The organism is Bradyrhizobium guangzhouense (assembly GCF_004114955.1).
Lineage (GTDB): Bacteria > Pseudomonadota > Alphaproteobacteria > Rhizobiales > Xanthobacteraceae > Bradyrhizobium > Bradyrhizobium guangzhouense.
Map to the genome: position 1 here is coordinate 3055071 of NZ_CP030053.1, position 110223 is coordinate 3165293.

113 protein-coding genes, 2 tRNA genes and 1 pseudogene (2 of these 116 running past the window's edge) are annotated in these 110223 nt (G+C 64.0%); 67 read left to right on the forward strand and 49 right to left on the reverse strand.

The window, feature by feature from the left end; genetic code table 11:
* On the reverse strand, window positions 1–350 hold the 5' portion of the coding sequence (locus XH91_RS14725) for a DUF4260 domain-containing protein (RefSeq protein ID WP_128951243.1). The gene continues 55 nt to the left of window position 1, outside the view; 350 of the gene's 405 nt are visible here — the first part of the coding sequence; the start codon lies at window positions 348–350; its stop codon lies beyond the left edge, outside the window.
* Window positions 351–494: 144 nt separating this feature from the next.
* Here XH91_RS14725 and XH91_RS14730 point away from each other — a divergent pair, with 144 nt between their 5' ends.
* From XH91_RS14730 to XH91_RS14745, 4 genes are all read left to right on the forward strand, one after another.
* On the forward strand, window positions 495–2027 hold the full coding sequence (locus XH91_RS14730) for an acyl-CoA carboxylase subunit beta (protein ID WP_128951244.1): 1533 nt from the start codon (window positions 495–497) through the stop codon (window positions 2025–2027).
* A 68-nt stretch (window positions 2028–2095) separates the two neighbouring features.
* Entirely contained in the window at window positions 2096–2272 is a 177-nt protein-coding gene (locus XH91_RS14735) for a hypothetical protein (protein ID WP_164934073.1), read from the forward strand.
* A complete protein-coding gene (locus XH91_RS14740; RefSeq protein ID WP_128951246.1) occupies window positions 2269–2940 on the forward strand; it encodes a Fic family protein in 672 nt (223 codons plus the stop codon). Before XH91_RS14735 ends, XH91_RS14740 begins: the two co-directional genes overlap by 4 nt.
* Before the next feature lie 48 nt (window positions 2941–2988).
* On the forward strand, window positions 2989–3336 hold the full coding sequence (locus tag XH91_RS14745; protein ID WP_128951247.1) for a hypothetical protein: 348 nt from the start codon (window positions 2989–2991) through the stop codon (window positions 3334–3336).
* A 9-nt stretch (window positions 3337–3345) separates the two neighbouring features.
* On the opposite strand, the gene XH91_RS38825 is transcribed toward XH91_RS14745, so the two are convergent.
* Window positions 3346–3498 (reverse strand): hypothetical protein, encoded by a 153-nt coding sequence (locus XH91_RS38825; protein WP_164934072.1) that lies wholly within the window; start codon window positions 3496–3498, stop codon window positions 3346–3348.
* Window positions 3499–3602: 104 nt separating this feature from the next.
* Window positions 3603–4256, reverse strand: a complete 654-nt coding sequence (locus XH91_RS14750) for a glutathione S-transferase family protein (RefSeq protein ID WP_128951248.1) — start codon at window positions 4254–4256, stop codon at window positions 3603–3605.
* 227 nt (window positions 4257–4483) lie between these two features.
* Here XH91_RS14750 and XH91_RS14755 point away from each other — a divergent pair, with 227 nt between their 5' ends.
* Window positions 4484–4777, forward strand: a complete 294-nt coding sequence (locus XH91_RS14755) for a twin-arginine translocation signal domain-containing protein (RefSeq protein WP_128951249.1) — start codon at window positions 4484–4486, stop codon at window positions 4775–4777.
* A 113-nt stretch (window positions 4778–4890) separates the two neighbouring features.
* On the opposite strand, the gene XH91_RS14760 is transcribed toward XH91_RS14755, so the two are convergent.
* Complete coding sequence (locus XH91_RS14760; RefSeq protein ID WP_128951250.1) at window positions 4891–5136, reverse strand: GCG_CRPN prefix-to-repeats domain-containing protein; 246 nt, start codon at window positions 5134–5136, stop codon at window positions 4891–4893.
* Window positions 5137–5389: 253 nt separating this feature from the next.
* Window positions 5390–6088, reverse strand: a complete 699-nt coding sequence (locus XH91_RS14765) for an ArsR/SmtB family transcription factor (protein ID WP_164934071.1) — start codon at window positions 6086–6088, stop codon at window positions 5390–5392.
* 166 nt (window positions 6089–6254) lie between these two features.
* Here XH91_RS14765 and XH91_RS14770 point away from each other — a divergent pair, with 166 nt between their 5' ends.
* From XH91_RS14770 to XH91_RS14780, 3 genes are read left to right on the forward strand one after another with little or no spacing between them, the layout of a single operon-like run.
* Window positions 6255–6563: an NIPSNAP family protein gene (locus XH91_RS14770; RefSeq protein WP_164934070.1), complete on the forward strand. Its 309-nt coding sequence runs from the start codon at window positions 6255–6257 to the stop codon at window positions 6561–6563.
* Window positions 6564–6588: 25 nt separating this feature from the next.
* On the forward strand, window positions 6589–6939 hold the full coding sequence (locus XH91_RS14775; RefSeq protein ID WP_128951252.1) for an antibiotic biosynthesis monooxygenase family protein: 351 nt from the start codon (window positions 6589–6591) through the stop codon (window positions 6937–6939).
* A gap of 51 nt (window positions 6940–6990) precedes the next feature.
* Complete coding sequence (locus XH91_RS14780) at window positions 6991–7800, forward strand: isocitrate lyase/PEP mutase family protein (RefSeq protein WP_128951253.1); 810 nt, start codon at window positions 6991–6993, stop codon at window positions 7798–7800.
* Between the two features lie 213 nt (window positions 7801–8013).
* Here the strand turns inward: XH91_RS14780 and XH91_RS14785 are convergent, their stop codons facing one another.
* The gene (locus XH91_RS14785; RefSeq protein WP_128951254.1) at window positions 8014–8439 is read right to left on the reverse strand and encodes a hypothetical protein; all 426 of its coding nucleotides are present in this window, start codon (window positions 8437–8439) and stop codon (window positions 8014–8016) included.
* A gap of 162 nt (window positions 8440–8601) precedes the next feature.
* Between XH91_RS14785 and XH91_RS14790 the strand changes: the two genes are divergently transcribed.
* On the forward strand, window positions 8602–9246 hold the full coding sequence (locus XH91_RS14790; protein ID WP_128951255.1) for a trimeric intracellular cation channel family protein: 645 nt from the start codon (window positions 8602–8604) through the stop codon (window positions 9244–9246).
* A 113-nt stretch (window positions 9247–9359) separates the two neighbouring features.
* Here XH91_RS14790 and XH91_RS14795 read toward each other — a convergent pair whose 3' ends face one another.
* Complete coding sequence (locus tag XH91_RS14795) at window positions 9360–10571, reverse strand: c-type cytochrome (protein WP_128951256.1); 1212 nt, start codon at window positions 10569–10571, stop codon at window positions 9360–9362.
* Between the two features lie 282 nt (window positions 10572–10853).
* Between XH91_RS14795 and XH91_RS14800 the strand changes: the two genes are divergently transcribed.
* From XH91_RS14800 to XH91_RS14840, 9 genes are all read left to right on the forward strand, one after another.
* The gene (locus XH91_RS14800) at window positions 10854–14345 is read left to right on the forward strand and encodes an indolepyruvate ferredoxin oxidoreductase family protein (protein ID WP_128951257.1); all 3492 of its coding nucleotides are present in this window, start codon (window positions 10854–10856) and stop codon (window positions 14343–14345) included.
* Between the two features lie 488 nt (window positions 14346–14833).
* Window positions 14834–15991, forward strand: a complete 1158-nt coding sequence (locus XH91_RS14805) for a thiolase domain-containing protein (protein WP_128951258.1) — start codon at window positions 14834–14836, stop codon at window positions 15989–15991.
* A complete protein-coding gene (locus XH91_RS14810) occupies window positions 15991–16380 on the forward strand; it encodes a Zn-ribbon domain-containing OB-fold protein (protein WP_128951259.1) in 390 nt (129 codons plus the stop codon). Before XH91_RS14805 ends, XH91_RS14810 begins: the two co-directional genes overlap by 1 nt.
* A 199-nt stretch (window positions 16381–16579) precedes the next feature.
* Window positions 16580–17440, forward strand: a complete 861-nt coding sequence (locus XH91_RS14815; RefSeq protein ID WP_128958534.1) for a MaoC family dehydratase — start codon at window positions 16580–16582, stop codon at window positions 17438–17440.
* Window positions 17441–17528: 88 nt separating this feature from the next.
* On the forward strand, window positions 17529–18407 hold the full coding sequence (locus tag XH91_RS14820; RefSeq protein WP_128951261.1) for an SDR family oxidoreductase: 879 nt from the start codon (window positions 17529–17531) through the stop codon (window positions 18405–18407).
* 120 nt (window positions 18408–18527) lie between these two features.
* Window positions 18528–19481, forward strand: a complete 954-nt coding sequence (locus XH91_RS14825) for a dihydrodipicolinate synthase family protein (protein WP_128951262.1) — start codon at window positions 18528–18530, stop codon at window positions 19479–19481.
* Window positions 19482–19485: 4 nt separating this feature from the next.
* Window positions 19486–20301, forward strand: a complete 816-nt coding sequence (locus XH91_RS14830) for an NUDIX hydrolase (RefSeq protein ID WP_128951263.1) — start codon at window positions 19486–19488, stop codon at window positions 20299–20301.
* 80 nt (window positions 20302–20381) lie between these two features.
* The gene (locus XH91_RS14835) at window positions 20382–21296 is read left to right on the forward strand and encodes a DMT family transporter (RefSeq protein ID WP_128951264.1); all 915 of its coding nucleotides are present in this window, start codon (window positions 20382–20384) and stop codon (window positions 21294–21296) included.
* Window positions 21297–21386: 90 nt separating this feature from the next.
* The gene (locus tag XH91_RS14840) at window positions 21387–24074 is read left to right on the forward strand and encodes a PAS domain S-box protein (protein WP_128951265.1); all 2688 of its coding nucleotides are present in this window, start codon (window positions 21387–21389) and stop codon (window positions 24072–24074) included.
* 8 nt (window positions 24075–24082) lie between these two features.
* On the opposite strand, the gene XH91_RS14845 is transcribed toward XH91_RS14840, so the two are convergent.
* A complete protein-coding gene (locus tag XH91_RS14845; RefSeq protein WP_164934069.1) occupies window positions 24083–24436 on the reverse strand; it encodes a GrlR family regulatory protein in 354 nt (117 codons plus the stop codon).
* Window positions 24437–24695: 259 nt separating this feature from the next.
* Between XH91_RS14845 and XH91_RS14850 the strand changes: the two genes are divergently transcribed.
* The gene (locus XH91_RS14850; protein ID WP_128951267.1) at window positions 24696–25193 is read left to right on the forward strand and encodes a hypothetical protein; all 498 of its coding nucleotides are present in this window, start codon (window positions 24696–24698) and stop codon (window positions 25191–25193) included.
* A 32-nt stretch (window positions 25194–25225) separates the two neighbouring features.
* Here XH91_RS14850 and XH91_RS14855 read toward each other — a convergent pair whose 3' ends face one another.
* Complete coding sequence (locus XH91_RS14855) at window positions 25226–25612, reverse strand: VOC family protein (protein WP_128951268.1); 387 nt, start codon at window positions 25610–25612, stop codon at window positions 25226–25228.
* A 152-nt stretch (window positions 25613–25764) separates the two neighbouring features.
* On the opposite strand from XH91_RS14855, the gene XH91_RS14860 reads away from it, so the two are divergent.
* The 3 genes from XH91_RS14860 to XH91_RS14870 all read left to right on the forward strand — a co-directional run bounded on the left by XH91_RS14860 (window position 25765) and on the right by XH91_RS14870 (window position 27182).
* Window positions 25765–26313 (forward strand): hypothetical protein, encoded by a 549-nt coding sequence (locus tag XH91_RS14860; protein WP_128951269.1) that lies wholly within the window; start codon window positions 25765–25767, stop codon window positions 26311–26313.
* A 160-nt stretch (window positions 26314–26473) separates the two neighbouring features.
* Window positions 26474–26953, forward strand: a complete 480-nt coding sequence (locus XH91_RS14865; RefSeq protein WP_128951270.1) for a hypothetical protein — start codon at window positions 26474–26476, stop codon at window positions 26951–26953.
* A gap of 152 nt (window positions 26954–27105) precedes the next feature.
* A tRNA-Arg gene (locus XH91_RS14870) sits at window positions 27106–27182 on the forward strand.
* A 15-nt stretch (window positions 27183–27197) separates the two neighbouring features.
* On the opposite strand, the gene XH91_RS14875 is transcribed toward XH91_RS14870, so the two are convergent.
* From XH91_RS14875 to XH91_RS14890, 3 genes are all read right to left on the reverse strand, one after another.
* On the reverse strand, window positions 27198–27926 hold the full coding sequence (locus XH91_RS14875; RefSeq protein ID WP_128951271.1) for a DUF2278 family protein: 729 nt from the start codon (window positions 27924–27926) through the stop codon (window positions 27198–27200).
* A gap of 247 nt (window positions 27927–28173) precedes the next feature.
* Window positions 28174–29139, reverse strand: a complete 966-nt coding sequence (locus XH91_RS14880) for an AraC family transcriptional regulator (RefSeq protein ID WP_128951272.1) — start codon at window positions 29137–29139, stop codon at window positions 28174–28176.
* 437 nt (window positions 29140–29576) lie between these two features.
* Complete coding sequence (locus XH91_RS14890) at window positions 29577–29855, reverse strand: hypothetical protein (RefSeq protein WP_128951274.1); 279 nt, start codon at window positions 29853–29855, stop codon at window positions 29577–29579.
* A 216-nt stretch (window positions 29856–30071) separates the two neighbouring features.
* Here XH91_RS14890 and XH91_RS14895 point away from each other — a divergent pair, with 216 nt between their 5' ends.
* Complete coding sequence (locus XH91_RS14895) at window positions 30072–30533, forward strand: host attachment protein (RefSeq protein WP_128951275.1); 462 nt, start codon at window positions 30072–30074, stop codon at window positions 30531–30533.
* Between the two features lie 34 nt (window positions 30534–30567).
* On the opposite strand, the gene XH91_RS14900 is transcribed toward XH91_RS14895, so the two are convergent.
* Window positions 30568–30831 (reverse strand): hypothetical protein, encoded by a 264-nt coding sequence (locus tag XH91_RS14900; protein ID WP_128951276.1) that lies wholly within the window; start codon window positions 30829–30831, stop codon window positions 30568–30570.
* A 306-nt stretch (window positions 30832–31137) separates the two neighbouring features.
* Here XH91_RS14900 and XH91_RS14905 point away from each other — a divergent pair, with 306 nt between their 5' ends.
* The 3 genes from XH91_RS14905 to XH91_RS14915 all read left to right on the forward strand — a co-directional run bounded on the left by XH91_RS14905 (window position 31138) and on the right by XH91_RS14915 (window position 33384).
* Complete coding sequence (locus tag XH91_RS14905) at window positions 31138–31584, forward strand: hypothetical protein (protein WP_057751653.1); 447 nt, start codon at window positions 31138–31140, stop codon at window positions 31582–31584.
* A gap of 89 nt (window positions 31585–31673) precedes the next feature.
* The gene (locus XH91_RS14910; RefSeq protein WP_128951277.1) at window positions 31674–32552 is read left to right on the forward strand and encodes a DMT family transporter; all 879 of its coding nucleotides are present in this window, start codon (window positions 31674–31676) and stop codon (window positions 32550–32552) included.
* An 88-nt stretch (window positions 32553–32640) separates the two neighbouring features.
* Entirely contained in the window at window positions 32641–33384 is a 744-nt protein-coding gene (locus tag XH91_RS14915) for a hypothetical protein (RefSeq protein WP_164934068.1), read from the forward strand.
* Window positions 33385–33444: 60 nt separating this feature from the next.
* Here XH91_RS14915 and XH91_RS14920 read toward each other — a convergent pair whose 3' ends face one another.
* Both XH91_RS14920 and XH91_RS14925 read right to left on the reverse strand, forming a co-directional pair.
* On the reverse strand, window positions 33445–33726 hold the full coding sequence (locus tag XH91_RS14920) for a histone (RefSeq protein WP_128951279.1): 282 nt from the start codon (window positions 33724–33726) through the stop codon (window positions 33445–33447).
* A 68-nt stretch (window positions 33727–33794) separates the two neighbouring features.
* A complete protein-coding gene (locus XH91_RS14925; protein ID WP_245477356.1) occupies window positions 33795–35186 on the reverse strand; it encodes a cryptochrome/photolyase family protein in 1392 nt (463 codons plus the stop codon).
* Window positions 35187–35355: 169 nt separating this feature from the next.
* Here XH91_RS14925 and XH91_RS14930 point away from each other — a divergent pair, with 169 nt between their 5' ends.
* Together XH91_RS14930 and XH91_RS14935 are read left to right on the forward strand one after the other, a co-directional pair.
* Window positions 35356–37086: a methyl-accepting chemotaxis protein gene (locus tag XH91_RS14930; RefSeq protein WP_128951280.1), complete on the forward strand. Its 1731-nt coding sequence runs from the start codon at window positions 35356–35358 to the stop codon at window positions 37084–37086.
* A 92-nt stretch (window positions 37087–37178) separates the two neighbouring features.
* Window positions 37179–37571, forward strand: coding sequence for a DUF2177 family protein (locus XH91_RS14935; RefSeq protein WP_128951281.1), 393 nt, complete (start codon window positions 37179–37181; stop codon window positions 37569–37571).
* A 90-nt stretch (window positions 37572–37661) separates the two neighbouring features.
* Here the strand turns inward: XH91_RS14935 and XH91_RS14940 are convergent, their stop codons facing one another.
* Window positions 37662–38321, reverse strand: coding sequence for a peroxiredoxin (locus tag XH91_RS14940; protein ID WP_128951282.1), 660 nt, complete (start codon window positions 38319–38321; stop codon window positions 37662–37664).
* 393 nt (window positions 38322–38714) lie between these two features.
* Between XH91_RS14940 and XH91_RS14945 the strand changes: the two genes are divergently transcribed.
* Entirely contained in the window at window positions 38715–39299 is a 585-nt protein-coding gene (locus XH91_RS14945) for a hypothetical protein (RefSeq protein WP_164934067.1), read from the forward strand.
* A gap of 69 nt (window positions 39300–39368) precedes the next feature.
* On the opposite strand, the gene XH91_RS14950 is transcribed toward XH91_RS14945, so the two are convergent.
* The gene (locus XH91_RS14950) at window positions 39369–41219 is read right to left on the reverse strand and encodes an alkaline phosphatase family protein (protein ID WP_128951283.1); all 1851 of its coding nucleotides are present in this window, start codon (window positions 41217–41219) and stop codon (window positions 39369–39371) included.
* Window positions 41220–42405: 1186 nt separating this feature from the next.
* Between XH91_RS14950 and XH91_RS14960 the strand changes: the two genes are divergently transcribed.
* Entirely contained in the window at window positions 42406–42861 is a 456-nt protein-coding gene (locus tag XH91_RS14960) for a hypothetical protein (protein WP_164934249.1), read from the forward strand.
* Window positions 42862–42885: 24 nt separating this feature from the next.
* Here XH91_RS14960 and XH91_RS14965 read toward each other — a convergent pair whose 3' ends face one another.
* The gene (locus XH91_RS14965) at window positions 42886–43200 is read right to left on the reverse strand and encodes a hypothetical protein (protein ID WP_128951285.1); all 315 of its coding nucleotides are present in this window, start codon (window positions 43198–43200) and stop codon (window positions 42886–42888) included.
* A gap of 156 nt (window positions 43201–43356) precedes the next feature.
* Window positions 43357–44199, reverse strand: coding sequence for a GNAT family N-acetyltransferase (locus tag XH91_RS14970; RefSeq protein ID WP_128951286.1), 843 nt, complete (start codon window positions 44197–44199; stop codon window positions 43357–43359).
* 140 nt (window positions 44200–44339) lie between these two features.
* Between XH91_RS14970 and XH91_RS14975 the strand changes: the two genes are divergently transcribed.
* On the forward strand, window positions 44340–45044 hold the full coding sequence (locus XH91_RS14975; protein WP_128951287.1) for an SDR family oxidoreductase: 705 nt from the start codon (window positions 44340–44342) through the stop codon (window positions 45042–45044).
* A gap of 97 nt (window positions 45045–45141) precedes the next feature.
* Window positions 45142–46674 (forward strand): methyltransferase regulatory domain-containing protein, encoded by a 1533-nt coding sequence (locus XH91_RS14980; RefSeq protein ID WP_128951288.1) that lies wholly within the window; start codon window positions 45142–45144, stop codon window positions 46672–46674.
* On the opposite strand, the gene XH91_RS14985 is transcribed toward XH91_RS14980, so the two are convergent.
* Both XH91_RS14985 and XH91_RS14990 read right to left on the reverse strand, forming a co-directional pair.
* Complete coding sequence (locus XH91_RS14985; RefSeq protein ID WP_128951289.1) at window positions 46675–47604, reverse strand: hypothetical protein; 930 nt, start codon at window positions 47602–47604, stop codon at window positions 46675–46677.
* 161 nt (window positions 47605–47765) lie between these two features.
* Window positions 47766–48950: a serine hydrolase gene (locus XH91_RS14990; RefSeq protein WP_128951290.1), complete on the reverse strand. Its 1185-nt coding sequence runs from the start codon at window positions 48948–48950 to the stop codon at window positions 47766–47768.
* A 167-nt stretch (window positions 48951–49117) separates the two neighbouring features.
* On the opposite strand from XH91_RS14990, the gene XH91_RS14995 reads away from it, so the two are divergent.
* Window positions 49118–49534: an ArsR/SmtB family transcription factor gene (locus tag XH91_RS14995; protein WP_128951291.1), complete on the forward strand. Its 417-nt coding sequence runs from the start codon at window positions 49118–49120 to the stop codon at window positions 49532–49534.
* A gap of 2 nt (window positions 49535–49536) precedes the next feature.
* Entirely contained in the window at window positions 49537–50028 is a 492-nt protein-coding gene (locus XH91_RS15000; RefSeq protein ID WP_128951292.1) for an SRPBCC family protein, read from the forward strand.
* Window positions 50029–50163: 135 nt separating this feature from the next.
* Here the strand turns inward: XH91_RS15000 and XH91_RS15005 are convergent, their stop codons facing one another.
* The 3 genes from XH91_RS15005 to XH91_RS15015 are packed head-to-tail and all read right to left on the reverse strand — an operon-like array spanning window position 50164 to window position 53295.
* Window positions 50164–51384 (reverse strand): ABC transporter substrate-binding protein, encoded by a 1221-nt coding sequence (locus tag XH91_RS15005; protein ID WP_128951293.1) that lies wholly within the window; start codon window positions 51382–51384, stop codon window positions 50164–50166.
* Between the two features lie 21 nt (window positions 51385–51405).
* Window positions 51406–52374 (reverse strand): Bug family tripartite tricarboxylate transporter substrate binding protein, encoded by a 969-nt coding sequence (locus XH91_RS15010; RefSeq protein WP_128951294.1) that lies wholly within the window; start codon window positions 52372–52374, stop codon window positions 51406–51408.
* Window positions 52375–52410: 36 nt separating this feature from the next.
* The gene (locus XH91_RS15015; protein WP_128951295.1) at window positions 52411–53295 is read right to left on the reverse strand and encodes an IclR family transcriptional regulator; all 885 of its coding nucleotides are present in this window, start codon (window positions 53293–53295) and stop codon (window positions 52411–52413) included.
* 213 nt (window positions 53296–53508) lie between these two features.
* Here XH91_RS15015 and XH91_RS15020 point away from each other — a divergent pair, with 213 nt between their 5' ends.
* Window positions 53509–54351: a hypothetical protein gene (locus XH91_RS15020; protein WP_128951296.1), complete on the forward strand. Its 843-nt coding sequence runs from the start codon at window positions 53509–53511 to the stop codon at window positions 54349–54351.
* 3 nt (window positions 54352–54354) lie between these two features.
* Here the strand turns inward: XH91_RS15020 and XH91_RS15025 are convergent, their stop codons facing one another.
* From XH91_RS15025 to XH91_RS15040, 4 genes are all read right to left on the reverse strand, one after another.
* A complete protein-coding gene (locus XH91_RS15025) occupies window positions 54355–55563 on the reverse strand; it encodes an ABC transporter substrate-binding protein (protein ID WP_128951297.1) in 1209 nt (402 codons plus the stop codon).
* Between the two features lie 41 nt (window positions 55564–55604).
* Complete coding sequence (locus XH91_RS15030; RefSeq protein WP_128951298.1) at window positions 55605–56456, reverse strand: fumarylacetoacetate hydrolase family protein; 852 nt, start codon at window positions 56454–56456, stop codon at window positions 55605–55607.
* Window positions 56457–56474: 18 nt separating this feature from the next.
* On the reverse strand, window positions 56475–57971 hold the full coding sequence (gene mhpA, locus XH91_RS15035; RefSeq protein WP_128951299.1) for a bifunctional 3-(3-hydroxy-phenyl)propionate/3-hydroxycinnamic acid hydroxylase MhpA: 1497 nt from the start codon (window positions 57969–57971) through the stop codon (window positions 56475–56477).
* 73 nt (window positions 57972–58044) lie between these two features.
* Entirely contained in the window at window positions 58045–58836 is a 792-nt protein-coding gene (locus XH91_RS15040) for a DNA-binding transcriptional regulator (RefSeq protein ID WP_128951300.1), read from the reverse strand.
* A gap of 147 nt (window positions 58837–58983) precedes the next feature.
* Between XH91_RS15040 and XH91_RS15045 the strand changes: the two genes are divergently transcribed.
* Window positions 58984–59967, forward strand: a complete 984-nt coding sequence (locus XH91_RS15045; protein WP_164934250.1) for a VOC family protein — start codon at window positions 58984–58986, stop codon at window positions 59965–59967.
* A 12-nt stretch (window positions 59968–59979) separates the two neighbouring features.
* Here the strand turns inward: XH91_RS15045 and XH91_RS15050 are convergent, their stop codons facing one another.
* Window positions 59980–60633 (reverse strand): response regulator, encoded by a 654-nt coding sequence (locus XH91_RS15050; protein ID WP_128951301.1) that lies wholly within the window; start codon window positions 60631–60633, stop codon window positions 59980–59982.
* Window positions 60630–62015, reverse strand: coding sequence for a sensor histidine kinase (locus XH91_RS15055; protein WP_128951302.1), 1386 nt, complete (start codon window positions 62013–62015; stop codon window positions 60630–60632). Before XH91_RS15055 ends, XH91_RS15050 begins: the two co-directional genes overlap by 4 nt.
* A 186-nt stretch (window positions 62016–62201) precedes the next feature.
* On the opposite strand from XH91_RS15055, the pseudogene XH91_RS15060 reads away from it, so the two are divergent.
* Window positions 62202–62633, forward strand: a pseudogene (locus tag XH91_RS15060) (DUF2380 domain-containing protein); the annotation flags it as partial.
* Window positions 62634–62717: 84 nt separating this feature from the next.
* On the opposite strand, the gene XH91_RS15065 reads toward XH91_RS15060, so the two are convergent.
* Genes XH91_RS15065 through XH91_RS15075 form a run of 3 tightly spaced genes read right to left on the reverse strand, consistent with a single transcriptional unit; the run spans window position 62718 to window position 65753 of the window.
* Entirely contained in the window at window positions 62718–63749 is a 1032-nt protein-coding gene (locus tag XH91_RS15065; RefSeq protein ID WP_128951303.1) for an L-idonate 5-dehydrogenase, read from the reverse strand.
* Window positions 63750–63773: 24 nt separating this feature from the next.
* Window positions 63774–64541 carry an SDR family oxidoreductase gene (locus tag XH91_RS15070; RefSeq protein WP_128951304.1) on the reverse strand — a complete coding sequence of 256 codons (768 nt, stop codon included), beginning with the start codon at window positions 64539–64541 and terminating at the stop codon, window positions 63774–63776.
* Window positions 64542–64553: 12 nt separating this feature from the next.
* Window positions 64554–65753: a mandelate racemase/muconate lactonizing enzyme family protein gene (locus XH91_RS15075; protein ID WP_164935761.1), complete on the reverse strand. Its 1200-nt coding sequence runs from the start codon at window positions 65751–65753 to the stop codon at window positions 64554–64556.
* A gap of 182 nt (window positions 65754–65935) precedes the next feature.
* Between XH91_RS15075 and XH91_RS15080 the strand changes: the two genes are divergently transcribed.
* Both XH91_RS15080 and XH91_RS15085 read left to right on the forward strand, forming a co-directional pair.
* Entirely contained in the window at window positions 65936–66700 is a 765-nt protein-coding gene (locus XH91_RS15080) for a GntR family transcriptional regulator (RefSeq protein ID WP_128951306.1), read from the forward strand.
* A gap of 41 nt (window positions 66701–66741) precedes the next feature.
* A complete protein-coding gene (locus tag XH91_RS15085; protein WP_128951307.1) occupies window positions 66742–68106 on the forward strand; it encodes an MFS transporter in 1365 nt (454 codons plus the stop codon).
* A 51-nt stretch (window positions 68107–68157) separates the two neighbouring features.
* Here XH91_RS15085 and XH91_RS15090 read toward each other — a convergent pair whose 3' ends face one another.
* From XH91_RS15090 to XH91_RS15110, 5 genes are all read right to left on the reverse strand, one after another.
* Complete coding sequence (locus XH91_RS15090) at window positions 68158–68385, reverse strand: hypothetical protein (protein ID WP_128951308.1); 228 nt, start codon at window positions 68383–68385, stop codon at window positions 68158–68160.
* Window positions 68386–68483: 98 nt separating this feature from the next.
* Entirely contained in the window at window positions 68484–69734 is a 1251-nt protein-coding gene (locus XH91_RS15095) for an arsenic transporter (protein WP_128951309.1), read from the reverse strand.
* A gap of 25 nt (window positions 69735–69759) precedes the next feature.
* Window positions 69760–71037, reverse strand: coding sequence for an MFS transporter (locus XH91_RS15100; RefSeq protein ID WP_128954856.1), 1278 nt, complete (start codon window positions 71035–71037; stop codon window positions 69760–69762).
* A 67-nt stretch (window positions 71038–71104) separates the two neighbouring features.
* A complete protein-coding gene (locus XH91_RS15105; protein ID WP_128951310.1) occupies window positions 71105–71545 on the reverse strand; it encodes an EamA family transporter in 441 nt (146 codons plus the stop codon).
* 157 nt (window positions 71546–71702) lie between these two features.
* Window positions 71703–74180 carry a hybrid sensor histidine kinase/response regulator gene (locus tag XH91_RS15110; RefSeq protein ID WP_128951311.1) on the reverse strand — a complete coding sequence of 826 codons (2478 nt, stop codon included), beginning with the start codon at window positions 74178–74180 and terminating at the stop codon, window positions 71703–71705.
* A 215-nt stretch (window positions 74181–74395) separates the two neighbouring features.
* On the opposite strand from XH91_RS15110, the gene XH91_RS15115 reads away from it, so the two are divergent.
* The 5 genes from XH91_RS15115 (at window position 74396) to XH91_RS15135 (ending at window position 79788) form a co-directional block, all read left to right on the forward strand.
* Window positions 74396–75478, forward strand: a complete 1083-nt coding sequence (locus tag XH91_RS15115; RefSeq protein WP_128951312.1) for a zinc-binding metallopeptidase family protein — start codon at window positions 74396–74398, stop codon at window positions 75476–75478.
* Between the two features lie 174 nt (window positions 75479–75652).
* Window positions 75653–77668 carry an acetyl-CoA carboxylase biotin carboxylase subunit gene (locus tag XH91_RS15120; RefSeq protein WP_128951313.1) on the forward strand — a complete coding sequence of 672 codons (2016 nt, stop codon included), beginning with the start codon at window positions 75653–75655 and terminating at the stop codon, window positions 77666–77668.
* Between the two features lie 157 nt (window positions 77669–77825).
* The gene (locus XH91_RS15125; protein ID WP_128951314.1) at window positions 77826–78692 is read left to right on the forward strand and encodes an isocitrate lyase/PEP mutase family protein; all 867 of its coding nucleotides are present in this window, start codon (window positions 77826–77828) and stop codon (window positions 78690–78692) included.
* Window positions 78689–78988: an acylphosphatase gene (locus XH91_RS15130; protein WP_128951315.1), complete on the forward strand. Its 300-nt coding sequence runs from the start codon at window positions 78689–78691 to the stop codon at window positions 78986–78988. Before XH91_RS15125 ends, XH91_RS15130 begins: the two co-directional genes overlap by 4 nt.
* Window positions 78989–79113: 125 nt before the next feature.
* Window positions 79114–79788 carry a Crp/Fnr family transcriptional regulator gene (locus XH91_RS15135; RefSeq protein ID WP_128951316.1) on the forward strand — a complete coding sequence of 225 codons (675 nt, stop codon included), beginning with the start codon at window positions 79114–79116 and terminating at the stop codon, window positions 79786–79788.
* Window positions 79789–79828: 40 nt separating this feature from the next.
* Here XH91_RS15135 and XH91_RS15140 read toward each other — a convergent pair whose 3' ends face one another.
* Window positions 79829–80452 carry a c-type cytochrome gene (locus tag XH91_RS15140; RefSeq protein WP_245470918.1) on the reverse strand — a complete coding sequence of 208 codons (624 nt, stop codon included), beginning with the start codon at window positions 80450–80452 and terminating at the stop codon, window positions 79829–79831.
* A 309-nt stretch (window positions 80453–80761) separates the two neighbouring features.
* Here XH91_RS15140 and XH91_RS15145 point away from each other — a divergent pair, with 309 nt between their 5' ends.
* From XH91_RS15145 to XH91_RS15160, 4 genes are all read left to right on the forward strand, one after another.
* Complete coding sequence (locus XH91_RS15145) at window positions 80762–82246, forward strand: cytochrome C (protein ID WP_245477335.1); 1485 nt, start codon at window positions 80762–80764, stop codon at window positions 82244–82246.
* 25 nt (window positions 82247–82271) lie between these two features.
* Window positions 82272–83042 (forward strand): outer membrane protein, encoded by a 771-nt coding sequence (locus XH91_RS15150; RefSeq protein ID WP_128951318.1) that lies wholly within the window; start codon window positions 82272–82274, stop codon window positions 83040–83042.
* 77 nt (window positions 83043–83119) lie between these two features.
* Window positions 83120–83722 carry a c-type cytochrome gene (locus tag XH91_RS15155; protein WP_128951319.1) on the forward strand — a complete coding sequence of 201 codons (603 nt, stop codon included), beginning with the start codon at window positions 83120–83122 and terminating at the stop codon, window positions 83720–83722.
* Window positions 83719–84384: a c-type cytochrome gene (locus XH91_RS15160; protein ID WP_245477336.1), complete on the forward strand. Its 666-nt coding sequence runs from the start codon at window positions 83719–83721 to the stop codon at window positions 84382–84384. The genes XH91_RS15155 and XH91_RS15160 overlap by 4 nt, the downstream gene beginning before the upstream one ends.
* Before the next feature lie 28 nt (window positions 84385–84412).
* Here the strand turns inward: XH91_RS15160 and XH91_RS15165 are convergent, their stop codons facing one another.
* Both XH91_RS15165 and XH91_RS15170 read right to left on the reverse strand, forming a co-directional pair.
* On the reverse strand, window positions 84413–85933 hold the full coding sequence (locus XH91_RS15165; RefSeq protein ID WP_128951320.1) for a PAS domain-containing sensor histidine kinase: 1521 nt from the start codon (window positions 85931–85933) through the stop codon (window positions 84413–84415).
* A 215-nt stretch (window positions 85934–86148) separates the two neighbouring features.
* Entirely contained in the window at window positions 86149–87000 is an 852-nt protein-coding gene (locus XH91_RS15170; protein ID WP_128951321.1) for a LysR family transcriptional regulator, read from the reverse strand.
* Between the two features lie 112 nt (window positions 87001–87112).
* On the opposite strand from XH91_RS15170, the gene XH91_RS15175 reads away from it, so the two are divergent.
* Entirely contained in the window at window positions 87113–87535 is a 423-nt protein-coding gene (locus XH91_RS15175) for a tautomerase family protein (RefSeq protein ID WP_128951322.1), read from the forward strand.
* Window positions 87536–87577: 42 nt separating this feature from the next.
* Here the strand turns inward: XH91_RS15175 and XH91_RS15180 are convergent, their stop codons facing one another.
* Complete coding sequence (locus XH91_RS15180; protein ID WP_164938294.1) at window positions 87578–88291, reverse strand: DNA helicase; 714 nt, start codon at window positions 88289–88291, stop codon at window positions 87578–87580.
* A 199-nt stretch (window positions 88292–88490) separates the two neighbouring features.
* Window positions 88491–89228, reverse strand: coding sequence for a lipoyl(octanoyl) transferase LipB (gene lipB, locus XH91_RS15185; protein WP_128951323.1), 738 nt, complete (start codon window positions 89226–89228; stop codon window positions 88491–88493).
* 82 nt (window positions 89229–89310) lie between these two features.
* Here lipB and XH91_RS15190 point away from each other — a divergent pair, with 82 nt between their 5' ends.
* On the forward strand, window positions 89311–89553 hold the full coding sequence (locus tag XH91_RS15190) for a FliM/FliN family flagellar motor switch protein (protein ID WP_011088012.1): 243 nt from the start codon (window positions 89311–89313) through the stop codon (window positions 89551–89553).
* Between the two features lie 178 nt (window positions 89554–89731).
* Window positions 89732–89816, forward strand: a tRNA-Leu gene (locus XH91_RS15195).
* A gap of 44 nt (window positions 89817–89860) precedes the next feature.
* On the opposite strand, the gene XH91_RS38830 is transcribed toward XH91_RS15195, so the two are convergent.
* Window positions 89861–90118 (reverse strand): hypothetical protein, encoded by a 258-nt coding sequence (locus XH91_RS38830; protein WP_164934253.1) that lies wholly within the window; start codon window positions 90116–90118, stop codon window positions 89861–89863.
* A gap of 225 nt (window positions 90119–90343) precedes the next feature.
* Between XH91_RS38830 and XH91_RS15205 the strand changes: the two genes are divergently transcribed.
* The gene (locus tag XH91_RS15205) at window positions 90344–90718 is read left to right on the forward strand and encodes a hypothetical protein (RefSeq protein ID WP_128951324.1); all 375 of its coding nucleotides are present in this window, start codon (window positions 90344–90346) and stop codon (window positions 90716–90718) included.
* Between the two features lie 11 nt (window positions 90719–90729).
* On the opposite strand, the gene XH91_RS15210 is transcribed toward XH91_RS15205, so the two are convergent.
* Window positions 90730–92001: a polysaccharide deacetylase family protein gene (locus XH91_RS15210; protein ID WP_128951325.1), complete on the reverse strand. Its 1272-nt coding sequence runs from the start codon at window positions 91999–92001 to the stop codon at window positions 90730–90732.
* 183 nt (window positions 92002–92184) lie between these two features.
* Window positions 92185–92991 (reverse strand): polysaccharide deacetylase family protein, encoded by an 807-nt coding sequence (locus XH91_RS15215; protein WP_128951326.1) that lies wholly within the window; start codon window positions 92989–92991, stop codon window positions 92185–92187.
* A 77-nt stretch (window positions 92992–93068) separates the two neighbouring features.
* Between XH91_RS15215 and mgtE the strand changes: the two genes are divergently transcribed.
* The 4 genes from mgtE to XH91_RS15235 all read left to right on the forward strand — a co-directional run bounded on the left by mgtE (window position 93069) and on the right by XH91_RS15235 (window position 96971).
* Window positions 93069–94490 (forward strand): magnesium transporter, encoded by a 1422-nt coding sequence (gene mgtE / locus XH91_RS15220; protein WP_128951327.1) that lies wholly within the window; start codon window positions 93069–93071, stop codon window positions 94488–94490.
* Window positions 94491–94613: 123 nt separating this feature from the next.
* Complete coding sequence (locus XH91_RS15225) at window positions 94614–94925, forward strand: helix-turn-helix domain-containing protein (RefSeq protein ID WP_128951328.1); 312 nt, start codon at window positions 94614–94616, stop codon at window positions 94923–94925.
* A 134-nt stretch (window positions 94926–95059) separates the two neighbouring features.
* Window positions 95060–95878 carry an aldo/keto reductase gene (locus XH91_RS15230; RefSeq protein ID WP_128951329.1) on the forward strand — a complete coding sequence of 273 codons (819 nt, stop codon included), beginning with the start codon at window positions 95060–95062 and terminating at the stop codon, window positions 95876–95878.
* A 169-nt stretch (window positions 95879–96047) separates the two neighbouring features.
* Entirely contained in the window at window positions 96048–96971 is a 924-nt protein-coding gene (locus XH91_RS15235; protein WP_128951330.1) for a hypothetical protein, read from the forward strand.
* 268 nt (window positions 96972–97239) lie between these two features.
* Here XH91_RS15235 and XH91_RS15240 read toward each other — a convergent pair whose 3' ends face one another.
* Window positions 97240–97953 (reverse strand): DUF599 domain-containing protein, encoded by a 714-nt coding sequence (locus tag XH91_RS15240; RefSeq protein ID WP_128951331.1) that lies wholly within the window; start codon window positions 97951–97953, stop codon window positions 97240–97242.
* A gap of 119 nt (window positions 97954–98072) precedes the next feature.
* Here XH91_RS15240 and XH91_RS15245 point away from each other — a divergent pair, with 119 nt between their 5' ends.
* The 8 genes from XH91_RS15245 to XH91_RS15280 all read left to right on the forward strand — a co-directional run bounded on the left by XH91_RS15245 (window position 98073) and on the right by XH91_RS15280 (window position 104605).
* Window positions 98073–98735 (forward strand): glutathione S-transferase family protein, encoded by a 663-nt coding sequence (locus tag XH91_RS15245; RefSeq protein ID WP_128951332.1) that lies wholly within the window; start codon window positions 98073–98075, stop codon window positions 98733–98735.
* Between the two features lie 135 nt (window positions 98736–98870).
* Window positions 98871–99239, forward strand: a complete 369-nt coding sequence (locus XH91_RS15250) for a YidB family protein (protein WP_128951333.1) — start codon at window positions 98871–98873, stop codon at window positions 99237–99239.
* 205 nt (window positions 99240–99444) lie between these two features.
* Complete coding sequence (locus XH91_RS15255) at window positions 99445–99636, forward strand: hypothetical protein (RefSeq protein WP_026312695.1); 192 nt, start codon at window positions 99445–99447, stop codon at window positions 99634–99636.
* A 157-nt stretch (window positions 99637–99793) separates the two neighbouring features.
* Complete coding sequence (locus tag XH91_RS15260; RefSeq protein ID WP_128951334.1) at window positions 99794–100777, forward strand: hypothetical protein; 984 nt, start codon at window positions 99794–99796, stop codon at window positions 100775–100777.
* Between the two features lie 42 nt (window positions 100778–100819).
* Window positions 100820–101260, forward strand: coding sequence for a DUF1489 family protein (locus XH91_RS15265; RefSeq protein WP_128951335.1), 441 nt, complete (start codon window positions 100820–100822; stop codon window positions 101258–101260).
* A 333-nt stretch (window positions 101261–101593) separates the two neighbouring features.
* Window positions 101594–102517 carry a division plane positioning ATPase MipZ gene (locus XH91_RS15270; RefSeq protein ID WP_128951336.1) on the forward strand — a complete coding sequence of 308 codons (924 nt, stop codon included), beginning with the start codon at window positions 101594–101596 and terminating at the stop codon, window positions 102515–102517.
* Window positions 102518–102861: 344 nt separating this feature from the next.
* Window positions 102862–103722 (forward strand): alpha/beta fold hydrolase, encoded by an 861-nt coding sequence (locus tag XH91_RS15275; RefSeq protein WP_128951337.1) that lies wholly within the window; start codon window positions 102862–102864, stop codon window positions 103720–103722.
* A 127-nt stretch (window positions 103723–103849) separates the two neighbouring features.
* The gene (locus tag XH91_RS15280) at window positions 103850–104605 is read left to right on the forward strand and encodes a VWA domain-containing protein (RefSeq protein ID WP_128951338.1); all 756 of its coding nucleotides are present in this window, start codon (window positions 103850–103852) and stop codon (window positions 104603–104605) included.
* Window positions 104606–104609: 4 nt separating this feature from the next.
* Here XH91_RS15280 and tehA read toward each other — a convergent pair whose 3' ends face one another.
* The gene (gene tehA / locus XH91_RS15285) at window positions 104610–105602 is read right to left on the reverse strand and encodes a dicarboxylate transporter/tellurite-resistance protein TehA (protein ID WP_128951339.1); all 993 of its coding nucleotides are present in this window, start codon (window positions 105600–105602) and stop codon (window positions 104610–104612) included.
* A 180-nt stretch (window positions 105603–105782) separates the two neighbouring features.
* Here tehA and XH91_RS15290 point away from each other — a divergent pair, with 180 nt between their 5' ends.
* Window positions 105783–106508, forward strand: coding sequence for a DnaJ domain-containing protein (locus XH91_RS15290; RefSeq protein ID WP_128951340.1), 726 nt, complete (start codon window positions 105783–105785; stop codon window positions 106506–106508).
* Between the two features lie 222 nt (window positions 106509–106730).
* Here XH91_RS15290 and XH91_RS15295 read toward each other — a convergent pair whose 3' ends face one another.
* Window positions 106731–108527, reverse strand: a complete 1797-nt coding sequence (locus tag XH91_RS15295) for a serine hydrolase (protein WP_128951341.1) — start codon at window positions 108525–108527, stop codon at window positions 106731–106733.
* Window positions 108528–108914: 387 nt separating this feature from the next.
* Here XH91_RS15295 and XH91_RS15300 point away from each other — a divergent pair, with 387 nt between their 5' ends.
* The gene (locus XH91_RS15300) at window positions 108915–109253 is read left to right on the forward strand and encodes a phasin family protein (protein WP_128951342.1); all 339 of its coding nucleotides are present in this window, start codon (window positions 108915–108917) and stop codon (window positions 109251–109253) included.
* A gap of 781 nt (window positions 109254–110034) precedes the next feature.
* Window positions 110035–110223 carry the 5' portion of an ATP-dependent Clp protease adapter ClpS gene (gene clpS, locus XH91_RS15305; protein WP_027530069.1) on the forward strand. The gene runs 144 nt beyond the window's last position, so the window shows 189 of its 333 coding nt (coding positions 1–189); the start codon lies at window positions 110035–110037; its stop codon lies off the right edge, out of view.

The window sequence follows — 110223 nt, forward strand, 5'->3', positions numbered from 1 at the left end:
GAATATTTCAGCCCGTAGCCCAGCGCCCGGTCGATGCCGATATGGGCGAGCCAGATCAAGGCGATGGAAAGGGTGAGGGGCGAGGCGAGGCCGAAACCCAGCGCCATCAGCGTCACCGGCGCCATGTAGCTGTGGGCCGCGTTGTAGACCAGCGCGCCGAACTTGGCGTCCGACAGGTACGCCAGGAAGCTCAGATCCGGCACCAGGAAGAGCAGGGCATAGACCCACCAGGAGCCGCCCCAGGTCGCATAAAGCACGGTCATGGCCGCAAACAGAGCAAGCCCCTCGAGCCGTAGCAGGATCCTGACGCCGCCGGTCGCGGCGCCCGTGTCATCAGCTCTCTCGTCCATCGTGGCCTCCCGGCAAAACTTTGTAATTCCTTGCGCTTTCACGCTGCCTCAAGGCAGCCCTGCGGTGCCGAAAGCCGCTTCCCGGCGCGCAAAATGCCGTGTTAGAACCCGCTTCACTTAAGGCTTAAGAACTGGCGGGAGCAAATGAAACATATCCTGGACGCCCTTGAAGACCGTCGTGCCGGCGCCAAGCTCGGCGGCGGCGAGAAGCGCATCGAGGCGCAGCACGCCCGCGGCAAGCTGACCGCGCGCGAGCGCATCGAGCTTCTGCTCGACAAGGGATCGTTCGAGGAGTTCGACATGTTCGTCGAGCACCGCTCCACCGAGTTCGGCATGGAGAAGAGCAAGGTGCCGGGCGACGGCGTCGTCACCGGCTGGGGCACCGTCAACGGCCGCAAGACCTTCGTCTTCGCCAAGGATTTCACGGTGTTCGGCGGCTCGCTGTCCGAGACCCACGCGCTGAAGATCACAAAACTCCAGGACATGGCGATGAAGGCGCGGGCGCCCATCATCGGCCTCTATGACGCGGGTGGCGCGCGCATCCAGGAGGGCGTCGCCGCGCTCGCCGGCTATTCCTACGTGTTCCGCCGCAACGTGCTCGCCTCGGGCGTGATCCCGCAGATCTCCGTCATCATGGGCCCCTGCGCCGGCGGCGACGTCTATTCGCCTGCCATGACCGACTTCATCTTCATGGTGAAGAACACCAGCTACATGTTCGTCACGGGCCCCGACGTGGTGAAGACCGTCACCAACGAGGTCGTCACCGCCGAGGAGCTCGGCGGCGCCTCGGTGCACGCCACGCGCTCCTCGATCGCGGACGGCGCCTTCGAGAACGACGTCGAGACGCTGCTGCAGATGCGTCGCCTGATCGACTTCCTCCCCTCGAACAACACCGACGGCGTGCCGGAATGGCCGAGCTTCGACGACATCGGCCGGGTCGACATGTCCCTGGACACGCTGATCCCCGACAATCCGAACAAGCCCTACGACATGAAGGAGCTGATCCTGAAGGTCGTGGACGAGGGCGACTTCTTCGAGATCGCCGACATGTTCGCGAAAAACATCGTCACCGGCTTCGGGCGCATCGCTGGCCGCACCGTCGGCTTCGTCGCCAATCAGCCGATGGTGCTGGCCGGCGTGCTCGACTCTGATGCATCGCGCAAAGCCGCGCGCTTCGTGCGTTTTTGTGATGCCTTCAACATCCCGATCGTCACCTTCGTCGACGTCCCGGGCTTCCTGCCGGGCACGGCGCAGGAATATGGCGGCCTGATCAAGCACGGCGCGAAACTCTTGTTCGCGTACTCGCAGTGCACCGTGCCGCTCGTCACCGTCATCACGCGCAAGGCCTATGGCGGTGCCTTCGACGTCATGGCCTCCAAGGAAATCGGCGCCGACATGAACTACGCCTGGCCGACAGCCCAGATCGCCGTGATGGGCGCCAAGGGCGCGGTCGAGATCATCTTCCGCTCCGACATCGGCGACCCCGACAAGATCGCCGCGCGCACCAAGGAATACGAAGACCGCTTCCTGTCACCGTTCATTGCCGCTGAGCGCGGCTATATCGACGACGTCATCATGCCGCATTCGACGCGTCGGCGCATCGCGCGGGCGCTGGCGATGCTGAAGGACAAGAAGGTGGAAGCGCCGGCGAAGAAGCACGACAATTTGCCGTTGTGAGGAACTTACGAGGGCGCTACGTACAAAATTGCATGGTGCCTCCGACCAGACTCGACTATATTGGTATAATGACCGACGCGCTCAAAAAGCTTATTGAAGCTGCCAAGACCGCCAATCCGACCGAGGAACATCGGGAGGAGCAGCGGCGCAGTTTCGTGTACGGTAATACCCATTTCGAGAATGCGCTTATTACGCGCGAAATGGTGGACCTTGAAGCTGAGAAGTTGGCCAAGGAAGAGAAATGAGAAGCGAGGAGCGTGAACGGCGTGATAGCCGTGCGCTCGAACCTGAGCTGATCACGGATCCCCACGAGAAGGCCGCTGCGGAAGCTCGCAACGGTTTCCGCCAATACGATGCGGCGATTGGCGCGATCCAGACAGCCCTTGAGAGAGGCTCATTCAGGCTCCGCCCCTCGCTTATTCTCGGTTTGCAACGGGAAGCCTTGGCAGGCATCAGCTCCTACGCTGGTAACTATCGCCCTGGTGGAGTTGCGATCGAAGGAAGCAAGCACGAGCCTGTCGGCGCACATCTGGTCCCGGAACTCGTCGAGGACATGTGCGACTATGTCAATGATCATTGGGAAGCTAGCACGCCGATCCATCTCGCTGCTTATGTTATGTGGCGACTCAACTGGATTCATCCGTTCGCGGATGGGAACGGCCGTACCTCCCGAATTGTCTCTTACATCGTGCTCTCAATTCGCGCTGGCACGCTTCTGCCGGGCACGCCTACGATAACCGATCAAATCGTCGACAACAGAAAGCCCTATTTCGATGCGTTGGATGCGGCCGATTGGGCCTTTCGCGACGATGGCCGGATCGATGTCTCAAAGATGGAAGATTTGTTGGCTTCACTGCTAGCGAACCAACTTGCGGAATTTTATAAGTCGGTTGGGGGTAAGCTGCCCGGCTGAGGGTTTGCGGGTAGACTCTGTTTGTCAAAGCTCCCTTGTTTGAATCCAATGACCGACAACGATCCGACCGACGAAATCTCGGACATCGAAGACCGGATCGAGCGGCTTGCCGAGATCGCCGAGCGGTGCCGGAAAATCATTCTGGCGTCCAAGATCGCGATCGGCGGCGGCGCGGCGCTGCTTCTGGTCACCATCCTCGGGCTGTTTGGATTTGGTCAGACCGCCGCGCTCGGCGCGATCGCGCTGGTGCTCGGCGGCATCGTCTCGCTTGGCTCGAACATCAGCACGTTGCGGCAGACGGACGATGCGATCGCTGGTGCCGAAGCGCGCCGGTCGGCGCTGATCGGCAGCATCGATTTGCGCGTGGTCGCCGACACGCCGATGAAGCTGGTGTAGTGCGCTGCTTCATGCGGCGGTCTTGACGGTCAGAACCTGCATTTCCGCGCGGCATTCGGCGGCGAAGGCCTGCAGCCGTTCCGCGGTCTGCTGGTCGAGGATCGCCTTCGCCAGACGCTCGGCACGGGCGACTTGCTGTCTGAGATAATCGATGCGGGCCATGTGTCACCTTCCGCGAAGAACTTAAGGGGATAATTTGAGGCAAATTGCATCGTTCCAAGGGCCGTGAGCCTATGGCTAACGCCGGGTTAACGATGTGCGGTGGGTCACGCTCCGCGCGTCTTATCCGCCGCGGCAAAGTGCGCCATCTGATCGGCGTGAGCCTTTGCGAACGCCGGACGGCCGATCGCACGCGCGACGTAGGCCCGGGAGGCGGGGCTGTCGGCGAGCCCGTCGAATTGATCAACAACCCGCAGCACGTCCGACATCAGGATGTCGGCGACGGAAAAGGAGCCCGCCAGCCATTCGCGCGCAGCCAGCACTGGCTCGAGACGCTTGAGACGGAGCTTGAGGAAATCGTCGACGAATTTCCATGCCGCCGTGTCGGTCGGGTGGCGCATGAATTTCGACATCGTCCACGGCAGGCTTGCCATCTCCATCGAATTGAGCGCGGCGAACAGCCATTCCGTCGTCTCGCTGCGGCCACGCTGATCTGATGGCATCAGCTTCGAGCTGAGCCCGCCGAGATGCAGCAGGATCGCGCCGCTCTCGAAGATCGAGAGATCGCCGTCGGTCAGCCAAGGCACTTGTCCGAATGGTTGGTGGGCCAGATGCGCTGGGCCCCGGTCGTTGAAAGGCGTGCTGGCGACACGATAGGGCAAGGCCGCCTCCTCGAGCGCCCAGCGCACCCGGAGGTCGCGCACGAAACCGCGCGGCGGCGGGGGAACCCAGTCATAGGTGATCAAGGTGAGGTCGGCCATGGGGTGTCTCCGTGCTGTCTCAAGGCTAGGACGGACGAAGGCCGCGCGTTCCGACAGAGGCATGCGAAATTTTTAGGAGAACGTAGACGGGTAGAGCCTCCGCGCAACCCCGGCCGCGAAGCTGTCGCCTCTTACAGTGAACCTGAACGCGCGATTCAGCAGCAGTTCATGTCGCCGCCGCGACACTTCCTCTGCATCACTTGATCGATGAAGCAGAGGATTTAGTCATGGAGCGCCGGAACTTTTTGAAACTTGCATTCGGTGTCGCGGCGGGAGCGGCCGCGTTCACCGCCGCCGCACAGGCAGCGCCGCTGGCGCCGCAGGTGCTGGGGAATGGCAGCATATCATCAACCAATCCGGATGCTCATCCCGCCGTCACCACCAGCGAGGAAGCAGCTCAGCTCAAGCCGGAGCAGGTGCGCTGGGGTCACGGCCACTGGCATCATCGTCACTGGGGCTGGCGTCACCGTCATTGGGGTTGGCGCCATCGTTGGCACCGTCATCATTGGCGTCACTGGTAACGCCGGGGCCGCAATAAAAAGGGGATCGCAATCGCGATCCCCTTTTTGGTTGTGGCCATTCGCTTGCATTGGCCGCGCACTATCCCGCGCGGCCAATTCGCAATCGCGAGCGATCAGAACGGACGGCAGCGGCCGGCGTACCAGCGGAAGCCATAGGGGCACACGCGCGGACGCACCACGACGACGGGGGGAGCAACGACGACCGGGCCGGGGGCGACGACGACGGGACCACGCATCGGACGGCAGCCGCCATAGGGGCCCCGGTACCAGCCCGGGCCGCAACCACCGGCGGCGCTGGCCGCCTCGCTGAAGCCGACAACCGCGCTGGCGAGCATCGCAGCGGCAAACAGATATTTCATTTGATCTTCCTTCTCGTCCTCGGGGGCAAGTCTTTGGGGGCTCGGCGCTTGCGGCGCACAATCAATCAAACCATACGATTCGACATGTTAATTCTTGCGACATGTCGACGCGACGCGATCCAAACCTGCCAATCATGACCTGAATGCGGCATGAACATTTCCCGCGTGCTGCCTGGAGCGACAATTCGCCGTCGCTGGCGACCGAGGAAGCCCGGCACCGAGTTCTTGTACGTCTCAGGTGCTTCCCGCGTGATCAGTCGTTGCCGTTCCCGAACAGCGCCGCGAATTGTCTCTCGCCGGTGCGGGTGAAATTCACCACGCGGCTGCCGGGCGTTGCGTCGCGCGCGGCCCACTTCAGTTCCGCGAAACGCTGCATCATGGCGGCGCCCAGCGTGCCGGCGAGATGATGACGCCGCTCGCTCCAGTCGAGGCAGGCCTTGCAGACCGGGCGGCGCGGATGGCTGAGCATGTCGGGCGAGATCTGCAAATGCTTGGCGAGGAAGCGCTCGCCTTCCACGGTCAGCTCGATGTCCTGCTTCTTCTGCTTCACGAGGTTTCGTGACCGGAGCGAGTCCAGCATCTGCACGCCGAGATCGCCGGCGAGGTGGTCGTAGCAGATCCGCGCCCGGCGCAGCGCCGGATCCTTCGGCCCGGTCCGCACGCGCATATGTCCCGTGCGCGCGGCAAGTCCGGCAAGGCCCTCGAGCACGCCGGCGACGTCGTCGTCGGTGAGGCGATAGTAGCGGTGGCGGCCCTGCTTCTCCGGCTCGACCAGCCCGCCGGCCTCGAGTTTTGCGAGGTGCGAGCTCGCGGTCTGCGGCGTAATGCCGGCCTCCTGCGCCAGCTCGCTCGCGGTGAGCGCGCGGCCGTTCATCAGCGCCGTGAGCATGTTGGCGCGGGCGGGATCGCCGACCAGCGAGGCGACCATGGCGATGTCGGGTCCTGATTTCATGCTTCGATGGTAGCCGAAGCATTGTATCAGGGCAAGGGCGTAGCCTCTCACCACATCGTCATTGCGAGGCGCGCAGCGACGAAGCAGTCCAGACTGTCTCCGCAACGAGATTCCTGGATTGCTTCGCTGCGCTCGCAATGACGGTGTGGAAACAGGAGAGCCCAACATGTCCGTCACCGTCTTCATCCGCTACCAGCTCGATCCCTTCAAGCGCGCGCAGTTCGAGGAATACTCAAAACGCTGGCTCACCATCATCCCGAAATGCGGCGGCGACCTGATCGGCTATTTCATGCCGCATGAGGGCACCAACAACATCGCCTTCGCGCTGATCAGCTTCGAGAGCCTCGCCGCCTACGAGGCCTATCGCGCGCGGCTGCGGCAGGACGCCGAAGGCATGGCGAATTTCCATTTTGCCGAGGACAATAAATTCATCCTCGCGGAAGAGCGCACCTTCCTGCGCAAGGTGGTATTGTAGGCCATCAACGATTGGGGAGGCGCCCATGATCGCCGTGATCTTCGAGGTCTGGCCCAAGCCGGACCATCGCCAGGACTATTTCGACCTCGCGGCCGATCTGAAGCCGATCCTGCAGACCATCGACGGCTTCATCTCGGTCGAGCGGTTCGAGAGCTTGACCGAGAAGGGCAAGATCCTGTCGCTGTCGTTCTGGCGCGACGAGACCGCCGTGCAGGCCTGGCGCAACACGATGGAGCACCGCCGCACCCAGGCCAAGGGCAGGGCGACCATCTTCGCCGACTATCACCTGCGCATTGCCAGCGTCATCAGGGACTACGGCATGACCGATCGCGCGCAGGCGCCCAAGGACAGCCGCGCCGTGCATGACGCGCACTAGCGGTCGCATTTCTGCGTGCCTATGTCTGCGCGGCCAACAAGGGAGAGAAACATGCATGTGACAACGGCTGACAAGCGCGCGACGTTCAGGAAGCTGCACGAGAGCGGCTGCTTCATCCTGCCCAATCCGGTCGATGTCGGCGGCGCCAAGGCGTTGCAGCATCTCGGTTTCAAGGCGATTGCATCGTCGAGCGCGGGCTTTGCCTGGACCATCGGCAAGGCCGACAACCGCGTTACGGTCGAGGATGTCTGTCAGCATCTGGCAGCATTGAGTTCGTCCGTCGACATTCCCGTCAATGCGGATTTCGAGGGCGGTTTTGCGGTCGAGCCGGACAAGGTCGCTGACAATGTCGAGCGCGGCGTGCGCACCGGCGTCGCCGGCCTGTCGATCGAGGACTCCACCGGCGACAAGGACAAGCCGCTCTACGATCGCGCGCTTGCGGTCGAGCGCATCAAGGCCTCGCGCAAGGCGATCGGCGACAGTGGCGCGCTGCTCGTCGGCCGCTGCGAAGCTTATCTGTGGGGCGTCACCGATCTCAAGCTCGTCATCGACCGGCTCACCGCCTACGCGGATGCCGGTGCCGATTGCCTCTACGCGCCGGGCCTGAAGACGCGCGAGGACATTGCCGCCGTAGTGAAGGCCGTTGCACCCAAGCCGTTCAACCTGTTGATCGGCGGCTCCGGTCTGTCACTGAAGGAAGCCGAAGATCTCGGCGTGCGCCGCATCAGCGTCGGCGGCTCGCTCGCCCGCGCCGCCTGGGGCGGCTTCATGCGCGCCGCAAAGGAGATGGCCGAGAAGGGGACGTTTGGCGAACTCGCCAGCGGCTATTCCGGCGGCGAGCTCAACAAGATGTTTGGCTAGGGTCCGCGTTGAAAACGAAGAGCGGCGGGACCTTTCGATCCCGCCGCTCTCATCCTCTCGGTGTCATGCCCCGCGAAGGCGGGGCAGCCAGTACGCCGCGGCCTCGCGATTCAACCACGACCATCTCGGATACTGGATCGCCCGGTCCTGATGCGCAATTGCGCATCAGGCCGGGCGATGACAGTCGTGTGTTACGCGACGACAGTCGCGTTGTTACTTCGCGCCGTCAGACGGCGTCTGCGTATCCGGTGCCGGTTTGGCCGCAGGGGTATCCGCCGGAGCGGCCGGCTTGCTCGGCGCAGCACCCGTGGTCACGCCCGGTGCAGTGTTGTTGCGCGGCGTCACGTCACGCATGCCGGGAGGCGCGGCCGGATTGGTCGGGGCCGTCTGCTGCGCGGTCTGTGTCGCAGGTGTATTGCTCGCCTGGTTGCCCGTGCTGGTGTTGTTCAAGCCATAGAACACGGCGCCCAGCACCAGGGCGATCGCCACGGCGAACAGCGCGATCTTGCCGCTGGAGGCGGGGCCTTCGCCGAGCTCGGGATCGGCCTGCAAGTCGGCATCCCGGCGCGCCGCGCGAAGATACTCATCGTCGGCGAGGTTCGGGCGGTACGGATCGTTGGGAAAACGGTCGTCAGCCATCGATTGGGTCTCCTCGTTGATTGCGACCTGACAACCCCCAGGTGCGAGATTCTGTTCCGCGCGTATTATGCTTTCGTCGCATGTTGCCCTCCGGCGCGGAATCGGGAACCTGTTCATTTTGGAACCGTTCGCGGTTCCATCGAGGGGAAAGGGAACAAGGCGATGTGGAGCCTGCCGCCGAGCGATAGCGTGCTGCATTTCCTCTCGTTGGTTGCCGTGGCCGCGCAGGGCATGACCGCCGCGCTTGCGGCGGGACGGCGCAGCATGGACTGGTTAGGCGTCTGCTTCCTCGGCTGCATCACCGCGCTCGGCGGCGGCACGCTGCGCGATCTCTTCCTCGGCCATTATCCGCTGGCCTGGGTGCAGAACCCTGTTTATCTCGCGCTCGCCGGCGGGGCGGCGTTCCTCACCATCCTGTTCGCGCGGCTTGTGCACCGGCTGAAGCTCGCTTTCATCGTGCTCGATGCCATCGGCCTCGTCGTCTTCACCATGACCGGCTGCGACATCGCCTGGCAGATGGATGCATCGCTACCGATCGTGATCGTCTCCGGCATGGTCACGGGCTGCGCCGGCGGCGTGCTCCGCGACGTGCTCTGCAACGACGTGCCGCTGCTGTTTCGCTCCGAGCTCTATGCCAGCGTCTCGGTGGTGACGGGATTGTTCTACGCCACGGCGTTCGGCCTCAAGCTCAACGCCGAGCTCTGGACCGTGCTGACATTCGTCCTCGGCATTAGTTTTCGCCTGCTCGCCGTGCGCTACAAATGGGAGATGCCGAAATTCGTGTTCACAGGGGATGAGGAGCGGTAGTAGCTCGCTCTATCCACGTCATTACGAGCGTAGCGAAGCAATCCAGACTGTCTCCCGGAAAAACTCTGGATTGCTTCGCTGCGCTCGCAATGACGGGAAATGGCTGCTGCGGGCTACGGCTCCTGCCCTCGCGCCTTCGCCACCTGCGCCGGCGTCACCAGCGGGCCGGCATTGCCCCAGGAATTGCGGATGTAGTTGGTCACCGCCGCGATCTCCTCGTCCGACAGCTGCTTGGCATAGCCGGGCATCTCGCCGGTGTTCGGCGCCCGCGGGGTCGTCACGGTGTGGGCGCCGTCGAGAATGACGCGCAAGGTCGAGGAGGGGTTGATGGATTGCAGCAGCGCATTGCCCGGCAACGGCGGATAGATACGCGGCGCGCCGGAGCCGTCCGCTTCATGGCAGGCGATGCAGAATTTTGCGTAGACCGCCTGGCCCGCTTTCATCTCGGCCTCTTCGGGCGGCGTCACGATGGTCTCGCGGCGCGCCGGCGGCAGGCTCTTCAGGTAGGTCGCCATCGCACGCACATCGGCATCGGTCATCTTCGAGGTCGAGCCGACGATCACCTCGGCCATGGGACCGCCGGCATGGCTCCTGGCGTTGCGGCCGCTCTGCAGATATTCGGTGATGTCCTCCGCGCTCCACGATTGCAGCCCGCTGCGCGCGGCGCCATCGAGGCGCGGCGCGTACCAGCCGTCGAGTTCGCTGCCGGTCAGCGCCTGCGCGTTCTTGTCCGCGCCAAAGGCGTTCTTCGGCGTGTGGCAGGCGCCGCAATGGCCAGGGCCGTTGACGAGATAGCTGCCCCTGTTCCATGCCGCGCTCTTGCTCTGGTCCGGCTCGAACAGGCCGGGCGTGAAGAACAGCAGGTTCCAGCCGCGCATCAGGAAGCGGTAGTTGAGCGGCCAGTGCAGCTCCGGCGGCTTGTTGCGGCCGATCACAGGCGCGAGCGTGCCGAGATAGGCGCGGATTGCCAGCGTGTCGTCCTTGGTCATCCGCGTGAAGTAGGGGTAGGGGAAGGCCGGGTAATAAAGCGAGCCATCCGGCGCGGTGCCATAGCGCAGGGCTCGGGTGAAATCGGCATCCGTCCAGGCGCCGATGCCGGTGTCGCGGTCCGGCGTCAGGTTCGGCGCATAGATCGCACCGAACGGCGTGTCGATGCGCTTGCCCCCGGCAAACGGCTTGGCCGGATCGGCGGTGTGGCAGCCCGCGCAGTCGCCGGCCTCGACCAGCGTCTTGCCAGTGGCGATCAGCTCGGGCGACGGCTCGGCGGCGACAGCGGCCTTCGCAACCGCACCGCACAACAGCGCAACAGCCAGAATCGTCCGCATCGAAAGCCTTCTCCTGCGACCATCGGTCGAATGCCCCAGCATAGCGGCGTCATGTCGTTTCGCGACAGCGGGGGTATGGTGACACAAATTGAAAATCGCCAACGTCTTTCCGGCCACGAAATTGCGTTTTTTTCCTGCCGCCACGGATGGGCCAGATTTGTGATGCGCCGCGTTAAATATCCGACATAGAGTGGCAGAGGTGGTCGGCGCGCCCTAGCTAAAAACGACGGGCAGGCAACGGCTTAAGCAGCCAAACGCTCTAAAGGGCGGAAGAGGGCAATAATGGGCATCAACCAGGGTCCGATCAGTCTCGACCAAAAATACACCCAGGACACCGGCCATATCTTCACGACGGGCATTCAGGCGCTGGTCCGTCTGCCCATGGCTCAGATCAGGCGCGACCGCGCCGCCGGCTTGAACACCGCCGGCTTCATCTCCGGCTACCGCGGCTCGCCGCTCGGCGGCTACGACCAGCAGCTGTTCGCCGCGCGCAAGCACCTCGAGCAGTACAACATCAAATTCCAGCCCGGCGTGAACGAGGATTTGGCAGCGACCGCCGTCTGGGGCTCGCAGCAGCTCAACCTCTCGCCCGGCGCGAAATACGACGGCGTGGTCGGCATCTGGTACGGCAAGGGCCCCGGCGTCGACCGCTGCGGCGACGTCTTCCGCCACGGCAATGCCGCCGGCTCCGCCAAGAACGGCGGCGTCCTGTGCCTCGCCGGCGACGACCACGGCGCCAAATCCTCCACCGTCCCGCATCAGTCGGACCATGCCTTCATGTCGGCGCTGATGCCCTATCTCTATCCCTCGAGCATCCACGAGATGATCGAGATGGGCCTGCTCGGCATTGCGATGTCGCGTTATTCGGGCTGCTGGGTCGGCATGAAGGTGATCACCGAGACGGTGGAGACCACCGCCGAGATCGACCTCACCGACGAGATGAAGCCCTTCATCATTCCCCCTGATTTCGAGCTGCCGCCCGGCGGCCTCAATCTGCGGTGGCCCGACGACCGCTTCGAGCAGGACCGCCGCCTGCAGGACTACAAGGGCTTCGCCGCGATCGCCTTTGCCCGCGCCAACAAGGTCAACCGCGTCACCATGGATTCGCCGAACGCCCGTTTCGGCATCATGGCCTCCGGCAAGAGCTATGAGGACGTCCGCCAGGCGCTGCGTGAACTCGGGATCACCGAAGCGGTCGCCGCAAAAATCGGCCTTCGTCTCTACAAGATCGGCATGCCCTGGCCGCTGGAGCCGGAGGGCGTGCATGAATTCGCCGTCGGCCTCGAAGAGATTTTCATCGTCGAAGAGCGTCGCGAGATCGTCGAGAACCAGGTCAAGCAAGTGTTGTTCAACTGGCGCGACGACGTGCGCCCGCGCATCGTCGGCAAGATGGACGAGCACGACAAGCGCTTCCTCACCTTCGCCGCCGAGCTCAGCGTCGCCTCGCTTGCGACCTCGCTCACCGAGCGACTTCTCCGACTTAATCTCAACCCCGAGATTGCGGAGATGCTCCGCGCCAAGGCCGACTGGTTCAACGGCCGCCAGGCGTCCCAGATGATCCCCACGGCGCCGGTCTCCCGCACCCCGTATTTCTGCTCCGGCTGCCCCCACAACACATCGACGAAGGTCCCCGAAGGCAGCCGCGCACTTGCCGGCATCGGCTGTCATTTCATGGCGCTGTGGATGGACCGCTCGACCGAGACCTTTACCCATATGGGCGGCGAGGGCGTGCCGTGGGTCGGCATCGCGCCCTTCACCAACGAAAGCCACATTTTCGCAAACCTCGGCGACGGCACCTATTTCCACTCGGGCATTCTCGCCATTCGCCAGGCGGTCGCCTCCAAGGCCAACATCACCTACAAGATCCTCTACAACGACGCCGTCGCAATGACCGGCGGCCAGCGCCATGACGGCGATCTCTCGCCCGAGAAGGTCATGGCCCAGCTCCATGCCGAAGGCATCCGCGAGATCTATCTTGTCTCGGAAAACCCGGACGCCTATCCCGCTGATACCATCGCGCCCGGCGTGAAGAAATATCACCGTGACGAGCTTCAGAACGTCATGAAGATGTGCCGCGAGTACAAGGGCACGTCGGCGATCGTCTTCGTGCAGACCTGCGCCGCCGAGAAGCGCCGCCGCCGCAAGCGCGGCCTGATGGAGGATCCGGCGCGCCGCGTCATGATCAACCCGGCGGTCTGCGAAGGCTGCGGCGACTGCTCGGTGCAGTCGAACTGCATCTCGGTCGAGCCGCTGGAGACCGAGTTCGGCCGCAAGCGCGCCATCAACCAGTCCGCCTGCAACAAGGACTATTCCTGCCTCAAGGGTTTCTGCCCGTCCTTCGTCACCGTCGACGGCGGCAAGCCGCGCCATCGCGCTCCGGCGGAGCTCGCCGATATCGGCGAGCTGCCTGAGCCGGCCTCGAAGCCGACGCTCGACAAACCCTATAATATCGCAGTCGGCGGCGTCGGCGGCACCGGCGTGCTCACCATCGGTGCGCTGCTCGGCATGGCCGCGCATATCGAGGGCAAGGCCTCGATGATCCTCGACATGTCCGGCCTCGCCCAGAAGGGCGGTGCGGTACTCAGCCACGTACGGCTCTCGGATCATCCGGCCGAGGTGACCTGCTCGCGCATCGTCACCGGCACCGCCGACGTCGTGCTCGCCGCCGACGAGGTGGTCGCGGTCGCCAAGGACACGATTTCGCTCTGCGACAGCAGCCGCACACGCGGCATCATCAATAGCCACGTCATCCCCACCGCCGATTTCGTGCTCAACCGCGACTTCAACTTCCAGACCCGCAAGCTGAACGGGCTGCTGGAGACGGCGCTGCACAAGGACTCGGTGTTCTTCGACTTCACCAAGCCGGCCGAGCAATTGCTCGGCGACAGCATCGCCACCAACATGATGATGATGGGCTATGCCTATCAGAAGGGCCTGTTCCCGCTGTCGGCGGAATCGATCGAGCAGGCGATCGAGGTCAACGGCGTCTCGATCAAGATGAACAAGGAAGCCTTCCGCCTCGGCCGCCTCGCGGTCGCGGACCCCGCGCGTCTCGCCGAGATGCTGAAGGGGACGGACGAGGTCGCAGCGCCCAAGACGCTGGACGCGATGACCCTCGACGAGGTCATCGAGCACCGCGCCGGGCATCTCATCGCCTACCAGAACGGCCGCTTGGCCAAACGCTATCGCAAGCTGGTCGACCAGGTCCGCGACGCCGCAGTGAAGGGTGCTTACGGCGATGCGCTGCCGCGCGCGGTCGCGATCAACTACGCCAAGCTGCTCGCCTACAAGGACGAGTACGAGGTCGCGCGGCTGTTCTCCGACGGCGCTTTCGAGCAGCAGCTCCGCGACCAGTTCGAAGGCGACTATACCTTTAGCTTCAACCTGGCCCCGCCGATTTTGGCATCCGGTGTCGACGCGCTGGGCCGCCCGAAGAAGCGCGCCTTCGGCCCGTGGATGCTGACGGCGTTCCGTACGCTGGCCAAGTTCAAGTTCCTGCGCGGCACGCCCTTCGACATCTTCGGCCGCAGCGCCGACCGCAAGCTCGAGCGCGACCTGATCGTCGGCTACGAGAAGGACGTCGCTACCGTCCTCGGCCTGCTGTCGCCTGTTACGATCGACACGTCCGTCGAGCTTCTCTCGCTGCCCGACCGCATCCGCGGCTACGGCCCGGTCAAGGAGAAGGCCGTCGCCGACGCCAATGCCCGCTACGCCCAACTCGCCGCGGATCTGGCCAGCCCGCCGCCCGCGCCAAGGCAGATCGCGGCGGAGTAGGGCCCTTGTCGGGTGGGTTAGCGGAGCGGATTGCGCGAAGCGCAAACCGCTGGGCGTAACCCACGACTTTGATGTCCGCGTGGAGAGCAAAAGAGGTGGGTTACGCTGCCGCTAACCCACCCTACGATTTCCCCTTTGAAATCAATCGCCGTTCTACTGTGCATGGGGTTGTTTTCGGCAAACGGGTCTATTTTCGATAAAACGAAAACTCGCTTGTGGCGTCGGGCAAAACACCTGTAGGATTTGAGCTGTCTCGTCCGTCATTGCGAGCGCAGCGAAGCAATCCAGAAATGCATTCGCGGAAATATTCCTGGGTTGCTTCGCTGCGCTCGCAATGACGATGCGGGAGCAGAGGGGCGCTGCATAACCGACCTCACTTGCGCCAACCCGCTGCCCTCTCGCCCGACGGAATATTTCCGCGCTTGCCAACAGGGCATCAGCGGTTCAGAAAAAAGAGCCAAGAAGAAACGCGAGCGGAGACCTCTGTTTTGACCATCAAGGGCAAGGCCTACATTGTCGGGATCTACGAGCACCCCACCCGGCATGCGCCGGACAAATCCACCGCCCAGCTTCACGCCGAGGTCGCCAAGGGCGCGATCGAGGATGCCGGGATCAGCAAGGACGATGTCGACGGCTATTTCTGCGCGGGCGATGCGCCCGGCGGCGCCTGGCCGATGGTCGATTATCTCGGCCTCAACACCAAGAAACTCCGTCACGTCGATTCCACGGAGACCGGCGGTTGCTCCTACATCATCCATCTCGGCCATGCCGCCGAAGCGATCGCGGCGGGCAAGTGCTCGATCGCGCTGATCACGCTTGCCGGCAAGCCGCGCACCGGCGCGATGCCGCCGCGTGCGGCCGGCGCCGAGGTCGATTTCGAATCGGCGTACGGCGCGACCACGCACAATGCCTATGGCATGTGTGCCATGCGCCATATGCACGACTACGGCACCACCAGCGAGCAGCTCGCCTGGATCAAGGTCGCTGCCTCGCATCACGCGCAATACAATCCGCATGCGATGCTCAAGGACGTCGTCACCGTCGAGGACGTCCTGAACTCGCCGATGATCTCCGATCCCCTGCATCGCATGGATTGCTGCGTGGTCTCCGACGGCGGCGGCGCGCTGATCGTGACGACGCCCGAGATTGCCAAAAGCCTGAAGAAGCCGCTGGTCAAGCTGATCGGTCACGGCGAAGCCATGAAGGGCCCGCGCGGCGGCAAGGATCTCGACCTCACGTACTCGGCCGGCGTCTGGTCCGGTCCGCGTGCATTCGAGGAAGCCGGCATCACGCCGAAGGACATTAAATACGCCTCGATCTATGACAGTTTCACCATCACGGTGCTGATGCAGCTCGAGGACCTCGGCTTCTGCAAGAAGGGCGAAGGCGGCAAGTTCGTTGCCGACGGCAACCTGATCTCGGGCGTCGGCAAGCTGCCGTTCAACACCGATGGCGGCGGCCTGTGCAGTAATCATCCGGTCAACCGCGGCGGCATGACCAAGATCATCGAGGCCGTCAGGCAGCTGCGCGGCGAGGCGCATCCGAAGGTGCAGGTGAAAAATTGCGATCTCGCCATCGCCCATGGCACCGGCGGCCTTCTGGGCGTTCGCCACGCCGCTTCGACAGCCATTCTGGAGCGCGTGTGATGAGTGAAGCAAAAAAATATCCGGCGCCGGTCACGAACCCCGAGACCGCCGCGTTCTGGGACGCCGCCAAGCAGGGCAAGTTCATGATCAAGCGCTGCACCGCGTGCGGCGACGCGCATTACTTCCCGCGCTCGATCTGCCCGTTCTGCTACTCCGACAAGACCGTGTGGGAGGAGGCCTCGGGCGAGGGCACGATCTACACCTACAGCCTGATGCGGAAGTCGCCGACCGGTCCTTATGCGATCGGCTACGTCACGCTGAAGGAGGGGCCTTCGGTGCAGACGAACTTCGTCGACTGCGATCTTGAAAAGCTCAAGATCGGCCAGAAGGTGAAGGTGGTGTTCAAGCCGACAGACGGGGCGCCGCTGCCGTTCTTTACGGTGGCATGATTTCTTCCCTTCTCCCCTTGTGGGAGAAGGTGGCGCGAAGCGCCGGATGAGGAGTTCTCTCCGCAGAGAGATTGCTCAACGCGGAGGCAACCCCTCACCCAAACGAGTTTGCCGCACGGCTCTCGCAGCCCTCTCCCACAAGGGGAAAGGGCACTTCGACTGGCAGCGGCGCATAAGAATCCGGAGAGGAAGCCAGAAAATGTCCGCCAGATACGAAGAACTCAAAGGCCTGAAAAACCTCGGCCAGAAATACACCTACAGCGACCGCGAGGTCATGCTCTACGCCTACGGCATCGGCCTCGGCGCAGATCCCATGGATGAGAATGAACTCGCCTTTGTCAACGAAGGCACGTTCACGCCGCGGCCGCTGAAGGTGGTGCCGACCTTTGCTTCCGTCGCCGCCTGGGGCTCGGGCCCCGGCGAGATGAACCTCAACCGCGTCATGGTGGTCGACGGCGAGCGCGACATCACCTTCCATCAGCCGCTGCCGGTCGCCGCCAACATCACCGCCGATTCCTCCGTGCTGGAAGTCTACGACAAGGGCAAGGACAAGGGCGTCGTCATCAGCCACCAGACCGTGCTGAAGAACGAAAAGGGCGAGGAGCTCGCCACGCTCGTCGCTTCGCGCTTCGCCCGCGGCGATGGCGGCTTCGGCGGGCCGAACCTGGCCCAGCCCGATCCGCACAAGATCCCCTCGCGGAGTCCCGACAAGACCATCGACATCGTCACGCGACCCGACCAGGCGCTGGTCTATCGTCTCTGCGGCGACCGCAACCCGCTGCACTCCGATCCCGAGTTCGCCAGGAAGGCCGGCTTCCCGCGTCCGATCCTGCACGGCATGTGCACCTACGGCATCACCTGCCGCGGCGTGCTCCAGACCTATGCCGATTACGACGCGTCCGCGTTCCGCCAGCACGTCGCGCGGTTCTCTTCGCCCGTCTATCCCGGTGAGACCGTGACCATGGACCTCTGGAAGGACGGCAACACGATCTCGTTCGAAGCCAAGGTGAAGTCGCGCGGGGTCACGGTGATCAAGAACGGCAAGACGGTGCTGAGTTAGGTCTCCTGCCACGGACGCTGCGCAGCACGCAGTGATGCGCTGCAGAGCCGGGACACGAGAGAACAACAACAAACAAGGAGAAGCCACCATGGGACTGCTCGATGGCAAGGTTGCGCTGATCACCGGCGCGGGCGGGGGGCTCGGTGAGGCCTACGCAAAGCTGTTCGCGCGGGAAGGGGCCTCGGTCGTGGTCAACGATCTCGGCGGGCCCCGTGACGGGTCTGGCGCCGACAAATCGATGGCGCAGATGGTGGTCGACGCGATCAAGGCCGAGGGCGGCAAGGCCGTCGCCAACGGTGCCGACATCTCCACCATGGAAGGCGGCCAGTCGGTGTTCGACGACGCCATCAAGCACTTCGGCCGGGCCGACATCCTGGTCAACAACGCCGGCATCCTGCGCGACCAGACCTTTCACAAGGCCAGTGAGGCCGATTGGGACAAGGTCATCAAGGTGCATTTGAAAGGCACCTTTTGTTGCACCATGCCGGTGTTTCGCTGGATGCGGGAAAATGGCGGCGGCGTCATCGTCAACACCGCCTCGACCTCGGGCCTGATCGGCAATTTCGGCCAGACCAATTACGGCGCGGCCAAGGGCGGCATCTGGGGCCTGTCCAACGTGCTGGCGATCGAGGGCCGCAAGTACAACATCCGGATCTGGACGCTGGCCCCGGGCGCCCTGACCCGCATGACCGCAGACCTGCCCCGCTATAAGGAGAACCCAGGTGCGGCGCTGGGGCCGGACGGCATCGCGCCGGCCGTGCTATACATGGTCAGCGATTTGTCGGGCGACCAGACTGGCAAGGTGCTGGGCGTGTCCGGGCCTCGCGGCGTGCGCGAAATGCGGATGATGGAAATGGAAGGCTGGAAACCGCCGCACACGGGCTGGAACGCCCAGGACATCGTCGATCACGCCAAGGAGATTTTCTTCTCCGAGGAGCAGATCAAGATGGGCGCGCGGCGGTTTTAGGCTGCTGTCATCCCACGCGAAGCGTGAGCCCGGGATCCATGGTACAGCACGCACAGCAGATAAATGGATTCCGGGCTCGTGCTTCGCACGCCCAGGAATGACGGAAAAGAGAGAGACCCGATGAAACTCACTGCCGACGCCAAGGGCACCTTCGCAATCGCGCCGACGCCGTTCCACGACGACGGCCGGATCGACGAGCGCTCGATCGACCGCCTGACCGATTTCTACGAGGAGGTCGGCTGCGACGGCGTCACGGTGCTGGGTATCCTCGGCGAGGCGCCGAAGCTCGACGCCGCCGAGGCCGAGCAGGTGGCGGTGCGCTATGTCAAGCGCGCCAAGAAGATGCAGGTGATCGTCGGCGTCTCCGCGCCGGGCTTTGCCACCATGCGCTCGCTGGCCAGGGCCTCGATGGACGCGGGCGCGGCGGGCGTCATGATCGCGCCGCCGCCGAGCTTGCGCACCGACGACCAGATCGTTGGCTATTTCAAGCAGGCGGCCGAGGCGATCGGCCCCGATGTGCCCTGGGTGCTTCAGGACTATCCGCTGACGCTCACGGTGGTGTTCACCCCCGCCGTGATTCGCAAGATCGTCATGGACAATCCGAACTGCGTGATGCTCAAGCACGAGGACTGGCCGGGGCTGGAGAAGATCACGACTCTGCGTGGCTTCCAGAAGGATGGCTCGCTCCGTCCGCTCTCGATCCTCTGCGGCAATGGCGGCACGTTCCTCGACTTCGAGATGGAGCGCGGCGCCGACGGCGCCATGACCGGCTACGCCTTCCCCGAACTCTTGATCGACGTCGTCAACCTCTCCAAGGCCGGCAAGCGCGATGCTGCGCATGATTTGTTCGATGCGCATTTGCCGCTGATCCGCTACGAGCAGCAGCCCGGCGTTGGCCTGACCGTGCGCAAATACGTGCTGCAGAAGCGCGGCATCATCGCATCCAGCGCGCAGCGCAAGCCGGGTGCAACGATGACGGCGACCGCGAAGGCCGAGGTTGACTATCTCTTGTCGCGCGTCGCCAAATTCGACAAGCGTGCCAATCTCGGTCCGCAATCCAGCGCCGCAGGCTAGTCGAATGCCCGAGACATCAGCATCACGCCCGGCCTCGACCATCCTCCTGCTGCGCGACGGCGCCAAGGCCGACGGCAACGGCCGCGGCGAGGTCGAAATCTTCATGATGGTCCGTCATCATCAGATCGAGTTCAACTCGGGTGCGCTGGTGTTTCCCGGCGGCAGCGTCGACGCCGGTGATCAGGAGATTGTCGCCCGCGCCGATCTCTATTCGGGCGGCGAGGGCCTCAGCGAAGCCGACCGCGGCTTTCGGATCGCCGCGATCCGCGAGACGTTTGAGGAGAGCGGCATCCTGCTGGCGCGCGCGAAGGGCTCGAACGCACATGTTGATGCCGGGCGCGCCGGCGAGATCGCTGACGCGCATCGTGTCGCGCTCAACGAGCACAAGATCAGCTTCCTCAGCATTCTCGCCGACAACGGTCTCCAGCTCGCGCTCGACACCCTGGTGCCCTACGCGCACTGGATCACGCCGGAGGGCATGCCGAAGCGTTTCGACACCTGGTTCTTCCTTGCGGCTGCGCCGCCCGACCAGCTCGGTGCGCATGATGGCCGGGAGTCGACCGATTCGATCTGGCTGTCGGCGCGCGAGGCGGTGGAGGGCGGCGAGAGCGGCCGCTTCAAGCTGCCGTTCCCGACTACGCGCAATCTGATCCGGCTCGCCAAGCAGCCGAGCGTGAGCGCCGCGCTCGATCATGCCAAGGGGATGTCGATCGTCACGGTGATGCCCGTGATGACCAAAACCGAGAGCGGGCGGCAGCTCCGCATCCCCCGCGAGGCCGGCTATGACGGCGAGGTGTTCGAGGTCGGCGCAGTCGGCTAGAACGCTTCGATACCGAGCGAAGTATTATCGACCGCTGATGCGCTAGGTTCCATCCATCGCGAATGGACGGGACCGATCAGATGGACGGCAAGAAGGACACCAACATCGCCGTCGAGCTGGGATTGCTCGTTGCGCTCGCAACGCTCTGGGGCGGCTCCTACACTTTCATAAAGCTCGGCGTCGCCACCATCCCGCCGGTCACGCTGATCGCCGCGCGCACGACGGTTGCGGGCCTGCTGTTGCTCGCCGTGATGTGGGCGAGGGGAATCAGGATGCCCACGGATGGGCCGGCCTGGCAGCGCTTCGCCTTCCAGGCCGTGCTCAACAGCGTCATCCCATGGACCCTGATCGCCTGGGGCGAGCGCCATGTCGATGCGGCACTGGCCACCATCCTCAATTCGGCCGGGCCCATATTCACCTTCCTGCTCACCGCGATGGTCACCCGCCATGAGACTACGACGCCGCGAAAGCTGTTCGGCGTGGTGGCTGGCATGGCCGGCATTCTGCTGATCGTCGGCGTCGATGCGTTCCGCGAGATCGGCAACGGCCTCCTCGCAGAAGCGGCGATCGTCGCAGCCACCATCTGCTACGCCTGCGCCGCGATCTTCGGTCGCAGCTTCAAGGGCCTCGACCCCATGGCGCCTGCCGCCGGCTCGTTGCTGGCGGGCGCGGCCGTGCTGATCCCGGCTTCGCTCGTGTTCGAGCAGCCCTGGACGCTGTCGCCCTCGCTAAGCTCCGTCCTCGCGCTGCTGGCACTCGCGGTGTTCTCGACCGCAGCCGCGTTCGCGATCTATTTCCGCCTGATCCAGACGCTCGGCTCGGTCGGTACCACCGCACAAGCTTACTTGCGCGTCCCCATCGGGGTCGCCATCAGCGTCGCCTTCCTCGGCGAGACCCTGAGCCGGACCGCCTGGATCGGCCTGGCCAGCGTCGTCCTCGGCGTCGCTGCCATGACGATCCCGGCGCGGCGGGCCGCCGTCGCTAAACCATCATGAAAAACAGCCCGTCTCGGCCCGCGGAGGCATGTTCCCCCAGAGGGGCGATACAGCGTATATTGGAGGGGTATGGAGTCCGGTTCCGCCCCAATGTCCGCCGAAACGCCACCGAATCCGCCGCCGAAGCGATCGTTTTCGCTGTCCATCGGCCAGATGACGTATGGCAGCTTCATCCTGGTGCTGGCGGTGATCATCGTCACCTCGACCGCCAGCGTGATCGCGATCCGGCACATCGATGCCACCTTCGCCGAACTTCAGCGGCTGCAAAGCGTCGGCGATCTCGCCGAAGACATCGACCGACGCATGAACGATTTGCGGCTCGCCGCGCGCGATTTCGTCACCGACCCCGGCGCAGGCATCCAGTTCAAGCAGGTCGGCGAGGCCGCCTCGACCCTGAGTGACATCCTCAAGAAGACCCGCATCGAGCTTGCCCCCGAGCAGCAGGACATGATCGACGGCGTCTCCGAGCGGCTTGCGACCTATCGCAGCGGGCTGGATCGGATATCGACCCTGATCGATCGTCGTGCGCAAATGCTTGCCGGGCTGCCCCCGCTGCGCGACCAGTTCGACGCAGCGGTCTCCGACAGCGCAGACCGTGATCTGGCCGCGCGCCTGTCGGAGGCCCAGAGCCGGATCGCGCTCGGGCTGCTCGCGCGCAATCCCTCTGCGGCCGAACAGGCCGCTCAGGGCATGCGGACCATGGTCACTGCCGATGGCAAGCTGAAGACGGCGGTAAACAATTACGCCGATGCGATCATCGCAGTCGCAGTCCGCGAACGGCAGATCGCCGATATCGACCGCGAGGTGTTGGGCACCGAGGGCCGGCTGATCGGCCGCGTCACCGAATTGCTGCGGGACGTCAGCGACCGCCGCGGCCATGTGTTGTCGCGCGATTTTGCCAGGACGCTGGCGGAGGCGCGCTGGCAGAGCATCGTGCTCGGCAGCATGGGCGTGTTGATCGGTATCCTCGCCGCGGTTTTCGTGGTGGGGCGGACGGTGCGGCCGCTGGCCCAGATCGCGCGCTCCATTCGCGCGCTTGCGGCCGGCGAGAAAAGGACCTCGATTCCGTCAGCCGATCTCAACAACGAAATCGGCGACATCGCGCGGGCCGCCGAGGTGTTCCGCCGCGCGCTGGAGGAGGCCGATACCGCGCGCGAAGCCGCGGTGCGCGCGCTGACCGAGCAGCGGCTGGCGGAAGAAAGCTACCGGAAGCTGTTCGAGGGTTCGGTCGACGGCATCTACGTGACGACACCGTCAGGCGATCTCCTCAATGCCAACCCGGCCTTGGCGCGCATGATGGGCTATGACAGCCCGCAGCACCTGATCGACAGCATCAACGACATCGCCCACACCATCTATGTCCATCCCGAGGCGCGTGCGGAATACCAGCGGTTGATGCATCGTGATGGCATGGTGCGCGAGTTCGAATATCAGGTGCGTCAGCGCAGCGGCAACATTCTCTGGCTCTCCGACAGCGCGACGGGCGTGCGGGACGAGCAGGGCACCATCGTCCGTTACGAGGGCACGCTGCGTGACATCACCGACCAGAAGCGGGCGGAAGATGCCATCGCCGAAGGCCGGCGCCTGTTGCAGCAGGTCATCGACACCGTGCCCGCCGTCATCAACGTCAAGGACCGCGACCTTCGCTACGTGCTGATGAACCGCTACATGGCCGGCATCTTCGGCATCGAGCCCGGCGACGCGCTCGGCCGCACCACGGCCGATCTGATGTCGCGCTATGGCGCGGCCAAGACCGACGAGAACGACAAGCGCGTGCTCAGCCAGCGCAAGGGGCTCGGATTCTACGAGGAGGAGTACAAGGACGCCTCCGGCAACATGCGGCAATGGCTGGTCAACAAGCTGCCGCTGCTCGATGCCGAGGGCGAGATCGAGCGGATCGTCACCGTGGCGCTCGACATCGGCGAACGCAAGCGCGGCGAGCAGGAGATGCGCAAGGCCAAGGACGCCGCGGAAACCGCGCTGCGCAATCTACGCGAGACCCAGGCCTCGCTGATCGAGGCCGAGAAGCTGGCCGCACTCGGGCGCCTGGTCGCCGGCGTCGCACACGAGGTCAACAATCCTGTCGGCATCAGCCTGACGGTCGCCTCGGCGCTCGAACGCAAGACCGCCATGTTCAGCGCCGAGGTCGAGCGCGGCGAGCTTCGCCGCTCGACGCTCAACGATTATCTCAGCACGAGCCGCGATGCGTCCTCGCAGCTCGTCTCCAACCTGAACCGTGCGGCCGAGCTGATTCAGTCGTTCAAGCAGGTCGCAGCCGACCGCAACTATTCGGACCAGCGCAGCTTCGACCTTGCCGACCTCACCGAGCAGGTGGTGATGAGCCTGCGTCCGGGCCTGCGCAAGCAGAACCTGACGCTTAACGTCGAGTGCCAGCCCAATCTGACCATGAACAGCTATCCCGGTCCGTACGGCCAGGTGCTGACCAATCTGTTCCTGAATTCGGTGGCGCATGCCTTCCCGGACGGGCGGCCAGGCATCATCGACATCCAGGTGCGCGAGTCCGGCAAGGACAATGTCGAGGTCATCGTCTCCGACAATGGCTGCGGCATGAGCCTGGACGTGCGGCGCCGCGCCTTCGATCCGTTTTTCACCACGCGGCGCGACCAGGGCGGGACCGGTCTTGGATTGCACATCGTCTACAGCATCGTCACCAACCGGCTCGGCGGCCGGCTGGATCTCGATTCCGAGCCTGGCAGCGGTACGCGCATCCAGATGATCTTGCCGCGCGTCGCGCCGCTGGAGCAGGCTGCCGAATAAATCTGTGGCTAATCGACGTCGACGAGCTTGTGCAGGGTGGCGCCGAAAATCAGGCTGGCTTTGCCGACCAGCGCCGTGCCCGTCATCTCCGCACGGGTGTCGGTGTAGGTCCCGCTGACGCCGATGCCGACAGGGGCGGGGCCACCGAATAGCGGATTGTCATCGCCGCGCGGGGAGGTGTGCCGTTGCACCAGCACCTCGCCTTTGAAGGTGCGATCGTCCTTCACCACGTAGCTGCCGGTGTAATAGAGGTAGGCATCGCCGCCAAGGATCTTGCCGTCGCGAAAAAGGATCACGCCGCTGCCTTTGCCGACTCGACCATCGAGCAGGCTCACGTGAATCGAATAGAGGCCGTTCTTCATAACGTCCCATCGGCCGGCCACCATCGCCCAATGGCGTCACCGGTGAAGCTTTTATGCCAAAGCGCAACCCCTCGCGCAACGCGGCAATTTTGCCGGCGGCGCCCCGTGCTGGCACGCGAGCCGTAGTTGTCCCGGCTTGCGTGTGACGCCGACATGACGGTCTCATCATGCAGCGAGGCCTGTCGCAACGAATCGGAGTTGGCCCGCGAAATGCATAACCTTTGTTGCACTGGCCGCGGGGTGCTGGAGCAAGACAAACGTGAGCAACTGGATCGATTCCGGCGGCGATGAGCCGCGTCTGTACAGTGCGCGTCCCACGATTTGCGAAACACTGCGCCGGCGGATTAGCCGTCCGACAGGGTGGCGAAGCGCGGCAAGCCTTGCTTGCGCGCTGATGCTGATCGCGCTGATTGCCCCGCTCGGGCACGCACGCGACCGCGGCCAGTTCGTCAACACCAGTGCCGAGCTCAAGGCATGGTTCGACGGCTTGCGCAGCGGCAAGGGGCCATGCTGCTCCGATGCCGACGGCTCGGCGATCTCGGACTCCGATTGGGAGAGCAAGGACGGGCATTATCGCGTCCGCATCCCGCGCCTCGGCTATGTGATCGAGGGCAAGGAGCAGGAGCTGGTCTGGGTCGACGTGCCGGAGGAGGCCGTGATCTCGGAGCCCAATCGGGTTGGGCGAACCATGGTGTGGCCGATCTATGGCTATATGGGCGTCACCATCCGCTGCTTTATGCCCGGTAGCATGACCTAGCTAGCTGGCCGGGCAGCGTCTCGCCTGCCGCGTCACGTATATTTCTTGTCGCGCTCGAGCAACTCGACGGAGATGCCTTCGGGACCGCGGATGAAGCAGATGCGCACGCCGGGCCGGATCGTGGTGGGCTCCCGCGTGAATGTCACGCCCTTGGCCTTGATCTCGGCCGCGACGGCATCGATGTCCTTCACGGTGAGACCGAAATGGTCGAGGCCCTGATGGGGATGCGGAGGCGGCGGGCTGACGGCACTGTCGCCCTCCAGCGGTGCGATGAAGATCCTTGCGCCGCCGAGATTCACATCGATGCGTCCCGGTGCGCGCACGATCTCGCCGCCAAGGATATCGCGCAGCCAGGCGGCTGTCGCTTCCGGATCCGGGCTGCGCAGATGGACGTGATCCCACGTGACGGTGACAGGCATTTCAATTCCTCCCGATAGGGTCTTCGATGTTGCAGCGCATGTTAGCGATCCCCACCGACAATCGCCACCATGCCTCTGCCTTCCAGGGATCGCCACAGCCGCGGGAACCTTAATTCGCCTTGCCGATTGAAGAAGCAGCGAGCAATGCACCCATGAAATCATGGTTTGGCCGGACCGGACTGGGACGTTTCGTCGGGGACGGCGAGAAGCGCCAGCGACTCCAGCCGGCCGCTCGTGTTTGGTTGAAACGGGGCCTGCTTTGGCTGCTGGCCGCGAGTGTGGTCGGTGGTGCCGTCTGGCGGTTGATCCCTTCCTCCAATGTCGCTCATACCGAACCCGTGAAATTGGCGCTGGCAAGTGTCGATACCGCTCCGCCAACAGGCTCGGATACCTCCGCCGCGGAAGCCGTCGGCCTCGATCGAATGAAGATCTCGTCGCAGACCTGGCGCCGCGGCGGGCTCGGCTCAAAGGCGCTGGTGACGTTCACCGTGCGAAATGACAATGATTATGCCGTAAAGGATGTCGAGATCGTCTGCGCCTTCACGCGGCGTGACGGCAGTCATTTGACGGACCGCAGCCACGTGCTGGCTGATACGGTCAGCATGAAGAGCCGCAAGACTTTTGCGCGCGTTCCCGTCGGATTCGTCAACGTGAATGCCGATCAAGCGAAGTGCTCGCTTGTCGCGGCGCGGCGCGCCTAAAGGCTACGCATTCCGCTAGCGGAAAAGTTACCGTCCGTGCCCCTTGGCCGGAAATCTTGGCGTTGCCAGTTGAACCAAAGGGCTGGGCGCAGGAACCAATTGAGGGATCGCCGGTTGAGGCGATGGACCCGCGCGGGGATGCGGGGGCGGAGTGCGGTCAATGCCCATCTTTCGGTATTTCATGTTTGTCGGCGGAGCCCTGCTCGCACTGTTGTTTGCGGCAGATTTCGTTTGGCCGACAGCGCCGGTTGCGCAGACCGTTGGAGTTGCAAGCTACGACCAGCCGGCGATCCGGATTCGGTCCGACCGCCATTTGCCTGACCGGGTCGTGCTCGACACCAATCAGCAGACCATTGCAGCGCCGGCGGTGATGACGGCTGCCGCCACGGCGTCTCAGCCGACCGCGCCAGCGGATGCGCTGGCAGACATGTCGGCCAAGTCCAAGGTGCGCGAGACGTTCGCGCAACTCACGCCGGCTGATGCGGCAGCGGCCAAGAAAGCCGACGCCAAGCCGCTTGCTCAGACTCCGGTGCAACCGAGGCGCAGGGTCGCCCGGGCCCGGCCGGCACCGCAGCGTGGCCAGCCGATGATGCTGGTGGCACAGCAGCCGCATTTCGGGCTGTTCAACACCACCTGGTGAAAGTGCCTTCGACCTGCCTCGAAACGGGATGGGGAGGGCTTTTTATTGTCCGGCCTCTCTGCTAATTCGAACCGATCCGAACGTCGTCGGCCTGCTGGCCTGCCAGCATATGACCGCCGCGCTTCGGCCGGTGGCCCAATACCCGGGGTCAGGCGCTCGTAGCTCAGCTGGATAGAGCATCGGATTTCGATTCCGAGGGTCGGAGGTTCGAATCCTTCCGAGCGCGCCAGTCCATGACCAGCCGTCAGCTGCGGATAAATTCCGGAAGAGGGACTGCGTCATCCACAGGGAAACCACCTGCGTTAGTGGGCAGGCGTTGCGTCTGGAAGGCGGTGAACAGGGCCTGGTATCCGGCAGCGCGCTTGATGATGACCGCGCCATCCTGGAAAGCTCCATTTTCCTTCCAGTGACGCCCGCGCGGATTGCCCTGATTCATGTGGGTTTCGTGCAGTCCGTCCTGTTGTGGCTGGAACAGGAATCCGAAGCCATAGACGATCACACCGGTCTCGCTTGGCGGGTAGAAATCCCGATCCTGCGGTTCCCCGCTGCCATTGTCATAGGGCAGCGACTGTGGCGGCTGGCTCGTGTCGATGGACAGTGCGTCGCTGATGTCGTCGTTCACGTCCATCCTGTTGCCGTCTGCGTCGGAATAGGGAATGGGTCGCATGCGCCGGATGTCGAGCAGGCTTCTGTCCTGCCAGTAGTCCAGCGGCGAAAAGCCGCTCGTGTGGAGGCCCAGCGGGAGCGCAGAGAGTGTGTCTGTGACAGGGTCGCTGAAGGCGACATCCTTGTAGAAATACACGTTGTTGTTTCCGTCCTCGCCCACTTCGTCCGAGGCCGCGTTCACGACGTACTTGAAAATGTTGCCCTGGGATCCTTTCACATTGACCACATAGTGGGGGCTACCCTTGTAGCCTGGCCGGAACGGGGCGGCATTCACCAACTCACCCTTGAAAAGGCAGTACTTGTTCATCGTTCTTGCCTCCCGCCTGCAGCTCTGTGGTCTCTTGAAAAGCGTCACTTGCCGAAAGTCTGCGCGAATAGACCTTTGAACCCGTCGCGCAACATGCAGACGAAGGTTCGATCCACCGTAACCGAGCGCGAACCAAGGGGAGCGTGCTCAGCTCCTTCTTCGGAACTCGCGCTCGGATAGATATTGTTGGCAGCCACGCGTTGGCGTTGTCAAGCGCGCGCTTCATTGGCCGGGCGCACGTTGCGCGCTAGCTGGCCTGGAGCCGGCTTTGCCGGGCCCGCGCCAACGTATCCGATGGCGCTTCGTGGAAGGTCGCGCGATAGGCCGCGGCAAACTCGCCGAGGTGATGAAAGCCATGGGCGCGGGCGCACGAGGCGACCGAGGCACCGCCGCTTCTGAGGAGTTGGGTGCGGGTGGCCCAAAGCCGCTTGAGGCGGATGTATTGATGCAGGCTCATGCCGCGCACCTTGGCCACCGCGCCTCCGAGGGTCCGGATCGAGACGCCGAATTCGTCGGCGAGATCGGCCGTATAGATCGGAGCGGTCGGATAGGCCCTGACGTAGTCGTCGATCTGCTGCACGAGCCTGGCCGAGCGCACGCCCGCTCTTGGGGTGCTGCGATCCGACAGCGGGTTCATTCGAAACAGGTCATCGAAGGCGAGCAACAGGCCTTCCTGAAGATGGGCAGCGACCTCCGTGGCCTCGAACATCTGTGGCTGGACCGACGCGGTCCGCAGGATGTCTCGCACAAGCTGCCGCGCGTAGAGATGTGCGGTGGGGTCCGCCATGCGAACCCACAAGGTATCGGCACGATCGAACCAGCCGCGGTCCCGAAGTGCGGGCGAGAACATGATCAGCGCATGATGATTGATCTGTGGCTCAACGAAATGGCAGTGGTGGTTGCCGCGCAAGCCGATGAAGAAGCGCGAATCGATATCCATCCCGCTCGACGTGGCGCGCAGATCATCACTCAGTGGCAGGATCACCATGCCGCCAGGCGCGCGGTAGGTGGTCTCGAGGATGCGCGCAAACGACCTTGCGACGATGATCCGGCAAGCAGGCAGGTTCACGATTGCTCGCGCAGCGGCGAAATTGGCGACGTCGAGGGGAATGCTCCGGGAATCCTCCAATGCCTCGGCCGGTCGAAACGCATCGACGTCGGTAAACCGGGTTAGCTGGAGCGCGGAAGAGGGGGCGAGAGCGTCGAAGAACATGCGTCTGGCCGGATGCTGTAATGTGACACTAAAATGAACGTCGGTACGTGGCCATCAATGGCGAAATACGACGACTCAGTAAACCGGATTTCCGGCCGTAGTATTGCGGACATCATGCCACGATGACACCGTCAGCGGTCGCGGCTCATCGGCTGACCGGTGGTGAGGTCGATGAAATGGAGCCTTGTACAGGCCGGGCAGCTAAAGGATTGAAAACTCCGCCCCGCGGGCTCCGGCTGCCTTTCGAGATGGGTTTGCACGTTCATGCCTGTCTGCGGGCATCGGAAAACAATCAAATCGGCCATCAAAGCAGAATGACAGCACGGCAAATTTCATCTTTGATCTAGATCAGTTTTGGAATTGCTCCAGGCTGATGGGCCAGCGGCGGTCCAGCCATCTCGCAAACGCGAAGGGGGCCCAGAGGGCCCCTGCAAATCTCACCAGCGGCGATAGCCATAATAGCCATAGTAGCGCGGGCCATAATAACGCGGGCCGTAATAGCGCGGCGGCCCGTAATATCCATATCCGGGCCCGTAGCCGTAATAGACGTTCGGCCGCCACCAGCAGCGTCCCCAGGCGTTGCAGACCATGCGGACCTGCTCGACGTCAGAGACCTGCGCGGTCGGCGCAGGCGCAACTGGCATGGCCGACACCGTCGACGATGCCGCAAGGGCACCGAACAGGGATGTTGCGATGAGGCCGATCTTGAGATTCATGATGTATTCCTCCGCTTACGCAATGCAGGATATCGAAGTTGTTCTGATCAAATTGTGGCAAGGGTCGGAATGTAATGCTGATGAACAGATCTTCAGTTCGCCCCCCTCGTTGATCCTGCGCAATTCGCCCGTGCAGCTTCGAGCCTAGTCTTGTTGTTGTGGGCAGTCCTTCGCCGAATTCGAAGGACAGGCGCACAGATGGTTTGGAGCAGTGCAATGAACAAGATGAGGATCGACAAGGGCGACTGGCTCGTCGTGTGCGACGGACGCAAGGCGCTCATCCTGGAAAATCTCGGTGATGAGATGTTTCCGAACCTTCACACCAGGGAGGTTCGCGAGCACGCCAATCCGTCCACAGCCGCGCAAGGGACCGATGCGCCTGGCAGGTTCCATGCATCGGTCGGCGGTGCCCGTAGCTCGGCGGAGCAGACCGACTGGCACGACGAGGCCGAACGCACCTTCCTGCGCAGTCTCGCCGAGCGCCTCGACACCGCGCTCAGCGCCGGGGAGACTTCGGGCCTGACCATGGTGGCCTCACCGCGCGCGCTGGGCATGATCCGCACCGATTATTCGGACGCGGTGCGAAGAGCGCTCCGGGGCGAGGTCGGCAAGGACCTCGTCAAGTTGCCGGTCTATGAGATCGAGAAGCAGTTGCTGCTATCTGGTGCGGTCGGATAGGGCTTCCCCCGGGACGAGACGCTTGCGGCGCCCCTCAGTAGCAGGGGTGCCGGTGGCGGTCTTGGCCGACATAGCCGGCCGCGCTCTGGTAGCAGTGGTTGGTCGACGGGCCATCGTAGTAGGCGAAGGTGCCGGGGGTGATACCCGGGCCGTAATTGTGCAGATAGCTGATCCGATACGGCAGCGGATTGGCATAATAGCGGTGGTGCCGGTGATGCACGCGCGCCTCCGCATAGCCGGGGGCTAGGATGGCCGCCGACAGGGCAGCAACCGCGGCTACAAGGGTCAACTTGCTCATCTCGATTCTCCGGAACCCGCGAAAAAAAGGTTTGCCATCTATAGCCATTTCGGGCCGCCAGGGCACCCGTCCGAAGCCCGGAAACCGGGGCAAATCCAGCAGATTCTCGGATAGGTGTGACAGAATTGCCGGACTCGGGCGAAGCCTGCCCATTTTTGGCCTTTTCGGGATGCTTAACGAATTCCCCACACAAGTATGGCCAAAGAGAATCCGGTCAAAGATTTCTCCTGCCGGCTGCTTTTGGGGCTTTGGGGTGGTCTTCGGGGCCGGTACGTTTCCTTGCAAGGTTTTCGCAGTCTAGCTGCCATGCGCATCACGCTCCTCAGCCTGCTGTTGCTCTTCGTCGCTGCCGCTACTCCCGCGCGGGCCCAGCTGCATATCACGCGCGACCACGGCGGCTATGTCGAGGAGTACAAGGCCAAATACAAGCGCGTCCGCGATACCGGCGAGCGTGTGATCATCGATGGCATCTGCAATTCGGCCTGCACGCTGGTGCTCGGCATCGTGCCGCTGAACAAGATCTGCGTGACGCCCAAGGCGAGCCTCGGCTTCCACCAGGCCTATTACGACAAAGCCTTCACCTTCGGCATCAAGGTCACCAGTGCGGAAGGGACGTCTGACCTGATGTCCTACTACCCCGATACGGTGAAGGACTGGATCCGCCGCAATGGCGGGCTCACCACCGATATGAAAAAGATCAAGAATGGGGTCGAGCTCTGGAAGATCATCGATCCCTGTCCGGAAGAATGGTGATCAGCTGATCTGAGCCGCCGCGTCCGTCGCAGCGCAGCATCAGAAATTCGCATTGCCGCACCGCCCCTCGCTCGGGCAATCAGGGGGCAATGAATCATAACCAAGATCATCTCGCTGCCCGCGCAGCGCCGGTGCTGTTCGTCCTGCTCTGGAGCACCGGCTTCATCGGCACCAAATACGTCATCAACAACGCCGATCCCTTGACCTACCTCGCCATCCGCATGGCGGTGGTGGTCGGTCTGATGGTCATCATCGCGGGCGTCGCCCGACCGAAATGGCCTGATCTCACAGGGATGGCGCACAGCGCCGTCGCCGGCATCCTCGTCCACGGCTTCTATCTCGGCGGCACAGCCATCGCGATCGCCCATTCCATTCCGGCGGGGCTCTCCGCGCTCATTCCGGGGCTGCAGCCGATACTGACCTCGACGATTGCCAACCGCTGGCTCGGCGAGAAGGTGACGCCGGTGCAATGGGCTGGCCTCGTGCTCGGTCTCGGCGGCGTGGCGCTGATCCTGCACAACCGTCCGATGTCCGGCGAAGCCGGGCTCGGCTGGCTCGCCTCGGTGGTTTCGCTGATCAGCATCACGCTCGGCACGCTGTACCAGCGCCGCTACTGCAATCACATCGACTGGCGTGCCGGCAATCTCGTGCAGTATCTGGCGGTGACGATCTTCTTCACGATCGGCGCCTTCCTGTTCGAGGATCGGGTCGTGCACTGGACCCGGGAGTTCGTGTTTGCGCTGGCCTGGCTTGCGGTCGCGCTCTCGATCGGATCGATCGGCCTGTTGTACTGGCTGATCCGCCATGCCGCAGCGACGTCGGTCGCGAGCCTGTTCTACCTGGTGCCAGCCGTCACTGCGCTGATGGCCTATCTGCTGTTCGGCGAGAAGCTCGATGCGCTGGCGATCGCCGGCATGGCGATGTGCGCGGCCGCCGTGTTCGTGGTCAACCGCCGCTTTGGCTCATAGTCAGGCTTGCCAGAATACATCCCTGACGTGCAGCGTACTTCGTGTTAGGCTGACCGCATTTCAGCGGTCGTTGCACACGGTGATTTCCATGAAGAAGGCGAAGCGTGCACTGCTCGGCAGGTCGATGAAGCCGGTCCGGATCGCCTGCATCAACTACGCCCGGGAGTCGATTGGCGACGGCGATATGAGGCAGCTCACCGCGGCACTGCAAAAGTGTTACGACAAGCATTTCCTGCCGGTGTGGGGCTATCCGGTCGACCTCTATGTCACGCGCAACCCGAAGGCGACCGATTGGCAATTGGTCTATTTCGACGATGCCCTGCACAAGAATATGCTCGGACGCCACGAGCTGACCTATCGCGGCCAACCGATCTCGAAGATCTTCGTCAAGGCGCTGGATGGCGAGGCGGTCAGCGTCGCGGCCTCGCACGAACTGTTCGAGATGGTGCTCGATCCCATGGCCAATCTCTGGGCCGATCAAAATCGGCACACCCAGTACGCCTATGAGGTCTGCGACGCCGTGGAGGAGGACACTTTTGACGTCGACGGCTTGCCGATGTCGAACTTCGTCTATCCGTCCTGGTTCGAGCCGTTCAAGCATCCCCGCGGCACCAAGTTCGACCACAAGGGAACGCTGACAGCTCCGTTCTCGATGACCGAGGGGGGCTACGTTATCAAGAAGGTCAACGGACGGAAGGTGATCAGGGTGTTTGGCTCACCGGAGAAGCGGCGGCGCTTCGCCAAGGAGGACCGGCGGGGTCATCGCAGCGAGTTTCGCGATCCGAAAGGCGTCCATCATCCGGGCCGGCGCAAGTCCAAGCGGTCAGGCTAGGCATCTTGAAAGGGCATCTCCGGGCGCGCCCGCACCCGGAGATGTGCTCTCGAGCTGCGATCAGCGCTTGGTTTTCTTTTTCTTCGTGGCCGCCTTCTTCGCTGTCTTCTTGGCAGCCTTCTTCACGGACTTCTTGGCTGCCTTCTTCGACGACTTCTTGGCGGCCTTCTTGGCTTTCTTTTTCGAAGCCTTCTTTGCCTTCTTGGGCGTGGCCTTCTTCGCGACCTTCTTGGCGGCTTTCTTCACCTTCTTGACGGCTGCGACGGCGGCATCCTTGGTCGCTTCGACGGCGGCGGTCATCGTCTCCATCACCTGCGCGGTGATCGGCTTCTCGTCGTCCATATCGTGTCCCCCACGGTTTGCATGGAGCGACGACGATAGCGGGTTTCACAATTGTGTCAAAGCAACGCTCAACCTTTGCGGATCTTCGCGTAGGCAGCGAGCGCACGCTCGCGTCCCCTGGCGTGATCGACGAGCGGATGTGGATAGGTCTTGCCGAGCGTGACGCCCGCGCTCGCAAGCTCGATCGGTGTCGCCTGCCACGGCTGATGGATCAGCTTCGCCGGCACGTCCTTCAGCTCCGGCACCCAGCGCCGGACATAGGTTCCCTCAGGGTCGAACTTCTCGCCCTGGAGCACCGGGTTGAACACTCGGAAATAAGGCGCGGCGTCGGCGCCGCAGCCGGCGACCCATTGCCAATTGGCCGGATTGCTGCCGACGTCCGCATCGACCAGCGTGTCCCAGAACCAGGCTTCGCCGTCGCGCCAATCGATCAGCAGGTGCTTGACTAGGAACGACGCCACCACCATCCGCACCCGGTTGTGCATCACGCCGGTGCGCCATAGCTCGCGCAGGCCTGCATCGACCATCGGGTAGCCGGTGCGGCCGCGCTGCCAGGCGGCGAGCGCCGTCTTGTCGGCCTTCCAGGGGAAGTCGTCGAAGTTGGTTTGGAGGTTCTCGGTGGCGAGATTCGGATGGTCGTGGAGCAGGTGCCGACAGAATTCGCGCCAGCCGAGCTCGCTCAGGAACTTTTCGGTGTCGGATGCGATCGCCGGATTCTCCTCGGCGGCAAAGCGCGCGGCGTGCCAGACTTGGCGCGGGCTGATCTCGCCAAACCGCAAATGTGGCGACAGGCCTGAGGTGCCGTCACGATCGGGGCGGTCGCGATCGCCAGCATAACCATGCGCGGCATGCTTGAGGAAGTCGCGCAGGCGGGTGCGTGCCGAGGCTTCGCCCGGCGTCCAGCTCTCGCGCAAGCCGCCGGCCCAGTCGGGCTGGCTCGGCTCGAGCTGCCAGCTCTCCAGCGTGTCGCTCACGATCCTCGCTGCCGGACGCAGCTCCTTCGGCGCGGGCAGCGGCTTGGGCGGATCGCCTGATGACAGCACGCGCCGCCAGAATGGCGTGAACACGCGCAAGCCGCGGCCCTCCTTGTTGCGGATGGCCGAAGGCGGTACCAGCAGGTCGCCGGGAAAACTTTGCGAGTCCGCGCCAAGCTTTGCCAGGACAGCTTCGAGCTGTTTCTCGACCGCCTGATGCGAGGCCTGAGCAATTGTGTTCCAATAGACGGCCGCGGCCCCGCTTTCGCGCGCCACCTCTGGGATTACGCTGGCCGCCCGGCCCTTGCGCAAGATGAGCGATCCGCCGCGCGCTGCGATGTCGGCACCGAGTGCGCGCAGCGACTGTGCCAGCCACCAGCGCGCTGCGCCGCCAGGGGCGCGTCCCGCCGCATCGTCGAGCACATAGAGGCAAATCACAGGCGCGCCGGATTTGGCGGCGGCGTGCAGGGCCGGGTGATCGGACAGGCGAAGGTCGTCGCGGAACCAGACGATGACAGGCGGGGGGCTTGGCGGGGGCAGGGCGCGTCCTCGTTTACGTTTCGGAAAGCATGCCGCGGGTGGGGTGTGAACCAGCGTTAATGGGGTCGTAAGTGAATTGCACGAATATGCAGGAATTCCAGGGGTAGTTCCATTCATGACCAACTCGCTAACGGCAAAGTTCCTGCCGCAATTCAAGCTGGGCACCAAGGCCGTCCTGTGTGCCGTCCTGCTGATTGCGATGAATACCGCATTGGTGGTTGGCGCCGGCTACTGGTCCCTTACCTCCGCCTTCAACGATCGCGCGCTTCGCGACATCGAGGTCAGCCTGCGGACATTGGCGCTGGCCTTCGCCGAGGTCGTTCCTGACGCCAAGATCACGATGCGAGATGGCGCGGTGGTGCGCGCCGAGATCGCCAAGATGCCTGAGTTCAAAGATCACGCCATCGTTGATCGTGCGGTGTCCTATGTCGGGGGCAATGCGACCCTGTTCGTATTCGACGATGCGAGCGGGCAGTTCGTCCGCCGCTCGACCAATGTGAAGAAGGAGAACGGCGACCGTGCCGTCGGCACCCAACTTGCCGCCGACCATCCGGCACAAGCAGGTCTGCGCCGTGGCGAGGCTTATAAGGGGCCGGCCATGCTGTTCGGCAAGTCCTTCATGACGGCTTATTTCCCGATTTCGGATGCGACCGGCAAAATCGTCGGCATTCTCTATGTCGGCATCCCCATGGCCCAGTACGAGACCATGCTGTCTCATGCAATCGAGAGCATGGCGGTCGCGGCTGGCATCGCGGCGCTGCTGGTGCTGGTGCTCACCATGCTGGTCGTCCGCCGCGTCACCGGGCCGCTGACCTCGGTCACCCGCTCGCTGACGGCACTCGCCAACGGCCAGAGCGATGTGGCGATCGATTGTGAGGGCCGCGCCGACGAGATCGGCGAGATCGCGCGCACCGTTGCGGTGTTCAAGAGCAATTCGCTGGAGCGGTCGCGGCTGCGCAGTGAGCAGGCGGAAGCCGCGGCTGCGGCGGTCGAACAGCGCAAGGCCGATCTCCGCAATTTCGTTGCCGAGTTCCGCAGCGGCGTCGGTGGTATCCTCGACAAGGTCCTGCGTTCCTCCGGCGAGTTCGAGCGCGTGGCGCGGCAATTGACCGATACCGCGCGTTCCACCGCTGAACTGTCGGCGAAATCGGCCGGCGCGTCCGAGCAGGCTTCCGATCACGTCCGTGCGGCGGCATCGGCCTCGGACGAACTGTCGCACTCGATCTCCGAGATCACCAAAAGAGTGCAGGAATCCAACGCGATCTCCGCCGAGGCGGTGCACCAGGCCGAGGCCACCGACCAGCGCATCGCGCAGCTCTCGGAAGCAGGCTCGCGCATCGGCGACGTCGTCAAGCTCATCACCTCGATCGCCGAGCAGACGAACTTGCTGGCTCTGAACGCCACCATCGAGGCAGCGCGCGCGGGCGATGCAGGCCGAGGCTTTGCGGTGGTGGCGCAGGAGGTCAAGACGCTCGCCGGCCAGACCGCGAAGGCGACCGACGAGATCTCGACCCAGATCGCGAGCATGCAGCAGGCGACCGAAGAGTCGGTGACTGCGATCAAGGCGATCACCGAGACCATCGAGCGCATCAGCGGCATCGCAGGCTCGATCTCGGCTGCGGTCGAGCAGCAGCGCAGCGCCACCCAAAACATCGCGGCCAGCGTTCGCGCCGCGGCGTCAGGCACCGCCGACGTCGCCGTCAATGTCCGTCACGCGGCCGAGGGCGCGAGCGAGACTGGCGAAACCTCGAGCCGGATGTTTGCCTCCGCCCAGGCATTGTCGGGCGAGAGCCTGAGCCTGAAGGCCGAGGTCGACAGCTTCCTCGACCGCGTGCAAGCGGCTTGATCGGGGAATGGCGGGCTGAAACCATCGGCCCGCCATGACGTAGCTGACGGCATGACGTGACTGCCTGCGCTTCGCGGGCAGGGAGGCCGCCAGTGAACCGCATCGCCGTGCTGTATCTCGCAACCCTCATCGTCCTGATCGGGCTGGATTTTCTGTTCCTCGGCCTGATCGCCAAGGGCTTTTTCGCGGCGCAGGTCGGCGACATGCTGGGCGAGCTGAAGCCTTTGCCCGCGATCATGTTCTACCTGCTCTATGTCGTCGGGGTTCTGATCTTCGTCAGTGGCTCGGCTGGCGCGACCTGGCAATCGACGCTGCTCTATGGCGCGCTGTTCGGGCTGTTCTGCTATGCGACGTTCGATCTCACCGCGCTGGCACTCTTGAAGCACTGGAGCTGGCCGGTCGCGCTGGTCGACATCGGCTGGGGCGCGGTGGTGACCGCGGTCTCGTCGACCGCGGGTCTGTTGGTGGCGGATCGTGTGACTTGATGGCGTCATCCCGGGATGGTCCGAAGGACCAGACCCGGGATCTCGAGATTCCGGGTTCGGTCCTGCGGACCGCCCCGGAATGACGGTGAGTCACTTCGGCTGCGGCACGATGCGGATATAGGGCTTCGGTTCCTTCCAGCCTTGCGGGTAGATCGTCTTGGCCTCGTCGTTGGAGACGGAGCCTGCGATGATCACGTCCTCGCCCTGCTTCCAGTCGGAAGGCGTCGCGACGCGATGCTTGGCGGTGAGCTGGAGCGAGTCGATCACGCGCAGGATTTCCTGGAAGTTCCGACCGGTGGTCATCGGATAGACCAGCACCAGCTTGATCTTCTTGTCCGGTCCGATGACGAAGACGTTGCGGACAGTCTGGTTGTCGGCGGCGGTGCGGACGAGGGGATCACCCGAGATCGCGGCGGGCAGCATGCCGTACAACTTCGAGACGTTGTAATCGGTGTCGCCGATCATCGGGTAATTCGGGGCGGTGCCCTGCGTCTCCTTGATGTCCTCCGACCACTTCGCGTGGCGGTCGACCGGATCGACCGAGAGGCCCATCAGCTTGACGCCGCGCTTGTCGAACTCCGGCTTCAATCTGGCGAGAGCGCCGAGCTCGGTCGTGCAAACCGGCGTGAAGTCCTTGGGGTGGGAAAACAGCAGGGCCCAACTGTTGCCGATCCAGTCGTGGAACTTGATCTTCCCTTCGGTGGTCTCGGCTTCGAAGTCGGGGGCGGTGGCGCCGATCGGAAGTGTCATGGTTTGACCTCATCGCATTGAATTTGCTGGAGAATTATCATCTAGCCGTCGTGCCCCAGTATAGGGACTTGGCGACCTCAAGTGAACGCCAACTGAACTGCTTGAAGTAAAATGTGAATTCCTCCTCTGAAGGGCTGATTTCTCAGCACAATTTTGTTACGGCGGCGCCTGCGGCGAAACAACCCCAACGGGGCCTTACGGTCCCGATTGCCCCGATATTGCCTTTTATGACCCGCATCACGCCCGCCCGACGCTCTCCAGAACCGAAACGGTCCTCGTAGCGACTAATCGGCAACCATTGAGAAAAGTCGCGATCCCCGTATCGAATCGTTAACCACCCCTTTACGTCGGCATGAAAATGCTGGCCGATCAGAAGAAATCTGGAAGTGAACTATGTCTGCCGCACTGCCCAAGTCCGTTGAAAAGTCCGTTGAGTCGCCGTCCCTCGAACCGTCCTGCCGCGATACCGCGGCCCATGCCCTCACCATCGTCCGCGACGGCGTGATCACGGGCGAAGGCCCGACCACCAAGGGCAGGGTGCACTTTTCCCGCTCCATCGATGCCGACGACACCGCCTGGTGCACCCGCATCCTGACCGCCGCCGCCGTCAACGACCAGCCGGTCAGCCGCGCCGAAGCCGAGGCGCTGTTCGAAATCAACGAGGCCGCGACCGAGCGTGCCGATGGCGGCCGCTTCGACGATTTGCTGGCCAAGGCCGTCGCCCATTATGCGGCGAGCGCCTCGGGCCTGAAGGTGCCGCCGCGCAGCGTCGCGCTGGCGCAGGACGCCGACATCGAGAGCTGGGCGCCGTCCTATGCCTCCAAGGTCAAGAGCGAGATGCTGGAGTGGATCGCCGGCCAGATGCGCGGCAAACGCCAGAACAACCGTCGCCTGATGGCGCTGGTGGCGACCTTCCTCGGCGCCACCGCGCTGCCTCTGGCGGGCCAATTGCCCAATGTCTTCGACATTGGAATGTAAAAAAATCCGGGCATGTAAGAACCGAAATAGTCCCGCGCCCCTTGCGAGGCGCGGGAGCAAGCGGCGGGGTTATTTCCCCGCCGTTTTTTGTTTGCCACTCTCCGGCTCGAGGCCCAGCGTGCGGCCGGGGAATCCGGCGGCATCGAAATAGCGCTGGCTGCCGACGCGCTGGAGGTTGAGCACGGTCTCCAGACCGTTCGCGGACTTCCTCTTGGACCGCTCGACGGCTTTGAACGCCTTCGGCGTGACGCCGTTGGGCAGCGCTTCTGACATCACGCGACCGACCAGGCCGCCATTGCGCGAACCGCGCAGGCCGAGGAGCTGCGCCGCCGTCATGCCGACGTCGGCATTGCTGACCGGCAGCTCGTCGACATAACCGGCTTTGAAGTCCGGACCGATCGCAGCCATGAAGTTATAGGTGTCGCCGCGGCTGAAGCTGCCGTGCATGCCCTGGCCCTGGCGCAACACGGTGTCGGCCACCTGCACCGAGCAGTTGGTCGGCGCCTCGCCGCATTCGCTGGCATAGGAGCGGAAATTCACCACGATGGCTGGCGTCGGCGTCGCCGCATTGCCGCGCAGATTGATGCTCGACAGGGGCAGGGTGCCAGGGAAACGGCCGAGGGAGTCGTCGACGAACAGGCCGGAGACGTAGTCCTGCTCCAGAAGGGCGTTGATGGTCTTGGCCGCCAGCTTCCGGTTCGGCAAATAGATCAGGTCCGAGCCGCCATTGGTGGCAACGACGAGGTCGGGCTTGGTGGGATCCTTGCCGAGCACGCCGTTGCCTGCCTTGGGATGGTTGTTGCCGGTGACGGCGGCGTTCTTGTCGTTGGGGTCGAACAGCGGCAGGTCGAGCGCCTTGGCCAGGTCGAGGGCGACGAAGCCCATCGGCAGGAAGTCCTTCGGCGTGTCGTCATAGCTGACCTTGGCCGAGGGGCTGGTCTTGCTCTCCTTGGAGATGGTCGAGAAGCCGTGGTCGGCCTGGATCATGATGTTGGTGGTCGCGGCAAGCCCGAGCTCGTCCAGCGCCTTGCGGATCTGGGCGAGGTTGTTGTCGACGTTCTTGATGCTCGCCATCGTGCTCGGGCCGTTGATACCAGGCATGATCTGGTTGAGGCTGTCGCCCTGATTGTGCTGGGTGCCGTCGGGATCGCGCGACCAGAACACCAGCACGAACGGCTTGTTGCGCGCCTTGAACATCGGCAGCACCACCTTGGTGGCGACGTCGGCGAAATAGGCCTGTTGCGCCACGTTGGCGACCGTGGTGCCGGGCGTCTTGGCGTCACCCGCCTTTGCGTTGTCGCCGCGGCTCGGGGCAACGACAGGGAGGCCGGCCTTGGTCAGCGCGTCCTTCATCTCGTCAGACAAGGCTACGCCGGCCTTGCCGCCGGTCGAGTCGTCGATCACGATCGAGTGCCGGCCGGGCTTGTCGGGATGATCGGTGTGGTCGAACTGGTAGGCCGGGCCGACCTTGCCGATCGTCGCCGTGCTCAGGCCCTTCTCGCGGGCCATTTTCAACACGGTCTCCTCGTTGAGGTAGTCGCCCTTGAAATGCTCGTCGATGTCGCCGAGCACGGCGTCGTTCTCGATGAAGGGGACCACGGTGTTGCCGGCGGGCGCCGATGTGTAGTTGGTCCAGATCGTGTTGGAGAACACGCCGGTGTCGCCGAGGTAATGGCCGGTCGACATCGCCGAACCGTTGGCCATGGTGAAGGTCGGGAACAGCGAATGCGAGTTCTTGAAGTTGACGCCCTTGTCGCGGACCTCGGCCATGGCCGGCGCGGTCTCGGGGGTGATCTTCAGGGCGCGCAGCCCGTCGGGGATGAACAGGATCAGGTTGCGCGGCGTGTTGTTCTCAGCGGAAGCAAGTCCGGTGGATAGCACTGTCAGCCCGGCGGACAGCAACACCAGTGAACGTCGCATCGAAATCTCCTAGCGGTGAGGCGGCTCGGCCGCCGAACCGCGGCCCCCGGCAATCGTTTAGTTTTGCTGTATGACGGTTATGTTACAAGAGCGGATCGGCATGCAGAAGTGACGGGAAGGCGAGGAGGCATCCACGGATTCGTCATTGCGGGGATGAAGGGGGCCATTCCTGTCCCGGACGCGCAGCAGCGTTCTTACGCTGCTGCGCAGAGCCGGGACCCAGGAAGCCGCGAAGCTCGCTGATGCATGGGCCCGGCTCTGCAGCGCATCGCACCGGACGATGCTTCGCGTCGCCGGGGACGCTGCGCTGCGTCCGGGCACGAGACCTTTTTCCAACATCAGACATAGATGATCATCCTCGCGGCGCATCTCGCCCGAGCTTTGCATCGTTCTCACCCTCATTTGAAAGAGGGCGCAGGGAAGGCCGGGTGCCAGGCTGGCACCTGGGTTCCACTGTGCGATACCTAAAAGAAGAGGCTGCACAGCGGCGTACAGGTGAAGCCGAAACATCCGGCCTTCCCTGCGCAGTGGTTTGACGGCTTATGTCGTGCTCTCCCCGGGGAGCGAGGCACTATCCCCGTCGGCTCGCAGATCGCCAATACGAGGGTCCGGTTGGACCACACGCATCATGACGAGCCTTGACGCACAGACCCGGGCGCCAGGACCACACGATTTTGCCGTACGCCGATCACACCGGTCGTTCGCGCGACAGTCCCACTCGCGGTTGCCCGCCCAGCAAAACCCTTCGCGCCGATGTGCTCACCGTCCACCGCCGTCCGGTCCGCGTCGTGACGATCGCGATACGCCCCTCTTCCATGGGCCGGGTTGCGCAACCCATACGTCATTTCCGAATTTCGGTAAAGTGGAATATTTTCGGCCTGATGGATTGACCTGATGGTTGGGTGTTTTGCCCGTCAGGCGACGCAATATCTCGTAGCCTTCGTAGGGTGGATTAGCCGAAGGCGTAATCCACCACTGTTCGTCTTCGCGGTGACAAACGCAGAGGATTACGCCGGCGACTACGCTTCGCGCAGCCGTCGTCTAATCCACCCTGCCAGACCAGCCGGTTCCGCATTAATCCCGTGCCTTAACCAATAATTAATTATAGGTTTGCGGGTGGGTGATGGACCGGCCTAGCGTGCGATGGGGAGCAGTCTCGCGAAGCCAAACGAGTGTGGTGCGTATCATGATGTCCAGATCATATGGGGCCTTCTTCGCCTCGCTCAGCGCAGCCGCGCTGCTCCTTGCCTCCAGCGAGAGCTTTGCACGACCGGGCGGCGCCGCGCCGCACGGCATGGTGACCGCCGCCGCGCCCGCAGTGCGTCCGCCGATCGCGCCGGGCGCTCGGTTCCACGGCCGTGGCAACCGGTTCAACAATCCCTGGGTTTACTGGCCGGGTGGCGGCGGCTTCTACAATGATGGAGCCGGCTATAGCGAGCCGTTCGCCGATGTCGGCCAGCCCGTCACCAACGATGTTCGCTATACCTATACCTACGACGTTCCCTGGGACTGGGCGCATCGCTTCCCGCCGAACGTCGTGCCGTCCGACCGGCCCTATGTGCCGAGCTGCCCGACCGAGCAGGTCACCGTGCCCGGCCGCGGTGGCGGTGAGCACACTGTCAACATCATGCGCTGCTACTGAGCAGGCGAGGCGTTTCGCGGTTCGCTACAGGATGCCTGCCGCGGCTGCCTGGTCGCGCTCGGACTGCTTTTGCCTGACATTGGCGAGCTCACGGCTGCAAGCCGCAAACGCGTTCGTTCCCGGGCGCAGCCCGAATTGACCGCAGACATCCCGATCCTCATCGGCAATGACGCGCGCGAGTTCGGCCTGCGCGTCCTCTTGTATCGTCGGCGCGGAGAGGAGCGCGTGAACCCCGAGGGCCGCCACGACGGCAAGCACCAGCGCAGCCGCGATGCCGAGGCGCTGCGTGTCGTCGGCCGTGTGCTCGGGAGAGCGGGCCTTGGTTCTGGCTTCGGTCATGAAATCCTCTCGCATGAAATCTCGTCGGTCAAAAAATTGTCGTTCGAGCCGCCCGGCAAAGTCGGCGGATGCATTATGCATACACGCTGCGCCAAAGCGGCGACGTGAACCAGATTACAAATTCCAGGACGGCACGGGCCCAAATTAAAATCGGTCCTAGCCCAATTCAAAGCTGGTTACGCCGAACACGCGGTCGAGCCGCAGTGACGGGATCGGTCCAGTGTACATTCGCGCCGTTTCGAATGTCGGCTTCAGCCCGAGGGATTCCGCAAGCGCAATAGCATCGCGGTTCACAGCGGGGATGTCGAGCACAATCTCGTCGCTGCCCGGGCTTGCCAGCAAAGCCTGCAATACGGCCTCCGCCGCGGCGCGGTCATCGGCGACGAGCGGGCCGATCTTGCGGCCAGTTCGGCAGGGACGGATCACGCCCCACGCGGCAAGCTTGCCGTCGCGCAGCAGTGCGCGGCCAACGTGTCCGGGAGTGTCGATCCAGGCGCGCAAGAAGGCCGCGCGCGGGGCCGGAAAGACGGTGGCGTCGTCGGCCTCTACAATCGCAAATGGGATTGCGTCGAGCGCAACAATCTCGGCGGGCGGCTTTGGCGGCGCGGCAATGATGCCGCCGTAACGGATATTGGCGTAAGCAAGTTGGAAGCCGGACTTTCTGTAATTGTCCTGCTGCGCCACGACGCCGTCGAGCCCGATCACGCGCGCGCCCGCATGCGCGATCGCAGCGTTCCAGATGCGCAGGCCGAGGCCTCTGCCACGAAAGCCTGCACGCACGATGTAGAAGCCGAGGAAGGCGAAGCGATCGTCATAAGTGACGCAGGAGACTGATGCGACCGGCTCACCGTCGATCTCGCCGACGAAGAAACCCCGTGCATCTGGGATCGCGAAGCAGGCGGCATCCCGCAAGCCGGGATTCCAGCCCTCGGCTGCGGCCCAGTCGATGGCGATGGAGATCTCGTCGGGGCGCAAATTGCGGATCTGCATATCGCTCATGTCGCGTTGCCTCGTGGCGATGGGCTTGTTAGCAAGTCTGGTTTGCGGGCAGGGATGGCTGTAGAAGGCCCGATGACAGGCTGAGCCTCGGCAGATCGAACCTTGGGTTCGCCTGTACGCTATCACAGGGATATCAGGTCATGGCAGCAGAGAAGGTCGCGCTCGTCACCGCAGGCGGCAGTGGCATGGGGGCGGGGGCCGCGCGGCGGCTTGCCGCCGACGGTTTTCGTGTCGCGATCCTGTCGTCCTCCGGCAAGGGCGAGGCGCTCGCGGGCGAGCTTGGCGGCTTCGGCGTCACCGGCTCGAACAAGTCCGGCGACGATCTGAAACGCCTCGTCGATGGGGCGCTGGCGAAGTGGGGGCGGATCGACGTGCTCGTCAACAGCGCCGGCCATGGTCCGCGCGCTGCGATTACGGAGATTACCGACGAGCAATGGCATATCGGTCTCGACACCTATCTGCTCAACGTGATCCGTCCTGTCAGGCTGGTGACCCCGGTGATGCAGGCGCAGAAGGGCGGTGCGATCATCAACATCTCGACGGCCTGGGCGTTCGAGCCGAGCGCGATGTTCCCGACCTCGGCAGTGTTCCGCGCGGGCCTTGCCGCCTTCACCAAGATCTTCACCGACACCCATGCGGCCGACAACATCCGCATGAACAACGTGCTGCCGGGCTGGATCGACAGCCTGCCGCAGACGGATGCACGTCGCGACAGCGTGCCGCTGAAGCGTTACGGCAAGGTCGAGGAGATCGCGGCGACGGTCTCGTTCCTGGCGTCCGAAGGCGCGGCCTATATCACCGGCCAGAACATCCGCGTTGACGGTGGACTGACCCGCTCGGTCTGAGGCGCTTGGTTCAAGTCTTCGAGCCTCGCTTGAGCCATCCGCCGACTTGTGCGACCGTGGGTTTTGCAACGTCGTTGGATGTCCTCGCGAGGGTCGCATGGCCGATTGGGGATCCGGATACGTCATCGACACGGCCTATGTGCACGATTTCTGCCGCGTGCAGGTGCCGGCCATGCTCAGCTTTGCCGCGCTCGCCAAGGGCGTGGCGGCGCCCGGAGGACGCGGCGAGCCGCTTCATTATTGCGATCTCGGCTGCGGGCAGGGGCTGACCGCCACGATCGTCGCGGCCGCCAATCCCAACACTGCGGTGTTCGCGGCTGACTTCAATCCGACGCACATTGCAGGCGCGCGGTCGCTGGCGCATGCGGCGGGGCTCGACAACATCGTCTTTCGCGAGGCCGATTTTGCCGAGCTTGCCGAGGACGCTGAGGTGCCGGAGTTCGACGTCATCGCGCTCCACGGCGTTTATAGCTGGATCGGCGCGGAGCATCGCAAGGCGATCGTCGCGCTGATCCGGCGGCGTTTGAAGCCCGGCGGGCTCGTCTACGTCTCATACGATGCGATGCCCGGCTGGGCGGGTATGGCGCCGTTGCGGCGGCTGATGGTGCAGTTGCAGGTCGCGCAGCCGCAGGTCTCGTCGAAACGCGCGCTGGATCAGGCGCTGGCGCTGGCCGACGGGCTGAAGGAGGCCGGCGCGCATTTCTATCGGATGTACCCGCAGGCCGCCGTGCAGCTCGAGCGGCTGCGCAAATTGCCCGCGTCCTATCTCGCGCACGAGCTGCTGACGCGCGACTGGCAGGCCTTCAGCTTTGCCGATCTCGCCCAGGAGCTCGCCGACGCCAAGCTGACCTTTCTCGGCTCGGCCCATCTCACCGATCATGTCGATCGCGTCAACTTCACCGACGCCCAGCAGGCGCTGCTGACCGACCTCGCCGATCCTCTGATCAACGAGACCGCGCGCGACATGATCATCGGCCGCCAGTTTCGCCGCGACATCTTCGCCAAGGGGTTCACGCCAATGGCGCCGATGGCGGCGCGGGAATGCTGGCTGGCGACGCGCTTCGTGCTGACGAGCCCGCGCGACGATGTCGAGCTGACCTTCGATACGCCGCTGGGCCGCTTCCAGCTGCGCAGCGAGACCTACCGGCCGGTGATCGAGGCGTTTGCCGCGGGGCCGCTCAGCTTGCGCGAGGTGGTCGAACGTCTGCCGGAGGCGACGATGGGCTGGGCCTCGCTCACCGACGCGATCAAGGTGCTGGTCGGGCAGGGGCACCTCGCACCGGCGCTGCCGCCGGAGGACGAGGCTATCAGGCGGACATCGACGCAGGCGTTCAACGCGGCGGTGATGGCGCGGGCCAAGGAGACGACGGAGCTGCGTTATCTCGCCTCGCCCGTTACCGGCGGCGGGATCAGGGTCGATCCGCTCACGCAGCTCTATATGCAGGCCAAGCGCAAGGGCATCGCCGATCCCGCCGCGCTGCTGGCAAGCCTCGCCGTCGCCGGCGGCGAGCGCTTTGAGAAGGACGGCCAAAAACTCCCCGCGGACGGGGTTCGCGCCGAGATATCAGGCAGGATCGCCGCGATCGACGCGCGCGTCCTGCCGCTGCTTGGACGCCTTGGAGTAGCCTAGCTAGAGCAGCGAAAAATCGTGCGCGTGTTGCAGCAACTGATGCAGCGCGTCGCTGTCTGAGGTCGTCGTCGTGCCGCCGCCCTGGTTGCCGCCGTGGCCGGTCAGCGCGCCGGCCAGCTTGATGTAGTCGTCGCCGAGCGCGCCGACATCGGTGTTGAGCTTGTGCAGATCCGCATCAAGCTTGTGGAAATCGTCGCCGAACTTCAGCGCGATCTGGTCGATCTTGAGGGCGCCGAAATTGTCCTGGGAGCCGGTGATGTCGGTGGCGATCTTGAGGAAGTCGTCGCTGACCTTGTGCAAATCGTCGCTCACCTTCAGCGCGCCGCCGCCGAGCTTGATGAAGGCCTCATCGATCGTTTCGGATCCCTTGAGATCGCCGAGCTTGAGGAAATCCTCGCCGACCTTCTGGAAGTCGTCGCCGACCTTGTGCAGGCCAGTGCTGAAATCGGAGAGATCGCCGGCCCATTTGATGAAGGAGTCGTTGGCGCCTTCGCCCGAGACGTGCAGTTTGAGCGTATCGACCCCGAGCTTGATCGCCTCGAAGCTCGCGGCCTGAAAATCCGTGTCGAGCTTGATGAAGTCGTCGGACAGCTTGAGCGCGCCGCCGTCGCCGCCGGTTTCGGCAAAAGAGCCGATGGTCGGCGTCTGGTCGGCATATTTCAGGATGACGTCATCGAACTTGTGCAGGACGTCGTCGAGCTTGAGCGTATCGAAGCCGAGCTTGATGAAGTCGAAGGCAATCTGCTCGGTGTCGTGCTTGAAGTCGATCGCGACCTTGTGCTCGTCGAACTTCAGGTTCTCGGAAAACAGATCCGTGAGCGCATCGCCGACGCGATCGAAATCATGTCCGAATTTGAGGAAGTCGTGATCGAGCTTGTGTGCGAGGAAGCCGTCGAAGCTGTCGAACTTGAGAAAAAAATCGGAGGCCATGGCCTTAAGCTCCATGTCTCAGCAATTGATCGCAGCAATATGCGAAGTGTAGGCGGCGGGCATCGCGAGTCAACCGTGGCGATCACACGCAATAGGCAAGCGCCGCTGCCCCATCTCGATGGAACTCGCGAAAGTTGTCCTTCGGACTTTCTATGTCCAGCTCAGGCGTGCGCCACCAGTCTCGCCAGTGCAGGCAGGATCTTGTAGCGGGCAATCTCGTGCGGATAGTCGCCGCGATTGGCGAGCAGCACGATGCCGATCCGGTGCGCCGGCACGAGGCCGATATAGCCCGATGCGTTGTTGAGGCCGCCCGGCTTGTCGACGATTGTGACGCCGGGCAGGTGAACTGTTTCCCAGGCCATGGCTTGGCCGAAGGTCGCCTGCTCGTATCTCTGGTCGACGTGGAAGACTTCGCGCTGCGTCATGTGCAGCGCCTCCCGCAGCCGCGGGTCGACCGTGCGGCCGTCGACGCAGGCTGCGACGAATGTCGCAAGATCGCGCGCCGACGAGAATATCTGGCCGGTGCCGGGGAAGTCGAAATAACTCTGCTGGCCTCCGATCGGGCCGATCGCGCTGCCCTGGTAGGAATAGCCCTGCACGACGCGCCGCATCGTGGCCTCGTCCATGATCGCGCGGTTGTCCGGTCCGCGTTCGGGAAGGGACGTCGCGCGCATGCCGAGCGGCTTGAGCACGCGGTTCTCGATCAGTTTTGCGATCGGGGCGCGATAGCAGCGCTCGAGCACGAGCTGAAGCAGGACGTAGCCGGCATGGCTGTAGATGCGCTGCTTGCCCGGCGCGACGCCCGTAGGCGGCGTAAAGGCGTTGAGCATCGCGATGAACTGCGCCTGCGAATAGGACTCGTTCGGCCAGGGCGGGTGATCGGTCGGCAGCAACAGTCCCGACGTGTGCGTGGCGAGCTCGCCGACGGTGACGTTGCGGACGTAATCACCGCTCAGCTCCGGCAGATATTTCGGCAGGGGATCGTCGGGCTTGAGCTCGCCGCGCAGCGTGCCCGATGCGACCAGCGTCGCCTCGAACGGTTTTCGCAGCGAGGCGAGGTTGAACAGCGTGTCCGGCGTCACCGACCGCTTGGTGGCGTCGTCGGCGAGGCCGTAGCTGAAGAATTCGACATGACGGCCGGCATAGAGCGCAGCGGCGAGGCCGCCCGGATGATCCGGCGTCGCGGTGGGCGCAAGCGCCGCCGCGACGAGGTCGCGCATCTGCGCGATCATGTCGGAATCCGCAAAGGCGCGGCGTGGCCCGGCCAGCGCGACCGCCAGGGGAACAAGCGCGGCGCGGGCGAGCGATCGCCTGGTGATGTGTGGCGAGATGACAACAGGCAGCACGTGCTCGGTCTGATGATGCGGTGCGCCCCCAATGCCGTTTTAGCGGCGCGAGAACGCCGTCCCAATTCACGATTGCGCGTTGTGGGTTCCATGTCGTCGGCAAAAATACTTAGCTTATGAGCTAACAATCGTTGACACCGGAACGTGGCCTGCCTATAGTTAGCTCCATGGCTAACCAATTATCCCAGCTCGACCAGGTCTTCGCGGCGCTCGCTGATCCGACGCGGCGAGCGATCGTGATGCGGCTTTGCGCCGGCGAGGCCTCGGTCGGCGAGCTCGCAGAGCCGTTCGAGATGGCGCTGCCGAGCTTCATGAAGCACATCCACGTGCTGGAGCTGAGCGGGCTCGTGCAGTCGGAGAAATCCGGCCGCGTGCGCACCTGCCGCCTCGGCCCCGAGGCGCTCGTCGGCGCGGAAGACTGGTTCCAGCATCAGCGCGCGATCTGGGAGACACGGCTCGACCGGTTCGAGGCTTACGTGATGAAGCTGAAGAAGGAGAGGGCGGCCGCCAAGCGGTCGTCCAGGATTACTGACAAGACGACAGAGAAGACGACCAACAAACCAAGCAACCGGAAAGGTACCTGACGATGACGAATGCTGCCAACGCTGCCCTGTCGCAATGGTCGATGGACCGCGAGACCGTGATGTCGCGCGTGATCGACGCGCCGCGCGATCTGGTGTTCGAGGCGTGGTCTGACCCAAAACATCTGCCGCAATGGTTCGGGCCGAAGGGATTCAAGATCGAGACCTTCGAGATCGACGTGCGCGTCGGCGGGGTCTGGCGCTTCAACATGATCGGCCCCGACGGCACCGTCTATCCGAACCGCATGCGCTTCCGCCGCATCGAGCGGCCGAAGCTGATGGAGATGGATCATGGCGTCGACCAGGACGAGGATCCCAATATGTTCCGCTTCACCATCATCTTTGCCGAGCAGGCCGACGGCAAGACCGTGCTGATGATGCGGCAGCTGTTTGCGAACACCGAGCAGCGCGACCAAACGATCGGCTTCGGCGCCGTTGAATACGGCTACCAGACGCTGGACAAGCTCGCGGCCTATGTCGGCGGGCTGAAGCGGTAACTCGCGCTCTCTGCATCGTTGTGCCCGGGCTTGGGCCCGGGCACTGACATCTTCTTCAGTTGCCGTGCTGGATGATTGATCGGTCAAGCCCGGCGACGACGAGCAGGGAGTTTGGGGCAGCCCTACCGGATGGCCTCACTCCTTCGCGTCGTCCGCGATGATGTCGCCGAGCTTCTGCCACCGCTGGCCGTCGAATTGCACCATCTGGAACTGCTTGTTGACGCGGTAGTCGGTTGGACTGGTCGTGACTGAAATGCCCGGCAGGGTCAGATCGAGCTCGATATTCCTGAGATTGGCGGCCTGGCGCATCACGTTCTCGCGGGTGAGATCGTCGCCGCACTGTTTCAGCACCTGCACCAAAAGTTGCGCGGTGATGTAGCCGTAGACGTTCAAATTCGAATCCTTGTCGCCATCCGGATAGTATTTCGCCATGAAGGCGAGATACCGCTTCATGCCGGGATCGTCCTTCCATTCGGCATCGGTGGAATCCTTGACGTAGCCGACGCTGACGACGCCCTTGGCGTTCTCGAGCCCGGCCGGCTTCAGTACCGCGCTGACCGAGGAGGCATTGATGTCGATGATGTGCAGCGGCTTCCAGCCGATCTCCGCCACTTTCTTGATGGCTTGCGCCGCCTGCTTCGGCGTCGTGGCGCTGAACAGCACGTCGGCGCCGGCGTCTTTCAGCCGCAGGATCTGGGAGTCGATGGTCGGCTCGGTGATCTCGTACGAGGTCTCGGCCACGACCATCTTCGCCTTGTCGCCGAGACCGGCCTTGAGGCCGGCGAGATAGTCCTTGCCCAGATCGTCGTTCTGATAGAGCACGCCGATCCTGGCGTTCGGATGGTTCTTCAGGAGATACTGCGCATAGATCCGGCCCTCGACGAGGTAGGACGGGTTGAATCCCATGGTCCAGGGGAAGTTCTTCGGATCGGTGAATCGCGCAGCACCGGTCGCAGCGAACAACTGCGGCACCTTCTTGGCGTTGAGATACTTCTGCACGGCGACGTTCGGCGCGGTACCGATGATCTGGAACGTCAGCAGCACCTCGTCGCTTTCGACCAGCTTGCGGATCTGTTCCACCGTCTTGGGCGGCGAGTAGGCGTCGTCATATTGTATCAAGGTGATCTTGCGGCCGTTCACGCCGCCCTGGTCGTTGATCATCCTCATGTAGGCGGCCTGGGTCTTGCCGATCACGGCGTAGGCAGAGGCGGGGCCGCTGAGCGGTACGGTCTGGCCGACCTTGATCTCGACGTCGGAGGCTCCGGGGTCGTATTTTTTCTGTGCCTGTGCGGCCGGGATCGACAGCGCAAGGGCCAGCACGGCGGTCGTAACGCGTTTGAGGCAATCGGATATCATGTCATTCCCTGTCTTTGACTGTCACTCGCCCTTGAGACCGGCCTCGCGAATCAGCGTGGTCCATTTTTGCGTCTCGTTGTCGATGAACCGGCCGAACTCGGCAGCCGTGCCGGCACGCACCTCCAGGCCCTGGGCGGTCAATTTATTCTTGATCGCGGGTTCAGCGAGCGCGCGGAGCACTTCGGCCTGGAGCTTGTCGACGAGGACCTGCGGCGTGGTCGATGGCGCCATGAATCCGTACCAGCCGGCGGCGGCCACGTTTGGAAAGCCCTGTTCGCGCAGGGTCGGCGCTTGCGGGTAGAGTGCGCTGCGCTCGGAGGAAGCGACGCCCAGCACGATGAACTTGCCGCTCTCGATATAGGGAAGCGCGGTCGGCAGCGCCGTCAGCGTGGCATCGACGCGGCCGGCGAGCAGCTCGGTGTAGGAGGCCGCATCGCCGCGGAAGGGGATGTTGAGGCCCTTGACGCCGGCGTCGCGAAACAGCAACTCGCCGGCGAGATGCGGCTGCGAGCCGGCGCCGGGCGAGGCGAAGGTCAGCCCGTCCGGCTTCGATTTGCCGTAGGCGATCAGCTCCGGGAGGGTCTTGAACGGGGCGTCGGCGCTGATGATCAGGAACAACGGCGCGATCACCGCCATCGCGACCGGCTGCAGATCCTTGCGTTCGTAGGTGAGCTTGCCGAACAGGGCTTCGGCAGTGGCGTAGGGCGCCGCGACGTAGAGAAGGGTGTAGCCGTCGCCCTGTGCATGCGCGACGAGATCGTTCGCAATGCGGGTGCCGGCGCCCGGCTTGTTCTCGACGATGAACTGTTGGTGCAGATTGCGGCCGAACTCCTCGGCGAGCAGCCGCAGTGAGATGTCGTTGGATCCGCCGGGCCCGTAGGGCGAGATCAGCCGCACCATGCGCGACGGGCAGGCGTCCTCAGCGCATGCGGGAAAAGGACATCCCGAGAGGGCGAGTGCGCCCAGCAGGGTTCGGCGGGTGATGGTCATGGTGGCCTCCCGATCGTGGAGCGCCAGTGTTCTTGTTCATTTGCTGGCCCTCTTCTTGTTTTGCTTTGGTGGTTCCAGCGCCGGGGCTGTTGTCTCGCCCACGATGGCGCGGATGCTGTCGGCCAGCGCGGCGATGCGCGGGCCGATCTCGCTCTCCAATTGGCCCGGCTGGAGCCGGAATGCGGGGATGCCGCAATTGATCGAGAACGCCTGCTTGGTCTCCCTCGCATGAAACAGTGGTGCCGCGACCGCGTGGATCGAGGCCATGTACTCGCCCCAGCAGGTGCAGAAGCCGCGGCTGGCGCATTGCGCGAGACCGGCGCGGTATTTGTCGCGGAAGGCCGACCAGAGCTCGGCATCCTCGCTCGCGATGCGCTCCTCGAGCAGCGCGGCGTCCGCTTGCGGCAATGTCGCCGCCGCGGCGCGGCCCATCGCGGTCATCACGACGGGAATGGGCATGCCGACATCGGGGACGTGCGGACCGACATCGCCGGAGCGCGCGGTCTCGACATAGATCATGGATGTCGCGTCGAGCAGGCCGATCGAGACCGTGCCGCGCACGCTCTGCGCCAACTCCTGCATCATCGGGCGCGCGATCTGGCGGAACTGCATGTCGGCGAGCAGCGGATGCGCCATCCGCAATGCGCGCGCGCCGACGCGGTATTTGGCGCGCTCGGAATCGTAGCGGAGGTAGCCGAGCTCGGCCAGCGTGTGGGTGAGCCGTGCCACCGTCGGCCGGGGAAGTCCGGTCAACGTCGACAACTCCATGTTGCCGAGCAGCGTCGCCCCGGCCTTGAAGGCCTCGAGCACCACGAGACCTTTTGCCAGCGTCGTGGCGAACGCAGCGTCGTCGGTGCGCGAGGCCAGCACCGTGGCGGCGGACGAGGAGGCGTTGGTTGGATCGGAGGGGGCTCTGGCCATGCCAAATTAATGGACCGAGCGGCGTATTATGTCCAATAAAATTAGATTCTGCCTAGAATTCGTCCACTATCCGGACAATGCACCTGTTTGGAATCCCGCTTAAGAGACGCGTGAAATTGCTGCCACACACAGATTTTTGTCGTGATTCCGTGGCGTCTTGTGACAGGATTATTACGAAGACATGTCACAACGATTACGGCGGAGCGATTCATCATGTTGCAGTGGCAGGCACGGTCAAATCCCCTGGCGTGGTGGTGGGGGTCCCTGACGCTGGTCAGCGCTGCGAACATTCTCGTCTGGTTCATGCTGTACCGCGAGTTCTATCCGACCGTGGCCGGCAGCGTCGGCGGCGGCTCGGATATCGGATTGATGTTCCTGCTCTGCGCGGCCTATGTGTTCGGCTGCGCCTTCCGCTCGGTGCTGCCGCGCGCCGACGTGCAGCGCATCTGCCTGTTCGACACCTGGCTGTCGAGCGTGTTTGTCGGCCGCACGGTCGCAACCGTGGCCGAAGTCTGCTTCGCCGCGCAATGGGCGATCATTCTGCATCAGCTCGGTCGGATGACGGGCGCGCAGACTGCCGTGAACATCGCGCTCGTGATCGTGCCTGTCATCATCATCGCGGAATGCTTCTCCTGGTACGCGGTGGTGACCACCAATTTCCTCTTCAACGCGATCGAGAACTCGCTCTGGGCGGTGACGTTCTTCCTCGCCGGCATCGCGCTGTGCCGCTTGACGCCGGAATTCCAGGGCGTGGTGCGCTGGGCGCTGATGTCAGGCATCGTCGGCATCGCCTGCTTCCTCGCCTTCCTCGTCACCGTCGACGTTCCCATGTATCTCAGCCGCTGGAGGGCAGGGCATGAAGAGGGCAACAAGTTCCTCGGCTTCCTCGAAGGCCTGCACGACGTCGCGACGCGATGGGTGGTGACCCACGACATCGCGCATTGGAAGGGCGAGCTGACCTGGATGTTCCTGTATTTCAGCGCCGCCGTGTGGTCGAGCCTCGCGCTCTGCGCGCTCTACGCCATGGAAGGCTATCTCACGCAGTACTTGGCCTGACGGTTATTTACCCACGAGGCTGCACTTGCTGCGGTCGAGCGGACGAAAAGCCTGGTCGGGCGGAATGGTCGCGACCAGCTTGACGAAGTCCCAAGGGCCTTTCGACTCCTTCGGCGTCTTGACCTGCACCAGATAGAGATCATGCACCATGCGCTGGTCCTCGCGGATACGGCCATTGGGTGTGTAGGCGTCGGACACTGGCGTCGCTTTCATTTTCGCCATCACGGTGGCGCTGTCGTCGGAATCGGTGTCCTTCACCGCTTGCAGGTAGTGGCGCACGGCGGAGTACACGCCGGCCTGGATCTGCGAGGGCATTGCCTTGCGGCGCACGTAGAACGCATCGGAGAACTTTCGCGCAGCCGGTGAGGCGTCCTCGAAGAACGAGGTGACGATGAGATCGCCGCGCGTCGCCTTCAGGCCGACCGACTCGATGTCGACATTCTGGAACGACATCGGCACGATCTTGATGCCCTGGTCCGCAAGGCCGAACTCCTCCGCCTGCTTGATCGCGGTGGCATTGTCGCCGGCGACGTTGATCGCCAGGATCTTGGCGCCCGAGGACTGCGCCTGCAGCAGGAACGACGAGTAATCGGGCGTGCCGAGCTGCGCCTTGACGCTGCCGGCGACCTTGCCGCCGAGCGCGGCGATACGGTCGCGCGCGGTCGCCTCGATCGAATGACCGAAGGCGTAGTCGCCGGTGATGAAGAACCATGGTTCCTTGCTGGTCTGCATGACGCCGGAGACGACCGCAGTCGCCGTGGAATAGGCATCCTGGGTCCACTGCACGCTCGAGGGCGCGCAGGCCTCATCGGTGAGCTGGTTGGCGCCGGCGCCGGAGATCAGGAAGATCTTGCCGTTGCCGCGCACCAGCTCCTGAACCGCGAGCGCCGCGCCCGAGCTGCCGCCATCGGCGATCGCCTGCACGCCGTCGCTGAACCATTTACGCACGAGCGAGGCCGCGAGATCAGGCTTGTTCTGATGATCGGCCTGCAGAATCTCGATCGGCTTGCCGTTGATCTTGCCGCCGAACTCCTCCGCCGCCATCCGCGCCGCCTCGACCGAGCCTGGACCCATCGCGGTCGCGAAAATGCCGTTCATGTCGGTGAGCACGCCGATGCGGATAGCATCGCCTTTGATCTCGGCGCGCGCGGTGCCTGCCAGCGCCAGTGTGATCAGCAGGATGGCAGTGGAGGAGGTGCGGATGGTGGCCATGGCGTTTCCTGATTTTATCGTTGATGGGTCGGTCGCGTTGGTCAGGCCGCCTCGGCGATGACCTTGTTGCGCAAGATGCCGATGCCGGAGATTTCGACCTCGACGGTGTCGCCGGGCCGCATCCACAAAGGCGGCGTGCGCTTGGCTCCGACGCCGCCTGGCGTACCCGTCACGATGACGTCGCCGGGAACGAGCGGGCAGATCGTCGAGATATAGGCCATCAGCTCGGGGATGCCGGTGATCAAGAGATCCGTCGTCGTGTCCTGTACGACGGCGCCGTTGAGCCGGGTCTGAAGTGTGAGCTTCGATGGATCGGGAATCTCGTCCGCCGTCACCAGCCACGGGCCAAAGCTGCCGCTCTCTGCAAACGTCTTGCCGGAAAGGAACTGGCTGGTGTGACGCTGCCAATCGCGGACGCTGCCTTCATTGTAGCAGGCATAGCCGGCGATGTGTTCAAGTGCACGGCTCGCGGGGATGTGGCGGCCCTGCTTGCCGATCACGAGCGCAAGCTCGCCCTCATAGTCGAAATCGTCGCTGACCCCAGGCTTCACGATCGGCTGGAGATGGCCGACCTGGCTGCAGGGGAAACGGACGAACAGCGCCGGCTTCTCGGTGACGGTGCGCCCCGTTTCGGCGACGTGGTCGCGATAATTGAGGCCGACGCAGATGATTTTGCCGGGATCGGGGATGACGGGCGCGAAGCTGATCGCGTCGAGCGGATGATCCGGCGCGGTGGACGCAACCAGCTCCGCAGCTTCTGCAACGCGGCCGCTTTCGAGCAACTGCCGCAGAGTGGAGCAGGGCGCCATGCGCGCGCCGAGATCGACGACGCCATCGTCCTTGACGGCTCCGAAGGAGGCGCGGCCGTTGACGATGAAAGAAAGCAGCTTCATGGAATATCCTGTATTCGGTCAGGCCGCGGACGGCACATGGGTGGATGGCGCGATCGTGGCGAGGAGACGGTCAAGCTCGGCATCGTTGCGGGCGGTGCCGCGGATGTAGCGGTCAGGACGAACGAGCGCGGCCACGATGCCGTGCTCGCGGAGCCAAGGGCCGATGCCTTCGACATCGTCGCTGGTGAGGATGTTGATCCCGGCCTGCAGTTGAGCCAAGCGCGCGGCGCTTTCGACGATCAGCAGGTGGTTGTAACCGATCCGGTCGTCGCTGCGGCTGCCGTCCTTCAGCGTGAACTGCGGCGCAAGATGTCCGGCCAGGGGCATGTCGCCAAGCGCGAGCCCGGGGCCGAGCAGAGGCTTCTTCACCTCGAGCTTCACGGGCGCATTCTCGCGTGCTTGCCCGGCCGCAAGCCCGGCCTCGATCGCCTTGGTGTTGATGACACCACCGAGGCGAATGGCGAGCTCGATGAATTCGTGCACATGCGGCTGTCGCTCGCTCTGATAGGTGTCGAGCAGGCTGGCATCGGCGCTGCTGCAGATGACGCTGGCCAGCTTCCACGCCAGATTGGCGGCGTCGCGGATGCCGGCGCACATGCCCTGGCCGAGGAATGGCGGCGTCTGGTGCGCAGAATCGCCGGCAAGCAGCAGGCGGCCGTTCCGCCATTGCTGCGCGATCACGGAATGAAATTTGTAGACCGCGGCGCGCTCGAGTTCGGCATCGTCAGGCGCGATCCAGCGCGACAGCAGCTCCCAGACTTTGGCCGGCTGCGCGACGTCGTTCGAATCTTCCTCCGGAAGCACCTTGATCTCCCAGCGCCGCCGCGAGCCCGTCCCGCGGACGTAGGTCGCCGGCCGCTTGGGATCGCAATGCTGAAGGCTGTAGTCGCCGAGATCGTCGCGCTCGCGCCTGAGCAGCACGTCGATCACCAGCCAGCGCTCATGGAAGCCAAGGTCGTCCATGCCAGAACCGATGAAGCGGCGCACCAGAGATCGCGCGCCGTCGCAGCCGATGACATAGCGGGCGCGCACCTCGCTGAGCTTGCCGGTGGAGAGGTCCTCGTAGCGGACGCTCACACCGGTCTCGTCCTGATCGAGCGCGAAGACGTCGCAGCGGCTGCGCAAGCTGACGTGCGGCCAGCGGGCGAGGCCTGCGATCAGCACGTCCTCGAGGTCAGGCTGATGGAAGCGGTAGCTCAGATTCCAGCCCATCGGCGTCAGCGTCTGCGGCCGCGACCAGTCCAGCAGCATGTTGCCCTGGGCGTCGAGGAACAGCATGCCTGGGCTGAGGATGACATGCGGCAGGATCGCGTCGGCAAGGCCAATGGTCTGGAACACGCGCATGCATTCGTCGTCGAAATGCACCGCGCGCGGCAGATGATAGGTCCGTGCCTCGCGCTCCAGCACCAGCGTCCGCACGCCACAGAGGCCGAGCAGATTGGCCAGTGTGGCGCCGACCGGGCCACGGCCGACGATCACAACGTCAAACTCCTCAGGGGCGGATTTATCTTGCATGGGGCTATCTCTTCCCCATCAGGTGCCACCGCTTCAACGGCGCTGGCCGAAGTGTCCGCCCAGCGGACGGCCCCTAAGTCTCGACCGGAATGGCCGCGGCCGTCTCCTGAAGCTGGCTGACGAATTGCGCCATGGCTTCCTCGATGCTTAGCGCCGAGCGGATCCAGATGATGGAAATGCAGCCGTAGACCACGCCGTTCCGCACGATCGGCACAGCGATCGATGCCGTCTTCGGATTGTATTCGCCCTCGCTGCGGATCGCGTAACCGCGCGCCTGCGTCTCGGTGATCATCCGGTCGAGACGGCCCTGGTCGAGGAACGGGCGGTCGTCGGCTTCGTCGATGCGGCGGAGATGGTTGACAATGAGGTCGCGCTCGCGTGCGGGGCAGGCGGCGAGATAGGCGCGGCCAGCAGACGTTCGCAGCATCGGCAGGCGCTTGCCGATCATGCCGCGGTCGATCGAGAGCGGGCTGCGGGAATGCGTGGTCTCCTGCACCACCATCGCGGCGTTCTCGTAAGTCGAGAGGTCGACCGGCCAGACCAGGGTCTTGCTGAGCTCGGCGAGATAAGGGGCTGCCGCCTGGCAGATCACCACGCCGGGGTCGTAGCCATCGCCAAGGCTCAAAGCGAGCCGGGTGACGCGAAAGCGGTCGTCGCTGGCGCTGCGGGCGACATAGCCGAGTTCCTCCAGCGTTTCGAGCAGGCGATAGACGGTCGGGCGAGGCAGGTCGAGCGCGCGCGCAACGTCGCCGGCGCGGATGCCGCCGGAGCGGTTGACCTCCTGCAGCACGTCCAGACCGCGCTTGAAGGCGCGGACGCCCTCCGACTGTCGCGGCTGGCGGGTCCGCGTCCGCTCCTTGGACACTTGGTGTTTTCTCCCTTGTGGCGCACGACGGCGCGACTATCGTCCTTGCGAACGCGAAGCGATTGCGTGACGTCACCGTAGGATCGCGCGCGGCCGGTATCAAGTTCGCCGCACTGCGGCGAAGGCGATGCTCTCGGGAGGAATTCGATGGAAATCACCGCGCTCGGCTATATCGGCATCAATTCGTCACAGCTCGATCAATGGGGCCGGATGGCGACGGGCCTGCTCGGCATGCAGCAGGTCGATCGCGGCGGCAAGACGCGCGCTTTCCGCATGGACGATCGCAAGCAGCGCCTGATCGTCGACGGCAGCAGCGATGCCGGCCTTGCGGTGATGGGCTGGGAAGTTCCTGGGATCGCAGAGCTGGACCAGTTGGCGGGCCGATTGGAAAGCCATGGCGTCAAGGTCACCCGCGGCTCGCGCGCGCTGGCCGACGAGCGGCATGTCGCCGAGCTCATCACGTTCGCCGATCCCGCCGGCAACCGGTTGGAGGCTTTCTGCAAGCCAGAGCTTGCGAGCGAACCGTTTCAACCCGGCCGACCCATCTCGGGCTTCCGCACCGGCGCGCTCGGCATGGGACACGTAGTGCTCAACGTCGAGAACGTCGAGCCGTTGCTGCCGTTCTACCGCGATGTGCTGGGCTTCCACGTCTCCGATTTCGGTCTGAAGCCCTATGGGCTGTACTTCTTCCACGTCAATGGCCGCCACCATTCCTTTGCGATGGTCGGCTCCGGGCGCAAGGCGCTGCATCATTTCATGGTCGAGCTCGGCAGCCTCGACGATGTCGGGCAGGGTTACGACCTCGCGCAACTCGAAGACGGCCGCGTCGTCTACACGCTGGGCCGGCACACCAACGACCACATGACCTCGTTCTATGTGGACACGCCATCCGGCTTCTTCATCGAATATGGCTGGGGCGGGCGCATCATCGATCCGCAGACCTGGCAGCCGCACGAGACCTTTGATGGTCCCTCGCTATGGGGCCATGAGCGGCTCAACATGCCCGAAGAGCAGCGCAAGCGCCTGCGCGAGATGCGAATGGATGCGGCCGCGCGGGGCGTGCGCGTTCCCGATCCGCGCGTGCCGCCGCTGAACTGCGCCTGGCTGGATCAGGTGGTCGCGCGCGAGTGATTTCGGTCTCGCTCAGGCCTCGCCGAGATCAGGCTCCGTCAGTATCCCTTGCCGCAGCGCCAATCGGACCAGCTCGATGTCGGAGCCGACGCCGAGCTTGTCCTTGATCAGCGAATGCAGATTGGCCACCGTCTTCGGGCTGACGTGGAGCGTCTCGGCGATCTCTTCCGTCGTATTCTCGGCGAGCAACAGCCGCAGCACCTCGAATTCGCGCGGGGTGAGGACATCGGCGGCCGAGCTCTCGCCGCTGATCCGGCTCAGTGCCAGCTCGTGGTCGATGTCGGGGCTGATCGCGATCTTGCCGGCCAGCACGTCCATCACGGCGCGCACCAGGGTCTCGGGCGGGCTGGTCTTGGTGACATAGCCTCGCGCGCCGGCGCGGATCGCCTGTACGGCGAAGCCGGCATTCTCGTGCATGGTGAAGACGAGGATTTTTGCCGCCTTGTCCCATTGCCTGATGCGCCTGACGGCCTCGACGCCGCCGATGCCGGGCATGCTGAGATCCATGATCACGAGATCGGGCGCTTCCGACTTGAACAGGCGATAGGCCTCCGCGCCGTCGCCGGCCTCGGCGATCACACGCAGGCCCGGCTGTTTCTGGAGCACGGAGCGATAACCTTCGCGGACCACCGAATGGTCGTCGACCAGCAAGATCGTCGCGGTCATGCCGCATGCTCCAGCGCTTGCGGTCCCGATGATGCAAGCGGAATGACGACGCGCAGTGCGGAGCCGCCTTGCGGTCCGGCCTCAAAGCTGAGCCGGCCGCGCAGCGCCGCGACGCGCTCGCGCATGCCGAGCAGGCCCATGCCTGATTTCGCGGCGGGGTCGGTCGAGCGGCCGTCATCGTCGATGGCGAGCGCGATCTCGTCGGCATGCATCGCCAGTTCGAGATTGACCTTGGTCGCGCCGGCATGCTTGGCGGCGTTGGTGAGCGCTTCCTGCACGATGCGGTAGAGATTGGCGCTGATCGTGGCCGGCAGCGTCTCGAACGTGCCGTCGAAGCGAATGGTGAAGCGGGTCTCGCCGCGGCTGCGTCCGTTCCACCCCGCCACGAGGCCTTCGAGGCTGGCGACGAGGCCGAGCTCCTCGACATCCGGCGGCCGCAACCGGAACAGCGCGCCGCGCAGCGTCTCCATCATGCCTGATGCGGTGCGCGCGATGCCGTCGCATTCGCCGAGCAGGGAAGGACACTCCTGTGCGGCGGTCTGGCGAGCGGAGGCGGCGAGGGCGCGGATCGCAGCCAGCGACTGGCCGAACTCGTCGTGCAACTCGCGGGCGAGATGGCGGCGCTCCTCGTCCTGGAGCGCGATCAGCTTTCGCGTCAATTCGGCGCGCTCGGCGAGCGCCGTGTCGAGGCTTTCGGCGAGATGGTTGAAGACGTCGCGCACCGCCGTGAGCTCGGCGAGGTCGAACGGCGGCAGCCGGGCGGTGAGGTCGCCGGCGGCAATGCGCGCCAGACCGGTGCTGATCAAGCGGGTGGGGCGCAGCGCGCGGGCCAGCGCGGCATAGACCAGCACGCACAACAGCGGCAGCGCGATCGCAAGCGCCAGCATCAGCCGGCCGGCCTCGTGCCAGGCTTCCGCCGTCTGCACGGCCGGGTCGACCGAAACCACGGCCTCGCCGAGCTTTATCCCGCGCAGGATCACGGGCCGTGCCGCTTCGCGGCCGGGGTCGAACAGGCCATGGTAGAACGCGGTGAAGATCTGTGGCGGCGAGTCGGCCGTGACAGGCGCACCACTACAGAAGCGCTGGATCATCTCGCCATTTGTGCCGCGGAAGGTCAGGCAGAGCCCGGGCGTCATCACATAGGCCGACACTGGATCGAGGTTGGGAAAGTCCGCGCGCGGGCTCGCCGTCCACAGCACCTTGCCCTGCTGCAGCTCCAACGTCTTCGCCACGATGGCGGCGATCTCGTCGATGCGCGCATGTGCGGCGCGGTCGGCCGTGATCAGGAAATAGGCCGATATCGCGGCGAAGCAGGCGGCCGAAACGGCAGCCACGCGCAAGGTCAGGCGGACCTTGAGATCGAATCTCGGGCGGTTCCACATCGGCGGGCACCTGATGCGAACGGATTGTCGCCTGCGCATTAAAGGGCAGAACGCGGCCTGCGCAAAGCGGCACCCTTGCCGCAGTGCAATGTCGTGAAATTTTCCCGGAACGGGTCGGGATGGCCACGGCTGCGGCGCAGGAAAGGTCCGCCTAGCGTGCGGTCTTTCGAACATGCGAGGCCCGTGATGAGCCGTCCCCTGTCGTTGCTGCCTTTTCTCATTCTTCTCGCGGCTGGGCTGAATGGCCGAGCCGCTGCCGAGACCGCGATTGCGCTCGACGATTTCAGCTACACCGATACCTCGGCGGAGCCTGTTGACCAGAGTGCGGCCCATGAGCGGCGGCTCCAGGCCTTCATGGTCGCGCTCCGGCGCGACATCGCTGCCGACCCGCGCTACCGGCTGGCGCCCTCCGTGCAGGAGGGGGCGGCGTTCAAGGTGATCGGCGGCATCCAGAAGACCAGCACGCTAGTGCAATGGGCCAAGGTCGCGGTGATCGATGTCGGCGCCAAGAAGGTCGTGATGGACAAGCTCTACACCTTCCGCGGCGACAATGATGAATCGTGGGAGCGTGCCGAGATGTTCGTCTCCCGCGAGGTCATGACCGCGCTGGCGCAACCCTAAAGCGCGATCGTCGCGCTTTAGGGTTATTGTTTTGAGCATGATCTATTCGGAAAACCGCTGCACACTTTTCCGGATCATGCCCTAAAAGGTCAGTTGCACCTTCATCGACTGCGAGCGGTCGCTGGCAAGCTCGAACGCGGCAACCGCGTTCTCGAACGGCATGGTCGCCGTGATCAGCGGTTTGACGTCAACGAGGCCTTCGCCCATCAACCGGACCGCGAGCTCGAACTCGGGATCGAAGCGGAAGGTGCCGCGAAACTGCAGTTCCTTGGCGACGATGGAGTTGATCGGCAGCGTCATCTCGCCGCCGAGGCCAAGCTGCACCAGCGTCGCGCCGGGACGGAGCACGTCGAGCGCGGTGCGCAGCGCCGCCTGGTTGCCGGAGGCTTCGAACAGCGTGTCGAACACGCCCTTGCCGGCGCGCCACGGATCGAGCGCGGTGGCATTGGTGGCGACGTTGATGGCGTGCGTGGCGCCAAGCTTTTTCGCGACCGCCAGCGGCGCATCGGCAACGTCGGTCACCACGATCTCGGACGCGCCGCCGAAGCGCGACACAAGAATCATCAGCGCGCCGATCGGGCCGCAGCCGGTGATCAGCACGCGCTTGCCGAGCAGGGGGCCGGCCTGCTTGCCGGCATGCAGGCAGACTGCGAGCGGCTCGGCGACCGCGGCTTCCGCCAGCGAGAGCTTGTCGGAGATCGGCACGGCCTGTGTGGCATCAACAGTGATGAACTCGCGAAAGCCACCCTGGACATGAGGAAAGCGCATCGCGCTGCCGAGAAAGCGCATGTCCAGGCACTGGTTGCGCATGCCTTCCTGGCAATGCAGGCACTGCCCGCACGGCTTGCTCGGATTGACCGCGACACGGGTGCCTGATTTCACGCCGGCGACGCCGTCACCGACAGCTGCGACCACGCCGGCAATCTCGTGCCCGAGCGCCATCGGCTGCTGGATGCGAACCACGCCGAAGCCGCCGTGATGGTAGTAGTGCAGATCGGAGCCGCAGATGCCGCCATTGGCGATCTTGATGCGGACTTCGCCCGGGCCGGGGGCCGGATCAGGATAGGTGTCGATCCGCAGATCCTTGGGAGCGTGAATGACGACGGCGCGCATGGTCTTATTCCCTGATGTTCGCGATTACATCGCGGCGATCATGCCGCCATCGACATAAATGATCTGGCCGTTGACGTAAGTGGAGGCATCCGAGGCGAGGAAGATCGCCGCGCCCACCAGCTCGTCCGGCTTGCCCCAGCGCTTGGAGGGGATGCGGCCCATCAGCCAGGTGTTGAAGTCGGTGTTGTTGACCAGCGCCTCGTTCATGTCGGTGAGCATGTAGCCGGGGCCGATCGCATTGGCCTGGATGCCGTGCTGCGCCCATTCCACCGCCATCGAGCGGGTCAGGTTCTTGATGCCGCCCTTGGCCGCGGTGTAGGGCGCAATGGTGGGACGTGCCAGCTCACTGCCGAGCGAGCCGATATTGATGATCTTGCCGTGCTTGCGCGGGATCATCCGCTTGCCGGCCTCGCGGCCGATCACGAAGGCGCTGGTGAGATCGGTCTCGATCACCTTGCGCCATTCGTCGGTGGTGAACTCGACCAGTGGCTTGCGGTGCTGGATGCCGGCATTGTTGACGAGAATGTCGACGGCGATGCCTTGTCTGTCGAAGTCGTTGAACGCGGCGACGATCGCGGGCTCGTCGGTGACGTTGAACGCGGCACCTTCGGCCTGATGACCGGCGGCGCGAAATTCGGCGACGGCTTGCTCGACGCGCTTGGGATCGACGCCGTTGATGATGATCCTGGCGCCGGCCCTGGCCATGCCTTCGGCGATGGCGCGGCCAAGCCCACGCGAGGAGCCGGTCACAAGGGCAGTGCGGCCGGAAAGGTCGAACAGGGCGGTGCTCATCTCAGAAAATCCTCAGGCGTTGGAGCGGCGCACGATCAGATCGGAGCGCTCGAAGACAGCGGGCAGAAGGTCGACGCCGAGGCCGGGGCCTTCCATCGGGAAGACGTAGCCGTCCTTGATCACGGGCATCGTGGTGACGAGCTCATTGTACCAGCCCTTGTAGAAGGCGCGCACCGATTCCTGGATCAGCGTGTTGGGCTGGCTGAAGGACATGTGGATGGCGGCGATGAAGCCGATCGGGCCAATACAGTCGTGAGGGGCAAAAGGCCGGTGATAGGTCTCGGCCATGGCGGCGATCTTGCGGCCTTCGGTGAGGCCGCCGGTCCAGCACAGATCCGCCATCACCACATGCATGGCGTCGCGGTCGAGCATGTCCTTGTAGGGGAAGCGCGAGCCCAGCGTTTCGCTGGCGCAGACCCAGACGTCGGTCGAGCGGGCGTATTCGGCCAGCGCCTGCGGCGAGTTCATCCGGATCGGGTCTTCGTACCAGGTCGGCTTGTAGGGCTCGAGCGCGCGGGCGATCTGCTTGGCGGTCGGCAGATTCCACAGCGAGTGGAGCTCGACCATGATCTCCATCTTGTCTCCGACGGCTTTGCGGATCTTTTCGAACGGCTCGATTGCCTGCTTCATTTGCGCTGCGGTGATGTAGAGACCCTTGTTCTCCTGCGCCGCCGGATCGAACGGCCAGATCTTCATGGCGGTTATGCCGCTTTCCAGAAGGCTTTCGGCCAGCGCATCGGCGCGGTTCATGAAGCCGTCGAGATCTTCGTAGGGACCCTTGGACGCGCCGAGATTCCAGTTCGAGACCGGGCTGATATTGGTGGAGCGGACATATTGCGTGCCGGCGCATGTGTTGTAGATGCGCTGCTTGTCGCGGCAGAGGCCGCCGAGCATCTGGTGTACCGGCTGATTGCAGACCTTGCCGAACAGGTCCCACAACGCGATGTCGATCGCTGAGGCTGCGCGATATTCGACGCCGGTGGACGACTGCGCCATCGGCAAGTTCAGCATGTCGCGATGGATCGCCTCGATGTGCAGGGGATTGCGGCCGAGCAGGCGGCCGGCAAAGGTGTCGTGGATCTGCGCCTCGACGGCGCCTGCACCGTAGAAGGTCTCGCCGAGACCGATCACGCCGCTATCGGTGTGAACGCGCACCCAGATGACGTTGGAGAACTCCTCGGTGCGCAGCGTCTCGATCGACGTGATCTTCACGGCAACTCTCCTCCCGTCAAAGGCGCCTCGCGCCCGCAGTGTTTTGATTTCGCACCGCAACATGCTGCGGAGCCGACGGATGTCTTACCGCCGCTTGTAATATATCACAACATGTTTTAAGGGTGCCACAAATAAGGCGCCGCCCTGCAATGCGAGAGCGCAGGCCGACGGGAGGAAATGTGATGGCACGGCGCAAGCGCGCGCTCGAGGTGGTGGGTTCGGAGGACGGCGAGGGCAAGCCCTCGCGGCGCAACCGTCTCAACTTTTTCGAGTTGGCCTATCAGAGGATTGAAGAGTTGCTCGTTCACTGCGAGCTCAAGCCCGGCCAGTTCATGACCATGCTGGAATTGCAGCAGATCACGGGCTTCGGTCGCACGCCGGTGCATCACGCCGTCAATCGTCTGTCCGCCGACACGCTCATCATCATCCGGCCACGCCACGGCCTGCATATCGCGCCGATCGATCTGGCGCGCGAGCGCATGCTGCTGGACCTGCGCCGCGACATGGAGCGTTTTGTCATTCGCCTTGCGGCCGATCGCGCCAGCCTGTCGCATCGCAATCAAGCGTTGCACATCGAACGCCTGCTGCGCGAGCGCCGCGCCACCCTGACCCTCGACGAGTTCAACAGCATCGACCGTCGCATCGATGCGTTGGTGCTGGAGGCGGCGGGCGAGCCGTTCCTGGTGCACACGCTGCGGCCGCTGCACACGCTGTATCGCCGCATCGGCTACATCCATCACCGCTTCATGCCGGGACAGGCCGATCTCTCAGGAACGATCGACCATCACCTCGGTATTCTCAATGCAGTTGCCAACCGCCGCGTCGAGGATGCCGTCAAGGCGAGCGATGCGCTGATCGACTACATGGGCCAGATGTTCACGGGCATGGAGACGGGGATCGATCCGCGCCTGCTCGATTGCAGCATCGAGCCGTTGCTCGGCGCTTGAAAGCACCTGGCGCGTCAAGAGTTTTGAAGAAGGGACCAAACATGTCGACTATGGCCATGCCACAACCGACCGCGAGCGAAGCCGCGGTCCGCTACCTCATCACCAATTACAGCCCCAAAGGCAGCAAGGTCGGCTGGCTGATGATGGCCTCGATCCTGGTCGAGGCCTGGGATCTCTATTCCATCGCGTTCGTGCTGATCTTCATCAAGGAACAGTACAATCCCGACCCGCTGATGCTCGGCCTCGCGGCCGCTGGAACGCAGGGCGGCGCGCTGGTCGGTGCGCTGCTCGGCGGCTGGCTCTCCGACAAGATCGGCCGTCGCGTCATGTTCCTGATCACCATGGTGATGTTCATCGTGCTGGCCCTGGCGCAGGCCTTCGTGCCCAGCGTCGGCTGGCTCGTCGTGATCCGCTTCCTGCTCGGCGTTCCCCTCGGTTCCGACATCTCGACCGGCTACACCTACATCATGGAATCCATGGCGAAGGGGGAGCGCGAGGTCATGGGCAACCGCTGGCAGTTCATGTTCGCCGTCGGCGAGGTGCTGACCATCGGCGTCATCGTCATCTTTCTGCTGCTCGACATCCAGCACGAGATGTTGTGGCGCGTGACGCTCGGCCTCGGTGCGGTGCCCGCGCTGATCATCCTGGTGATGCGCCACGATGTGCCGGAGACGGCCGTCTGGCTGGTGCAGAAGGGACGCTATCGCGAGGCCAAGCAGGTCGCGCGCGAGATGTTCAACGACGATCTCGCCATGCTGCCGGACCGGGACGTCGAAGTGCCGAAGGTCTCGACCCGCGCATTCCTCGCCGACCTCAGGAAGGATCCGATCCGCTGGCGCGCCACGATCTACGGCTGGATCGCCTGCTTCGCCCAGGGCAGCGAGTTCTCGACCTTCGCGTTCTATCTGCCGGTCCTGTTCGTGATGGTCGGCGTGTCGAGCATGCTCGGCAACAATCTGGTGACGATGGGCCTGTTCTGCTTCGCCGCGCTGTCGGGCTGGGTCGGCCCGCTGCTGACGCCGAAGATCGGCCATCGCGGCATCGCGATTGCGGGATTTGCCATCGTGCTGGCCTCGCTGCTGGTCGCGGCCTTCGCGCTCTACACCGACAACAAGATGCTGCTGCCGTTCGCGGCCGCCGCCATGCTCTGGGGCCATTATTGGGACGCGTCGAACTGCATGACGATTCCGACCATGGTCGCCAAGCCGAAGTACCGCGGCACCGCCAGCGGCTTCGCCTACATGTTCGTGAAGCTGCCGTCGTTCCTGGCGATCTTCCTGTTCCCGTCACTGTTCGCGGCGATCGGGCAGGCCAGTGCGACGCTGTTCGTCGCGATCTTCCCGCTGATCGGATTGCTTGCGGCAATCTTCATCCTGCCGGAAGTCTACGGTTACGAGAACGATTGACGACAAACTCTCCGGTCGCGGCCTCATGGCCGCGATCGGTTTGCTCCGAGCCTACGGGCTCAGGAAGACGGGATCGATCCCGGTCGCGGTGTGGCCGAGCAGGCCGATGGCCTGAAGCTGGGCGCCGTGCAGATCGATCTGCACGACGGCGAGCAGGACCAGCAGCGCAACGGTGCTGAAGACCAGCATCGGGTGGGATGCTTCGCCCGGCGCCGAAAAGCCGTGAAGCGAGCGACGCAGGGAAAAGCTCTGCGGCAATGCCTTTGATTGAATTTGCATGATGAACCTCCTTGCCGCTCCCCCATGAGGCTGCGCGACAAGGTGCAGTATAGGTTCGGCTATCCGCGTCACATTGATGCGCCGCAAACTGCGCGCGATTAATGGATCGCCGCCGCGAGCGCCGCGATGAGGGCTGGCGGCGTCACCAGCATGCCGAGCTTGAGGAACCGCCATGCGCCGACCTCGATCTTCTCCCGCCGCAACGCCACCAGCCAGAGAATAGTCGCGAGCGATCCCGTGACCGACAAATTGGGTCCGAGATCGACGCCGATCAGGACGGAGCTGACAACGGGGGCGGGCAGATGGTCGCTGCCGGCGACCGAACCTGCGACGAGTCCGACCGGCAGATTGTTGGCGATGTTGGTCGCGATTGCCGTTGCGATGCCGACGCTCCAGGCCGCCTTCGGGACCGATTGCGCGACCGCTTGATGAAGCAGCGCGCTGAGCTGGCCGATCACACCGGTCTTGATCAGCGCCTCCACCATCACGAAGAGACCGCCGACCAGCGGCAGCACGCTCCAGGACACGCCCCTGAGCACCGGCAGCGGCGATTGGCGGCCGATCAGCAGGACGATCGCGGCCGTCACCACGCCGCAGATGAAGGTCGGCAAGCCGAGCTGCTTGTCCAGCGCCGAGGCCGTGACCAGCACGACACCGATCGCGACGATACCCACCGCCGTCAGCTTGCCGCCGTGGCCGAGCTCGGGATGCGGCACGCTGCGCGCGATGGTCTCGTCCTTCAGTGCACGGTGCTGGGTCAGGCGCAGCACCATGTAGGTGAGCAGGATCGATGCCGCCGAGGGCAGGGCGAACAGACGCAGCCATTCGGTCAGCTGCGGCATGCGCGCGCCGAACACGACGAGATTGGCGGGATTGGAGATCGGCAGCACGAAGCTCGCGGCATTGGCGATGAAGGCGCAGACGAAGAGATAAGGCAGCGGCTTGGCGCCGGCCGCCCGCGTCGCGGCATAGACGGCCGGCGTCAGCACGATCGCGGTGGCGTCATTGGAGAGCAACACGGTGACGATAGTGCCGACGACGTAGATCAGCAGGAACAGCCGCTGCGGCGAGCCGCCGGCATATTCCACGGCCAGCGCTGCGAGATAGTCGAACAGGCCTTCGAGCCGTGCCAGCTCGGCGATCAGCATCATGCCGATCAGGAAGAGGTAGACGTCGACACCCTTCTCGACGCCGACAAGCGCATCCTGCCACGGCAGGAAGCCGAGCAGCACCAGCGCGCCGGCGCCGAGCACGGCCCAGATCGCCTCGGGCAGGCGGAAAGGGCGGATGATGACGCCGGCGGTGGCCGCGACGATGATGCTCCAGGCCCAGATGGCGTGAGACGGCACGTTCAATCCCTAAAGTGGCATGAGTTCATTCGGCAGCGATAGCGGAAGCCGGCGCCGTTGTCTTCCCCTGCGGGGGCCGGCCGGTATCTGCGATCTGTCGCGTCTCGGGGAGGGCCAGCAGGCAAATGGCGACGCCGATCGCAGCGACGGCTCCGAGGGTCATGAACGCTGCGCTGTAGCCGGCTCCGACCACGACGAAGCCGGCAAGGGTCGTCGACAGCGCCGCGCCAATGCTTTGGGCCGTGATCACGGCGCCCTGCGCGACATTGAATCGGCCGGTGTTGCGCATGAGATCGGCGACGATGACGGGGAAGATCGCGCCGAAAATGCCGGCGGCGACACCGTCGAGCAGCTGCACGCCGACCAGCCAGAACGGATTGTCCGACAGCGTGTAGAGCGCGCCGCGAATGGGCAGGATCAGAAGCGCGGCAAGGAAGAAGCGCTTATGGCCCCAGCGGTCGGCCTTCGCCCCGACCAGCATCGCGAATGGCACCATCACCAACTGGGCGGCGACGATGCAGGCCGACATCAGGCTGGTGCCCATGTTCTTGTCCTGGAGCGCGAGCTTCTGTCCGACCAGCGGCAGCATCGCCGCGTTCGAGAGGTGGAAGAGCAAAACGCAGATGGCAAAGACCAGCAGGGGGCGGCAGGTCAAGAGCACCGTAAGACCTGACGGCTGTTCGCGCGATGCATTGGTGTCGTCCAGCCCGCGGGCGAGGTCATGGTCGATGGCGCGTTCGGGGATTGCAAGAATGCTGACGAGGCTCGCAACCGCCATGGCACCAAGAAGATAAAACACGACTGATGGCCCGAACCAGTAAGCGGAGACGCCGGCCAGCCCGGCCGCGACGGCGTTGCCGGCATGATTGAAAGTCTCGTTGCGGCCAATTCGGCGGGTGAAAGCGGCACGGCCAAAGATGCCGAGCGAGACGGCCGCGATCGCGGGAGGAAAGATCACGGCGGCAGCCTGCGCCATGCCTTGCGAGATCGCGACCGGCAGGAATGTGGGAAACAGGGGCAGCGACAGCGAGGCCAGGGTCACGAGAACGGCGGCGGCTGCCATGACTGCCCGTTTCGCCCTGATGGCATCGACCAGCGCGCCGGCCGGCGTCTGCGCCACGATGCCGGCGACGGTCGCGATCGACATCACGAGGCCGATCCGCGCCTCGTTCCAATGCTGCTCGGTGAGGAGATAGACGGCGAGATAGGGACCGAGGCCGTCGCGGACGTCGGCGAGGAAGAAGTTGGCAGCGTCCAGCGCGTGGCCGGCCTGCCTTGCCTGATCGGGATTTTCGTTCGACATCGGTGTCTCGATCGAGGCAGGGAAGCGCCCCGGCAGAAACCGATCTCTCATGACCTTTGTTCCCGCCTTAGAACTTCACGGCTAGGAGAACCGCGCCGGCACCGATCATGGTGATCCCGATCCAGCCCTGCGTGGTCGGCCGCTCGCCGAGAAAGGCGAAAGCGAACAGCGCCACCAGCACGACACTGAGCTTGTCGATCGGCGCCACCAGCGTCGCTGGCCCGAGCTTCAGGGCACGGAAATAGCACAGCCATGACGCGCCGGTCGCAAGCCCCGACAGCACAAGGAACAGCCAGGTTTTGGACGAGACCGCTGACGGCACGATGAATTGCCCGGTGAAGAACAACAGCACCGAGAAGGCGAGAAGGATGACGATGGTGCGGATGAAGGTCGCGAGGTCAGGGTTGATGTTCTCGACGCCCACCTTGGCGAAGATCGCGGTGAGCGCTGCGAAGCAGGCCGACAGCAGCGCCCAGGTTTGCCAGGCGGAGAAGAGGGCAGGTTTCATGGGGTAGGTATCCGTTGTCTTGAGACGGTGCGCTAGCGCCGTCATTGCGAGGAGCGAAGCGACGAAGCAATCCAGAATCTCGCGGCGGCGACATTCTGGATTGCTTCGCTGCGCTCGCAATGACGGCGTTGGTGGCGGCTTCCTGAGCTCACGACACTCACCTCGCCACCGACAGCTTCTCCGTGATCGCCTTGCGCAGGATGCGCGAGAGCGATTCCACCGAATACGGTTTCTGGATCAATTCAAAGCCGCGATGGGCGCTTTCGGCGAGCACGTTGCTGTAGCCGGAGGTGAGCACGACGGGCAGGCCCGGATAGCGCTCGCGGATGATGCCGGCGAGTTCGACACCATTCATGCCTGGCATGATGACGTCGGAGAACACCAGATCGACCGCGAACTCGTTCTCGCCGAGGATGGCGAGCGCGGCGTTGGCGTTGGCGACGCGGCGGGTGACGTAGCCGAGGTCTTCCAGCAGCTCGGTCGAAAATTGGCCCACATCGTCATTGTCCTCGACCACGAGCACGCGGTAGCCCCGCCCGGTGGTGGCGCCCTCGCTGGTCAGGGATGCCGCTTCCTTCTCGGCACTGGGGCTCTGGGCCTGCGGTAGATAGATCGTGAAGGTCGCGCCCTGGCCCGGTGTGCTCGTCACGGCGATGTCGCCCTCGGACTGCTTTGCAAATCCGAAGGCCTGGCTGAGGCCGAGCCCGGTGCCCTTGCCGACTTCCTTGGTGGTGAAGAAGGGTTCGAAGATCGCGTCGATGTTTTCGGGCGCGATGCCGCTACCGGTATCGGCAACCGAGATCGCGACATAGTCGCCGCCGCGCGCCGACTGCGCGCGCAGGTTCGGAATGCCCTGGACCTTGCGCACTGAAATGGTGAGACGGCCTTCGCCGTCCATGGCGTCGCGGGCATTGATGGCAAGGTTGATCAGCGCGGTCTCGAACTGCGCGATGTCGGCGACGGTGAAGCAGTCGGCATCGTCGATCTCGACGGCGATCTCGATGCGGCCCCCGACCAGCGGTCGGACCAGCTGTGCCACGCCCTCGACCTGACTGCCGACGTTGAAGATTTGCGGCTTCAGTGGCTGTCGACGCGCGAAGGCCAGCAGTTGCGCGGTCAATTTCGAGGCGCGCTCGACGGTGTCGGAGATGGCGTCGACATAGCGGCGGCGGCGCTCCTCGGGCAATTCGCGCCGGCGCAGGAAGTCGGTCGCCGAGCGGATGATGGTGAGGAGGTTGTTGAAGTCGTGCGCGACGCCGCCGGTGAGCTGGCCGATCGCCTCCATCTTCTGCGACTGCCGCAGCGCTTCCTCGCCGCGGCGGCGCTCGGTGATATCGACGGCCTCAGGCACCGCACCGGTGATGTTGCCGTGGCGGTCGAGCACGGGGCGCATGCCGAACTCGAAATCGCGCTCGCCGATGGGCAGACGCAGCCGCATCTCCATCCGTACCGCCTCGCCCTTCAGCACGGCGTCGAAGGCCTCGCGCACGGTTGCGCTCATGTGTTCCGTGCCGGTGAACCAGGGCGTGTCCCAGAACGGCTTGCCGATGACATCGGCAGAACTCGCCTTGATGCCGTCGAGCGCCGTCTTGTTGGCATAGAGCAGCTCGCCCTTCAGATTGACCAGGCCCTGATACTGGTTGCTGGTCTCCAGAATGGCGCGCAGCCGGGCCTCGTTGGATTCGAGCTCGGCGGTGCGCTCGACGATGCGCTCTTCCAGCGTCTCGTTGAGCTTTCGCAGCTCGATCTCCGCCTGCTTGGCAACGGTGATGTCGTGGGCGACTCCGATGAAGCCGATATGCTTGCCGGTCGGATCCCAGCGCGGCTGCGATTCCGAGCGCAGCCAGCGCCATTCGCCTGAAGCGTCCTTGTAGCGCGCCTCGAGCACGAACGGCTTGAGCGAGGCTTCGCCCTGAACCGATTGCTGCAACACCTGTGGCAGGTCGTCCGGGTGCAGCACCTTGCGCCAGTCGAAGGCGATGGCCTGCTCGTAGGGCAGGCCGACGAAATCGACATAGGCCTGGTTGGCGAATGACCGCGTACGGTCGAGCTTCGTCACCCAGATCGGCACCGGTGCGCTGTCGGCGATCAGCCGAAACCGCTCCTCGCTCTCCCGCAGGGTCTCGCGTGCGAGCGCCTGGTCGGTGATGTCGATATGGGCGCCGACGAGGCGGATGGCGCGGCCATGGCGGTCGCGCTCGATCTTGGCGACGACACGGATCCAACGGGTCTGGCCGTCATTGGGACGGATGATGCGATATTCGGCCGCGTAGTCCTCGCTGGTGCCGGCCAGCGCATCGAAGAAATGCTTGACGGTGGCGTCGCGGTCGTCGGGGTGGATGCGGCTGACCCAATCCTCGTGCGTCTCGTCGGCAGCCTCGGGCGGCAGCCCGTGGATTATCAGATATTCCGGCGAGCGGCGGTTCTTGAAGCCTTCGCGGAAGTCGACCTCGAGGCCGCCGACCTTGCCGATGCGCTGGATGCGCGCCAGCTCGGCCTCGCGCTCCTGGAGCGCATGATAGGCATTGTCGCGCTCGCGCGCGATCTCTTCGAGGTGCTGACGCAGCCTTTCGGCCGCAATGGTCTCGGGCAAAGGATCGTTCAAGGCGTCGGCCGATGTGATGCGGGAGCGCACGTGCCGGTCAGATATTCACACAGACAAAGCGTGATAGCCATTGCTCAAAAGGGAATAGATCAAGGAAACGCCCTCCGCACCACGTGTGGCGGGCAACAATGAACGCGGGGACTGGCTATTTGTTCCTGAAGAAGGAACGATCAGCCGCCTGCGCGCGTATCCGCGTGGCGCCAGATTTGATATCAGTAAGACACCCTTTCCCAAGAGGCTCAATCTTGAAGCTCTTTGTTTGCCAGGCTTGCGGCAACGTTCTCTATTTCGAGAACCGCGCCTGCGAACGCTGCGGCCACCGGGTCGCCTTCCTGCCGGAAAAGGAGACGATGTCGGCGATCGAGCCCGACGGGGAGGGTTGGAAGACGCTTGCGGACAAGGGCGAACGCCGGATGCTCTGCCGCAATGCCGATTACGACGCCTGCAACTGGCTGACCGATGCCAGCGATACCACCGGCTATTGCCGCGCCTGCCGCCACAACGGCATCGTGCCAGATCTCTCTGACCCCGCGCAGCTCGCCGGTTGGCGCGAGCTAGAGGTGGCAAAGCACCGGCTGTTCTATTCGCTGATCCGCTGGAGGTTGCCGCTTCAGACCCGGCTGGACAATCCCGAGCACGGTCTGACTTTCAATTTCCTCGCCGATGATCCCAACACCGGGCAAAGGATCATGACCGGCCACGACAACGGGCTGATCACGATCGCGCTCACCGAGACTGATACCATCGAGCGCGAGCGACGCCGGCTGGAGATGGGCGAGCCGTACCGCACGCTGCTCGGGCATTTCCGCCACGAAGTCGGGCATTATTTCTGGGACGTGCTGGTGCGCCAGGGCGGCAGGCTGGACGAGTGCCGTGCCGTATTCGGCGACGATTCCTCCGATTATGGCGAGTCGCTGCAGCGGCACTATGCCGAGGGGGCGCCGCCGGACTGGCAGCAGAACTACGTCTCGGCCTATGCAACCATGCACCCCTGGGAAGACTTCGCCGAGACCTGGGCGCATTACCTCCACATTGTCGATACGCTGGAGATGGCCGGCGAATTCGGCATGGAGGTGCGCCCGAAGGTCGATCGCGACGGGGAGTTGTCGACGCGGATCCGTTTCAATCCCTACGAGGCGAAGGGCGTCGAGGCGATCGTCGATGCATGGCTGCCCTTCACCTTCGCCATGAACAGCGTCAACCGCGCCATGGGCCTGCGCGACCTCTATCCCTTCATCCTGTCGCCGGCAGTGGTCGCCAAGCTCGGCTTCATTCACAGCCTGGTCCGGGACGTGGCCAAGGACAGGACCAAGGGCGGAAACCAATAGGGCGTCGAGGGGCTCAGGCCTGTACCGGTCTTGCGCTGGTACGCCAGAGCGGGCCGGATTTTGCCCGTTGCCTCCGGCCAATTTTGCTGTACCACGACAGGATACGGCCCCGTCCCACCGGCCCGCCAAGGCGTGGGGCAGGGTCCCGCCCAAGGGACGAAGCTCAAGAAAATCATGTTCAAACGCATCCTGATCGCCAACCGCGGCGAAATCGCCTGCAGGGTCATCAAGACCGCCCGCAAGATGGGGATTCAGACGGTCGCCGTCTATTCCGAGGCCGACCGCGACGCCCTCCATGTCGAGATGGCCGACGAGGCCGTGTTGATCGGCCCGCCGGCCGCGGCCGAGAGCTATCTGGTGATCGAGAAGATCGTCGAGGCATGCAAAAAGACGGGCGCGCAGGCCGTGCATCCCGGCTACGGCTTCCTGTCCGAGCGCGAGGCGTTTCCGCGAGCGCTGGAAGCGGCCGGCATTGTCTTCATCGGCCCGAACCCCGGCGCGATCGCCGCGATGGGCGACAAGATCGAATCCAAGAAGGCGGCCGCGAAGGCCAAGGTCTCGACCGTGCCGGGCTATCTCGGCGTCATCGAGGACGACAAGCATGCGGTCAGAATCGCCGATGAGATCGGTTACCCCGTGATGATCAAGGCCTCTGCCGGCGGTGGCGGCAAGGGCATGCGCATCGCGCATTCGAAGGCCGAGGTCGCAGAAGGCTTCAATCTGGCCAAGGCCGAGGCAAAAGCCTCGTTCGGCGACGACCGCGTCTTCGTCGAAAAGTTCATCGTCGATCCCCGCCATATCGAGATCCAGGTGCTGGGCGACAAGCACGGCAACGTCATCTATCTGGGCGAGCGCGAATGCTCGATCCAGCGTCGCAACCAGAAGGTCATCGAGGAAGCGCCGTCGCCGCTGCTCGACGAGGCCACCCGCCGCAAGATGGGCGAGCAGGCGGTCGCGCTGGCCAAGGCCGTGAACTATGATTCCGCCGGTACGGTCGAGTTCGTCGCAGGGCAGGACAAGAGCTTCTACTTCCTGGAGATGAACACGCGCCTCCAGGTCGAGCATCCCGTCACCGAGCTCGTCACCGGCGTCGACCTCGTCGAGCAGATGATCCGCGTCGCCGCCGGCGAGAGGCTCGCCATCGCGCAGAAGGACGTCACGCTGACCGGCTGGGCCGTGGAGTCGCGGCTCTACGCCGAAGACCCGTTCCGCAACTTCCTGCCCTCGATCGGGCGCTTGGTGAAGTATCGCCCGCCGGCGGAAGTGAGCAAGGACGGCATCACGGTGCGCAACGACACCGGCGTGCAGGAGGGCGGCGAGATATCGATCCATTACGATCCGATGATCGCAAAGCTCGTCACCCATGCGCCGTCGCGCGCGGCCGCGATCGAGGCGCAGGCGACCGCGCTGGACTCGTTCTACGTCGACGGCATCAGGCACAACATCCCGTTCCTGTCCGCGCTGATGCATCATCCGCGCTGGCGCGAGGGCAATCTGTCGACCGGCTTCATCGCGGAAGAATTCCCCAAGGGCTTTTCCGTGCGCGTGCCCGAGGGCGAGGTTGCGCGTCGCATCGCCGCGGTCGGCGCCGCCATCGATCACGTGCTGGGTGAGCGCAAGCGGCAGATCTCCGGCCAGATGGGCGGGCGCGTCGTGCAGCGCGAACGCCGCCGCGCCGTCTGGCTCGACCGCCAGGAGATCCCGCTCGAGGTTGCCCGCGAGGGCGATGCGATCGCGATCCGCTTCGTCGATGCCGACGGCAAGGCCGGCAAGGCGCATCTTCTGGTCTCGCCGTGGAAGCCGGGGGACCCGGTCTGGCAGGGCGCCATCGACGGCCATTTCATCGCGGTGCAGGCGCGGCCGATCGCCAACGGCATTCGCCTCGCGCATCAGGGCGTCGAGGTGCCGGTCTATGTCTGGACCGAAGCCGAAGCCGCCTCCGCCCGGCTGATGCCGGTGACGACGGCCTCCGACACCGGCAAGAAGCTGCTCTGCCCGATGCCCGGCCTCATCGTCTCGATCGCGGTGACCGAAGGGCAGGAGGTCAAGGCCGGCGAGACGCTGGCCGTGGTCGAAGCCATGAAGATGCAGAACGTGCTGCGCGCCGAGCGGGACGGCACAGTCAAGAAGATCCATGCCAGCGCCGGCGCAACGCTTGCCGTCGACGCTCTGATTTTGGAGTTTGCGTAAAAGGTGTGAGTGGGGCTCCGCTGGCCCCACCAGCACCGTCATTGCGAGCGCAGCGAAGCAATCCAGACTGCCGCCGCGGAAAGACTCTGGATTGCTTCGCTGCGCTCGCAATGACGGAGTATGTTGCGGCTGCGTCGCAATAGTTTGAGAGGGCACCATGGCCTTTCGTTCCCGCCGCGAAAAGCTGCGCTCCATCCTGTCGGGATCTGCTTGCGTCCATCCCGGCTCGGTCTATGACGCGATCTCGATCCGCATCGCCGAGGATCTCGGCTTTCCGCTCGGCATGTTCGGCGGCTCGGTCGCCTCGCTCGCCGTGCTCGGCGATCCCGATGTCACGCTGATCACGCTCACCGAGCTTGCCGAGCAGATGCGCCGGATGTCGCGCGCCGCCAGCCTGCCGGTGCTGGTCGATGCCGATCACGGCTACGGCAATGCGCTCAACGTGCGCCGCACGGTGGAGGAGCTGGAGACGGCGGGCGCCGCCGGCCTCACCATCGAGGACACGCTGTTGCCGGCGGCCTTTGGCGAAGCCAAGGCGCAGTTGATCTCGCTGGAGGAGGGCGCTGGCAAGATGAAGGCTGCGCTCGATGCACGCGGTGATTCCTCGCTCGTCATCATGGGGCGCACGGGCGCTGCCTCAATCACCTCGATCGATGATGCAATCCGCCGCGCCAGGGCCTATGAGGCTGTCGGCGTCGATGGGCTGTTCTTCACCGGCATCAAGTCGCGCGCAGAGCTCGAAGCCGTCGCGGCCGCGACGCGTCTTCCCATCGTGCTTGGTGGCGCGCCTGACGAACTGAGCGCGATCGACTATCTCACGGGCCAACGCGTGCGCATCGCGCTTCAGGGGCATGCACCGATCGCCGCGGCGACACAGGCGATCTACGACGTCCAGAAGGCATTGCGCGAGGGGACGCCACCGAAGGCGCTGAAGGGATTGCCGCCGGCAGAGCTGTCCAACCGCGTCATGCGCGAGGCCGAGGTCAAAGCGCGTAGCGCCGATCTTCTCGGATTGAAAAAATGAGCCGGGCGATCCTCCAGGTGATGATCCGTGGACGCGTTCAGGGCGTCGGCTACCGGGCCTGGGTCGAGTATCAGGCCACGGCAAGCGGCCTCGAAGGCTGGGTTCGCAACCGCCGCGATGGCAGCGTCGAAGCACTGTTCGCGGGGGCGCCGAAGCATGTCGCCGACATGGTCGCGCTGTGCCGGCATGGGCCGCCGTCGTCGCGCGTGGACAATGTCACGAGCGAGACCGCCAGCGTCGATGAGCTGAACCTGCGGCGGGCAGGGGAGGCGTTCTCGGTGTTGCCGACGGTGTAGGGCGCGCCCTGAAATCAAAAATGCCTCGGAATTGCAGGCAGATCGGCTTGATCTGCCGCAATGCGCGCGTTTGAGAACGGTCTATCGATGGCTGTTCGAGATTTTCAGGATTGGTAGTGCATGCCATGTCTGATGCACCGCTCGATAGCACAGCGAAGGCGCCGTTCGATCCCAGGGCATTCCTCACGAAGCCCGCCGCCGGTGTGACGCTGGAGCGATTTCAGGCGGGGTGGCAGATTTGCGCTCAGGGTGAGCCTGCGGATACCGTCGGCTACATCCGCAAGGGGCGGGTCAAGCTCACGACGATTTCCAACCGTGGCAAGGAAGCGATCGTCGGGATCATCGGGCCGGGACAGTTCTTCGGCGAAACCAGCTTGAGCAACGCGAACGTGCGGACGGCAACTGTCGTCGCGCTGGAAGACTGCCTGATCACCACGGTGACAAATGAAGTGATGCTCCAGACGCTCGGTTCCGAGCCAGAGTTCTCAAAATTCTTCTTGGCGCATCTGCTGTCGCGGAATACGCGGCTTGAGGAGGACTTGGGCGACCAGTTGTTGAACTTGAGCGAAAAGCGGCTTGCGCGACTTTTGCTGGTCCTTGCCGATCCGGCACAGAACGGCGGAAAACCGAACGAGGTCAATCTCAGTCAGGAGGCGCTAGCGGAAATGGTCGGCACAACCAGATCCCGAATCAGTACCTTCATGAACAAATTTCGTGAGCAGGGGTACATTAGCTACGATAGCCACGGCCGAAGCATCCAAGTCTACGCCGCACTGCTGATGTCCGTGCTGGGATCGTAGCGGCTGTCGGATCAATCGATCTTAGTAGCAAAGGGCCGACCTATTCCAATGTGCTGAGATAGGCCGCGACGGCTTTGATCTGCGCCTCTGTCAGATTGTGAGCGATCGGCTGCATGATGGCCGAGTTGTCGGGATTGGCCTTGTCTTGGCCACGTTCCTTGTCCCAGTTCGTCAGCTTCCTGATCATGTAATCGTGCAGTTGGCCGGCCAGGCGCGGAAACGCATCGGCGCCCTTGGCGTCCGGTCCATGGCAGGATGCGCATGGAGGGACCTCGGCAGCGGGAACGCCCTCTTCATAGATCTTCTTTCCGACAGCGAGCGAGTCTCGCGGCGCTCCCCCTAGCGGCTTCGGGTTGAGATCCTTGAAATAGCCCGACAGAGCCGTGAGCATTGCCGGGGTCAGAACATGCGACACGTTGAACATTACGGGGTTGGTCCGCCTGCGCTCGATGAAGGCCTGCAATTGATTCTTGACATACTCCGGTTGTTGTCCCGCCAATCGCGGCATCGGAAAGGATCCTCGGAAACCTTGTCCCGATAAACCGTGACATGTCTTGCAGTAATCAGTCTTGGCCTTGAGCTCCTGAGCAGGGACGACGGCATCCTTTTCCTCGGCCAGACTCGGCGCTGACAGGCTGGCAATCAGGATCGTTGCCAGCAGCATCGACCTCGGTTCATGGAGCTTCATAATCGTTCCCCGATGATTGCAGTTGTGCAACTTGCAAATTGTTCGCGACAATCGTCGCTAATAACTCTGCTTTGATATCTACGCCCAATCCATGTTGCTCAAACGCCGCACATCATTGAAATCATATTTGCTGTTCTGTTTTGAACAGTCGCTTTGCGCTGCTCGGTTTTAGCTCGCCCTGCCTCGATCTTCATGACCGTACTGACGGCATGCTGCAAGCGGATGGATGACGCGATGCGAGTCAACGGCGTTCGCTCTTTCAAGTGCAGCGGATTTCCAAATCTGTTGGCAGTTGCGGCGACCGCTTGTGCTGCCTTCTGCCTGGTGATCGCCTTTGCTAGCCCCACGCAGGCCCTGCCGAGTTTCGCACGGCAGACCGGGCAGCCCTGCGGCACGTGTCATACCGACTTCCCATCGCTCACGCCGTACGGGCGCCGCTTCAAGCTGCTCGGATACACCGCTGGCGGCGGTCAATTCCGCACCACGCCATTCTCGTCCAATGACGCGATGAACGTGCGCGCCGAATACGACAATCTGCGCGGCTATGCGAAGGCGGTGGCTCCGCAATCGCAAGCCGATGCCGACAGCAAGGATTGGATCCCGCCGATCTCGATGATGGCAGTCGTCGGTTTCACCCACACGCAGGCGGACCTGCCTGCGCCGACCGATCCCTATGCCCCGAACAACAACACCGTTCTGTCGCCGTTCAGCATGTTCTGGGGCGGCGCGATCACGAACAACATCGGTGCGTTCGCACAAGTCACCTACAACGCGGTGCCCGCCGGAGGATTCGGCGATCCCTTCGGACACACCTGGACGTGGGACAACACCGACGTTCGCTTCGCGGGCACCGCAATGGTCGGACCTCTCGATCTCGTCTATGGCATCACCGCCAACAACAATCCGACCGTGCAGGACTTGTGGAATACGACACCGGCGTGGGGATTCCCCTACGCGGCATCGACCCTCGCTGCGACGCCTGCCACCAAAACCGTTGTCGAGGGCGCGCTCGCCGCACATGTCGGCGGCGTCGGCGCTTACGCGATGATCAACGACCTGCTGTATCTCGAAGTGACCGGTTACAAGATGCTCTCGTTCAGCCAGCAGAATGCGCTCGGCACGGATCCGTTTGGCGTCGGGCAGCTTGGCGGAATCGCGCCGTATTGGCGCGTGGCATTTGAGCCGCATTGGGGCCGGAATACATGGATGATCGGAACGTTCGGTATGTATTCCGAGCTCCATCCATGGCTCAACACGGCTTTCGGCACTTGGACAACCGCTGTTGATCCTTTGGCGGACAGGTTCACCGACATCGGTTTCGATACGCAATACCAGTATCAGGGCGACAATTTCTGGGTGACGTTGCGCGGCAGCTACATTCGAGAATATCAGCGGCTCGATTCGAGCTTTGCGAGCTTGGCCGCTGCCAATCCGACCAATCTGGTCAACAGCATGAAGCTGCAGGCCTCGGTGGCGATGGGGGCCGACAACCGCGTCGTCCTCACCGGTCAATATTTCAAAATCTCGGGCACCTCGGACGCGAACCTTTACGGGACCGATCCGCTCAGCGGATTGGCCATGACCCCCAACAGTGACGGGTGGCAGGCCGAGATTGCCTACATCCCGTTTGGGGCGAGCAAGATGATCGGCTGGCCGTGGTTCAACGCCCGCATCGGCCTCCAATACACCTACTACAACAAGTTCAACGGCACCTCGGTCGCCGCCCACGACAACAACACCCTGTTCCTCCACGCCTGGTTCGCCATGTAGGCCGGGCTGCTCAGGAGATCGTCGCATGAGAAAGTCGATTGCCGTATACGTCGCAGCGTTCGCACTGGGCGCGATTGGATCGGCGCATGCCGCCGATCTTGCTGTCCCGCCTGCACCGTTCGCGGAGCGATTCAACTGGACCGGTTGCTATGGAGGCATGCATCTCGGCGGCGCCTTCGCCACCAAGAACATTACCGACCCCGTGCAACTCGTACAGGATAACGCGGGCCCAGGCGGAACGGTCGGGGTCACGACCGTCAACCCAGGGCCGAACGGTGCCGTTGTGGGCGGGCAGATCGGCTGCGACTATCAGTTCGCTTCGTCAGCATTCGTGATCGGGGTCGAGGGCAGTGCGTCAGGCTCAACCATGAAGGCCAACAAGACCGTTGGGCTTCCGGTCAGCATTCCCGACACGGCTTTGGTGCAGGCGAATACCGATTTTCTGACCAGCGTGACTGCGCGCGTCGCTTACGCCTTCGACAACGTCCTGCTTTACGGAAAGGGCGGCGTCGCGATGGCTGGCGACAAATACGAGGTCAGTGGCTCGATCGGTGGCGTGCCATTTGACTTCCGCGGCCTCGACAACCGGATCGGCTGGACAGTCGGCGCCGGCGTGGACTGGGCCTTTGCGCGTCACTGGTCGGCAAACTTCGAATATGACTATTACGGGTTCGGCCGCGGCAACGTGAATATGCTTGATCCGCTCACGGGGACTCAAGGCTTGGTGAGCGTCAGCCAGACTGTCCAGGTCGTGAAGGTCGGGCTGAACTTCCACATGTGGGGAGCTGGTTGGTAATGACCCGTTCCTCCCCGGTACGAAGGCGCATCTTGCCGCGGCGCTCGGCCGGCCTCTGCAGGGCCCTGCAGGCATCGATGCTCGCGGTGGCCTTCTCCGTCGCGTGTCATGCCGAGGAAAAGGGCGTCGCTGCCGGCGGAAGCCTCGAGGCCAAGCTCGTATATTGCAAGACATGCCATGGGCTGTCGGGCCAGGGATATCGCGGATATTTTCCGATGCCGCGGCTGGCCGGGCAGCAACCGCAATATCTGGAGAACCAATTGCGGGCGTTCATCGAGCGCAGGCGCACCAATCCGATCATGGCCAACGTCGCCCACGTACTGAGTCCATCCATGGTGGCTGCCCTCGCAGCCCATTTCAGGAGCCTCGATCCGAAGCCGTTCGGAGCGGCGCCGCGCGGCTCTCTGGCTCTCGGCAAGCGAATTTACGAGGAGGGGATTCCGGAGGCCAATGTGCCGGCGTGTTCGGCCTGTCACGGCACGGATGGCAAAGGCCAGAACGAAATCCCACGTCTTGCGGGTCAGCTGTATGACTATACGGTCGGCCAGCTCACGGGTTGGGCGAAGGTGCGAGGGCAGGGTTCGGCGGTCGATACCTCCGCCATTATGGCGCCGACGGCGCACAACCTCTCGCGATCCCAGGTCGAAGCGGTCGCAGCTTATGTCGGTTATCTGCAATGACGATAACCCCGGTTCAAACCAGCGGCATCCGCAAGCCTGAGGCGCGACAGCGGCGGCTCATGAGCGGCGTCGGCTGGAAAATTGTTATTCTGGCCATCGTGGGCGCGATTGGACCGGCGCTGGCATGGGACGGAGGCGACGTCCGGGTTCGCAATTGCAATTGGTGTCACGGCACCGGCGGACAAGGATACACCGTTGCGCCGCGGCTGGCTGGTCAGCGTTCGCAATATATCGAGAGCCAGATCAGAAGCTTCCGCGAGCACACGCGCGACAACCCGTTTTCGAAGCAGTACATGTGGGGCGCCGTCGCGGCGCTTGCTCCCAAGGATGCGCGCGACCTTGCAGGCTATTTCGCGTCCCTTCCGCCACGGCCGGCCAATGACGGGGACACAAACCTCGCGGCACGGGGCAGAACGATTTACCTCGAAGGCATTCCGGAGGCGAACGTCGCGTCCTGCTATGCCTGCCATGGTCCGAACGCGGAGGGCGCACGGGAGATTCCTCGCCTCGCGGGACTGTCCTATGGCTACCTGAAGAGCCGACTGGAACAGTGGGGTCAAGGTTATCACTCGGGAATGGGAACACCCATGCCGGTCGTCGCCCGCTCGTTGGGCCCGAGTGAAGTCGAGTCGCTGGCTTCCTACCTGAGTTTCGTCAGATAGCGCGCGGGCAATCGCCCTTGCGGGTCTTTCACCGCGGCAGCTTCGAAATCGCCTCGCTCAGTTCGTGGATCTCATACGGCTTGCGCAGGATCGGGAAGTCGCCGCGGACGCCGGCGGCGGCTTCGCTGTAGCCGCTGGCGAGCAGGATCGGCAGGTCGGGGCGGGTCTGGCGCAGGAGGTGGGCAAGGCCGAGCCCGTCCATCTTGCCGGGCATGACGATGTCGGAGAAGACGAAGTCGACACCGTCGCTCTCGAGCTCGCGCAGCGCGGATTCGGCATCTGCAACCCGGCGCACGCTGTAGCCGAGTTGCTCCAGGAGACCGGTGCTGACGAGTGCGACATCGGGATTGTCCTCGACGAGCAGCACCGTGCCGCTGCCGCGCACCGGCGCCGCCTCTGGCGTCTCGTTCGATGTGGTCGCGGTTTCCCGCGGCAGCAGGATGGTGAAAATCGTGCCCTTGCCGAGCTCGCTTGCGACCTTGATCGTGCCGCCGGCCTGGTGCGCGAAGCCGTGCACCTGCGACAGGCCGAGGCCGGTGCCCTTTCCGACCGGTTTGGTGGTGAAGAACGGCTCGAAAATCTTGTCGACCACGTCGGAGGGGATGCCGAGCCCGGTATCGGCGACGGTGATGGCGACGTATTCGCCGCTATGCAGCGGATCGTCGAGCACGATGTTGTGCGCGCCGATCGTCACCGTGCCGCCATCGGGCATGGCATCGCGCGCGTTGATGACGAGATTGAGCAGTCCGGTCTCGAACTCGGAGATGTCGGCCTTGACGGGCCAGACCTCGCGCTCGATGTCGAAAGCGAGACGAACCGCGCTGCCGACGCCGGCGTGAAGCACTTCGCGGATCGCCTCGATGCGGTCGGCCAAACGGATCGCCTGCGGATTGACGCTCTGCCGACGTGCGAAGGTCAGGAGTTGTCCCGTCAACGCGGCGCCGCGCTTGGCGGCGGTCTCGATCGCGGAGATGGCGCGCTGGAACCTGGAATCGTCGGGGTCACCCTTCTTGAGGATGTGAAGACTGCCGCTGATGATCATCAAGAGATTGTTGAAGTCGTGTGCAACGCCGCCAGTGAGCTGGCCGAGCGCATCGAACTTGTGCGACTCCGCGAGCTGAGTCTGCATCGCCTCGAGCTTCAGCTGCGTGTTGCGACGTTCGGTGATGTCGCGCGTGATCTTGGCGAAGCCGACGAGGTTGCCGTCCTCGTAGATCGGATCGATCACCACGCTCGCCCAGAAGAAGGTGCCATCCTTGCGAACCCGCCAGCCTTCCTCCTCGTAGCGGCCCTGGTCGCGCGCGATGCCGAGCGCTCGGGCAGGCTTGCCATTGGCCCGGTCGGTCTCGGTATAGAAGCGCGAGAAATGCTGGCCGAGAATCTCGTGGGGCGAATAGCCTTTGATCCGCTCACCGCCGATGTTCCAGCTCGTGATGATCCCATTGGGATCGAGCATGTAGAGCGCGTAGTCCGCGACTCCCTCAACCAACAGCCTGAAACTCCGTTCGCTTTCGAACAAGTCTCTCTGTTGACTGGACTTTCTGACCATTATGGACCCCGCCTCGACGGGGGCAAACGCCCTGAGGAGCATTTGGTTCCCGCTGTCTGGGACGTTTTTAGGCAAATATTGCGGATGGTATGCAGGAGACAAGGCTCCGATCGCCCTTGACACCCCGTTCCCCCCGGTCGGTCTCGTCGAAACCTGCCCGGCCGCAAGACCGTGCTAATCACGCGTTCGAGGCGATCTTGTAGGCGCTCGCGGCGTCAAGCTGCGGCGCTGCGAAACGTCGCCGCCACCGCGCGCACCGCCGCCAGCTTGGCGGGATCGCTGACCTTCGATTGCAGCATCACCTTCGAGCTGCCGAGCTTTGGCAGCTTGTGGGCGGGCCCGATATCGATGAGGCCCGGAGGAGCAATTCGCCGCGCCAGCGGCGCAATCGCAAGCCCGGCCAGCGCGGCTGCGACGACCGCCGTCACGCCGCCGCCGACGAAACGCTCGCGCCAGGCGGTGCCCGCTCTGTCGAGTGCGCGCACGGCGATCGCCCGGACGCCGCAGGGCGGAGCGAGCGTTGCGAGGGGCAATGGCTCGCCCTTTGGCAGAGTGAAGCGCCGCGCGGCAAACCAGCCGAATTCGTCTTCGGTCAGCTTCTCGCCGCCGCGGCGGCTGCCTTCCTGGCGCACGATCACCGCATCGAGCTCGCCCGCGTCATAGGCATCCTGCATCTCGCGGGAGAAGCCGATAGTGACGGCAAGCGTCATGTTTGACGACATCGCATGCAGCCGCTCGAGCAGCGGCACCAGCTCGGGGCCGGCGGCATGATCGGAGATGCCGAGCGAGAGTGATTGCGCGGCTGGAGCCTCGCCCGACAGCGCATGGTCATGGGCCGCCATCAGCGCGCGGGCGCGATCGAGGAAGCTGGCGCCCTCGGCAGTGAGCCGGACCGCGCGCGGCGAGCGCTCGACAAGACGTTTGCCCAGCAATGTCTCGAGCCGTTGCAGCTTGAGGCTGACCGCAGCCTGCGTCGTGCCGAGCGCTTCCGCGGCGCGGGTAAAACTCTGGAGGTCGGCGACCAGCAGAAAGGCCTTGATGGTGGCGATGTCGAGCATGGCTGTCATTATAATTAGTTATCACTGGTATCATCTGAGATAAGATACCAAAATGATGCGGCAAGGTCTAGCTTCACCTCAACGCCGCGCAAACAGCGCTGGCATCTTGAGGAGAACGACCATGCCCCTGATCACCGTGTCCTACACGTCTTCCCGCCAGTCGCCGTCGCTGAAGGCCGACATCGCGAGCGCCGTGTCCGAGCTTACGGCCAAGATCCTGCACAAGGACCCCAAGGTGACCGCCATCATCGTGAAGTCGGTCGACGCAGGCGACTGGTTCGCCGGCGGCGAGTCGCTCGCCGACGAGAGGCTCGCGAGCTACTGGATCGACATCCACGTCACCGAGGGCACCAACACCAAGGACGAGAAAGCCGCCTATCTCGCCGCGATGTTCAAGCGCATGGCCGAGATTTTGGGGCCGCTGCATCCCGAGACGTATCTGCATGTCGACGAGGTCAAGGGCGATGCCTACGGCTTCGGTGGCCTGACCCAGGAGCGGCGCTACATCGCCGGCAAGCTCGACGTGCCGCTGAAGGCGGCGTGAGGAAGCGAGCCGCGGGTGAGTTTCTCGCCCGCGGCTCGTTCGTCAGCTTGCTGCCCGGAACTCGACTTCGGCATTGTTGATGAAGCAGGTCTTGTCGAACAGCTTCAGGTCGAGCGGGTTCGGCATCCTGACATCGCTGATGTCAGGGCAGGGCTTGAGCGAGGGATCGTAGGACCGGTCGATCTGCGAGATGAAGATGACGATCAGCCCCTTGTCGCGCGCGAACGATTTCAGCGCGCGCACCTGAACGGTGAGATCAGGATTTTCCCGCCGCTGGTCGAGCAATTGCAGATAGTCGATCACGACGACCGTGCCGCGCGGCGCTGCGGCCATCTGCTTGACGATGTAATCGGCGCTGATGGCGTCAGAGCAATCGATCTCGAACAGCTTGTCGAATTGCTCAGGCTCCACACCGATCGCGCTCAAGCGGTCCACCACATCCTTCTCGGTATATTCGAGCGAGAAGAACGCGGCGCGATGGCCGCACTTCATGGCCTCCACGGCGAGTTGGAGGCTCATCAGCGTCTTGCCCTGACCGGGACGTGCCCCGACCAGCACCAGGTCGCCCGGTTGGAATTGCGGAAACAGGCGATTGGCCGGCGTCAGGGCCGCAGCTTTCGCCGCGAGCAGGCTCCAGGCGGAAAACCCTTCCGTCGTCGCGACGCGGTCGAGCGCGTCGTGCAGCGGAATGCGTTCCTGGCGAGACAGGCGCTTTGCCTTGCGCTTGAGATGATAGATCGGTGTAGACAGCTTCATCGTCAGAACCTCCTGATGCGAGCAGAAAGCGCAATCCCTCCTTATGCGTGGCGCTCGAACAGTCGGTCCGATGGCTTAGTCGCCCGGCATGATCTGTACTTTCCCGGCGGAGGGGGGAGGCGTGGGCGGCACCTGAGGCAAGCGTAACCGATTCCACGCTGCTGGAGAACGCGCGCGGCGGCCCGCCAACAGGAAAGCGTCAGGCGGCGGCTTCCGGCAGCAGCGCGCGGGTCGGCCCGAACAGCTCCTCAAAAGCCTGTCGGAGCGCGATGTCGACATCTTCCATGGTCACGAGCTGACCGAGATCGACCAGCGAGGTGACGCCATAGCGGGGATCGGCGACGCCGCAGGGGACGATGCCTGCAAAGTGCTCCAGCTCCGGCTCGACGTTGATGGCGATGCCGTGGAACGAGACCCAGCGCTTCAGCCGCACGCCGATCGCCGCGATCTTGTCCTCGTGCTCCGCCCCTTTGTCCGGGCGCTTCACCCAGACGCCGACCCGGTCCTCGCGCCGCTCGCCGCGGACGTTGAAGGCGGCGAGCGTTCTTAGGATCAATTCCTCCAGGCTCGCCACATAGGCCCTGACATCAGGGCGGCGGCGCTTGAGGTCGAGCATGATGTAGGCCACCCGCTGGCCGGGGCCGTGATAGGTCAGCTGTCCGCCACGCCCGGTCGCGAAGGTCGGGAAGCGGGGATCGAGCAGGTCGGTCTCCTTGCCTGAGGTCCCGGAGGTGTAGAGCGGGGGGTGCTCGAGCAGCCAGACCAGCTCCGGCGCTTCGCCCGCCGCGATCGCAGCGACCCGCGCCTCCATGGCGGCCACGGCCTCCGGGTAGGCCACCGCGGCCTGCGAGATTCGCCATTCGACGGGCGTCGCGCCGGCGGCGGAAAACGGCGTCAAATCGAGCTCTTGGCGGGGGTTTTGAGGCGAATTAACCATTGGCTAACCATAACGTGGTGATGATTGCAGGCGCAAATGCCAAGTCCTTTGGTGTGTGTCTCCAGTTGCGGCGGTCCTGACAGTGCCCACACTCGATAAAGTCACCGTGGATCTCATGGTCGTCCTCGGGACGACCACCATGCCGATCCATCAAGTATTACGTCTTTCCCGCGGCGCCATCATCGAGCTGGACGCAACCGAGGCCGACGAGGTCAAGGTTTTGGCCAACAACCTGCCGGTGGCCTCCGGCGTCGTGCTGGTCGATCGCAACAGGATCGCGGTCGAGGTCAAGCAAATGCTGCCGCGGACGCCTGGGACGCGGTAGCGCCCCGGGCACGCGGTAGCTGCCCGGGGGCTGATAGGGCCGATCCGGGCGGGGATCAGACTTTCCTGCCAAGCCTGTGGAATTCAGGGCCTTTGCAGGCTTGTATCCCCCTGATGGATTTGTTAGATCGGCGGCCGCTGATCCGGCCAGCCTCACGACCTCAGGCCGGTATCTCCTAGCGCTCGTGGCGGAACTGGTAGACGCGCTGCCTTGAGGTGGCAGTGGGTAACACCGTGGGGGTTCGAGTCCCTCCGAGCGCACCACCTTCAAATCTCATTCGTGAAAGTCAGCGGCCCGTGCGGGCCCCTCAGCCATATTCCTCGCCGATCCCGTATTCCCGGTAGATCTCGAGCGGGTCGAGGTCGGGGAAGAGGCGGCATTTGGCCTGGGCCAGATGCAGGCTCACCGCGGCCGGCTCCTTGCCGTTCGACAGCATCTTGCGGATGTCGTCCATATGCGCACTCGGCTGGTGCTTCGCCTCGAGCTGCTCCAGCGCGACCAGGGCGGTTGCGAGCGCCTCGGTCAGAACCCACTCGTCGTGGCCCGTGATTCCCTTCTTCGGCATCGGCAGACCTCGCGCGTCAGCGGCGGCAGCAGTCTACCGTAGCTTCCTGCGAATCTCCATCGAGCAGCATTGGGTGGCGTGACGCGGAACAGGACGGGCGGCGCGTGCTCGCTTGCATTATGGCGGCGCGTGGCTAAAAGGCGGCGGCGCGCGGGCGATGGTATCTTTGTTGAAACAATATTGGCGTAGACGGGCCTCGCGCGACCTCTCTCGGCTGGAGCCAGCATGGTCTTTCTAAGCTTCGTCTACCGCTTCCTGACCAACTTTGCGTTCATGGCGCTGGTCTATTTCAGCCTCAACTTCATGGAGAAGTACCAGCACCGCGCAATCCTTGCGATCCTGGTGCTGGTCTATAGCGGCATGCGCGCAGCCTCGACGCTGCGGGCATTCTATTTCTTCCAGAAGATCGAGAGGCTGGAGGCCGAGACCAAGCGCCTTCAGGCGCCGATCAATGACGGCTCGGGCGGCACCGGCGCGCGCAAGCAGATCGTGATGGATGTTGCGCGGCTGCGCCGGGACGGTGAGCTCAAGTCCTACATGGACCTGTTTTTCCTGGCCCTGATCGTGCTGCTCTGCGTCGCCAACATCATGCGGCAGTAACAGCGCTTAACTCACGCGCGCTTTTTCACCCTGGTGGCGAGGTGGGTCGGGCGGGGCGCCGTGCTCTTGACCTGAGCGGCGTGCTTCGACGCGGGGTGCGTAGCCCGCGCCGTTCGCTGGGCCGTCATCTTGCCGGCCTTGATCGACCCGGCCTTGCCCTTGCCGGCACGCGGCGCCTCGGCTTCCATCGCAAGCCGCGTGGCGGCGCGCCGCGACAGGGTGGTCGACAGCAGCACATCGACCGAGCCCTCGGGGATCGCAAAGAGATCACGGCTGGGCGCGGGCAGGGTGGAGGCGATATCGGCCTGTGCCATGGTCCTGCGCGGCAGAAGCTGTGGCTGGTGCGAGGTCTCGGCGTTGAGATCGGCAAGTCCGGGCGCGGGCAGCGTTGCCGTCTGTGCGAACACGAAATTCGGCACTTGAGGCCAGCGCGCGATCGGCGTCGTCTCCGTCGGTGGATGCAGCAGCCATTCCACCGGCGTGGTCGGTGTCGCCGGCTGGTCGGCGGTCGCAGGCACCACATGCACGACGTGATAGCCGCGCGCCTTGAGGTCGCGAATAATCTTTGGCAGCGCCGCGACGGTGCGCGCCTGGATGTCATGCAGCAGCAGGATGCCCTTGCCCTTGGCCTCCAGCCGCTGGATCGCGAGCTGGTAGACCCGATCGGGCGAGACGTGCCGCCAGTCGTCGGCCGGGAAGTCGGCGCTCCACACCTGGATGCCGCGCGAGATCAGATAATCCTCAACGGCGTCGGCGCGCATCAGGCCGGGAATGCGGAAGAACGGCGCCAGCTTGGACGGGTCGGTCATTGCTGCCGATGTCCACTGGATGCCACCGTTGACCTCTGCCTCAACCTTCTCGATCGGCATCCTGTTCATCGTCAAGGGATGGGTCATGCTGTGCGTGCCGACGGTGTGGCCTGCCGCGATCAGCTTGCGCACGCCTTCCGGGTTCGCCTTGGCCTGTTCGCCGATCTCGAAGAACGTCGCCTTGATGCACTCGTCCGCGAGGATCTGAAGCACCTGGTTGGAATATTTCGGCAGCGGACCGTCGTCGAAGGTCAAGACCACCTCGTGGTCCTTCAGCGGCAGTGTTTCGCGGTACTGCATCGTGCCGATGCGGGGATGCTCGCGCGGGTCGACGACGAGCGTGCGCGAGGTGCCGAGCGCATCGGGATGTCCCGGGCAGTCGGCTGCGAAGGCAGCCGGCGACGCGGTGGTCAGTAAGCCCAGCAGCAGGACGGTCCACGATCGCGTCCGAAAAACAACGCCACTTCCGATCATGAAACCCCGTCTGCCCTCATCTACGTCGGCTGCGATATCGGTAGGTCGGAGATGCCCGGAAACGGTTCAGTTGCAAAGAACTTTCCCGCCCGGGGCGCTCCTCAATCATTGCATGGCGTAGCATGAACAGAACGTTAATAGGGCTCAAATCACCCCAATTTGGTCAGCCGTGACATTCCGGCATCAATGTGCATCGGCGTTCTTCTGTGACGTGCCCGCCGGCACGATGTGGACCACGCGATAGCCGTTCTCTCGCAACCACCGCAGAAAGTCCGGCATCATGGCGGCCGTGCGCGCCTGGGCATCGTGGAACAGGATGATACCCTTGCGGTTGGCGGTCACGCGGTCGGTGATCAGCTTGAGTTCCTGCTCAGGCGTCATGTCGTTCCAGTCGCTGGCCCAGAAATCGGCGCCGAACACGACGATGCCGCGCTGCTCGAGCATGTCGAGCTGTGCCGGTGTGGACTCGAAATAGGGGAAGCGGAAGAACGGCGTCGACGGCGTCGTGGTGGCGACCCCGTGCAACGCCTTCTCGTCGGAGGCGATGCCGTGGTCGATCTCGTACTTCGCCGTATCGGCCGGAATCCGCGCCATGTACGGATGCGACCAGGTATGGTGCCCGATGGTATGTCCCTCGCGCGCGATGCGCTTGACGAGGTCAGGGAATTCGGTGGCGCTCCGGCCGACCAGGAAGAACGTGGCGCGCACGCATTCCTGCGCCAGCGCCGCCAGCACCTTGTTCGTCGACGGCGGACGCGGACCGTCGTCAAAGGTCAGCACCACTTCGTGATCTTCAAGCGGCAGGGTCTGAGGAAAGCTCTTCAAGCCGACGCGTGGTGTGGTCTTGGCATCGACGCTCAGGATCCGCGAGGTGCCGAGCGTATCGCTCCGGGGGCAATCCGCGGCCCGGGCCGAGCCGATCACGGTGAGGCTAACGAGAGCCAGGCCTGTCGTGATCAAAGTCCATTTCGCCCGATGTATCTTTGCCATTGCGCACGCGATTGTCTTGTGGGTATTGCGTAACCGTCAGCCCCAACCAATAACCTGTGAAACGGCGAGGCGTTCCCATGGATGAACAGATCGATGGCGCTGCTTCCGCCGAGACATTGGTACTCGACCACGTCCCGATGCGCAACGAAGACGGCGAAATCAGGCATGAATTCGTCGCGGAAATTGCCCACGCGATCGAGGCCTCCGACAGCGCTGCGCTGCGCGCCTGCGTCGCCGATCTGCACGAGGCCGACCTCGGTGATCTCATCGCCGCGCTTGCGCCCGACGACCGCGTCCGCCTCGTCGAGCTGACCGGCGCCGATTTCGACTTTTCCGCGCTGAACGAGGTCGACGAGGCCGTTCGTGATGAGATCCTCGACGAGCTGCCGCCCGAGACGGTAGCCGAGGGCGTCCGCGAGCTGGAATCCGACGATGCGGTCGAGCTGCTCGAAACCCTCGACGAGGAGGAGCAGGAGGAGATCCTCGAGAAGCTGCCGCTGCAGGAGCGCGTCGCGCTCGAGCGCAGCCTGCTGTATCCGGAGAACTCCGCCGGCCGCCGCATGCAGACCGAATTCATCGCTGTGCCGCAGGACTTCACGGTCGGGCAGGCGATCGACTACATGCGCGACACGCCCGATCTGCCTGCCCGGTTTTACGAGATCTACGTCGTCGACAAGGACCGGCACTGGCAGGGCGCGGTCCCGCTCGACGTGCTCCTGCGCGCACGCCGCCCGGTGCCGCTGACCGAACTGACCGACGAGGATCGCCGCCGTGTCTCCGTCCTGGAGGACCAGGAGGAGGTGGCGCGCATGTTCGGCAAGTACAACCTTGTCGCTGCGCCTGTGCTCGACACCCAGGATCGCCTGGTCGGCGTCATCACCGTCGACGACGTCGTCGACGTCATCGAGGAGGAGGCGGACGAGGACCTCAAGGCGCTCGGCGGCGTCACCAGCGACGAAGAGCTGTCGGACACCTTTCTCACCATTGCGCGCGGCCGCTTCAACTGGCTGCTGATCAACCTCGCCACCGCCTTCCTGGCGTCGTCCGTGCTTGGCCTGTTCGAGGGCCAGCTCGAGAAGATGGTGGCACTCGCTGTGCTGGCGCCGATTGTCGCGAGCCAGGGCGGCAATGCCGCGACCCAGACCATGACGGTCGCAGTGCGCGCGCTCGCCACCCGCGAGCTCGGCTCCTCCAATGCCTGGCGCGTCGTGATCCGCGAGACGCTGGTCGGTCTCGTCAACGGCATTGGCTTTGCCGTGATCACGGGCATCGCCGCTGTGGCCTGGTTCAAGATACCGGGTCTCGGAATCGTCATCGGGCTTGCGATCATTGTGAACCTCGTCGCCGGTGCGCTCGGCGGCATCCTGATCCCGATGGCGCTCGAACGCGTCAGGGCCGATCCGGCTGTGGCCTCGGGCACGTTCGTGACGACGGTGACCGACGTCGTCGGCTTCTTCTCCTTCCTCGGCATCGCGACGCTGTGGTTCGGGTTGAAGTAGGCGCGTGCCTCCATTCCGTCATTCCGGGGCGCGCCACTTGGCGCGAACCCGGAATGACAGCCAACTCCTTCCTTTAATCCGACCTTAAGCGACCTCCCGCATGATTCCCTCGCGCTTGGGGGAATGAGCATGCGGTTGCGGCTGAAGGCGGACGGACGGGTCGTTGAGGTGCGGGACGGACAGGAATTTCCCGTCCAGCCGCTCCAGCCCGCCGCCGAGACTCCGCCGGCAGAAGCCGGCTCACTCGGGGTGCGCGATCTGCGCCGGCGCGCCTGTCTGACCCAGATCGAGTTCGCCGCCAAGCTTGGCGTGCCCGTCGAGACCATCCGCAATTGGGAGCAGGGCAAGCGCGCGCCGCGCGGACCCGCCCGTGCGCTGCTGGCCGTGATCGCGCATGCGCCTGACACGGTCTTCCAGGCGCTCGCCAAAGCCTGACGTCAAGGCCTGACCCGCGAACCTCCCGACGGCATTGCGGCTGAAGATCCGCATAGAGCCAAGCTCGTCCGTTGCACTCTGACGGACCAGGTCCATAATGATGAGAGGGGCTGCCGCAACACAGAGGATTCCTCATGCTGTTCGTCGAGGCCAATGGCGCGAAAATCCCGGCGATCGGGCTCGGGACCTGGGAGCTGAGCGGCCGGACCTGCGCCCGCGTAGTCGAGCAGGCGCTGCGGCTCGGCTACCGCCATATCGATACCGCCCAGGTCTATGACAATGAGCGCGAGGTTGGCGACGGATTGCGCTCCTCCGGCGTGCGCCGCGACGACGTTTTCGTCACCACCAAGGTCTGGACCAACCATTTCGCGCCCCACGATCTCGAACGGTCGATCAAGGAGAGCCTGGTGCGCTTGAGGCTTCCCGCCGTCGACCTCGTGCTGTTGCACTGGCCCAATCCGCACGTGCCGCTGGAGGAGACGCTGGGCGCGCTGGCGCATGCCAAGCGCATGGGCCTCACGCGCCACATCGGCGTCTCCAATTTCACGGTGGCGCTGATCGAGCAGGCGGCCTCTCTGTCGAGCGAGCCGCTGGTCTGCAACCAGGTCGAATATCATCCCTATCTCGACCAGGCGAAGGTGAGGGCGGCCTGCGACCAGCACGGGATGGCGCTCGTCGCCTACAGCCCGATCGCCAGGGGCCGCATCAAGTCCGACCAGACGCTCGTGGAGATCGGCCATGCCCATCGCAAGACGCCGGCGCAGGTCTGCCTGCGCTGGCTGGTGCAACAGAACGTGTCTGCCATTCCCAGGACCTCGCGTGTCGAGCGTCTGTCGGAAAACATTGAGATCTTCGATTTCGAGCTTTCGGAGGACGAGATGGCGGCAATCGCCGCACTGGCCAGTCCCAAGGGGCGGCTGACCGATTTCGGCTTCGCGCCGAAATGGGATTGAGGGGGAGCTTGGGTTTGCCAAGCATGATCCGGACCCGAAGGGCCGCGTGAGCGCAAAGTGCGAAACGGTTTTCCGATAAGATCATGCCCATGCGGGGGCTAAAGCGCGATGACGGTTGATCCCAACCGCATCGCGCTTTAGGAGCAGGACAGCAACCCAAGATCGGGCGATGGAACTGCGGAAGATCATCCGGACGGACATTGCGGCGTCTGCGATCGCGCATCTGACGCTGGTCGCGCTGATCATCGTGATCAGCGAGGTCCATCCATTTCATTCCGCGCCGCCCGAGACCGTTGCGGTCGATATCGTCACGCCGGAACAGGTGAAGCAGGAGGAGGCCAAGGCGGAAGAAAAGGCCAAGGAGGAGGCGAAGGAGAAGCCGCCCGAGCCGCTCCCCGACTTCAAGCTGCCGAAGCTCGACTTCACCGACAAGGACAAACAGGACGCGGCGCCTAAGCCTGCGCCGGCCAAGGAGAAGGCAGCGGAGAAGCCAGCAGAGAAGGCGGCGCCGCAACAGAAGCAGGCCGCGCCTGACGCGCAGCGCAACCAGCCACAGCCCTCGCCATCGCCGATGCCGCCGCCTCAGCCCGAGGGGACACACCAGTCACCGTCTGCGATGCCGCCGCCGCAGGCCGCGCCCCCGGCCTACACGCCACCGGAGCCCGACGTCACCGTCAAATACCATGTGATGCTGGGCCTGCCGCCCACATTGCCGCCTGCATTGCCGCCCGCGCCGAAAGACGGCCCCAAGGATGACGGCGGCGATGCCAAGGACTCGATCGCCGCCAAGCTGCCGCCCGAGGTCATTGCCGAGCTTCGGCGTCACCTGAGGAGCTGTTCGAAGCTGCCCGCAGGGGTCGCGCCGACCGATGCCCTGCGCATCAGGTTGCGCGCCGTCATGGCCACCGACGGCACGCTGGCGCGCGAGCCGATCCTGATCGAGGCGCCGCCGTCGACAAAGGGCGTTGCCATCGTAAAATCGGCTATGAGCGCCCTCCAGGCCTGTCAGCCCTACAAGATGTTGCCGGCCGACAGGTACGAGGAATGGAAGGTGATGGACCTTTCGTTCACGCCGGGGGATTTCGGATCGTAGTCGTCGGGCGCGACGCCGCGGGCAAAACACCGTCGAACCCGTCAATACGCTCGCGCAAAACATTCCACTTTACCGAAATTCGGAAATGGCGTATGTGTTGCCCATCCCGGCTTGTTCTTGAGGGGCGATCGTACGTCGTCATGAAAGGTGGCGGGCAGGGCGGGTCGTCCGAGCAATCCGTGTGGCGTTGGTTCCGGCTCTGCGCAGCAGCATGGCCAGGACGATGCTGCGCCTCGGCAAGGCTGCAGCGCGTCCGGGACACGAGACGTCAGCGAGCGCGATTGCCCTCGTCACCCGCGACCACCTCCGGCGCCATCGCGGCCCAGGCGCTGGACGCGAACTGCCGCCGCCATGTCACGACCACCACCGCGGCCGTGGTCACGAACAGCACCCAGGGGCTGACGAACCAGCCGAGATAGCCGAGCGCGAAGAAGAAGGCGCGCTGGCCGCGGTTGAAGTGGCGGCCGGCGGATTCGAACACGCGCGTGGTGCGCATGACATGGGTCTCGGCCTCCGGCGTGTCGCGCTGCGAGGCCGGCGGCATGCCGCCATACAGGATGGCGACATAGTTGAACAGGCGATAGGCCCAGGCGAATTTGAAGAAGGCATAGACGCAGATCAGCACGAGGCCGACGCATTTCAGCTCCCACATTGCCGGCGAGGTGCTGAGATCGATCGGCAGCTTGCCCAGGATCGTGATGGCATCATTGGTGGCATGCAACAGCGCCAGCGCTCCGCCGAGCGCGAACAGGCTGGTGGAGGCGAAGAAGGCGGTGCCGTTCTGGAGCGAGGCCATGATCTGCATGTCGACCATGCGCGCCTCGCGGTCGAGCAGGCGACGTACCCAGACCTCGCGGTAGCGGTTCATCCGTGCCGACAGGCTGTCGTGGCCATAGGCGGAATGCTCGAGCGTTGCGGCATAGGCCAGCCACTCGATGATGAAGAAGCCGACGGCGGTGATGTCGACCCAATGCCTGCTCATGTCACTCTCCTCACGAGCCATCACGATTGCCATGCATGGTGGGGAGCGGCAACGATTGATTGGCGGCGGGCGATGGCGTTAAAAGCAGCCGCACACGGAATTACGGAAGGACCCGAGACATGGCAGCGCTCAAGCTCGCGATCGGCAACAAGAACTACTCGTCATGGTCGATGCGACCCTGGCTCGCGCTGCGCGCCAACGACATCCCGTTCGTGGAGACCGTGATTCCGCTCTACACCGACAATCCCGCGGACAAGGAGCAGATCCTGTCCTTCAGTCGTGCCGGCAAGGTGCCGGTGCTGGTCGACGGCGACATCACGGTGTGGGATTCGCTCGCTATCATCGAGTACATCGCCGAGCACTATCCGGAGAAGAAGCTGTGGCCCGACGATGTCGCGGCCCGCGCCTTTGCCCGTTCGGTGTGCGCCGAGATGCATTCCGGATTCATGGCCTTGCGCAGCGAATGCGGCATGAACCTGCATCGGCCGGTGCGGCCTGTGGCGCTGTCGGCGGACGCCAAGGCCAATGTCGCGCGCGTGCAGGAGATCTGGCGCACGTGCCGGACCCGCTACGGCGCCGGCGGCCCATTCCTGTTCGGCCGCTTCGGCGCGGCAGATGCGATGTATGCGCCAGTCGTGCATCGCTTCCGCACCTACGCAATCGAGGTCACGCCGGAGACCAAGGCCTATATGGACACGATGATGGCGATGCCGGCGTTTCAGGAATGGACCCGCGATGGCCTCGCCGAAACGCTTGTCATCGAAAAGTTCGAGAACGTGTAGCCGCCACCATGGCCCAGAGAAAAGGGTGGCGGTTCTCCGACAAGCTCTTGCTCGCTTGAAATGTGATTGAGCGCGGCTTGACGGCATGGCTGCTCGCGGCGCTCAATTGCGGGGAACAACGAAGAGGGGACGGCAATGGGACTTCTGGACTCACTGGAGAACAATCCCGCACTGCGCAGCGCGCTTGGTCAGCTCGGCGCCGCCGTTCTGCCGGCCGTGTTGAGCGAGGTGATGGGCAGCAACAACCAGGGCGGCTTAGGCGCGATCGTTGCAAAGCTCCAGCAGGCGGGCTTCGGCGACCAGGTGAAGTCCTGGCTCGGCAATGGCCAGAACCTGCCGATCTCGGCCGATCAGCTCCGCGCCGTGCTCGGCAACGACACCGTCCGCCAGCTCGCGGCCCGCTACAACATTCCGGTCGACCAGCTCGGCGAGATCCTGGCCCAGGAGTTGCCCAAGGCCGTGGACCAGGCAAGTCCGAACGGCCATCTGCCCCACGGCGCCTGAGAGGACAGGTTCCAGCGGTATCATCGGCCGCCCGGTTTCCCGACTATCTTCCTGAAAACGCTATAGGTTTGGCGTATTTGCCATGCCTGCATACTGCTGGCCAAAACGCCGCACCGCGTGCTATAGATCACACCGGGTTTTCAGCCGGTCCGTCGCAGTGGGACCCTGGGCACGGCCGGCGCTGTTTGAGTGATGGAGATGGGCGTTGAAGCATAAATTCCCCGTGGGAACGCGCGTATTGTTCACGGCCAGCAATGTCGCGCGCCCGGCTGCGAGTGGCTCATACGAGGTCATTCGCCTGCTGCCGACGGAAGGCGACGACTGCCAGTACCGGATCAAGAGCTCCACTGAGGCCTTCGAACGGGTCGCCAAGGAAAGCCAGCTCGCGCTCTCGTAATGCGCTGACGGTAGAGGGGCATTGACATCGCGGACGAATTTGCTCCGCTCGCCGTCAAAAGGCCCGCTTCGCCTCGGCAAGGTGGACCGGGGGCAGTTGCCGACTCGCGGTGCTCGCTTGACCATCAGCTCTTTGCTCGTGTGAGGGGACATCGCGCATGAACTGGGCATGGGCCTCGTCGCTCGACCAAATCTGGCGCTCGCCGTCCTTCCCGATGTGGATGACGCTGGCGGCCGCCGGCTTCTTCGGATTGATCCTGCTGATCACGCTGTTGCGCGCCGAAAAATCGGTCGCCAATGGCGCGCTGACCGTCATCACGCTGCTTTCGATCGGCATCGCGGTGGCAGCCACCATGAAGATCTACGGACCGGTGGGACAGGCGGCCCCGACCGAAGCCCGCACACAAGCCACGGTGACCGCCACCCTCCCGGCACTGGCCTGCCTCGACGATCTCGCCGGCGATGCCGTGGCCGTTGGCTGCGAGAAGGCGCTGTTCGGCGCGCCTGACACGGCGGCTGCCGCTGTCGCCTATACGGCGGCGCGGATCGATCGGCTGACCGCGCTTGGCGATGCCGCGACCGCCGACAAGAGCCTGACGCTCGACACGAAGGTGCTGCGCAAGGCACTGGAGCATGATCGCTTCGGCCTCGTGGCTCAGGTGCTGGTCACGCGCGACGGCTGTACCCAGTTCGATTGCGCCGCGTTCCGCTCGCTGACGGATCAGCAGCAGGTCGCGGCCAACATGGATTCCCATCTCTATGATCAGCTGGTCGCGCGCTACGCGCCGACATGGAATTCGCCCGCAGCGGCCGCCGGAGCGCTGCCGCCCAACCCGATCGCGGCGCTGCCGCCATCGATGCCGACAGGTAAGCCGACCAATGCCGAGTTCCCGAGCGCCTCGTCGACCCCGGCAGTGAGCATCATGTCTCCGGAGCCGCCGACGGCCACCACGCGCCAGCCACCGGCCGCCAATGCGGCGGCAGCAAGAGAGCCTCGTGCTCCGGCTGCGAACTCGGCCCAGGCCGCGGCGCCGGCTGCGAGGAAGCCGCCCGCGCCGAAGGGTGCGCGCGCACCGGCCGCCGCGCCCGTTCCGCTGGCACCGCCGCCGGGCGCGGCTCCCGCGGCTGCGGATAACGACTAGTTCGGCTTTGAAAAGCCAGGCATGGCCCGCTAATGCTGGGCCATGCCACTCCATCTGATCAAGCTTGCCGTCGGCTGCGACTCCGTCAAGGAATTGAAGGGGTGGGTCGCCGAACGGATGCAGACGGCCAAGAAAAAGGGCCTGCCGCAACACCACATCCACATCACCCGCATGGTGCCGAAGCGCGATGCCGAGATTCTCTCGGGGGGATCGCTCTATTGGGTCATCAAGGGCGAAATCGCCGCGCGTGAAAAGATCATCGGCATCGAGCCGTTCCGCGACAAGGATGGCATCGGGCGCTGCCGGATCGTGATGCAGCCGAAGGTGATCTCGGTGTCGCCGCGGCCGATGCGTCCGTTCCAGGGCTGGCGCTATCTTACCGACGATTCCGTGCCACCCGATCTCGGCAAGTCGGCTGCGGGCACCATCGCGGCGATGCCGGAACCAATGCGGCGCGAGCTGCGCGATCTCGGACTGCTCTAGACCGCGATATTGCCCGCCGGATACATCGCCTCGATGCCAGGGCGCCAGACGATGTCGACATCCTCGGCCGCAAGATTCGGGATGGGCGCCGGCGGCCGCGCCGCCGGCTAACCTTAACAATCGCCGGTCGTGGACGCCCTGCATCGACATAGGGCACAGCATTCCCTGCAGCGATGATGTCCCGCCATTGTGGGCGGGATCACAGACGCGGCGCTGCAGCGCGATTCATGATGACCATCATCGCAATGTGATTTCGCTATCCTGTCACGCATTTCACTTGACCGCAGACGCGGCCAACTCGAAGATATTGCTTAAGGGGTGTTGAGGATCGCCATGCTTGTGCAGGCTAGCCAAAGCCAATCCGGCTCGGCGCACGTCGTTGTGCTCGGCAATGAGAAGGGCGGCTCCGGCAAATCGACCACCGCCCTGCACATCGCGGTCGCGCTCCTGAAGGCCGGCCAACGCGTTGCCACCATTGATCTCGACTGCCGCCAGCAAAGCTTCACCCGCTACATCAGCAACCGCTCCGCCTGGGCGCGCCGCACCAAGCTCGACCTCGAGCTGCCGACGCATCGCTGTATCAAGCTCGGCGAGACCATGCAGGTCGCCGACAACGAGAATTCCGAGTTCCTTCAGTTCATGGAGGCGGTCTCGGCGGTCGAGAGCAGTTTCGACTTCATCGTGATCGATACGCCCGGCACCGACAGCTATTTGATGCGGTTGGCCCATTCAATGGCCGACACCCTGGTCACGCCGATCAACGACAGCTTCCTCGATTTCGACGTGCTCGGCACCGTCGATCCCACCAACTACGCGGTAACAGGGGAAAGCCACTACGCCGAGATGGTGCGCGATGTCAGGCGCAAGCGCCGCCAGCTCGACGGCTCGACCACCGACTGGATCGTGGTGCGCAATCGCCTGTCCATGCTCGGCTCGCGCAACAAGCAGCTCGTCGCCGACGGGCTGAAGGATCTGTCTCTGCGGCTCGGCTTCCGCTACGTCGACGGCTTCGCCGAGCGCGTCGTCTATCGCGAGTTCTTCCCGCGTGGGCTCACGGCACTCGACGAAATCGACGAGGCTACGCTCGGGATGCGGCCCAATCTCGGCCATCTCACTGCGCGGGAGGAAGTGACGAGCCTGCTGCGCCAGCTCAAGCTGCCCCTCGACGAGCGCGGCCGCCGCCGTGCGGCAAATCGCGCCGAGTGGTTCAGCCAGATCGACAAGCCGCTCGAGGTCCACGACATTCTCGGCGCCTAGGGGCGCGGTACGCTGCTACTTCCGGATCGACCGTGACAGCTGGTTCCCGCCGGAACCGGCCGCGCCTGAAGTTGTTTTCACCAGGCATTCACCGTGAAATTGAACCCCATCGTCATGGGTTGCGTCGGATGGTCATCTGCATCCGAACGTAGCGGTATCAGAGCGCGGTGCCTACCAAACGTGTGCGCCGCACAATGAAAGGGCTGTCAGTTCACAATATTTAGCCTTCCTGTCACGCGCCTGTGACATATATTGGCCAATAGGCGACCAGGGGCCAAAGAGCCCCGGAAGAAACACGATTTTCAACAGGGATCAGGCCGCACGGCCTGAGGCTGAGGACGAAAATGAAGCGTGGAATTGCCGTTCTGGTTTCTGTGGGAGCCCTCTTCAGCGTCGCCTATTTCACGGCGAGCAAGTGGGCCATCAAGCACGAGACCATCACCTTCTACGACGCTTCGCGCGACAATCGTCCCGTGCCTGTCGACATCGCGATCCGCCGCGACAAGGAAATGCAGGCCAATGCCGGCATGATCACGCTTCCGGTCGCGGTGATCAATCACGGCAACACCGTCAAGAACACCGAGTACGGTTTCCTCGCCAACATCTTCGCTGCGCGTGGCTACCTGGTCGTGAGCCCGCAGCATGATCTGCCGACCGACCCGCCGATGGTGACCAAGCCCGGCGAGCTCTATGTCGGCCGCCTGCCGCAGATCCTGCGTGGCGTCGCCAATATTCATCTGGCGATGCAGGAGATGAAGAAGGTTCAACCCAACGCCGACTACACCAAGGTGACGATGGTCGGTCATTCCATGGGCGGCGACATCACCATGTACTTCGCCAAGCAATATCCGGACGAGGTCAAGAAGGTCGTGACGCTGGACAATCTCCGCGTGCCCTTCGTCACCGCCGGCAAATTCAAGATCCTGTCGTTCCGCTCTCACGATCCGGAGTTCAAGACCGATCCGGGCGTGATCCCGACCGACGAGGAGTGCGAGAAGGCCGGCATTGAGGTTGTAAAGACCAACTTTCAGCACAACGACATGCGCGACACCGGGCCGGATGATGCGAAGAGCTCGATCCAGGGCATGCTCGACAAATTCCTGAGCGATACCGATAGTGCGATCGCTCCGGTCGACACCACGTCGTCGCCGCCGAAGGTGCTGGAGCCCGGTCCCGTTGCGCTGATGGCGCCTGCCAAGAGCTGATCCATCCGGCCTGTCGCTGGAATTGCATTTCAAAGCCTCCGCCGGCGCGCGCCTGCGGAGGCTTTGAACATTGACCGGGCAGGGCGTGCTATCCACATTGGTAGCTTGAGACCAGGCGTGACAACGGATGCCCGACGACCCCACCAAACCGCGCAATAGCGATGCCCTGTCGGTGCGAGCCAAGAGCGACGACGCGCTGCCGCAGGCGAAGACCTCGACCTCGGAGGACGTCGCCGCCTTCGTCGCCAAGGCACGTGCGCTGTCGCCGCATGCACCCGGTGCGAGGGGGCGCTTGATCTTCGCGCTGGATGCGACGATGAGCCGGCAGCCGACCTGGGACATGGCCTGTGCGCTTCAGGCCGACATGTTTCGCGAGGCTGCTGCGCTTGGCAGCCTCGACATCCGGCTGGTCTACTACCGTGGCTACAATGAATGCCGCGCGACGGGGTGGATCTCCGACAGCAGCAAGCTGGCGACACTGATGAGCAAGATCGACTGTCGCGGCGGCGACACACAGATCGGCAGAGTGCTCACCGACGCGCGGCGCGAGGCGGTTACATCAGGCGTGCGTGCGGTGGTCTTCGTCGGCGACGCCATGGAAGAGAAGGTCGACGCGCTCTGCGCCAAGGCCGGCGAGCTCGGCATGCTGAAGGTGCCGGTGTTTATGTTTCAGGAAGGCCATGATGCGGTCGCCGAACAGGCGTTTCGCGAGATCGCGCGTCTGACGGGTGGTGCCTGGTGCAGGTTCGACCCGGGCGCGGCGGCGCAGTTGCGCGAGCTGCTGCGCGCGGCCGCGGCCTACGCTGCAGGCGGCCGCGAGGCGTTGTTGAGATTGGCGAAGACGGCGAGTGGTGCAGCGCAGCTAATCGGACAGATGAAGTAGCGCCTCAAGCCGTCGCGGCTTGCGCCGGGGGCGAAGCTGCGACGGGCGGCAGCAGGCGCCCCTGCGCAATCAGACGCAGCGTGCCGAGCGCAATCAGTCCGACCACGATGTTGGCGGCGGCGAACAGATAAGGCGCGAGCAGAGCAATCGCGCCGGTGTCGCCGTGCCCGACCATCCGGATTGGCGCAATCGCAAGCGCAGTGGCGCCGAAGGTGAAGCTCCAATAGGACACCGAGAACGGTTGCTCCATGATCCAGGGCAACAATCGAACCAGGAGGAGCGCCATCATCAGCCCATAGCCGATGAGGATATGCGCGAACATGTCCGGGACGCCGCCATTGATTGCGAGATAGGCGACCGCGCCGACCACGGGAGGCGCAAGTTGAATGCCGAGCGTCGGACGCAGCGCGATGGGAAGCGTCTCGACGGTATAGAGACGGTGCAACAGCACGGATTCGATCGCGAACCAGGAGAACAACGCCACGCCGAAGGCGAGCTGCCCCCAATCCGGCGAGCCGAGCGTCGCTGAGACGCCCGCCGTGACGAAGCCGCCCGCAACGGTCGGCAAATAGAGGACCGGCGTTGTCGCCGTGTGATCGCGGTTGCCGCGCCACAACAGTCCCGTTCGCCACAGTGCGAAACCGAGCGTAAACGCGGCGCCGACCCCGAACAGGATCATGGCGGTAAGGTGCGAATAGGGCTCTGCGGCGAGCGCGATCAGCATTGTGGAGACGCCGGCGAGGCCGATGAAGCAGCACTGGACCGGGTGATGCGCTTCACCGAGCGACTCGGCGCGCGCAAAAATCCAGCGCAGCCCGAATAGCGCGATCAGAACCGCCCAGACGATCGAGGCGACGGCGAGAATGGTTTCGCCGATGATCGCGGGAAACTGCCAGACCTGGTGTGCCGCACGCCAGGCGTTGCCGAGACCTGCAAGGCCCAGGACAATACCGAAGAAGGCCGCCGGCACGATTGGCGGCTTGAATCCCTTGCTCATCGTCTTTCCCCAAGCCTCCTCATCATTCCCAAGGTCATAATGCGACCTTGGCTGCTGTCGAGAGTGCCGGAATGATGGGGTCAACTGCTTAAGGCAAGACAACGGCTTGTGTCACGGTCCGATCGTGGACCGAGGGAAGGACACCATGCTTTTTGACAAGAGGACGACTATAGTCACGCCATGACTCTGATCGCCGGCCTCGTCGCCGTTATCACGCTCTATTTGCTGCTCCAGATGTTCCGTGCCGCCAATCCGGCAGTGCTGGCCCGCGCCATCAAGGTAGGAGGCGGCGTGGTCGCGCTTGCGGTGGCAGCCTTCACAGGCCTGCGGGGCGAACTGGCGGTGGCGATCCCGCTCGGACTATTCGGGGCTGGTTTGCTTGGCTGGACGCCGCTCGCGAATGCGGGCTTTGGCAATGTCGGGGGCTTGTTTGGAGGTGGCGCATCGCGCTCATCCGGCCAGGCCTCGCGCGTGCGGTCACAATTCCTGGATATGCGGCTCGACCATGATTCCGGCGCGCTCTCGGGCCAGATCGTCGCCGGGCCTCACGCCGGGCGCAGTCTCGATGAGTTCGATCTTGCAGGCCTTCTGGCGATGGTCCCGGCGTTCGATTCCGAGAGCGTCGCCTTACTTGAAAGCTATCTGGACCGCCGGTTTCCCGCCTGGCGTCAGAACGCGCAGGGCGACGCGGCAGGGAGGCAGCGCCGCACGGCGGCGAGCGGCAAAATGACGGCGGAGGAAGCCTATCAGATCCTTGGCTTGCAGCCGGGGGCGGGGCGCGACGACATCGGCCGGGCGCACAAGTCCCTCATGAAGAAACTGCATCCCGATCAGGGGGGCTCGACGTACCTCGCTGCCCGGGTAAACGAGGCCAAGGATACTCTGCTTCGTACGCATAACGGCTAACTCCGGCACCACGCCACAAACGCCCGTACCGTGTGAGCCCCGCTTGCTCTGTTTGCCGTCGCCCCGATGCCCGCCTCTGTCGGCGTGGTCGATCCCTTGAGCAAAGTTTTAACCGTAAATTCTTGACGAGAGGTTGTCGCGGAACAGCCTGCAGCGCCACGACGTCCCAAAAGCAGAAATGCCCGCGCAAGGCGCGGGCATTTTGTTCGAGAGGATCAGCGATCAGTTGCGGACGGTCATGCAGGAGATGTCGGCGCGCTTCAGCGCCCGGCACACCGCTTCGGCCTGGTCCCGTTCGAGCCCGGCAAAGCGGGCGCGGTAGAGCTTGCGATTGTCCCTGGCGACGACAGGCTCGGTGAACGGATCGGCCTTGCTGAGCAGACCGCGGGCCGAGTTGCGCGCGGTTTCGATGCGCTGCTGGGCCTCGCTCTCGCTCTCGAGCGCGCCGACCTGGACGATCCAGCCGCTATGAGTGACGACCGGCTTGGCGGCGCTCATCTGGATCGGCTGCGGGGACGGATCGGCGGAGGCAAGCCTGGCAACCGGCGCCGATGCCGCAGCGGTGGCCGCGGGCAGCACGCCGAGGACGCCGTTGCCGGTGCCGAAGCCAGCCGGCTGCGGCGGCAGTTCGGCGCGGGCCGGCTCCGGCTTGTTGACGAGGTCGGCCCTCGCCACGACGGCGCCAGACGTCTCGGCGACGTCACCGCGGGGCGAAATCGTATTGGTGACCTGCGGTGCGACCTGTGTCGGGGCGGCGGAGGCGACCCTGACGGCGCCGGCCTTGACTTGAACCGTCTTAACTCGGACCGGCTTCATCGGCTCGGACGAACCCGGAATGAGGGCAAGCGGCTGGCTCGAGATCACGCCGTTGGTGAGAGGTGCGGGCTCGATCTTGGACTCGGTGGCCCTGGCTTCAGGCTTGGGTTGAGCCGGCGGCATCGCGGCGGTCGCGGCTGCAAGCGCAGCGAGGCGGGAGGCGGGACGCGGCGCGGGGGACTCGGGAGCAGGAGCGGCTGCGATCTGGACCGGCGGGACGGGGCGGGCCGGGGTCTCCGATGCATCGGCGACGTCGATGTTGGCATCGGCACCATTGCGCTCGGTCACTGCGGCCACCGTGTGGGTGGTTGCGCCCTTTTCGAGGTTCTCGGCGAGCAGATTGCGCATAATAGCGTCGCGCGAACCGCCGCTGCGACCACCAAGCACCACGCCGATGAGGTGGCGGTTGCCACGTCGGATCGAGGTCACGAGATTGAAGCCGGAGGCGCGGGTATAACCGGTCTTGATGCCGTCGACGCCCTCGACGCTGCCGAGCAGGTGATTGTGGTTGCGGATCTGCTCGCCACGCCAGGTGAACGAGGTGGTCGAGAAGTAGCGATAGTAACGCGGGAAGCGCTCCTGGATGGCGCGGCCGAGCGTCGCCTGGTCGCGCGCGGTGGTCACCTGCTCGTCGTTGGGCAGGCCATTGGCGTTGCGGTAAATCGTCTTGGACATGCCGAGTGCACGCGCCTTGCGCGTCATCATCGCGGCAAAATCGTCCTCGGTGCCGCCGATCGCTTCAGCGATCACGACGGCGGCGTCATTGGCCGAGCGGGTGACGAGCCCCTTGATCGCGTCCTCGACGCGGATGGTCTGACCGGCATGCAGGTTCAGCTTGGTCGGATCTTGGTCAGCGGCGTGCTGCGATACCGGCATCTCGGTGTCGAGCTTCATCTTGCCGGACTCAAGCCGCTCGAACAGCAGATAGAGCGTCATGATCTTGGTGAGCGAGGCCGGATGGCGAAGACCGTCGGGGCTGGTCGATTGCAGCACCGCACCGGAATTACCGTCGACGATGATCGACGCGAATTGCGGGCTGTAGCTCTCGGAGGCCTCGTGATGCACCCGGTGGTGCGCATAGTGGCGCCGGTAGCGCCGTGCGTCGGCTGCATCGGTCGTGAAGATGACGGCTGTGGTGACCGTGAGAAGCCCGAAAACGCCAACCCGCGCCAAGCGCGAGGAAGACCAGTTGCTACGAAGCATGGAACCCCGTCCCCGTTTGTGACTTGATCACCGGCTCGTGAGGCGAAATTGTGCCCTGCGGACCCGGGATCATTACCTGCTCAGGCTGTCCCTCCGCTGGTGTTCACTGCGGGGGACCTTGGGCCTGAGCCGCTATTCTGGCTAAGGTGATGTTCTCAAACGGCTTTTGGCCGCCTGTGGAAGTGAACACGTCCAGGGAATCAGGGTAGGGTGCTGCGGTTTCCAAAACCTTAAGAAACCCTTGCGGGAAAGCCCGGGAATTTCCGTAACTTGCGTCCAATTTTGTGCGTCGCACAAGATTCTTGACTTTTTTGTGCATTGCACTAATTGTGGGCAGAGTCAGGGAGCCGGGGCTTCCGGACGCGAGCCAGGGAAAAGGATTCCAAGATGTTCAAGGTTGAAGACTTTCAGAACTACGGGAAAGAGCATTTCGAGACCTGCGTTGCCTCCGCAACCTCGGTGCAGCACGGCCTCCAAGCCATCGCCAGCGCCTATGGCGACTACACCAAGAAGTCGTTCGAAGACACCAAGTCTTACGTCGAGAAGCTCTCCGGCGTGAAGTCGCTGGACAAGGCGCTTGAAGCGCAGACCGATTTCGCCCGTTCCGCCTACGAGACCTTCGTCGCGGAATCGCAGAAGATCGCCGGCCTCTACAGCGACCTCGCCAAGCAGGCGTTCAAGCCGGTTGAGACGGTCGTGTCGAAGTTCACCCCGGCTGCCCAGTAATTTTCTGAACTTCCTGAGATCACGAAGCCCGGCTGTATCAGCCGGGCTTTTTTCGTTTGCACGAGGCTCTGGTCAAGCGCACCTCGCTGCCGAAGGTGCGCTTGCCGGTGTTCACGCATGAAGATGGGTTCGAAGTGCGCGAACTGATGTTGTCGTCAGTCTTGGCGAGGGCGCTGACTGATCGATCAGACCTCTTCGCAGCCGTCTGTAACGCCGGCATCGGCCATCGATCCCGTGACGCCGAGCATGACGTTTGTCGTCGCGGGTGAGCTGGATGGTCGAGCTCATGGGCATACTCGCGGGTGTAGGCCGCGGTGACCGTGACATTCCGCAGCACTGACATCAACGACCAGTAAATCGGACCGTAGAAACCCGGAGAAATGGCCGTGCCAAAGCGCCGCGGTCATGTCGGCGTCAGGTTCCTGATCAGCATGTTCTGAACAGGGCGGCGGGAAGTTTTTGTCAAACCGGTCCGGATTGACTAACCTTGTCCAGGATCGCCCGGACCGGGAATCGGTGGTGCCGCGGCCGCGCATCGGCTGGGCCTTTGCACGCTTGCGGCGAGCCGGGGGCGGGCCCATATTGCCTGCAATCGATCCGGCTCGGCCGGACCGGTTGGAAGCGGCGATCCGACAAGGCGGCGCGCCGGAGCGAAACCCACGCGTGTGGGCAGCGCGACGGACCGTCATACGCTTCCGTGGGGAATTTGAACGCCTGAGCCATGCTGCAATTGACTTCCAGACGAGACCTGTCCGCGGCCGACGCCGCCCATGCTCCCCGGATGAGCAACGACGAGAACCGTTCCGGTGGCCCGGCGGGTCCGAACACGTCTGTCATCACCAAGGTCAAGCCCAAGACCAAGCGGCCCAACCTCTATCGTGTGCTGATCCTGAACGACGATTACACGCCGATGGAATTCGTGGTCCATGTGCTGGAGAAGTTCTTCCAGAAGGACGTTGAAGCGGCGACC

Coding starts and splice junctions, on each gene's coding strand:
- XH91_RS14730 (WP_128951244.1), top strand. CDS start 495: ATGAAACATATCCTGGACGCCCTTGAAGACCGTCGTGCCGGCGCCAAG.
- XH91_RS14735 (WP_164934073.1), top strand. CDS start 2,096: ATGACCGACGCGCTCAAAAAGCTTATTGAAGCTGCCAAGACCGCCAAT.
- XH91_RS14740 (WP_128951246.1), top strand. CDS start 2,269: ATGAGAAGCGAGGAGCGTGAACGGCGTGATAGCCGTGCGCTCGAACCT.
- XH91_RS14745 (WP_128951247.1), top strand. CDS start 2,989: ATGACCGACAACGATCCGACCGACGAAATCTCGGACATCGAAGACCGG.
- XH91_RS38825 (WP_164934072.1), bottom strand. CDS start 3,498: ATGGCCCGCATCGATTATCTCAGACAGCAAGTCGCCCGTGCCGAGCGT.
- XH91_RS14750 (WP_128951248.1), bottom strand. CDS start 4,256: ATGGCCGACCTCACCTTGATCACCTATGACTGGGTTCCCCCGCCGCCG.
- XH91_RS14755 (WP_128951249.1), top strand. CDS start 4,484: ATGGAGCGCCGGAACTTTTTGAAACTTGCATTCGGTGTCGCGGCGGGA.
- XH91_RS14760 (WP_128951250.1), bottom strand. CDS start 5,136: ATGAAATATCTGTTTGCCGCTGCGATGCTCGCCAGCGCGGTTGTCGGC.
- XH91_RS14765 (WP_164934071.1), bottom strand. CDS start 6,088: ATGAAATCAGGACCCGACATCGCCATGGTCGCCTCGCTGGTCGGCGAT.
- XH91_RS14770 (WP_164934070.1), top strand. CDS start 6,255: ATGTCCGTCACCGTCTTCATCCGCTACCAGCTCGATCCCTTCAAGCGC.
- XH91_RS14775 (WP_128951252.1), top strand. CDS start 6,589: ATGATCGCCGTGATCTTCGAGGTCTGGCCCAAGCCGGACCATCGCCAG.
- XH91_RS14780 (WP_128951253.1), top strand. CDS start 6,991: ATGCATGTGACAACGGCTGACAAGCGCGCGACGTTCAGGAAGCTGCAC.
- XH91_RS14785 (WP_128951254.1), bottom strand. CDS start 8,439: ATGGCTGACGACCGTTTTCCCAACGATCCGTACCGCCCGAACCTCGCC.
- XH91_RS14790 (WP_128951255.1), top strand. CDS start 8,602: ATGTGGAGCCTGCCGCCGAGCGATAGCGTGCTGCATTTCCTCTCGTTG.
- XH91_RS14795 (WP_128951256.1), bottom strand. CDS start 10,571: ATGCGGACGATTCTGGCTGTTGCGCTGTTGTGCGGTGCGGTTGCGAAG.
- XH91_RS14800 (WP_128951257.1), top strand. CDS start 10,854: ATGGGCATCAACCAGGGTCCGATCAGTCTCGACCAAAAATACACCCAG.
- XH91_RS14810 (WP_128951259.1), top strand. CDS start 15,991: ATGAGTGAAGCAAAAAAATATCCGGCGCCGGTCACGAACCCCGAGACC.
- XH91_RS14815 (WP_128958534.1), top strand. CDS start 16,580: ATGTCCGCCAGATACGAAGAACTCAAAGGCCTGAAAAACCTCGGCCAG.
- XH91_RS14820 (WP_128951261.1), top strand. CDS start 17,529: ATGGGACTGCTCGATGGCAAGGTTGCGCTGATCACCGGCGCGGGCGGG.
- XH91_RS14825 (WP_128951262.1), top strand. CDS start 18,528: ATGAAACTCACTGCCGACGCCAAGGGCACCTTCGCAATCGCGCCGACG.
- XH91_RS14830 (WP_128951263.1), top strand. CDS start 19,486: ATGCCCGAGACATCAGCATCACGCCCGGCCTCGACCATCCTCCTGCTG.
- XH91_RS14835 (WP_128951264.1), top strand. CDS start 20,382: ATGGACGGCAAGAAGGACACCAACATCGCCGTCGAGCTGGGATTGCTC.
- XH91_RS14840 (WP_128951265.1), top strand. CDS start 21,387: ATGTCCGCCGAAACGCCACCGAATCCGCCGCCGAAGCGATCGTTTTCG.
- XH91_RS14845 (WP_164934069.1), bottom strand. CDS start 24,436: ATGAAGAACGGCCTCTATTCGATTCACGTGAGCCTGCTCGATGGTCGA.
- XH91_RS14855 (WP_128951268.1), bottom strand. CDS start 25,612: ATGCCTGTCACCGTCACGTGGGATCACGTCCATCTGCGCAGCCCGGAT.
- XH91_RS14860 (WP_128951269.1), top strand. CDS start 25,765: ATGAAATCATGGTTTGGCCGGACCGGACTGGGACGTTTCGTCGGGGAC.
- XH91_RS14865 (WP_128951270.1), top strand. CDS start 26,474: ATGCCCATCTTTCGGTATTTCATGTTTGTCGGCGGAGCCCTGCTCGCA.
- XH91_RS14875 (WP_128951271.1), bottom strand. CDS start 27,926: ATGAACAAGTACTGCCTTTTCAAGGGTGAGTTGGTGAATGCCGCCCCG.
- XH91_RS14880 (WP_128951272.1), bottom strand. CDS start 29,139: ATGTTCTTCGACGCTCTCGCCCCCTCTTCCGCGCTCCAGCTAACCCGG.
- XH91_RS14890 (WP_128951274.1), bottom strand. CDS start 29,855: ATGAATCTCAAGATCGGCCTCATCGCAACATCCCTGTTCGGTGCCCTT.
- XH91_RS14895 (WP_128951275.1), top strand. CDS start 30,072: ATGAACAAGATGAGGATCGACAAGGGCGACTGGCTCGTCGTGTGCGAC.
- XH91_RS14900 (WP_128951276.1), bottom strand. CDS start 30,831: ATGAGCAAGTTGACCCTTGTAGCCGCGGTTGCTGCCCTGTCGGCGGCC.
- XH91_RS14905 (WP_057751653.1), top strand. CDS start 31,138: ATGCGCATCACGCTCCTCAGCCTGCTGTTGCTCTTCGTCGCTGCCGCT.
- XH91_RS14910 (WP_128951277.1), top strand. CDS start 31,674: ATGAATCATAACCAAGATCATCTCGCTGCCCGCGCAGCGCCGGTGCTG.
- XH91_RS14915 (WP_164934068.1), top strand. CDS start 32,641: ATGAAGAAGGCGAAGCGTGCACTGCTCGGCAGGTCGATGAAGCCGGTC.
- XH91_RS14920 (WP_128951279.1), bottom strand. CDS start 33,726: ATGGACGACGAGAAGCCGATCACCGCGCAGGTGATGGAGACGATGACC.
- XH91_RS14930 (WP_128951280.1), top strand. CDS start 35,356: ATGACCAACTCGCTAACGGCAAAGTTCCTGCCGCAATTCAAGCTGGGC.
- XH91_RS14940 (WP_128951282.1), bottom strand. CDS start 38,321: ATGACACTTCCGATCGGCGCCACCGCCCCCGACTTCGAAGCCGAGACC.
- XH91_RS14945 (WP_164934067.1), top strand. CDS start 38,715: ATGTCTGCCGCACTGCCCAAGTCCGTTGAAAAGTCCGTTGAGTCGCCG.
- XH91_RS14950 (WP_128951283.1), bottom strand. CDS start 41,219: ATGCGACGTTCACTGGTGTTGCTGTCCGCCGGGCTGACAGTGCTATCC.
- XH91_RS14960 (WP_164934249.1), top strand. CDS start 42,406: ATGATGTCCAGATCATATGGGGCCTTCTTCGCCTCGCTCAGCGCAGCC.
- XH91_RS14965 (WP_128951285.1), bottom strand. CDS start 43,200: ATGACCGAAGCCAGAACCAAGGCCCGCTCTCCCGAGCACACGGCCGAC.
- XH91_RS14970 (WP_128951286.1), bottom strand. CDS start 44,199: ATGAGCGATATGCAGATCCGCAATTTGCGCCCCGACGAGATCTCCATC.
- XH91_RS14975 (WP_128951287.1), top strand. CDS start 44,340: ATGGCAGCAGAGAAGGTCGCGCTCGTCACCGCAGGCGGCAGTGGCATG.
- XH91_RS14980 (WP_128951288.1), top strand. CDS start 45,142: ATGGCCGATTGGGGATCCGGATACGTCATCGACACGGCCTATGTGCAC.
- XH91_RS14985 (WP_128951289.1), bottom strand. CDS start 47,604: ATGGCCTCCGATTTTTTTCTCAAGTTCGACAGCTTCGACGGCTTCCTC.
- XH91_RS14995 (WP_128951291.1), top strand. CDS start 49,118: ATGGCTAACCAATTATCCCAGCTCGACCAGGTCTTCGCGGCGCTCGCT.
- XH91_RS15000 (WP_128951292.1), top strand. CDS start 49,537: ATGACGAATGCTGCCAACGCTGCCCTGTCGCAATGGTCGATGGACCGC.
- XH91_RS15005 (WP_128951293.1), bottom strand. CDS start 51,384: ATGATATCCGATTGCCTCAAACGCGTTACGACCGCCGTGCTGGCCCTT.
- XH91_RS15010 (WP_128951294.1), bottom strand. CDS start 52,374: ATGACCATCACCCGCCGAACCCTGCTGGGCGCACTCGCCCTCTCGGGA.
- XH91_RS15015 (WP_128951295.1), bottom strand. CDS start 53,295: ATGGCCAGAGCCCCCTCCGATCCAACCAACGCCTCCTCGTCCGCCGCC.
- XH91_RS15020 (WP_128951296.1), top strand. CDS start 53,509: ATGTTGCAGTGGCAGGCACGGTCAAATCCCCTGGCGTGGTGGTGGGGG.
- XH91_RS15025 (WP_128951297.1), bottom strand. CDS start 55,563: ATGGCCACCATCCGCACCTCCTCCACTGCCATCCTGCTGATCACACTG.
- XH91_RS15030 (WP_128951298.1), bottom strand. CDS start 56,456: ATGAAGCTGCTTTCTTTCATCGTCAACGGCCGCGCCTCCTTCGGAGCC.
- mhpA (WP_128951299.1), bottom strand. CDS start 57,971: ATGCAAGATAAATCCGCCCCTGAGGAGTTTGACGTTGTGATCGTCGGC.
- XH91_RS15045 (WP_164934250.1), top strand. CDS start 58,984: ATGGAAATCACCGCGCTCGGCTATATCGGCATCAATTCGTCACAGCTC.
- XH91_RS15050 (WP_128951301.1), bottom strand. CDS start 60,633: ATGACCGCGACGATCTTGCTGGTCGACGACCATTCGGTGGTCCGCGAA.
- XH91_RS15055 (WP_128951302.1), bottom strand. CDS start 62,015: ATGTGGAACCGCCCGAGATTCGATCTCAAGGTCCGCCTGACCTTGCGC.
- XH91_RS15065 (WP_128951303.1), bottom strand. CDS start 63,749: ATGCGCGCCGTCGTCATTCACGCTCCCAAGGATCTGCGGATCGACACC.
- XH91_RS15070 (WP_128951304.1), bottom strand. CDS start 64,541: ATGAGCACCGCCCTGTTCGACCTTTCCGGCCGCACTGCCCTTGTGACC.
- XH91_RS15080 (WP_128951306.1), top strand. CDS start 65,936: ATGGCACGGCGCAAGCGCGCGCTCGAGGTGGTGGGTTCGGAGGACGGC.
- XH91_RS15085 (WP_128951307.1), top strand. CDS start 66,742: ATGTCGACTATGGCCATGCCACAACCGACCGCGAGCGAAGCCGCGGTC.
- XH91_RS15090 (WP_128951308.1), bottom strand. CDS start 68,385: ATGCAAATTCAATCAAAGGCATTGCCGCAGAGCTTTTCCCTGCGTCGC.
- XH91_RS15100 (WP_128954856.1), bottom strand. CDS start 71,037: ATGTCGAACGAAAATCCCGATCAGGCAAGGCAGGCCGGCCACGCGCTG.
- XH91_RS15105 (WP_128951310.1), bottom strand. CDS start 71,545: ATGAAACCTGCCCTCTTCTCCGCCTGGCAAACCTGGGCGCTGCTGTCG.
- XH91_RS15120 (WP_128951313.1), top strand. CDS start 75,653: ATGTTCAAACGCATCCTGATCGCCAACCGCGGCGAAATCGCCTGCAGG.
- XH91_RS15125 (WP_128951314.1), top strand. CDS start 77,826: ATGGCCTTTCGTTCCCGCCGCGAAAAGCTGCGCTCCATCCTGTCGGGA.
- XH91_RS15130 (WP_128951315.1), top strand. CDS start 78,689: ATGAGCCGGGCGATCCTCCAGGTGATGATCCGTGGACGCGTTCAGGGC.
- XH91_RS15135 (WP_128951316.1), top strand. CDS start 79,114: ATGTCTGATGCACCGCTCGATAGCACAGCGAAGGCGCCGTTCGATCCC.
- XH91_RS15140 (WP_245470918.1), bottom strand. CDS start 80,452: ATGCTGCTGGCAACGATCCTGATTGCCAGCCTGTCAGCGCCGAGTCTG.
- XH91_RS15150 (WP_128951318.1), top strand. CDS start 82,272: ATGAGAAAGTCGATTGCCGTATACGTCGCAGCGTTCGCACTGGGCGCG.
- XH91_RS15155 (WP_128951319.1), top strand. CDS start 83,120: ATGCTCGCGGTGGCCTTCTCCGTCGCGTGTCATGCCGAGGAAAAGGGC.
- XH91_RS15160 (WP_245477336.1), top strand. CDS start 83,719: ATGACGATAACCCCGGTTCAAACCAGCGGCATCCGCAAGCCTGAGGCG.
- XH91_RS15165 (WP_128951320.1), bottom strand. CDS start 85,933: ATGGTCAGAAAGTCCAGTCAACAGAGAGACTTGTTCGAAAGCGAACGG.
- XH91_RS15170 (WP_128951321.1), bottom strand. CDS start 87,000: ATGACAGCCATGCTCGACATCGCCACCATCAAGGCCTTTCTGCTGGTC.
- XH91_RS15175 (WP_128951322.1), top strand. CDS start 87,113: ATGCCCCTGATCACCGTGTCCTACACGTCTTCCCGCCAGTCGCCGTCG.
- XH91_RS15180 (WP_164938294.1), bottom strand. CDS start 88,291: ATGAAGCTGTCTACACCGATCTATCATCTCAAGCGCAAGGCAAAGCGC.
- lipB (WP_128951323.1), bottom strand. CDS start 89,228: ATGGTTAATTCGCCTCAAAACCCCCGCCAAGAGCTCGATTTGACGCCG.
- XH91_RS38830 (WP_164934253.1), bottom strand. CDS start 90,118: ATGCCGAAGAAGGGAATCACGGGCCACGACGAGTGGGTTCTGACCGAG.
- XH91_RS15205 (WP_128951324.1), top strand. CDS start 90,344: ATGGTCTTTCTAAGCTTCGTCTACCGCTTCCTGACCAACTTTGCGTTC.
- XH91_RS15210 (WP_128951325.1), bottom strand. CDS start 92,001: ATGATCGGAAGTGGCGTTGTTTTTCGGACGCGATCGTGGACCGTCCTG.
- XH91_RS15215 (WP_128951326.1), bottom strand. CDS start 92,991: ATGGCAAAGATACATCGGGCGAAATGGACTTTGATCACGACAGGCCTG.
- mgtE (WP_128951327.1), top strand. CDS start 93,069: ATGGATGAACAGATCGATGGCGCTGCTTCCGCCGAGACATTGGTACTC.
- XH91_RS15225 (WP_128951328.1), top strand. CDS start 94,614: ATGAGCATGCGGTTGCGGCTGAAGGCGGACGGACGGGTCGTTGAGGTG.
- XH91_RS15230 (WP_128951329.1), top strand. CDS start 95,060: ATGCTGTTCGTCGAGGCCAATGGCGCGAAAATCCCGGCGATCGGGCTC.
- XH91_RS15235 (WP_128951330.1), top strand. CDS start 96,048: ATGGAACTGCGGAAGATCATCCGGACGGACATTGCGGCGTCTGCGATC.
- XH91_RS15240 (WP_128951331.1), bottom strand. CDS start 97,953: ATGAGCAGGCATTGGGTCGACATCACCGCCGTCGGCTTCTTCATCATC.
- XH91_RS15245 (WP_128951332.1), top strand. CDS start 98,073: ATGGCAGCGCTCAAGCTCGCGATCGGCAACAAGAACTACTCGTCATGG.
- XH91_RS15250 (WP_128951333.1), top strand. CDS start 98,871: ATGGGACTTCTGGACTCACTGGAGAACAATCCCGCACTGCGCAGCGCG.
- XH91_RS15260 (WP_128951334.1), top strand. CDS start 99,794: ATGAACTGGGCATGGGCCTCGTCGCTCGACCAAATCTGGCGCTCGCCG.
- XH91_RS15265 (WP_128951335.1), top strand. CDS start 100,820: ATGCCACTCCATCTGATCAAGCTTGCCGTCGGCTGCGACTCCGTCAAG.
- XH91_RS15270 (WP_128951336.1), top strand. CDS start 101,594: ATGCTTGTGCAGGCTAGCCAAAGCCAATCCGGCTCGGCGCACGTCGTT.
- XH91_RS15275 (WP_128951337.1), top strand. CDS start 102,862: ATGAAGCGTGGAATTGCCGTTCTGGTTTCTGTGGGAGCCCTCTTCAGC.
- XH91_RS15280 (WP_128951338.1), top strand. CDS start 103,850: ATGCCCGACGACCCCACCAAACCGCGCAATAGCGATGCCCTGTCGGTG.
- tehA (WP_128951339.1), bottom strand. CDS start 105,602: ATGAGCAAGGGATTCAAGCCGCCAATCGTGCCGGCGGCCTTCTTCGGT.
- XH91_RS15290 (WP_128951340.1), top strand. CDS start 105,783: ATGACTCTGATCGCCGGCCTCGTCGCCGTTATCACGCTCTATTTGCTG.
- XH91_RS15295 (WP_128951341.1), bottom strand. CDS start 108,527: ATGCTTCGTAGCAACTGGTCTTCCTCGCGCTTGGCGCGGGTTGGCGTT.
- XH91_RS15300 (WP_128951342.1), top strand. CDS start 108,915: ATGTTCAAGGTTGAAGACTTTCAGAACTACGGGAAAGAGCATTTCGAG.